This window comes from Pantoea sp. (genome assembly GCF_028283705.1).
GTDB lineage: Bacteria > Pseudomonadota > Gammaproteobacteria > Enterobacterales > Enterobacteriaceae > Pantoea.
Genome location: NZ_JAPWKD010000002.1, coordinates 1 through 114,407 on the forward strand (window position 1 = coordinate 1; position 114,407 = coordinate 114,407).

Annotated in this window: 116 protein-coding genes, 5 tRNA genes and 2 pseudogenes (1 of these 123 running past the window's edge); 50 read left to right on the top strand and 73 right to left on the bottom strand. The window is 54.1% G+C overall.

Going from position 1 to position 114,407, the window contains the following annotated elements:
* The 4 genes from PW844_RS01010 to yceD all read right to left on the bottom strand — a co-directional run.
* The coding region (locus tag PW844_RS01010) for a beta-ketoacyl-ACP synthase III (RefSeq protein ID WP_299445693.1) at positions 1-951 on the bottom strand (951 nt) is incomplete at its 3' end.
* The gene (plsX, locus tag PW844_RS01015; RefSeq protein WP_299445696.1) at positions 952-1,992 is read right to left on the bottom strand and encodes a phosphate acyltransferase PlsX; all 1,041 of its coding nucleotides are present in this window, start codon (positions 1,990-1,992) and stop codon (positions 952-954) included.
* Between the two features lie 26 nt (positions 1,993-2,018).
* On the bottom strand, positions 2,019-2,189 hold the full coding sequence (rpmF, locus tag PW844_RS01020) for a 50S ribosomal protein L32 (protein WP_013508656.1): 171 nt from the start codon (positions 2,187-2,189) through the stop codon (positions 2,019-2,021).
* A gap of 14 nt (positions 2,190-2,203) precedes the next feature.
* A complete protein-coding gene (gene yceD / locus PW844_RS01025; RefSeq protein ID WP_084873883.1) occupies positions 2,204-2,725 on the bottom strand; it encodes a 23S rRNA accumulation protein YceD in 522 nt (173 codons plus the stop codon).
* Between the two features lie 140 nt (positions 2,726-2,865).
* Between yceD and PW844_RS01030 the strand changes: the two genes are divergently transcribed.
* A complete protein-coding gene (locus PW844_RS01030; protein WP_299445716.1) occupies positions 2,866-3,450 on the top strand; it encodes a nucleoside triphosphate pyrophosphatase in 585 nt (194 codons plus the stop codon).
* A gap of 15 nt (positions 3,451-3,465) precedes the next feature.
* Here the strand turns inward: PW844_RS01030 and rluC are convergent, their stop codons facing one another.
* Entirely contained in the window at positions 3,466-4,422 is a 957-nt protein-coding gene (gene rluC, locus PW844_RS01035; RefSeq protein ID WP_299445719.1) for a 23S rRNA pseudouridine(955/2504/2580) synthase RluC, read from the bottom strand.
* Between the two features lie 573 nt (positions 4,423-4,995).
* Here rluC and rne point away from each other — a divergent pair.
* Positions 4,996-8,232 carry a ribonuclease E gene (rne, locus tag PW844_RS01040; protein ID WP_299445722.1) on the top strand — a complete coding sequence of 1,079 codons (3,237 nt, stop codon included), beginning with the start codon at positions 4,996-4,998 and terminating at the stop codon, positions 8,230-8,232.
* A 153-nt stretch (positions 8,233-8,385) separates the two neighbouring features.
* Here the strand turns inward: rne and flgL are convergent, their stop codons facing one another.
* From flgL to flgB, 11 genes are all read right to left on the bottom strand, one after another.
* Positions 8,386-9,348: a flagellar hook-associated protein FlgL gene (gene flgL, locus PW844_RS01045; RefSeq protein ID WP_299445725.1), complete on the bottom strand. Its 963-nt coding sequence runs from the start codon at positions 9,346-9,348 to the stop codon at positions 8,386-8,388.
* 21 nt (positions 9,349-9,369) lie between these two features.
* A complete protein-coding gene (gene flgK / locus PW844_RS01050; protein WP_299445728.1) occupies positions 9,370-11,016 on the bottom strand; it encodes a flagellar hook-associated protein FlgK in 1,647 nt (548 codons plus the stop codon).
* A 121-nt stretch (positions 11,017-11,137) separates the two neighbouring features.
* Complete coding sequence (flgJ, locus tag PW844_RS01055) at positions 11,138-12,079, bottom strand: flagellar assembly peptidoglycan hydrolase FlgJ (protein ID WP_299445731.1); 942 nt, start codon at positions 12,077-12,079, stop codon at positions 11,138-11,140.
* Entirely contained in the window at positions 12,079-13,185 is a 1,107-nt protein-coding gene (locus tag PW844_RS01060) for a flagellar basal body P-ring protein FlgI (RefSeq protein WP_299445734.1), read from the bottom strand. Before PW844_RS01060 ends, flgJ begins: the two co-directional genes overlap by 1 nt.
* 9 nt (positions 13,186-13,194) lie before the next feature.
* Positions 13,195-13,905 carry a flagellar basal body L-ring protein FlgH gene (locus PW844_RS01065; protein WP_299445737.1) on the bottom strand — a complete coding sequence of 237 codons (711 nt, stop codon included), beginning with the start codon at positions 13,903-13,905 and terminating at the stop codon, positions 13,195-13,197.
* Positions 13,906-13,967: 62 nt separating this feature from the next.
* Positions 13,968-14,750, bottom strand: a complete 783-nt coding sequence (gene flgG / locus PW844_RS01070) for a flagellar basal-body rod protein FlgG (RefSeq protein WP_084873874.1) — start codon at positions 14,748-14,750, stop codon at positions 13,968-13,970.
* A 16-nt stretch (positions 14,751-14,766) separates the two neighbouring features.
* Positions 14,767-15,525 carry a flagellar basal body rod protein FlgF gene (locus tag PW844_RS01075; protein WP_084873873.1) on the bottom strand — a complete coding sequence of 253 codons (759 nt, stop codon included), beginning with the start codon at positions 15,523-15,525 and terminating at the stop codon, positions 14,767-14,769.
* A gap of 20 nt (positions 15,526-15,545) precedes the next feature.
* On the bottom strand, positions 15,546-16,766 hold the full coding sequence (gene flgE, locus PW844_RS01080; protein ID WP_299445751.1) for a flagellar hook protein FlgE: 1,221 nt from the start codon (positions 16,764-16,766) through the stop codon (positions 15,546-15,548).
* Positions 16,767-16,792: 26 nt separating this feature from the next.
* Positions 16,793-17,464 (bottom strand): flagellar hook assembly protein FlgD, encoded by a 672-nt coding sequence (flgD, locus tag PW844_RS01085; RefSeq protein ID WP_299445753.1) that lies wholly within the window; start codon positions 17,462-17,464, stop codon positions 16,793-16,795.
* A gap of 12 nt (positions 17,465-17,476) precedes the next feature.
* Complete coding sequence (flgC, locus tag PW844_RS01090; RefSeq protein WP_208714629.1) at positions 17,477-17,881, bottom strand: flagellar basal body rod protein FlgC; 405 nt, start codon at positions 17,879-17,881, stop codon at positions 17,477-17,479.
* 2 nt (positions 17,882-17,883) lie between these two features.
* Positions 17,884-18,297: a flagellar basal body rod protein FlgB gene (flgB, locus tag PW844_RS01095; RefSeq protein WP_299445762.1), complete on the bottom strand. Its 414-nt coding sequence runs from the start codon at positions 18,295-18,297 to the stop codon at positions 17,884-17,886.
* 154 nt (positions 18,298-18,451) lie between these two features.
* Here flgB and flgA point away from each other — a divergent pair, with 154 nt between their 5' ends.
* The 3 genes from flgA to flgN all read left to right on the top strand — a co-directional run bounded on the left by flgA (position 18,452) and on the right by flgN (position 19,959).
* Entirely contained in the window at positions 18,452-19,111 is a 660-nt protein-coding gene (gene flgA, locus PW844_RS01100) for a flagellar basal body P-ring formation chaperone FlgA (protein ID WP_299445765.1), read from the top strand.
* A gap of 105 nt (positions 19,112-19,216) precedes the next feature.
* Positions 19,217-19,522, top strand: coding sequence for a flagellar biosynthesis anti-sigma factor FlgM (gene flgM, locus PW844_RS01105; RefSeq protein ID WP_299445768.1), 306 nt, complete (start codon positions 19,217-19,219; stop codon positions 19,520-19,522).
* A 5-nt stretch (positions 19,523-19,527) separates the two neighbouring features.
* Complete coding sequence (gene flgN, locus PW844_RS01110; RefSeq protein ID WP_299445771.1) at positions 19,528-19,959, top strand: flagellar export chaperone FlgN; 432 nt, start codon at positions 19,528-19,530, stop codon at positions 19,957-19,959.
* 84 nt (positions 19,960-20,043) lie between these two features.
* Here flgN and murJ read toward each other — a convergent pair whose 3' ends face one another.
* The 4 genes from murJ to rimJ form a co-directional block, all read right to left on the bottom strand.
* Entirely contained in the window at positions 20,044-21,582 is a 1,539-nt protein-coding gene (gene murJ / locus PW844_RS01115) for a murein biosynthesis integral membrane protein MurJ (protein WP_299445774.1), read from the bottom strand.
* Positions 21,583-21,703: 121 nt separating this feature from the next.
* Entirely contained in the window at positions 21,704-22,624 is a 921-nt protein-coding gene (locus tag PW844_RS01120) for a Gfo/Idh/MocA family protein (RefSeq protein ID WP_084873864.1), read from the bottom strand.
* A 1-nt stretch (position 22,625) separates the two neighbouring features.
* Positions 22,626-23,264 carry a DUF480 domain-containing protein gene (locus tag PW844_RS01125; RefSeq protein WP_299445779.1) on the bottom strand — a complete coding sequence of 213 codons (639 nt, stop codon included), beginning with the start codon at positions 23,262-23,264 and terminating at the stop codon, positions 22,626-22,628.
* 17 nt (positions 23,265-23,281) lie between these two features.
* Positions 23,282-23,872 (bottom strand): ribosomal protein S5-alanine N-acetyltransferase, encoded by a 591-nt coding sequence (gene rimJ, locus PW844_RS01130; RefSeq protein WP_013508634.1) that lies wholly within the window; start codon positions 23,870-23,872, stop codon positions 23,282-23,284.
* 247 nt (positions 23,873-24,119) lie between these two features.
* On the opposite strand from rimJ, the gene mdtH reads away from it, so the two are divergent.
* The 10 genes from mdtH (at position 24,120) to PW844_RS01180 (ending at position 31,856) form a co-directional block, all read left to right on the top strand.
* Positions 24,120-25,322 (top strand): multidrug efflux MFS transporter MdtH, encoded by a 1,203-nt coding sequence (gene mdtH / locus PW844_RS01135; protein ID WP_299445787.1) that lies wholly within the window; start codon positions 24,120-24,122, stop codon positions 25,320-25,322.
* A 91-nt stretch (positions 25,323-25,413) separates the two neighbouring features.
* Complete coding sequence (gene grxB / locus PW844_RS01140) at positions 25,414-26,061, top strand: glutaredoxin 2 (protein WP_299445790.1); 648 nt, start codon at positions 25,414-25,416, stop codon at positions 26,059-26,061.
* Between the two features lie 111 nt (positions 26,062-26,172).
* Positions 26,173-26,736, top strand: a complete 564-nt coding sequence (locus tag PW844_RS01145) for a lipoprotein (protein WP_299445793.1) — start codon at positions 26,173-26,175, stop codon at positions 26,734-26,736.
* Positions 26,737-26,872: 136 nt separating this feature from the next.
* Positions 26,873-27,919 carry a dihydroorotase gene (pyrC, locus tag PW844_RS01150; protein WP_299445795.1) on the top strand — a complete coding sequence of 349 codons (1,047 nt, stop codon included), beginning with the start codon at positions 26,873-26,875 and terminating at the stop codon, positions 27,917-27,919.
* A 68-nt stretch (positions 27,920-27,987) separates the two neighbouring features.
* Positions 27,988-28,233: a DNA damage-inducible protein I gene (dinI, locus tag PW844_RS01155; RefSeq protein WP_084873857.1), complete on the top strand. Its 246-nt coding sequence runs from the start codon at positions 27,988-27,990 to the stop codon at positions 28,231-28,233.
* Between the two features lie 145 nt (positions 28,234-28,378).
* Positions 28,379-28,648, top strand: a complete 270-nt coding sequence (locus tag PW844_RS01160; protein ID WP_299445800.1) for a hypothetical protein — start codon at positions 28,379-28,381, stop codon at positions 28,646-28,648.
* Positions 28,649-28,935: 287 nt separating this feature from the next.
* Positions 28,936-29,190: a biofilm formation regulator BssS gene (bssS, locus tag PW844_RS01165; RefSeq protein WP_084873855.1), complete on the top strand. Its 255-nt coding sequence runs from the start codon at positions 28,936-28,938 to the stop codon at positions 29,188-29,190.
* 105 nt (positions 29,191-29,295) lie between these two features.
* Positions 29,296-30,411: an N-methyl-L-tryptophan oxidase gene (gene solA / locus PW844_RS01170; RefSeq protein ID WP_299445805.1), complete on the top strand. Its 1,116-nt coding sequence runs from the start codon at positions 29,296-29,298 to the stop codon at positions 30,409-30,411.
* 295 nt (positions 30,412-30,706) lie between these two features.
* Positions 30,707-31,279: a cytochrome b gene (locus PW844_RS01175; RefSeq protein ID WP_299445808.1), complete on the top strand. Its 573-nt coding sequence runs from the start codon at positions 30,707-30,709 to the stop codon at positions 31,277-31,279.
* Position 31,280: 1 nt separating this feature from the next.
* Positions 31,281-31,856: a YceI family protein gene (locus tag PW844_RS01180; RefSeq protein WP_299445811.1), complete on the top strand. Its 576-nt coding sequence runs from the start codon at positions 31,281-31,283 to the stop codon at positions 31,854-31,856.
* Positions 31,857-31,895: 39 nt separating this feature from the next.
* Here PW844_RS01180 and PW844_RS01185 read toward each other — a convergent pair whose 3' ends face one another.
* Complete coding sequence (locus tag PW844_RS01185) at positions 31,896-32,951, bottom strand: rhodanese-related sulfurtransferase (RefSeq protein WP_299445813.1); 1,056 nt, start codon at positions 32,949-32,951, stop codon at positions 31,896-31,898.
* A gap of 267 nt (positions 32,952-33,218) precedes the next feature.
* Between PW844_RS01185 and PW844_RS01190 the strand changes: the two genes are divergently transcribed.
* The 3 genes from PW844_RS01190 to PW844_RS01200 all read left to right on the top strand — a co-directional run bounded on the left by PW844_RS01190 (position 33,219) and on the right by PW844_RS01200 (position 35,479).
* Positions 33,219-34,142, top strand: a complete 924-nt coding sequence (locus PW844_RS01190) for a Kdo(2)-lipid IV(A) acyltransferase (RefSeq protein WP_299445816.1) — start codon at positions 33,219-33,221, stop codon at positions 34,140-34,142.
* A 558-nt stretch (positions 34,143-34,700) separates the two neighbouring features.
* Positions 34,701-34,967 (top strand): hypothetical protein, encoded by a 267-nt coding sequence (locus PW844_RS01195; RefSeq protein ID WP_021186040.1) that lies wholly within the window; start codon positions 34,701-34,703, stop codon positions 34,965-34,967.
* Between the two features lie 113 nt (positions 34,968-35,080).
* Entirely contained in the window at positions 35,081-35,479 is a 399-nt protein-coding gene (locus tag PW844_RS01200; RefSeq protein ID WP_299445825.1) for a MysB family protein, read from the top strand.
* A 3-nt stretch (positions 35,480-35,482) separates the two neighbouring features.
* On the opposite strand, the gene PW844_RS01205 is transcribed toward PW844_RS01200, so the two are convergent.
* The 3 genes from PW844_RS01205 to PW844_RS01215 all read right to left on the bottom strand — a co-directional run bounded on the left by PW844_RS01205 (position 35,483) and on the right by PW844_RS01215 (position 39,992).
* Positions 35,483-35,722 carry a YceK/YidQ family lipoprotein gene (locus tag PW844_RS01205; protein ID WP_013508619.1) on the bottom strand — a complete coding sequence of 80 codons (240 nt, stop codon included), beginning with the start codon at positions 35,720-35,722 and terminating at the stop codon, positions 35,483-35,485.
* 189 nt (positions 35,723-35,911) lie between these two features.
* A complete protein-coding gene (gene mdoH / locus PW844_RS01210) occupies positions 35,912-38,464 on the bottom strand; it encodes a glucans biosynthesis glucosyltransferase MdoH (protein ID WP_299445831.1) in 2,553 nt (850 codons plus the stop codon).
* Positions 38,457-39,992: a glucan biosynthesis protein G gene (locus PW844_RS01215; RefSeq protein WP_208617309.1), complete on the bottom strand. Its 1,536-nt coding sequence runs from the start codon at positions 39,990-39,992 to the stop codon at positions 38,457-38,459. The genes mdoH and PW844_RS01215 overlap by 8 nt, the downstream gene beginning before the upstream one ends.
* A 266-nt stretch (positions 39,993-40,258) precedes the next feature.
* On the opposite strand from PW844_RS01215, the gene mdoC reads away from it, so the two are divergent.
* Complete coding sequence (mdoC, locus tag PW844_RS01220; protein ID WP_299446764.1) at positions 40,259-41,383, top strand: glucans biosynthesis protein MdoC; 1,125 nt, start codon at positions 40,259-40,261, stop codon at positions 41,381-41,383.
* 31 nt (positions 41,384-41,414) lie between these two features.
* Here the strand turns inward: mdoC and PW844_RS01225 are convergent, their stop codons facing one another.
* The gene (locus PW844_RS01225) at positions 41,415-42,875 is read right to left on the bottom strand and encodes a phospholipase D family protein (RefSeq protein ID WP_299445834.1); all 1,461 of its coding nucleotides are present in this window, start codon (positions 42,873-42,875) and stop codon (positions 41,415-41,417) included.
* A gap of 153 nt (positions 42,876-43,028) precedes the next feature.
* On the opposite strand from PW844_RS01225, the gene PW844_RS01230 reads away from it, so the two are divergent.
* The gene (locus PW844_RS01230) at positions 43,029-44,189 is read left to right on the top strand and encodes a beta-glucosidase (protein WP_299445837.1); all 1,161 of its coding nucleotides are present in this window, start codon (positions 43,029-43,031) and stop codon (positions 44,187-44,189) included.
* On the opposite strand, the gene PW844_RS01235 is transcribed toward PW844_RS01230, so the two are convergent.
* From PW844_RS01235 to PW844_RS01350, 24 genes and pseudogenes are all read right to left on the bottom strand, one after another.
* Positions 44,186-44,359: a hypothetical protein gene (locus tag PW844_RS01235; protein WP_167379240.1), complete on the bottom strand. Its 174-nt coding sequence runs from the start codon at positions 44,357-44,359 to the stop codon at positions 44,186-44,188. The two genes, PW844_RS01230 and PW844_RS01235, sit on opposite strands and share 4 nt — an antisense overlap.
* A gap of 42 nt (positions 44,360-44,401) precedes the next feature.
* Positions 44,402-44,545 carry a hypothetical protein gene (locus PW844_RS01240; RefSeq protein ID WP_013508612.1) on the bottom strand — a complete coding sequence of 48 codons (144 nt, stop codon included), beginning with the start codon at positions 44,543-44,545 and terminating at the stop codon, positions 44,402-44,404.
* A 129-nt stretch (positions 44,546-44,674) separates the two neighbouring features.
* Entirely contained in the window at positions 44,675-46,873 is a 2,199-nt protein-coding gene (locus PW844_RS01245; protein ID WP_299445845.1) for a TonB-dependent siderophore receptor, read from the bottom strand.
* A 229-nt stretch (positions 46,874-47,102) separates the two neighbouring features.
* Complete coding sequence (locus tag PW844_RS01250; RefSeq protein WP_299445848.1) at positions 47,103-48,338, bottom strand: beta-ketoacyl-ACP synthase; 1,236 nt, start codon at positions 48,336-48,338, stop codon at positions 47,103-47,105.
* A complete protein-coding gene (locus tag PW844_RS01255; protein ID WP_299445851.1) occupies positions 48,335-49,066 on the bottom strand; it encodes a 3-ketoacyl-ACP reductase FabG2 in 732 nt (243 codons plus the stop codon). Before PW844_RS01255 ends, PW844_RS01250 begins: the two co-directional genes overlap by 4 nt.
* On the bottom strand, positions 49,056-49,538 hold the full coding sequence (locus PW844_RS01260; protein ID WP_299445854.1) for a 3-hydroxy-fatty acyl-ACP dehydratase: 483 nt from the start codon (positions 49,536-49,538) through the stop codon (positions 49,056-49,058). Before PW844_RS01260 ends, PW844_RS01255 begins: the two co-directional genes overlap by 11 nt.
* The gene (locus PW844_RS01265; RefSeq protein WP_299445857.1) at positions 49,531-50,688 is read right to left on the bottom strand and encodes a beta-ketoacyl-[acyl-carrier-protein] synthase family protein; all 1,158 of its coding nucleotides are present in this window, start codon (positions 50,686-50,688) and stop codon (positions 49,531-49,533) included. The genes PW844_RS01260 and PW844_RS01265 overlap by 8 nt, the downstream gene beginning before the upstream one ends.
* Entirely contained in the window at positions 50,685-51,260 is a 576-nt protein-coding gene (locus PW844_RS01270; RefSeq protein WP_299445860.1) for a DUF3261 domain-containing protein, read from the bottom strand. The genes PW844_RS01265 and PW844_RS01270 overlap by 4 nt, the downstream gene beginning before the upstream one ends.
* Complete coding sequence (locus PW844_RS01275; protein ID WP_299445862.1) at positions 51,257-53,569, bottom strand: MMPL family transporter; 2,313 nt, start codon at positions 53,567-53,569, stop codon at positions 51,257-51,259. Before PW844_RS01275 ends, PW844_RS01270 begins: the two co-directional genes overlap by 4 nt.
* Entirely contained in the window at positions 53,535-54,134 is a 600-nt protein-coding gene (locus PW844_RS01280) for an outer membrane lipoprotein carrier protein LolA (RefSeq protein ID WP_299446767.1), read from the bottom strand. Before PW844_RS01280 ends, PW844_RS01275 begins: the two co-directional genes overlap by 35 nt.
* A gap of 11 nt (positions 54,135-54,145) precedes the next feature.
* Positions 54,146-54,562, bottom strand: coding sequence for a thioesterase family protein (locus PW844_RS01285; RefSeq protein WP_299445865.1), 417 nt, complete (start codon positions 54,560-54,562; stop codon positions 54,146-54,148).
* A complete protein-coding gene (locus tag PW844_RS01290; protein WP_299445868.1) occupies positions 54,555-56,249 on the bottom strand; it encodes a glycosyltransferase in 1,695 nt (564 codons plus the stop codon). The genes PW844_RS01285 and PW844_RS01290 overlap by 8 nt, the downstream gene beginning before the upstream one ends.
* Positions 56,243-56,590, bottom strand: coding sequence for a hydroxymyristoyl-ACP dehydratase (locus tag PW844_RS01295; protein WP_299445871.1), 348 nt, complete (start codon positions 56,588-56,590; stop codon positions 56,243-56,245). The genes PW844_RS01290 and PW844_RS01295 overlap by 7 nt, the downstream gene beginning before the upstream one ends.
* Positions 56,577-57,905 (bottom strand): AMP-binding protein, encoded by a 1,329-nt coding sequence (locus PW844_RS01300; RefSeq protein WP_299445874.1) that lies wholly within the window; start codon positions 57,903-57,905, stop codon positions 56,577-56,579. The genes PW844_RS01295 and PW844_RS01300 overlap by 14 nt, the downstream gene beginning before the upstream one ends.
* Positions 57,902-58,462, bottom strand: coding sequence for a hypothetical protein (locus PW844_RS01305; protein WP_299445877.1), 561 nt, complete (start codon positions 58,460-58,462; stop codon positions 57,902-57,904). Before PW844_RS01305 ends, PW844_RS01300 begins: the two co-directional genes overlap by 4 nt.
* Positions 58,463-58,469: 7 nt before the next feature.
* Positions 58,470-58,721: an acyl carrier protein gene (locus PW844_RS01310; protein ID WP_299445880.1), complete on the bottom strand. Its 252-nt coding sequence runs from the start codon at positions 58,719-58,721 to the stop codon at positions 58,470-58,472.
* Positions 58,722-58,732: 11 nt separating this feature from the next.
* The gene (locus PW844_RS01315; RefSeq protein ID WP_299445883.1) at positions 58,733-58,990 is read right to left on the bottom strand and encodes a phosphopantetheine-binding protein; all 258 of its coding nucleotides are present in this window, start codon (positions 58,988-58,990) and stop codon (positions 58,733-58,735) included.
* Positions 58,991-58,993: 3 nt separating this feature from the next.
* Entirely contained in the window at positions 58,994-59,779 is a 786-nt protein-coding gene (locus PW844_RS01320) for a 1-acyl-sn-glycerol-3-phosphate acyltransferase (protein WP_299445886.1), read from the bottom strand.
* Positions 59,772-60,500 carry a beta-ketoacyl synthase chain length factor gene (locus PW844_RS01325; protein ID WP_299445889.1) on the bottom strand — a complete coding sequence of 243 codons (729 nt, stop codon included), beginning with the start codon at positions 60,498-60,500 and terminating at the stop codon, positions 59,772-59,774. Before PW844_RS01325 ends, PW844_RS01320 begins: the two co-directional genes overlap by 8 nt.
* Before the next feature lie 164 nt (positions 60,501-60,664).
* A complete protein-coding gene (locus tag PW844_RS01330) occupies positions 60,665-61,057 on the bottom strand; it encodes a hypothetical protein (RefSeq protein WP_299445892.1) in 393 nt (130 codons plus the stop codon).
* Between the two features lie 455 nt (positions 61,058-61,512).
* Complete coding sequence (locus tag PW844_RS01335) at positions 61,513-61,659, bottom strand: hypothetical protein (RefSeq protein ID WP_299445895.1); 147 nt, start codon at positions 61,657-61,659, stop codon at positions 61,513-61,515.
* Positions 61,660-61,691: 32 nt separating this feature from the next.
* Positions 61,692-62,171, bottom strand: coding sequence for a hypothetical protein (locus tag PW844_RS01340; RefSeq protein ID WP_299445898.1), 480 nt, complete (start codon positions 62,169-62,171; stop codon positions 61,692-61,694).
* A 546-nt stretch (positions 62,172-62,717) separates the two neighbouring features.
* Positions 62,718-62,831, bottom strand: a pseudogene (locus PW844_RS01345) (hypothetical protein); the annotation flags it as partial.
* A gap of 2 nt (positions 62,832-62,833) precedes the next feature.
* Positions 62,834-63,265, bottom strand: coding sequence for a MarR family transcriptional regulator (locus PW844_RS01350; RefSeq protein ID WP_299445901.1), 432 nt, complete (start codon positions 63,263-63,265; stop codon positions 62,834-62,836).
* Positions 63,266-63,733: 468 nt separating this feature from the next.
* On the opposite strand from PW844_RS01350, the gene PW844_RS01355 reads away from it, so the two are divergent.
* The gene (locus PW844_RS01355) at positions 63,734-63,994 is read left to right on the top strand and encodes a biofilm/acid-resistance regulator YmgB/AriR (RefSeq protein ID WP_299445904.1); all 261 of its coding nucleotides are present in this window, start codon (positions 63,734-63,736) and stop codon (positions 63,992-63,994) included.
* A gap of 159 nt (positions 63,995-64,153) precedes the next feature.
* A complete protein-coding gene (locus PW844_RS01360) occupies positions 64,154-65,632 on the top strand; it encodes a SulP family inorganic anion transporter (protein ID WP_299445907.1) in 1,479 nt (492 codons plus the stop codon).
* Positions 65,633-65,701: 69 nt separating this feature from the next.
* On the opposite strand, the gene PW844_RS01365 is transcribed toward PW844_RS01360, so the two are convergent.
* Positions 65,702-70,216: an Ig-like domain-containing protein gene (locus tag PW844_RS01365; RefSeq protein ID WP_299445910.1), complete on the bottom strand. Its 4,515-nt coding sequence runs from the start codon at positions 70,214-70,216 to the stop codon at positions 65,702-65,704.
* Between the two features lie 421 nt (positions 70,217-70,637).
* On the opposite strand from PW844_RS01365, the gene PW844_RS01370 reads away from it, so the two are divergent.
* The 4 genes from PW844_RS01370 to PW844_RS01385 all read left to right on the top strand — a co-directional run bounded on the left by PW844_RS01370 (position 70,638) and on the right by PW844_RS01385 (position 75,816).
* Positions 70,638-72,824 (top strand): type I secretion system permease/ATPase, encoded by a 2,187-nt coding sequence (locus PW844_RS01370; protein ID WP_299445913.1) that lies wholly within the window; start codon positions 70,638-70,640, stop codon positions 72,822-72,824.
* Complete coding sequence (locus tag PW844_RS01375; protein ID WP_299445916.1) at positions 72,817-74,037, top strand: HlyD family efflux transporter periplasmic adaptor subunit; 1,221 nt, start codon at positions 72,817-72,819, stop codon at positions 74,035-74,037. Before PW844_RS01370 ends, PW844_RS01375 begins: the two co-directional genes overlap by 8 nt.
* A 4-nt stretch (positions 74,038-74,041) precedes the next feature.
* Entirely contained in the window at positions 74,042-75,370 is a 1,329-nt protein-coding gene (locus PW844_RS01380; protein WP_299445919.1) for a TolC family protein, read from the top strand.
* Between the two features lie 260 nt (positions 75,371-75,630).
* Positions 75,631-75,816 (top strand): ribbon-helix-helix protein, CopG family, encoded by a 186-nt coding sequence (locus PW844_RS01385; protein WP_084873822.1) that lies wholly within the window; start codon positions 75,631-75,633, stop codon positions 75,814-75,816.
* A gap of 56 nt (positions 75,817-75,872) precedes the next feature.
* On the opposite strand, the gene PW844_RS01390 is transcribed toward PW844_RS01385, so the two are convergent.
* The 7 genes from PW844_RS01390 to uvrY all read right to left on the bottom strand — a co-directional run bounded on the left by PW844_RS01390 (position 75,873) and on the right by uvrY (position 80,247).
* The gene (locus PW844_RS01390; RefSeq protein WP_299445925.1) at positions 75,873-76,151 is read right to left on the bottom strand and encodes a hypothetical protein; all 279 of its coding nucleotides are present in this window, start codon (positions 76,149-76,151) and stop codon (positions 75,873-75,875) included.
* 561 nt (positions 76,152-76,712) lie between these two features.
* A tRNA-Leu gene (locus PW844_RS01395) sits at positions 76,713-76,799 on the bottom strand.
* Positions 76,800-76,810: 11 nt separating this feature from the next.
* Positions 76,811-76,884: transfer RNA gene (locus PW844_RS01400), tRNA-Cys, on the bottom strand.
* Positions 76,885-76,927: 43 nt separating this feature from the next.
* Positions 76,928-77,003: transfer RNA gene (locus tag PW844_RS01405), tRNA-Gly, on the bottom strand.
* A 142-nt stretch (positions 77,004-77,145) separates the two neighbouring features.
* A complete protein-coding gene (pgsA, locus tag PW844_RS01410) occupies positions 77,146-77,694 on the bottom strand; it encodes a CDP-diacylglycerol--glycerol-3-phosphate 3-phosphatidyltransferase (RefSeq protein ID WP_084873771.1) in 549 nt (182 codons plus the stop codon).
* Between the two features lie 68 nt (positions 77,695-77,762).
* Complete coding sequence (uvrC, locus tag PW844_RS01415) at positions 77,763-79,595, bottom strand: excinuclease ABC subunit UvrC (RefSeq protein ID WP_299445930.1); 1,833 nt, start codon at positions 79,593-79,595, stop codon at positions 77,763-77,765.
* Positions 79,588-80,247: a UvrY/SirA/GacA family response regulator transcription factor gene (gene uvrY / locus PW844_RS01420; RefSeq protein WP_299445933.1), complete on the bottom strand. Its 660-nt coding sequence runs from the start codon at positions 80,245-80,247 to the stop codon at positions 79,588-79,590. Before uvrY ends, uvrC begins: the two co-directional genes overlap by 8 nt.
* Positions 80,248-80,677: 430 nt before the next feature.
* Between uvrY and PW844_RS01425 the strand changes: the two genes are divergently transcribed.
* Complete coding sequence (locus PW844_RS01425; RefSeq protein WP_084873768.1) at positions 80,678-80,902, top strand: DUF2594 family protein; 225 nt, start codon at positions 80,678-80,680, stop codon at positions 80,900-80,902.
* A gap of 32 nt (positions 80,903-80,934) precedes the next feature.
* Here the strand turns inward: PW844_RS01425 and PW844_RS01430 are convergent, their stop codons facing one another.
* Both PW844_RS01430 and sdiA read right to left on the bottom strand, forming a co-directional pair.
* A complete protein-coding gene (locus tag PW844_RS01430) occupies positions 80,935-81,546 on the bottom strand; it encodes an acyl-homoserine-lactone synthase (RefSeq protein WP_299446770.1) in 612 nt (203 codons plus the stop codon).
* Between the two features lie 122 nt (positions 81,547-81,668).
* On the bottom strand, positions 81,669-82,391 hold the full coding sequence (sdiA, locus tag PW844_RS01435) for a transcriptional regulator SdiA (RefSeq protein WP_299445943.1): 723 nt from the start codon (positions 82,389-82,391) through the stop codon (positions 81,669-81,671).
* A 564-nt stretch (positions 82,392-82,955) separates the two neighbouring features.
* Between sdiA and PW844_RS01440 the strand changes: the two genes are divergently transcribed.
* Together PW844_RS01440 and cycA are read left to right on the top strand one after the other, a co-directional pair.
* A complete protein-coding gene (locus tag PW844_RS01440) occupies positions 82,956-83,630 on the top strand; it encodes a DUF4396 domain-containing protein (protein WP_299445946.1) in 675 nt (224 codons plus the stop codon).
* A 352-nt stretch (positions 83,631-83,982) separates the two neighbouring features.
* Complete coding sequence (cycA, locus tag PW844_RS01445) at positions 83,983-85,374, top strand: D-serine/D-alanine/glycine transporter (protein WP_299445949.1); 1,392 nt, start codon at positions 83,983-83,985, stop codon at positions 85,372-85,374.
* Between the two features lie 40 nt (positions 85,375-85,414).
* Here cycA and PW844_RS01450 read toward each other — a convergent pair whose 3' ends face one another.
* Together PW844_RS01450 and rutR are read right to left on the bottom strand one after the other, a co-directional pair.
* Positions 85,415-86,389 (bottom strand): metal-dependent hydrolase, encoded by a 975-nt coding sequence (locus PW844_RS01450; protein WP_299445952.1) that lies wholly within the window; start codon positions 86,387-86,389, stop codon positions 85,415-85,417.
* Between the two features lie 24 nt (positions 86,390-86,413).
* On the bottom strand, positions 86,414-87,049 hold the full coding sequence (gene rutR, locus PW844_RS01455) for an HTH-type transcriptional regulator RutR (protein ID WP_299445954.1): 636 nt from the start codon (positions 87,047-87,049) through the stop codon (positions 86,414-86,416).
* A 305-nt stretch (positions 87,050-87,354) separates the two neighbouring features.
* Here rutR and rutA point away from each other — a divergent pair, with 305 nt between their 5' ends.
* Genes rutA through rutG form a run of 6 tightly spaced genes read left to right on the top strand, consistent with a single transcriptional unit; the run spans position 87,355 to position 92,283 of the window.
* Positions 87,355-88,446 carry a pyrimidine utilization protein A gene (rutA, locus tag PW844_RS01460; protein ID WP_299445956.1) on the top strand — a complete coding sequence of 364 codons (1,092 nt, stop codon included), beginning with the start codon at positions 87,355-87,357 and terminating at the stop codon, positions 88,444-88,446.
* Positions 88,446-89,156 carry a pyrimidine utilization protein B gene (gene rutB, locus PW844_RS01465; protein ID WP_299445959.1) on the top strand — a complete coding sequence of 237 codons (711 nt, stop codon included), beginning with the start codon at positions 88,446-88,448 and terminating at the stop codon, positions 89,154-89,156. The genes rutA and rutB overlap by 1 nt, the downstream gene beginning before the upstream one ends.
* Positions 89,157-89,205: 49 nt before the next feature.
* Entirely contained in the window at positions 89,206-89,601 is a 396-nt protein-coding gene (rutC, locus tag PW844_RS01470) for a pyrimidine utilization protein C (RefSeq protein ID WP_013508575.1), read from the top strand.
* Positions 89,601-90,407, top strand: a complete 807-nt coding sequence (rutD, locus tag PW844_RS01475; protein WP_299445967.1) for a pyrimidine utilization protein D — start codon at positions 89,601-89,603, stop codon at positions 90,405-90,407. Before rutC ends, rutD begins: the two co-directional genes overlap by 1 nt.
* On the top strand, positions 90,394-90,909 hold the full coding sequence (gene rutF / locus PW844_RS01480; protein ID WP_299445970.1) for an NADH-dependent FMN reductase RutF: 516 nt from the start codon (positions 90,394-90,396) through the stop codon (positions 90,907-90,909). Before rutD ends, rutF begins: the two co-directional genes overlap by 14 nt.
* A 45-nt stretch (positions 90,910-90,954) precedes the next feature.
* A complete protein-coding gene (rutG, locus tag PW844_RS01485) occupies positions 90,955-92,283 on the top strand; it encodes a pyrimidine utilization transport protein G (RefSeq protein WP_299445973.1) in 1,329 nt (442 codons plus the stop codon).
* Here the strand turns inward: rutG and PW844_RS01490 are convergent.
* Positions 92,280-93,203 (bottom strand): DMT family transporter, encoded by a 924-nt coding sequence (locus PW844_RS01490; protein WP_299445976.1) that lies wholly within the window; start codon positions 93,201-93,203, stop codon positions 92,280-92,282. The two genes, rutG and PW844_RS01490, sit on opposite strands and share 4 nt — an antisense overlap.
* Before the next feature lie 101 nt (positions 93,204-93,304).
* Positions 93,305-93,469 (bottom strand): general stress protein, encoded by a 165-nt coding sequence (locus PW844_RS01495; RefSeq protein ID WP_084873757.1) that lies wholly within the window; start codon positions 93,467-93,469, stop codon positions 93,305-93,307.
* 314 nt (positions 93,470-93,783) lie between these two features.
* Between PW844_RS01495 and wrbA the strand changes: the two genes are divergently transcribed.
* From wrbA to PW844_RS01510, 3 genes are read left to right on the top strand one after another with little or no spacing between them, the layout of a single operon-like run.
* Positions 93,784-94,383 (top strand): NAD(P)H:quinone oxidoreductase, encoded by a 600-nt coding sequence (wrbA, locus tag PW844_RS01500; RefSeq protein WP_084873756.1) that lies wholly within the window; start codon positions 93,784-93,786, stop codon positions 94,381-94,383.
* A gap of 20 nt (positions 94,384-94,403) precedes the next feature.
* Positions 94,404-94,634: a YccJ family protein gene (locus PW844_RS01505; protein ID WP_208714562.1), complete on the top strand. Its 231-nt coding sequence runs from the start codon at positions 94,404-94,406 to the stop codon at positions 94,632-94,634.
* 54 nt (positions 94,635-94,688) lie between these two features.
* Positions 94,689-96,062, top strand: a complete 1,374-nt coding sequence (locus PW844_RS01510; RefSeq protein ID WP_299445984.1) for an NAD-dependent succinate-semialdehyde dehydrogenase — start codon at positions 94,689-94,691, stop codon at positions 96,060-96,062.
* Between the two features lie 42 nt (positions 96,063-96,104).
* Here the strand turns inward: PW844_RS01510 and agp are convergent, their stop codons facing one another.
* The 3 genes from agp to PW844_RS01525 all read right to left on the bottom strand — a co-directional run bounded on the left by agp (position 96,105) and on the right by PW844_RS01525 (position 98,181).
* Positions 96,105-97,712 carry a bifunctional glucose-1-phosphatase/inositol phosphatase gene (agp, locus tag PW844_RS01515; protein WP_299445987.1) on the bottom strand — a complete coding sequence of 536 codons (1,608 nt, stop codon included), beginning with the start codon at positions 97,710-97,712 and terminating at the stop codon, positions 96,105-96,107.
* 256 nt (positions 97,713-97,968) lie between these two features.
* Positions 97,969-98,056: transfer RNA gene (locus PW844_RS01520), tRNA-Ser, on the bottom strand.
* 37 nt (positions 98,057-98,093) lie between these two features.
* A tRNA-Ser gene (locus PW844_RS01525) sits at positions 98,094-98,181 on the bottom strand.
* A 223-nt stretch (positions 98,182-98,404) separates the two neighbouring features.
* Between PW844_RS01525 and yccA the strand changes: the two genes are divergently transcribed.
* Positions 98,405-99,061 (top strand): FtsH protease modulator YccA, encoded by a 657-nt coding sequence (gene yccA / locus PW844_RS01530; RefSeq protein WP_084873752.1) that lies wholly within the window; start codon positions 98,405-98,407, stop codon positions 99,059-99,061.
* 100 nt (positions 99,062-99,161) lie between these two features.
* The gene (gene tusE / locus PW844_RS01535) at positions 99,162-99,488 is read left to right on the top strand and encodes a sulfurtransferase TusE (RefSeq protein WP_299445990.1); all 327 of its coding nucleotides are present in this window, start codon (positions 99,162-99,164) and stop codon (positions 99,486-99,488) included.
* On the opposite strand, the gene yccX is transcribed toward tusE, so the two are convergent.
* Positions 99,489-99,767, bottom strand: coding sequence for an acylphosphatase (yccX, locus tag PW844_RS01540; protein ID WP_299445993.1), 279 nt, complete (start codon positions 99,765-99,767; stop codon positions 99,489-99,491).
* A gap of 85 nt (positions 99,768-99,852) precedes the next feature.
* Here yccX and rlmI point away from each other — a divergent pair, with 85 nt between their 5' ends.
* Positions 99,853-101,043, top strand: a complete 1,191-nt coding sequence (rlmI, locus tag PW844_RS01545) for a 23S rRNA (cytosine(1962)-C(5))-methyltransferase RlmI (protein WP_299445995.1) — start codon at positions 99,853-99,855, stop codon at positions 101,041-101,043.
* Between the two features lie 59 nt (positions 101,044-101,102).
* Entirely contained in the window at positions 101,103-101,420 is a 318-nt protein-coding gene (gene hspQ, locus PW844_RS01550; protein WP_084873748.1) for a heat shock protein HspQ, read from the top strand.
* Positions 101,421-101,452: 32 nt separating this feature from the next.
* Here hspQ and PW844_RS01555 read toward each other — a convergent pair whose 3' ends face one another.
* Complete coding sequence (locus PW844_RS01555; RefSeq protein ID WP_299445999.1) at positions 101,453-101,875, bottom strand: CoA-binding protein; 423 nt, start codon at positions 101,873-101,875, stop codon at positions 101,453-101,455.
* Positions 101,876-102,052: 177 nt separating this feature from the next.
* On the opposite strand from PW844_RS01555, the gene PW844_RS01560 reads away from it, so the two are divergent.
* Both PW844_RS01560 and mgsA read left to right on the top strand, forming a co-directional pair.
* The gene (locus tag PW844_RS01560) at positions 102,053-102,691 is read left to right on the top strand and encodes a DUF2057 family protein (RefSeq protein ID WP_299446002.1); all 639 of its coding nucleotides are present in this window, start codon (positions 102,053-102,055) and stop codon (positions 102,689-102,691) included.
* Between the two features lie 68 nt (positions 102,692-102,759).
* On the top strand, positions 102,760-103,221 hold the full coding sequence (gene mgsA, locus PW844_RS01565) for a methylglyoxal synthase (protein ID WP_299446005.1): 462 nt from the start codon (positions 102,760-102,762) through the stop codon (positions 103,219-103,221).
* 4 nt (positions 103,222-103,225) lie between these two features.
* Here the strand turns inward: mgsA and helD are convergent, their stop codons facing one another.
* Positions 103,226-105,280, bottom strand: coding sequence for a DNA helicase IV (helD, locus tag PW844_RS01570; protein WP_299446008.1), 2,055 nt, complete (start codon positions 105,278-105,280; stop codon positions 103,226-103,228).
* A gap of 123 nt (positions 105,281-105,403) precedes the next feature.
* Here helD and PW844_RS01575 point away from each other — a divergent pair, with 123 nt between their 5' ends.
* Together PW844_RS01575 and yccS are read left to right on the top strand one after the other, a co-directional pair.
* The gene (locus PW844_RS01575) at positions 105,404-105,847 is read left to right on the top strand and encodes a YccF domain-containing protein (protein WP_084873743.1); all 444 of its coding nucleotides are present in this window, start codon (positions 105,404-105,406) and stop codon (positions 105,845-105,847) included.
* Between the two features lie 9 nt (positions 105,848-105,856).
* The gene (yccS, locus tag PW844_RS01580; protein ID WP_299446017.1) at positions 105,857-107,995 is read left to right on the top strand and encodes a YccS family putative transporter; all 2,139 of its coding nucleotides are present in this window, start codon (positions 105,857-105,859) and stop codon (positions 107,993-107,995) included.
* A gap of 23 nt (positions 107,996-108,018) precedes the next feature.
* Here yccS and PW844_RS01585 read toward each other — a convergent pair whose 3' ends face one another.
* On the bottom strand, positions 108,019-108,618 hold the full coding sequence (locus tag PW844_RS01585; protein ID WP_299446781.1) for a TfoX/Sxy family DNA transformation protein: 600 nt from the start codon (positions 108,616-108,618) through the stop codon (positions 108,019-108,021).
* A 222-nt stretch (positions 108,619-108,840) separates the two neighbouring features.
* Between PW844_RS01585 and sulA the strand changes: the two genes are divergently transcribed.
* Positions 108,841-109,332 (top strand): SOS-induced cell division inhibitor SulA, encoded by a 492-nt coding sequence (gene sulA, locus PW844_RS01590; RefSeq protein ID WP_299446021.1) that lies wholly within the window; start codon positions 108,841-108,843, stop codon positions 109,330-109,332.
* Positions 109,333-109,688: 356 nt separating this feature from the next.
* The gene (gene ompA / locus PW844_RS01595; RefSeq protein WP_084873740.1) at positions 109,689-110,756 is read left to right on the top strand and encodes a porin OmpA; all 1,068 of its coding nucleotides are present in this window, start codon (positions 109,689-109,691) and stop codon (positions 110,754-110,756) included.
* Positions 110,757-110,820: 64 nt separating this feature from the next.
* Here the strand turns inward: ompA and matP are convergent, their stop codons facing one another.
* Complete coding sequence (gene matP, locus PW844_RS01600; protein ID WP_139810901.1) at positions 110,821-111,288, bottom strand: macrodomain Ter protein MatP; 468 nt, start codon at positions 111,286-111,288, stop codon at positions 110,821-110,823.
* A gap of 53 nt (positions 111,289-111,341) precedes the next feature.
* Between matP and PW844_RS01605 the strand changes: the two are divergent.
* Together PW844_RS01605 and fabA are read left to right on the top strand one after the other, a co-directional pair.
* Positions 111,342-113,203: pseudogene (locus PW844_RS01605) on the top strand (AAA family ATPase).
* A gap of 66 nt (positions 113,204-113,269) precedes the next feature.
* The gene (fabA, locus tag PW844_RS01610) at positions 113,270-113,788 is read left to right on the top strand and encodes a bifunctional 3-hydroxydecanoyl-ACP dehydratase/trans-2-decenoyl-ACP isomerase (RefSeq protein ID WP_084873737.1); all 519 of its coding nucleotides are present in this window, start codon (positions 113,270-113,272) and stop codon (positions 113,786-113,788) included.
* A 150-nt stretch (positions 113,789-113,938) separates the two neighbouring features.
* Here fabA and rmf read toward each other — a convergent pair whose 3' ends face one another.
* Positions 113,939-114,106: a ribosome modulation factor gene (gene rmf, locus PW844_RS01615; RefSeq protein WP_013508548.1), complete on the bottom strand. Its 168-nt coding sequence runs from the start codon at positions 114,104-114,106 to the stop codon at positions 113,939-113,941.
* A gap of 278 nt (positions 114,107-114,384) precedes the next feature.
* Positions 114,385-114,407, bottom strand: the end of a protein-coding gene (gene pqiC / locus PW844_RS01620) for a membrane integrity-associated transporter subunit PqiC (RefSeq protein WP_299446046.1). 544 nt of this gene lie beyond the right edge of the window; 23 of the gene's 567 nt are visible here — the last part of the coding sequence; its start codon lies beyond the right edge, outside the window; the stop codon is at positions 114,385-114,387.

Sequence of the window (114,407 nt, forward strand, 5' to 3'; positions counted from 1 at the left end):
AAAGCGAACCAGCGCGGAACCCCAGGTGAAACCACCACCAAAGGCTTCCAGCAGAATCAGTTGTCCGGGCTTGATACGGCCATCACGTACAGCTTCATCCAGCGCGCTCGGTACGGAGGCAGCAGAGGTGTTACCGTGACGATCCAGCGTCACCACCACTTTATCCATTCCCATACCCAGTTTTTTTGCTGTGGCGCTAATAATGCGCAGGTTAGCCTGATGAGGTACCAGCCAGTCGAGCATTTCGCGATCGAGATTATTCGCCTGCAATGTTTCATCCACAATATGTGCCAGCTCAGTCACCGCCACTTTGAAGACTTCATTGCCTGCCATAGTGAGGTAGGCTGGCTGATCCTGCTGTTCACGATCCTGATAAGGCAGAGTCAGCAATTTGCCGTAGCGACCATCCGCGTGCAGATGAGTTGAAATGATGCCCGGTTCGCTGCTCTGACCCAGTACCACAGCACCCGCGCCATCACCAAACAAAATGATGGTGCCACGGTCCGCCGGGTCCAGGGTCCGTGCCAGCACGTCAGCCCCGATCACCAACGCATGTTTCACCGCGCCATTTTTGATGTATTGATCGGCAACGCTCAGCGCATAGGTAAAGCCCGCGCATGCTGCCGCAAGGTCAAAAGCGGCGCAATCGTCGATTTCCAGCATTTGCTGGATCATGCAGGCTGAACTGGGGAATGCGTGGCTGGAAGATGTCGTCGCGACAATAATTAAGCCCACATCACTGGCTGCCACACCCGCCATTTCCAGGGCGCGCTGTGCTGCCGAGTAACCCATGCTCGCTACTGTTTCATCCGGCGCAGCAATGCGGCGCTCACGGATACCGGTACGGGTGACAATCCACTCGTCCGAAGTCTCCACCATTTTTTCCAGATCCGCGTTGCTGCGCACCTGGCTAGGCAAATAGCTGCCCGTACCGAGAATTTTGGTAAACATCTACGCTTTGTCACTCCTGGCTAATACAGTATCCAGACGCGCCGCAATCCGTTCAGGGACTTGCCGCCGCACCGCCTGCTCTGCCTGTTCTATCGCCACGGTAAAGGCGCGTTGATTCGCCGCACCATGGCTTTTGATTACCGTCCCGCGCAATCCTAACAGACAAGCGCCATTGTACTGGTCGGGGTTGAGATGACCGAAACGCTTTGTCAGACGCTTTAGGATCCAGCGCCCCAGCCATTTCAGCCACCAGGCCCGTTTTTTTCCTTCACCTGACGACTTGAGCAGAGAAAGAAACATTCTTACCACGCCTTCCATGGTTTTCAGCGTGACATTGCCAGCAAAGCCATCGCAAACCAGCACATCCGTTTTGCCAGTGAGGAGATCGTTCCCCTCAAGATAACCAATATAGTTGATTTGCGGCGATTCCCGCAGCACCGCAGCTGCCATACGGATAGTTTCCAGACCTTTGGTCTCTTCCTGTCCGATATTAAGCAATGCCACACGCGGTTGTGTAATGGCCAGCACTTCTTCGGCCACCACTGCACCCATCACAGCAAACTGCACCAGCATTTCACTGTTGGACTCAACATTCGCGCCCAGATCCAGTACGACCGTTTTACCCTGCTGCTGGTGCGGCAGAACGGTCATCAACGCCGGACGTTCAATACCTTCCAGCGGCTTTAATAATAACTTGGCTAGCCCCATCAGTGCGCCGGTATTTCCCGCACTGACACAGGCTTGAGCCTGACCCTCTTTCACCAGCTCCAGCGCGATACGCATTGAGCTACCGCGACTGTTACGAATCGCCTGAGAAGGTCTGGCATCACTTGCAATAACCGATTCGGCAGGAATAACCCGCAAACGCTCCAGTACAGAGGAATCCGCTTTGGCAAGTAATGGCGTGATGATGTCGGGATTGCCGACCAGAAGGATAATCAGGTGCGAATGAGAGGCCAGTGCCTGCAAGACTGCAGGCACTGTCACGCAGGGACCGAAGTCCCCGCCCATGGCATCTATCGCCAGGGTCAAACGTGTCAAAGTATCGCCTTGCGTAACCGCAAGAATTACTTAGCGATTACCTTGCGACCGCGGTAGTAACCATCCGCAGTGATGTGGTGACGCAGATGAGTTTCACCAGAAACTTTATCTACAGACAGAGTGGTGGTGGTCAGAGCATCATGAGAACGACGCATACCACGCTTAGAACGGGTGGGTTTATTCTGTTGTACGGCCATGGACCTTACTCCTATTACTTACGCTTTAAACTGGCTAATACGGCAAATGGGTTTGGTTTTTCTGCCTCTTCAGGCAGCTTTCCAAAGACCATGTCCGCGTCGGACACTTCACAGTGTTCAGAATCATGCACCGGAACCACCGGCAGTGCGAGGATGATTTCATCTTCGATCACCGCCAACAGATCAATCTCGCCAAAATCATCGACATCGACCGGTTCGTAGGCTTCCGGCAGTGCCTCGGCCTGCTCTTCAGTAGAGACAGGACTGAAGCAATAGCTTACGTGAACCTGATGCGGAAACGGCTGGTTGCAGCGCTGACATAACAACGTTACCTGCACATCCGCTGTTCCTTGCAGAACGGCGAGGCGCTGGTTGTCAACCGCAAACGACATGGCACATTCCACATCACTGTCCACACTCACGACCGAGTCGGCCACGCGCGCCACCAGTTCAGGTGAATAAACGCCATGATAATCAAGGCGTTTTTGCGCGGCGCGTACCGGATCGAGCGTCAGGGGTAATTTTACCTTTTGCATAGGGCGCGAATATTAACTTTGTAACGTCATAGAGTCAAAGAAAAAGGCCGTTTCACGGCATCTTTCACCCGTTAGTCGCATCCAGTGCGGCGCACAGTTTAAAATGACTGTCACCTTTACGCTATCTATTCTGAAAAAAAATGATGACACCGCTGGTTTTAGCCTCAACTTCTCCGTTCCGTCAGGCTTTATTGAGTAAGCTTGGCCTGCCTTTTATCTGCGCGGCACCGCATACCGATGAAACACCACTCCCCGGTGAGACGGCAGAAGCGTTGGTGCAACGGCTGGCACTGGCAAAAGCCAAGGCGCTGGCTGAACAATACCCGGATCGCTGGATCATTGGTTCCGATCAGGTATGCGTGCTGGATGGCAACATCACCGGTAAGCCACATACGGAGGAGAACGCACGATGCCAGTTAGCTGCCGCCAGTGGTAAGGCAATCACCTTCTATACCGGTCTGGCGCTAATTCAGCCACAGAATGCACAACAATTTTTATGCTGTGAACCCTTTACGGTGCATTTTCGTGCCCTGAGTCAGGCAGAAATCGCCGCTTATGTCGCAAAAGAACAACCTTTGCAATGTGCAGGAAGCTTCAAAAGCGAAGGTCTTGGCATTTGTTTGTTTGAAAAGCTGGAAGGACGTGACCCCAATGCGTTGATTGGCTTACCGTTGATTGCGCTGAATGAGATGCTACGCCAGGCAGGTATCAACCCGTTGAGTTGATACCTGCCACGGTGATCAGGCTTTTTTCTGGCGTAACTGCGCCAGACAATGCTTTAAAGCGCCGTCAAGCGGCGCTTCCATGCGCAGCGTCTCACCGGTGTTCGGATGAGTAAAAGTCAGTGCAGCGGCATGCAGGAACAGGCGGGAAAGCCCGGTTGATGCCAGCTGACGATCAAATTCACGTTCACCGTAGCGATCATCAAAGGCAATCGGATGGCCCGCATGCAGCGTATGAACGCGAATCTGGTGGGTGCGGCCGGTTACCGGGCTGGCTTTGACCAGCGTGGCAAAACCAAAGCGTTCCTCAACTTTAAATCGCGTCTCGGAGGGTTTGCCCTCCGCACTGACGCGCACCACGCGCTCGCCGCTTTGCAGAATATTTTTCAGCAACGGTGCCTGAACCACTTTCAGGTGTGAAGGCCAGTCACCCTGCACCAGTGCCAGGTAATCTTTTTGCATTCCCTTTTCACGCAGTTGTTCGTGCAGGGAACGGAGTGCTGAACGTTTTTTCGCCACCAGCAAAATACCGGAGGTGTCACGATCCAGTCGATGCACCAGCTCAAGGAAGCGTGCCTCCGGACGCAGCGCACGCAGCCCTTCAATCACGCCAAAGCTCAGACCGCTGCCACCATGCACCGCTGTGCCGGAGGGTTTATTCAGCACCAGTAAATAATCATCTTCATAGAGGATGGCATCCGCCAGCGAAGCCACTTTTTCCAGCCTGGGTGACAATGCCTGTTCTTCCCGCTCCGCAACGCGGACTGGCGGGATGCGCAGTTCATCACCCTCTTCCAGTTTATATTCGGGCTTGATGCGCTTTTTATTTACCCGCACTTCGCCTTTACGCAGAATGCGATAAATCATACTTTTCGGCACCCCCTTCAAATGGGTGCGCAAAAAGTTATCAATGCGTTGTCCGGCATTTTCAGCCGTAATGGCGACAAATTGTACGCCTGGATTCTCAGTTTTCATGGTCGCGATTCTAAATAGTGTCCCTGGATAGCGCCACCCCTTTTTCTGTGCTTAACTCTCTCAGGTCGCTTGCTGAAACGGACGAAATGCTGTCTTTTTCAGCGTTGCGATGATTAGCCCTGCAAATGAACAGGTTAAGGATGAATAAACTTCACAGCTCGGCAAAAGTCGCCTTGCTATATGAAGGCTAGCAATGGAATAATGCAGGGGTTTCTGTCCTGGAAAGATTCAGGCTGGAAAAAGAGCGAAATAAGTCATTTTGCCGGATTAAACGGACACGCAGCAATGGCGTAAGACGTAATGTTAAATCAGGCACTTAGCGGGCTGCGGGTTGCAGCCAGGACGACAGACTGGGATGTGTGGATTTTTGAATACTCGAGTAGCACTTCCACCTTCAGGCGCTGGATTTCCTTATGAAAAACAGGCCACCGACAAGATTTGCGCCCCTTTAGCCGCCGACAACCGTGAGGTTGACGTCAGTGCATTAATGACACGGGGCCATCGGTTGATTCTCGTCCAGGGTAACGATGCCCGCAGCTTTGTCACTCATGAGAGAATAACGAGTAAGTCAAGATGAAAAGAATGTTAATTAACGCAACTCAGCAGGAGGAGTTGCGCGTTGCCCTGGTTGACGGTCAACGTCTGTACGATCTGGATATCGAAAGCCCCGGACACGAACAGAAAAAAGCCAACATCTACAAAGGTAAAATCACCCGTATTGAACCCAGCCTGGAAGCTGCGTTTGTTGATTACGGTGCTGAGCGTCACGGTTTTCTCCCTCTGAAAGAAATCTCCCGCGAATACTTCCCCGCTAATTACAATGCGCACGGACGTCCCAACATCAAAGATGTGCTGCGTGAAGGCCAGGAAGTTATCGTTCAGATTGATAAAGAGGAACGCGGTAATAAAGGGGCAGCACTGACAACCTTTATTTCGCTGGCCGGTAGCTACCTGGTGCTGATGCCGAATAACCCGCGTGCGGGTGGTATTTCGCGCCGTATTGAAGGTGACGATCGCACTGAACTGAAAGAAGCGTTATCAGCCCTGGAACTGCCGGAAGGCATGGGTCTGATTGTGCGTACTGCGGGCGTGGGCAAATCTGCCGAATCGCTGCAGTGGGACTTAAGCTTCCGCCTGAAACACTGGGAAGCGATCAAGAAAGCAGCGGAAAACCGTCCGGCCCCCTTCCTGATCCATCAGGAAAGCAACGTGATCGTTCGCGCCTTCCGCGACTATCTGCGTCAGGATATCGGTGAGATTCTTATCGATAACCCGAAAGTGCTGGAGCTGGCACGTCAGCATATCGCTGCCCTGGGTCGCCCGGATTTCAGTAGCAAAATCAAACTGTACACCGGTGAAATTCCGCTGTTCAGCCACTACCAAATCGAATCGCAAATTGAATCCGCCTTCCAGCGTGAAGTGCGTCTGCCATCCGGCGGTTCTATTGTTATCGACAGCACCGAAGCACTGACTGCGATTGATATCAACTCCGCACGCGCCACCCGTGGCGGCGATATCGAAGAGACGGCTTTCAATACCAACCTGGAAGCCGCCGACGAAATCGCTCGTCAGCTGCGTCTGCGTGACCTTGGTGGCCTGATCGTGATCGATTTTATCGATATGACGCCAGTACGCCATCAGCGCGCGGTAGAAAACCGTCTGCGTGAAGCCGTCCGCCAGGATCGCGCACGTATCCAGATCAGCCATATTTCTCGCTTTGGCCTGCTGGAGATGTCACGTCAGCGCCTTAGCCCGTCACTGGGTGAATCCAGCCATCACGTGTGCCCGCGTTGTAGCGGTACTGGCACTATTCGTGATAACGAATCGCTGTCGCTGTCGATTCTGCGCCTGATTGAAGAAGAAGCGCTGAAAGACAACACCAAAGAAGTTCATGCCATTGTACCGGTGCCGGTTGCCTCTTACCTGCTGAACGAGAAACGTGATGCGGTAAGCGCGATTGAGAAGCGCCAGGGTGGTGTCCGCGCCATTATCGTGCCAAACGATCAGATGGAAACCCCGCACTACTCCGTGCTGCGTGTACGTAAAGGCGAAGAAACTCAGACGCTGAGCTATCACCTGCCGAAGTTGCATGAAGCAGAAATGGCGCTGCCTTCGGAAGAAGAACAGGCCGAGCGTCGTCGCCCTGAGCAACCTGCTCTCGCTGCCTTTGTGATGCCGGATGCACCACCTGCACCGGTTGAAGCGAATGAAGAAATCACGCCGGTAGTGAAAGCCGAACCGAAAGCCAAAGCGACAGCCACCGTCGTCGCACCGGCAGCCTCAACCGGCTTTATGGCGCGTCTGCTGGGTGGTCTGAAGAAACTGTTTGTCGGTGACGCACCTGCTGCAGTGCCGGCGGCCAGCGAGCAATCGGAAAGTAAAGCTGCTGAAGGTGAAAACACTCAGCCGCGTGGCGAACGTCGCAACAACCGTCGTAATAACCGCCGTGAGCGCACACCGCGCAACGGTGAGAATGCACCGGTACGTGAAGCACGTGAACAGCGTGAGCCACGCGAAGCGCGTGAGACCACGGAAAATCGTCGCAACAAACGTCAGAACGAGCCGCGTGAAGAACGTAGCCCGGTACAGAGCGAAGAAGCTCGCCAGCAGCGTGAAGAACAGCAGCAACAGCGCCGTGAACAGCGTGCAGAACGCCAGCGTCGTCGTCAGGAAGAGAAACGTGCCCAGCAGCAGGAGCAGAAAGCCGCTGAGCCGATCGTTCAGGCTGATGTCGTTGATGAATCTGTTGTCCAGGAAGAAGAACGCGTTCAGGTAATGCCGCGTCGTAAACCCCGTCAGCTGACGCAGAAAGTGCGCTTTGGTGACGAGAACGTAGCAGAAACCGTTGCGCCGCTGGTTAGCGAAACACCGGTTGAAACCACGCCGCGTGCACCGCTCAACGAAGAACCTGAAGCGGTTAATGATGACCAGGATGACAACGAAAATCGTGATAACGCCAATATGCCGCGCCGTTCACGTCGTTCGCCGCGTCACCTGCGCGTCAGTGGTCAGCGCCGTCGTCGTTATCGTGATGAGCGTTATCCGACCCAATCCGCCATGCCGCTGGCTAGCGCCTCTGCATCGCCGGAAATGGCTTCTGGTAAAGTCTGGGTACGTTACCCAGTGGCTCAGGCCATTGAAGAACAAGTCACTCAGGATGTTGTGAGCGAGACGCCAGACTATAGCCGTGAAGAAACCGCCGCAGCCGTAGCCCTGCCAGTCACTGCTGGAGTGGCACCAGAAGAAGTGGTTGCCGAGCCGGTTGCTGAAGCTGTCGTCCATCCGGCTGAACCGCAGGCGCACACTGAAGTGCCGGTGGTGAATACCGATGACACCAGCCCGATTGACACGCCGGTTAATGAAGAGCCTGCGGTAATTTCAGCGGCAGATGAAGTGGTTGCGCAAGAAACAGCAGCGCAGGCTGAACCTGTGGTTGACGTTGCCGCCGAAGTTGACGAAGCCGTAACCAGCGCAGCTGTGGCCCCAGCTGAAGTGACGCCAGACGTTGTCGCTCAGGTGGAAGACGTGCTGGCTGCACCGGTCGCAGCAGACGAACCGCAGCAACCCGTTGCGGAACCTCAGGCTCCGGTTGCCGCTCGCGATGCCGCGTTGAATAACGCTGAAACCCGCTGGAAGCACTTTGCTTCAGCACCGATGACCAAAGCACCGGCACCGGCATGGCAACCTGAACCGGTTCGCCACAGCGACTGGGTGCGTCCGCCGTTTGAGTTTGCCGGTCGTGGCTCGGCTGGCGGGCATAGCGCCACGCATCAGTCTACCGCTCCGGCAACCAAGCCAGAAAGCGTCTAAGCGAACAGCTCTGAAACCAACCCCGGCCAGTCCGGGGTTTTTTATTGCCTTTTATTCAGCAAGAATTACAGGCAAAAAAAATCCCACGGCCCCGGAGGGCTGTGGGAAAAAACAAGCGCACCCGGTTTAAGTACGCTCAAATTTTCAGGTCAGTTACGCGTTCAACTGGAACAGTGACATCTTCGACATCTGGGTAAACACGGTGTAGGACGCCTGCAATGCTGTTTGTTGCATGGTGTAGCTGGAGATCGCTGAGGTGTAATCCACATCCACCAGGTCGCTCATCTGCGAAGCCATAATGGTATCGCGGGTATCACCCTGCGCATCAAGCGTGTCCAGGTTATCCATTTTGATCCCTACCGCAGAAGTCACAGCAAGCACATTATTCAGTGAGTTGCTCAGACCACGGTTGGTCTTATCCATCGCATCCTGGAAGGTTTGTTTGGTGGCATCGTCCGCATCATCCTGCGGCACTTTCAGCGCGGCGATGGCACTGTCGAGCATATTGAATAGGTTGGTTTCGCTGGCACTACCGTCCGGCTCCGCTTTGGCGTTGCTGGTAATTGACATAAATACTGAGGTACCGGTATCGCCCACTGTCATCGTCCGGCTGTCGTCCACTTTCTGACTAATCGCAGTAGTGCCGCCCACATAGGTAACACCTGAGCCGGTATCGGTAAAAGGTGCAGTATCAGTTTTATAACCGGCAAAAATGTAGTTGCCGTTACTATCCTTGCTATTAGCCTGCCCAAGTAACTGCGCACGGATTCCTTCAAGAGAGGTTGCTATCGAGGCTCGGTCATCATCACTCAGCGTACCGGTTGAACCCTGAACAATCAGGGTCTGTGCATCCTGAATACTGCTGGTTATGCTTTGCAGTGTGTTAGCTTCCAGAGACAAGCTCTGATTGGCAAAGTTGCGCGCAGTGGCGTATTGGGTGCTTTTCGCCTGTGACTGCGACAGCACCACCGCGCGTGAGGCGGCGATCGGATCATCAGACGGATTGCTGACGCGGCGGCCACTGGAAAGCTGCTCACCCACTTTAAGCCAGGAGGATTGCGAATCTGTAATGCCGCGCACCTGCTGGTTGAAAATCATATTCGTGCTAAGACGCATGGTTATTTATCCTCTCTCTGCTTAGCTGATACTGCTGATCAGCGCATCAAAGATGGTGCTGGCAGTTTGCAACACCTGCGCGTTGGCAGTGTAATATTGCTGATATTTGGTCAGGTTGGCGTATTCCTCGTCGAGGTTGACGCCTGAGATTGACTGCTGACGATCGGTCAGCTGGTTCACCACGTTTTCCTGGGTGGTGCTTTTAGTTTCCAGGTTGCTGGTTTTGTTACCCACTGTACTCACCAGGCTGGCGTAAGCCTGCGTCAGGGTGGCGTTGCCATTCACCAGATTGGCATCCTGCAAATCCATCATTTTCTGGGCGTTGGTGTTATCACTTTCACCACCGTCTGCGGTACCCGCAGCGGCAATCTGTGATTCATCGGTGATGGCAACAGACATACCGCCAATCACGTTCTGCACCGGCTTGACCAGGAAACTGTCTTTGGCGGCTGGCGTGCCACTTACCGTCAATTGCAGACCATCAAAACTCAGCGTGGTGTTGCCATCGGCATCGGTACCCTGAGTCGGGGTGACGCTGACGTTGTCCGAATTACGTATTACCGACCAGTTGCTGCCGTCATAGCTTACGGTATAGTTCGAGGCCTTCACCGCGCTGGTATCGGTCCAGGCAGCTGTCACGGTGGCGCTGGAGGTGTTTTTGGTGTTGCTCAACACTTCAGGGCTGCCGATGGTGAAAAAGTCAGTCCCCTGATCCCCATTGCTATCGTAACCGGCTGTCTGTACGGCGTTGAAACTGGTGGTAAACGCTGCCGCTAACTGACCGAGCTGGTTCTGAGCGGTGTCCAGGTCCTGAGAACGGAATGCCAGCAGACCACCAAGTGAACCGGTTGTCAGGGTTTTCTCAGGAATTTCTACGTTGCCCGCCAGCTTATCAACATAACCGACAGTGATACGGGACGGGTCGCTGGTTGACGGCATCGCCACCAGCGTGGTGCTGTTTTTGCCATTCACCAGGGTGGTGCTACCCATGGAGACGATATAGCTGCCATCCTGCTGGGAAACGCTCACGCCAACGATATTATTCAGACTATTTACCAGCTGATCGCGCTGATCGAGCAGATCATTCGGTGCCGAACCACCACCGGTGGTCAGTTTGGCAATCTGGGTATTCAGATCGGCAATCTGACTGGTATAGGTGTTGATTTGGTCAACACTGGAGGTGATATCGGTATTGACGCTGCTCTGCATGTTGGTCAGGTATTGCGAGGTGGACTGGAACTGGTCTACCAGACCATCTGCATAACTCAGCAGCGACTGACGTGCAGAAGGATCATTAGCATTGCTGACCACGTTCTGTACGTTAGTAAAGAAACTTTGCAGCGAATCGGACAGGCTGGTTGTCGAGGTTGACAACAAATCGTCGATATTCGAAACCTGAGAATATTGCGTGTTGGCCGCCTGATAGGTGGCACTGGCACTACGCAACTGCGCGGTGATGAATTGATCATACTCACGCTGTACACCGGTCACATTGACACCGTTGCCATAATAGCTGCTCCCGCTCAGGGTGCTGTTCGCCTGCGCCAGAATGGTGGTCTGACGGGTATAACCTGCCACGGTGTAGTTACTGATGTTGTTACTGGTGGTACTTAATGCGGCCTGTGCGGCGCTCAGCCCGCTCATCGCTGAGTTGATTATACTGGACATCTCGGTTCCTTAATTTCCCGTTCACCGGGCTGGCTGTCATCAGTGCGGTTACCAGGGCGTCAGGACGCCCAGGGTCTATGAAGGTTATCGGCGTGCTTAAGTGAAACTTGAGGCAAAAAAATCAGAACAAATTGGTTAAATCCTGGCTGTAGGCCTTCACCACTTTTTCGCCCATGTTTTTGAATTGCTGGATCATTCCCACCAGTTTCTGGGCATATTTCGGGTCAGTGGCGTAACCGGCAGCCTGTAAAGCTTGTGCACCCTGCTCCGCCGTCTGGGCATTCGCCACCGCCGCATAGCGTGGGTTGCTGGAGAGCAGTTTGACGTAGTCAGTCAGTGCTTCGAGATAGGAGCCATAGACGCGGAAACTGGCGCGCACTTTTTTCGCTTCGCCATGGTCGTATTCGGTGGTCATGATGTCGGTGGTTTGACCTTTCCAGTCACTGCTGGCCTTGATGCCGAACACGTTGTAACTCGGCTTACCATCACGCGTGAGGATCTGGCGCTGACCCCAGCCGGACTCCAGCGCAGCCTGTGCCAGAATCAGATGGTGCGGGATGCCGCTCTCGTCACTCGCCACTTTGGCGGGCTGCGCCAGCTGGGCGATGAAGTCGCTGCTGTCGCCAGACAAATTGCCCGGCGACACCGGCAAACGTGGCACCGCCTTGCGTACCATTTGCTCCAGCTGGAGCGGAGCCATGGCGCTGACAATAAAGCTGTTATCCAGCTTCATTGGCACCGTACCCGCACTTTCATCCGGTTCCTGCGCGGGTTGCATCTGTTTAACGATGGTGTCCGCCAGGCCGAGGCCGCGTTTCCCCATTTCCTGCGCAATCTGCTGGTCGTACATTGAGGTATAGAGACGCGTTTGATCGTTGCTCAGCAGGCCATCCTGCGGCAGCGCCTCACGCATACTCTTCAACATCATTTGCACGAACATCCCCTCAACCTGTTTCGCAACCTGCAAGGCCTTACCTTTCGGATCGAGGCTGGCCTCACGTTTCAGGTCATTGAGCGAGCGGCTGTCATAAGCCGCATTCATCAGCGATTGCGTATCACTCATCAGATAATTTCCAGTTTGGCGCGCAGGCAGCCCGCACTCTGCATTGATTGCAGAATCGACATCAAATCAATTGGTGTCGCACCCAGCGCGTTAAGCGCACGCACCACGCTGTTGAGGTTGGCGCTGGCGTTGACGTGTTGCAGTGCCCCGCCACTCTGGCGCATATCGATCTGCGTCTGCGTGGTTGCTACCGTCTGCCCACCGGCCAGCGGCGTATTCGGCTGGCTGACGTTCTGCTGCTGATTCACCGTCACTGACAGATTACCCTGTGCCACCGCACAGGTGCTCAGCGTTACTTCGCGGTTCATCACCACCGAACCGGTACGTGAGTTGATGATCACTTTGGCGTCTTCCAGCGGGACGGAAACGTCGAGGTTCTGGATATCGGCCAGTAGACGGACCTGAGAGCTGTTATTCGGTGACACCCGAATCTGCACGGTACGGGCATCCAGCGCCTGAGCGTAACCGTAGCCACCCCGGTTGATGGCGTCCGAAATGCGCTGCGCCATGGTGAAATCTTCGTTGTTGAGTTGCAGGTTGATGGTGCTCTGGCTGCCAAAGTTGCTTTGCAGTTCACGCTCCACCGTGGCTCCACCGGTAATCCGACCACCATTCAGCTGGTTGACCTGTACGCTGCTGCCGCCAGCGGCCGCACCGGCACCGCCGACCAGAATGTTACCCTGCGCCAGCGCATACACCTGGTTATCGACCCCTTTCATCGGCGTCATCAGCAGCGTACCGCCGCGCAGGCTTTTGGCGTTGCCCAGTGACGACACCACCACATCAATGGTTTGTCCCTGACGTGCGAAGGCAGGCAGCGAGGCGGTAACCATCACCGCCGCGACGTTTTTCAGCTGCATATTGGTGCCGGTCGGCACGGTGATCCCCAGCTGTGACAACATGTTGCTGACGGTTTGCGTGGTAAACGGCGTTTGCGTGGTCTGGTCACCGGTGCCGTCCAGTCCCACCACTAAGCCATAGCCAATCAGCTGGTTGTCGCGCACGCCCTGCACGGTGGTCAGATCGCGGATGCGGTCAGCATGCGCAATAAGGCTGAAGCCGAGCAGCATGCTCAGGCCCAGACGCAGCAGAGTGTTCATTTTCATCGTAACCTCTTACATCGGCGAGATGTTCAGGAAGAAGCGCTGGAACCAACCCATGGTCTGCGCCTCATTGATATAACCATTACCGACGTACTCAATACGTGCATCGGCCACTGCGGTTGACAGCACCGCATTGCTGGCGCTGATGGTGCGGGGGTTAACCACACCGGAGAAACGAATAAATTCGGTTCCCTGATTAATTTCGATCTGCTTCTCACCCACCACGCGCAGGTTGCCGTTAGACAACACCTGATTAACGGTGACGGTGATGGTGCCGGTAAAGGTGTTGTTGGCGGTGGCGCCTCCTTTGCCGGTGAAGTCGTTTTTGCCTTCGCCGTCGAGACCCACTTTTTCGCCACTCGCGCCGACCAGACCATTCAGTCCGGTTGGTACCGTGGTCAGGCCAAAGCTGCCACTGCCATCGCGGCTGGCATTCGCGGAAGAGCTTTTGCTGGCGCTGACGTTTTCCTGCAGGGTAATCGTCAGGGTGTCACCAATATTACGTGGGCGGCGATCTTCAAACAGCGGCTGATAACCGTAGTTAAGCGGCGCAACACCCTGAAAAATCGAACCATTGACCACCGGCGGCGCAGAAGGCGTTGGCTCTGCCGTTGTCGAGCCTTGTACCAGTGGCGTGCGTGGGATCAGCGCACAACCGTTTAATGTCAGCAGCGATAACGCTACCAACCAATGACCAGGCTTGAGAATCACTTGCTTCGCCACGGGGTTCTGACCTTATTCATGTTCTTAATCAGGCCAGCCAGGCTGGCCCAAAGACACCAGATTTATAACTGGGTTAACTTCTGCAGCATCTGATCGGAGGTGCTGACCGCTTTGCTGTTGATCTCATAAGCACGTTGCGTCTGGATCATCGACACCAGTTCTTCCGCCACGTTAACGTTTGAGGTTTCCACATAGCCCTGATACAGCAGACCGGCACCGTTCTGACCCGGCGTGCTTTGGGTCGGCGCGCCTGACGCCTGTGTTTCCTGGTAGAGGTTTTCACCCAGGCTGTCGAGACCGGCATCGTTCATAAAGGTGCTGAGCGTCAGCTGGCCTACCTGTGTCGGGTTGGTCTGCCCCTGCACCGTCACATCCACCACGCCATCGCGTGAAACCGTAATGGCGGTGGCGTTGGCAGGAATGGTGATGCCCGGCTGAACCGGATAACCGGCGTTGGTCACCAGCTGACCATTCTGATCCACCTGGAATGAACCATCACGGGTGTAAGCCGAGGTGCCGTCTGGCATCTGCACTTCAAAATAGCCCTGACCGTTGATTGCAAGGTCTTTTGAGTTGCTGGTCTGCGACAGGTTGCCCTGGGTGTGCAGACGCTCAGTGGTCACCGGACGCACACCGGTACCGATCTGCATACCCGACGGTAAGGTGGTTTGTTCGGATGACTGCGTACCAGGCTGACGTACGGTCTGATACATCAGGTCTTCAAATACCGCACGCGAACGCTTAAAGCCGTTGGTGCTGACGTTCGCCAGGTTGTTGGCGATGACGTCCATGTTGGTTTGCTGGGCGTCAAGGCCGGTTTTCGCAATCCATAAAGAACGAATCATTGTTTTATCCTCGGCCTTAACTGCTCATATTGAGCAGCTGGTTGGCTTTTTGTTCGTTTTCATCGACGTTGGAGATGACCTTCATTTGCATCTCAAAACGTCGGGCGTTGGCGATCATATCGACCATGGTTTCCACGGGTTTGACGTTACTGCCCTCAAGAACCCCGGGTGATACCTGCACCGTGGTGTCTTCTGCCAGCGCTGCCCCGCGTGTTGCCTGGGTTTGTGCCGTGGGACGGAACATGCCGTCGTCACTGCGTTGCAGCTCCTGGCCGGTGGCGGTGACCAGCTTCAGACGACCAATCTGCACCGTCGCATTGGGGGCATCACCTGGGTTACGCGAGGTGATGGTGCCATCCGTTGCGATAGTCAGCTCTGCGCCCTGCGGGACCGCAATCGGCCCGCCATCGCCCATTACGGGATTGCCCTGGATTGTCAGGATGCCAGTGGAACTGATTTGAATGTTGCCGTTGCGGGTATAGGCTTCGCTGCCGTCAGCGGTGCGTACCGCCAGCCAGCCGTCCTGCTGCACCGCCACGTCGAGCGCGCGACCGGTATTGTCCATCGCCCCTGCAGTCATATCGGCACCCGGTGTAGAGGCCGTCACCAGGGTACGCGTCGGCAGCGACCAGCCATTGACCGGCACCGCGCGGTAGGCTTCCAGCTGGGCACGAAAACCCGGGGTGGAGGCGTTGGCGAGGTTGCTGGCCGTGACGGACTGCTGCTCCAGCGTCTGGCTGGCGGCTCCCATCGCGGTATATATCGCGTGATCCATAATGCAATCCCGTTAGTGAATTAACGTAAGTTGACCAGGGTGTTGAGGATCTGGTCCTGGGTTTTGATGGTCTGCGCGTTCGCCTGATAGTTACGCTGCGCAACAATCATATTTACCAGTTCATTACTCAGATCCACGTTAGAGGCTTCCAGCGCGCCTGCGGTCAGCGAACCAAAGGTGCCGGTGCCTGCGGTGCCGATGGCGGCCTGGCCCGAAGAACTGGTGGCGCTCCAGACGTTGTCACCTTCTGACTGCAAACCTTCCGGGTTAGAGAAGCTCGCCAGTACGATCTGACCCAGCAGCTGAGTTTGCTGGTTCGAGTAAGTACCGGTGATGGTGCCGTCGTCGTTAATGGTGTAGGTGGTCAGGTCGCCCGGCGCATAACCATCCTGAGTCGGGTTGCCGAAGGTGGTGGTGCCGGTGTTCTGCTGCAGACTGCCCTGCATGCTCAGGGTGATGCTCTGAGCGGCCGCAGCACCATTGGAGCCATTAATGGTCAGCCCGACGGTAGTGGCACCGGCGACACCGCCCACGCTGGTGAGATTGCCGCTGGTATCAAACGTCAGGTCAAAATCGCCCGCTGAAGTACCGGTGGTCGAGTCAACAGCGTGTACAGTCCAGGCGTTATCACCGGTTTTGACGTAGTACATATCGAGGGTGTGATCGTTACCCTGCGAGTCGTATACCGTCATGGTGCTTTTGGCGTTGTAGCTATCGACATTAGACGCATCAAAGGTGGTGACGGTCGGCGTGGTGCTGGTGGAGTTAAGGTTAGCCACCTGCGTTGCGGTGGTGGTCGCACGCGCTGACATCTGCGTGGTAGGAATGCTCAGCGCTACCGGGTTAGCACCGGTCTGAATGGTGGCCGGTGAACCGCTCGCCGGATAGCCAGTGACGAACAGGCCCTGGGTATTCACCAGGTTACGGTTTTCGTCCAGCGTGAACTGGCCGTTACGTGAGTAATACACCGCGCCACTGCTGTCGGTCATACGGAAGAAGCCGTTGCCGCTCAGCGCCACATCCAGACCACGGCTGGTGGTGGTGGTGGTGCCGTCGTTAAAGTTCTGAATGACCGCAGCAACTTTGGTACCCAGGCCCACGTTAGAACCGGCAAACATGTCGGCAAACGCGATGGTGCTGGATTTAAAGCCCGCTGTGGCGGAGTTGGCGATGTTGTTACCAATCACGTCAAGGTTACTGGAAGCAGCACCCAGGCCGCTCACCGCTTGGGAAAAAGACATATTAATTGCTCCTGGTTACAGGTTTATCAGAGGATCTGACGAACATCATCAAGGGTCGCGGTCCCCATGGTGCCGAGGTCCAGTGTTGCGGTGTCATCCGTTGTGCTGACGCCACTGACGTAGGCGTAATTCAGCGGCTGAGCCACCAGTTGGGTGCTGCCATTGCTGGCGGCAATGGAAACGGTATATTTGCCGTCCGGTGCCGTAGAGCCATCGGTCAAGGTGCCATCCCATGAGAAGGTGTGAACACCGGAAGACAGCGCACCCAGGTCAATGGTACGAACCGTGGCACCACTTGAATCCTTAATGGTGGCGGTGGTAGCGGTTGAGGCCGTGGTCAGTGACACACCAAACGGCGTGGTTGTCCCGCTGCCCACCAGGATCTGGCTGCCATCCACCATCACACCATGACCAATCAGCGTGGAGCTTTGCAGGTTCTGACTGGTGCTGATCTGCCCGGAGATGGAACCCAGCGTGGTATTGAGTTTTTCAATGCCGCTCAGGGTGTTGATCTGTGCCAGCTGTGTGGTGAGCTGGCTGTTATCCATCGGGTTGGTGGGGTCCTGGTTCTGTAACTGCGTCACCAGCATGGTCAGAAACTGGTTCTGTAAATCCTGCGCACTGTTACCGGTGCTGCTACTGGAGGAGCTGAGGACTGTGGGGTCCAGATTTTCGTTAACGCCTACCGCGATACCCATTGTGTTTCTCCGTTACTGACCCATAGTCAGCGTTTTCATCATCATTGATTTCACGGTGTTCAGAACCTCAACGTTGGCCTGATAGCTACGTGAAGCCGACATGGTGTTCACGGTCTCGGCCACCACGTCCACATTGGGCATCTTGACGTAACCTTTCTGGTCGGCCATCGGATTGCCCGGGTCGTACACCAATTTCGCCGGGGAAGGATCGTCCACCACGCCGGCCACTTTCACGCCACCGGTCGCCATACCCTGTGCAGCATCGGTCTGGAATATCACCTGTTTCGCCACGTAAGGCTGACCATCCGGCCCGGTGACGCTGTCGGCGTTGGCCAGGTTACTGGCGCTGACGTTCAGGCGCTGCGATTGCGCCGTCATAGCCGACCCGGCGATATCAAAGATATTTAGCAATGCCATGTTTATTGCCCCTGCAGAACGCTCATCATGCCTTTGATCTGGCTACTGATGAGGGTGAGATCGGTTTGATATTTCAGGCTGTTATCGGCGAACTGCGTACGCTCCCGGTCCATATCCACGGTGTTGCCATCCGCGGCAGGCTGATCGGGAATGCGGTACAGCAGGTCCATCGACGGCTGCGCGTTACTCTGGGCTTCAATGTGACGTGCTGATGTCACATTCAGCGCCAGGCTGCTGCCCTCAGAGCGACCATTTTCCATCACCTTGCTGAGCTGGCTGGCAAAGTCGATATCCCGGGCCTGGTAGCCTGGGGTATCGGCGTTGGCAATGTTGGATGCCAGGATTTCCTGACGCTCCGCCCGCAGGTTGAGGGCTTCTGTACCAAATCGCAGCGCGGCATCGAGTTTGTCGAGCATGCTTCCTCCGCGAATGAGAATTTCGAGCTGACAGCTTAATTGGGTAAAAGCAAGGGCTATCGTCTGAATAGCGCCAAAAACATTGGCTATTTTTGACATTGAATTTTTCGCGCGAGGAGTAGACTCAGGGCCATCTTCAGTCAGGAGGCGTGTGATGCGCAGATTTCCAACCTTACTGTCCTCACTTTTGCTGGTGCTGGCGCTGCCCGGTCATGCCGCGCAACTTGACGCGCAATTGACGCAATTCTTCAAGGCACGCGATCCGCAGCACGCGGCAGGCATCAATGTGGTCATTCGTACGCCAAAAGAACAGTGGCCAGTCTGCGATGCGCCGCAGTTTCTGTTGCCCGGCAATAGCCGTCAGTGGGGTAATATGAGCATCGCCACCAATTGCGGACAGAACCGGCGTTATTTACAGGTTCAGGTGCAGGTGACCGGACAATATCTGGTGGCAAATCATCAGTTGATGCGGGGTACCAGCGTCAGCGCCAGTGATTTCCGTCTGCAATCCGGACGGCTCGATTCCCTGCCGGCACGCACTCTGTTCAGTGCAGCCAGCGTGGCCGATGCTATTGTGATGCGTGACATCACGCCCGGACAGCCGGTCACCGCCACCATGGTGCGCCTGCCGTGGCGGGTGAAAGCCGGGCAAAATGTGCTGGTCGTTGCCAGTGGTAACGGCTTTGATGCCAGCAGCGAAGGTCAGGCACTGAATAATGCAACCACCGCGCAGATGGTGCGGGTGCGCATGGGAAATGGTCAGGTCATCAGCGGGCGAGTTGGCGAGGATGGGAATATTCTTATATCGCTATAAAGCGCTAAAGAACCCTGTTTTTCTGCCGATAGTGAAAGCAACAATGAAATTACCCTATGCTGACTCAGTTGGCTCATCCCCAACTGACTTTACAGGAGCAAGACCATGAGCATCGACAGAACCCAGCCATTACAACCGGTTAGCACTGTTCAGACCCGTGACAGCAATGACAACAGCAGCAAAGTGCGTCAGAGCAGCACGGCAAGCACCGCCAGCACCAGCGAGAGCGGTTCTCAGGTGAAACTGAGTGCAGCCCAGTCACAACTGATGCAGCCAGGCAGCAGTGATATCAATACCGCTCGCGTTGAGCAGCTGAAAACCGCCATTCGCAATGGCGAACTGAAAATGGATACCGGCAAGATCGCCGACGCGCTGATCGCCGATAACAAGGCGTATTTAGAGGGTAATTAATCCCGATGAACAATCTGTTGACCACCTTAGATAAGATGCAGGAAGTGCTCTCCTCACTGAGCGAAGTGATCAATGAGGAGCAGCAACAGCTGGGTGCCGGTCTGATTAACGGCAACCTGTTGCAGCGCATTACCGAAGATAAGAGCGCGCTGCTCTCGACGCTGAACTATCTGGACGAAATGCGCCGGACGACCGAGCAGAGCAGCGGCATCCAGGCACCTTATCGTGGTCATAATGATATGTCTCGCCGCTGGAACAGCATCCAGCAGCATACGCAACGCCTGCGCGATGCCAATACGCACAATGGCTTGCTGTTGCAGCAGCAAATTCGCTTTACTGATGAAGCGTTAGCCGTATTGAAACCCCATCAGACTCAGGCATTTTACGGCCCGGACGGATTGGGCAAAGGTCAGGCGACACTCAGTCGTAAAGGGTAATTAATTGATATTGCGCGATAAACCACGCCACTACCATGTGTGCAATATTTTGTAGCGGCGCGATTTATCGCGCCGTTTGATACTTTAAGCTTGGGTACGACGCGCAAAATCGCGTGGCCGGAAACCCAGCGCGCCCAGCATCACAAAATAGGCACCACCGCCGACCGCACATACCGCCGCCAGACGCAGCAAACGCCACCACATATGCCCCTCTTCCCAGGCAGGCATCACATACAGCAAGCCCAGCAGTGCCGCAGCCATCGCCAGCACGGCAATTAACAGACGCAGTAAAAAGCTAAACCAGCCCGGCTGTGGGTGGAAAATCTGTTGTTTACGCAGTTGCCAATACAGCAGCGCCGCATTCAGACAGGCTGCCAGGCCAATCGACAGCGACAGCCCCGCATGCTTCAGCGGACCAATAAACGCGAGGTTCATCAGCTGCGTCATGATCAGCGTGATAATGGCGATCTTCACCGGTGTTTTAATGTCCTGACGGGAATAGAAACCCGGTGCCAGCACTTTGACCACAATCAGGCCCATCAGCCCGACCGAATAGGCCACCAGGGCGCGCTGCGTCATGGCGGCGTCAAAGGCGGTGAATTTACCGTACTGGAATAACGCAATGGTCAGCGGACCCGAGAGGATACCAAGCGCCACGGCACTGGGCAGCGCCAGCAGACAACAAAGACGCAGGCCCCAATCCATCAGACGGGAATACTCATCGTGATTGCCGCTGGAAAAACTTTTCGCCAGTGACGGCAGCAGAATGGTACCCAACGCCACCCCTAACACGCCGGAAGGAAACTCCATCAGGCGATCGGCGTAGTACATCCAGGAAACCGAACCGGAAACCAGAAAAGAAGCGAAAATGGTGTTGATAATCAATGAAATCTGGCTGACTGAGACGCCCAGAATCGCCGGGCCCATCTGGCGCATCACACGCCAGACGCCCGCATCGCGCAGGTTAACGCGCGGTAGCACCAGCATGCCAATTTTCTTCAGGTGCGGCAGTTGATAGAACAACTGCAACACCCCGCCCACCACCACGGCCCATGCCAGCGCCATCACCGGCGGATGGAAGTGCGGCGCGGCAAAGAGCGCAAAACCAATCATACTGATGTTCAGCAATGTTGGCGCAAAGGCAGGCACGGAGAAACGGTTCCAGGTATTGAGAATCGCCCCGGCCAGCGATGCCAGTGAAATCAGCAGGATATAAGGAAAGGTGACGCGCAGCAGCGAACTGGTTAAGGCAAATTTGTCCGCAGTATCGGCGAAGCCCGGAGCGGTAATCACAATCACCCAGGGCGCGGCAACCATCCCCAGCACCGTGACCAGCGCCAGCACCAGCGTTAATAACCCGGAAACATAAGCCACAAACACGCGTGTAGCTTCATCGCCCTGCTTGCTTTTGTATTCAGCCAGAATAGGCACGAACGCCTGAGAAAATGCCCCCTCAGCGAAAATACGTCGCAGCAGATTCGGCAGTTTGAAGGCAACAAAGAAGGCGTCAGTCGCCATCCCGGCGCCAAACACCCGCGCCACAATGGCATCGCGGGCAAAGCCCAGCACGCGGGAAAACAGGGTCATTGAACTGACCGCTGCCAGCGATTTCAACAAATTCATAATTGGCGGCGCATCCTGAAAAGTGTCCGATAAATGAGCAACTTAGCGCGGACATCCTCAGATGCCCGGCGATAGTCTACTGCCACGACGGGAAATGACCAGCATTGAGTGTTACAAGGAATTATTCCCGCTCAGCATCGCGCCACAATTTCTCCACCAGCCGCTGCGCCACCAGCGCCTGTTCACCGCTGGTTTCAGGCATCGTCTGATTTTGCACGCACTGAATAAAATGGTGGGCAGCGCCGCTAAATCCACGCTGGGTAAGATGGCTTTGCCACGCGGCAGGCGCCTCCAGACGTAAGCCCGTGCGGTTCTCCTGTTGCCAGTCACGCATTTCGGCGATCTGGATATAATCGCCGTCGCAGACAGCCGTCACCACTTCACGCTGGGTGCCCGCGCGACGATGCATACTGGTGGTGATTTGTAAGCCCCCGGCAGAGAAGTGATGTTCGGCATACAACATTGCGCCCTGCTCATTGGTCTCAATATGACCATGCTGACGTGTCAGCTTGCCACCCGCCAGCCACAGCGCGGTATCAACCACATGCAGATAATCATCCAGCAAGGTAAAACGTAAATCCTGCGGCCCGACGCTGTCAGCACGGTGTTTCTCAATACGCAGTGACGCTGCACCTGCCATCTGCGCCTGCAACTGCTGATAACGTGGCGCAAAGCGACGATTAAATGCCACCATCAGTTTACGCTTGCGCTTTTCCGCCAGTGCCACCAGCGCTTCCGCCTGTTGCAGGGTTTCTGCCAGCGGCTTATCAACACAGACATCTTTATCCGCCAGCAACAATGCTTTCACCACCTCATAATGCGAAGCGGTGCTGCTATGGACGAACACCGCATCACTGGCTGCGGCCAGCGCATCCAGCGTGGCAAAATAAGGTATGCGGTAGCTGTCGCAGATGGGCTGTGCTTTGGCCTGATTGGGGGAAAAGGCCCCGGCCAGCTGCCAGCTTTCTGCCTGAGATAACACGGGCAGCCAGGCTTTTTGTGCAATGCCACCCAAACCCACGATCCCGATACGCAACGTCATGTTAATGCTCCTTGTGCAGCAGCTGTTCGAGCTGCGCCTGCAATAGCGCCACGGTCTCTTCCAGTTGCGTAACCCGGGCCTCAAGACCCGGATGGTCTGATTCGCCTGCCGGTTCGGCTGTGTCCACCACATCCCCGCCGAACAGATGCATATACCGACTTTCGCGCTTACCTGGCTCACGCGCCAGCCGCACCACCATCGGGCCATCTTCCCGGCTGAGCAAATCATTCAGGGTCTGTTCAACTTCATTCATGTCACTGAATTCATGCAAGCGGCCACTGCGGGTGCGCAGCTCCCCGGGGGTCTGCGCACCGCGTAAAAACAACAATGTCAGCACCGCCACCTCGGCGCTGCTGAGTTGCAGATTGCCAAAAGCTGAGTTGCAGAATCGTTGTTCATATTTACTGACGCGCTGGCCGAAACCGTTGTTCGAGGTGACCAGATGTTTTTTCACCAGCTCGTCCAGTTGTGACTGAACATCGCTTTCGCTCAGGTTCATCACCGGTTCGCGGTTGGATTTCTGGTTGCAGGCAGTCACCACACCGTTGAGTGACAGTGGGTATTGATCCGGGGTGGTCACCTGCTTTTCCAGCAGACAACCAATCACGCGCAGCGCCTGCGCTGATAAAGCCATTTTCATCGCATTGTTCCCTTTTATTATCCGCGGCGATCCGGGGTCCACTCGCGCCAGGTCAACGCTGTCAGAACGTGATCCTGCCAGCGGCCATCGATCAACAGGTAATCTTTGGCATACCCCTCTTTTTCAAAACCCAGTCGCGCCAGCAGATCACCGCTGCGCTGATTATGCGGCATATAGTTAGCCATAATCCGGTGCATATGCTGCTGACGTTGCATATAGCGAATCGCGCTCTGCAATGCTTCAAACATTAGCCCCTGCCCCTGCCACTTTTCACCCAGTGAATAGCCAAGATAACAGGCATGGAACGAACCGCGTAGTACGTTGCTAAAGTTGGCAACACCCCGCACTTCACGTTCTTCCTGATCCATCAACACAAAATAGAATGCCGAGCCTTGCTTATGCATGTCGGCAATCAGTCCCAGACGCGCCTGCCAGCCAGACGGATAACAATGGCTTTCATCACGTACCGGTTCCCAGGGCTTGAGAAACACGCGGTTTTCCGCGTAGTAATCAGCCAGCCGCCAGGCATCACGCTCATGAACTAAACGGACCACCAAACGATCGGTAGTGAGACGCACGCGCGGCCCAGCAGAACGATAGCCAAACATCTTGACTCCTGAAATCCATGGCTTAAGAAGGAAGTACGCCAGCGGCGTTATATCTCACTATAACCGCCACCCCGCCTGCGGTAAAACCCCGCATCCTGTTCCCGGGAATTCATCCTTAATCAGGATAAATTTTCTTACGGCTTCGATGAAAAAATATCATCCTGATAATCCTGTTTTTCTGCCGTGCAGCGACGGAAAATAGACCAACTGGTCTCCTTTTTCCTTTCTTACTTGCTCAGGATTTAGCATGTCTCGGGTTGCGCGGGCACGACGCCTCGGTAAAACATTTTTATTAGTGGATAACATGCTGGTGGTGTTGGGTTTTTTTGTGGTATTTCCCCTCATTTCCATTCACTTCGTCGAACAGCTCGGCTGGGCTGCGTTGATGGTCGGCATTGCCCTCGGTCTGCGCCAGTTTGTGCAGCAGGGTTTTGGCATCTTTGGTGGTGCCATTGCAGACCGTTTCGGCGCACGTCCCCTGATCGTCACCGGCATGTTAATGCGTGCGGCAGGCTTCGCCTGTATGGCCCTCGCCCACGAGCCCTGGCTACTGTGGCTGGCTTGTTTGCTGTCCGGACTCGGTGGCACGCTGTTCGATCCGCCACGCAGCGCTATGGTGGTGAAACTGGTGCGAGCGCGTGAACGTGGCCGCTTCTTTTCACTGCTGATGATGCAGGACAGCGCGGGCGCGGTGCTGGGCGCACTGATTGGCAGCTGGTTGCTGGCGTGGGACTTCCGTCTGGTGTGCTGGGTGGGCGCGGCGGTATTCGTCAGTGCGGCGTTATTTAATGCCATCTGGTTACCGGCCTGGCGTATCTCCACCGAGCGCATTGCCATGCGTGAAGGCATGCAGCGGGTCTGGCAGGACAAACGTTTTCGCCTGTATGTCCTGACGCTGACCGGTTATTACATTCTTGCGGTGCAGGTGATGCTGATGCTGCCAGTAATGGTCAACCAGGTCGCAGGCGCTCCGGCAGCAGTGAAATGGATGTACGCCATCGAAGCGTTGCTGTCACTCAGCCTGCTCTATCCGCTGGCACGCTGGAGCGAAAAGCGTTTCCGTCTCGAAACTCGCCTGATGGCCGGATTGTTGCTGATGACCATCAGCCTGTTACCGGTTGGGCTGACCAGCACCTTACCGTCACTGTTCTTTCTGATCGCCGTGTTCTATCTCGGCTCAATCATCGCGGAACCGGCGCGTGAGACCCTGAGCGCCTCGCTCGCCAGCGCCCGCGCCCGCGGCAGCTATATGGGTTTCAGCCGCCTCGGGCTGGCTTTGGGCGGCCTGATTGGCTATTCCGGCGGTGGCTGGATGTTCGATTTAGGCCAGCAACTGTCGCTGCCGGAATTACCCTGGATGCTGCTCAGTACCGTGGGTGGCGTGACGCTGCTGGCCCTGTGGTGGCAATTCCAGCCACGCGCCGTCGCTCCGGCGCTGTACAGCAGCTGATTTGCCCCTGCCGCCTTTCTCTCCCATACTTCCCGCACGCCGATAGAAAAGGGGTGACGTCAGTCACCCTGATAATCACAGGAGAAACGGGATGAAACTCTACATCTACGATCACTGCCCTTTCTGCGTCAAAGCACGCATGATTTTTGGGCTGAAAAATCTGCCAGTCGAACTGGTGGTGATGCTCAATGACGACGAGAACACACCGAAAAAACTGATTGGTCAGAAGATGGCTCCCATCCTGCAAAAAGCCGATGGCAGCGCGATGCCGGAAAGCCTGGATATTGTTCGTCTGGTGGATAAACAGGACGGTGAACCTCTGCTGAATGGCAAAGCCAATCCGGCCATCAGCGAATGGTTGCGTCGCGTCAATGGTTACGTCAACAAGCTGCTGCTACCCCGTATCGCTGACGCGGCTTTCGCTGAGTTCGCGACACCGGCAGCACGCCACTATTTTCGCGAGAAAAAACAAGCCAACATTGGCGACTTCAGCGAGCTGCGTAAACATGCCCCCGGGCTGATAAAAAACATCAGTGACGATTTGCGTCAGCTGGATAAGTTAATCGTTAAACCGAATGCGGTGAACGGCGAACTTTCGGAAGATGATATCCATCTGTTTCCGCTGTTACGTTCCTTAACGCTGGTTGCCGGTATTGAATGGCCCAGCCGCGTGGCCGATTATCGTGACAACATGGCGAAGCAAACCCAGGTTAACCTGCTCTCTTCTATCGCCGCCTGACTTCTGACAATGAGAGGCGCGCAGGCGCTTCTCATCTCTCTCCTGGTGACACCTGCCCCTGATTCAGGCACGCTATGCCACGTTTGGCGTATCGTTCAGGATGAGGAAAGTATGAAGAAGGCTTTTTCCGGGCTACTGGCCCTGCTGTTTGCCGTGCTGCTGACCGGCTGTAATCAATTAACGCAGTACACCATCAGCGAGCAGGAAGTGAATCAGGCGCTGCAAAAGCACAATAACTTCGAGAAAGATGTGGGTGTCTCCGGTCTGCTGAATGCACATATTGTGCTGAGCGATCTAAGCAGCCAGATTGGCCGTGAAGAACCGGGCAAAATCACCCTGACAGGCAAAGCCACGATTAATGTCAGTTCTTTATTTGGCCCACAGCAGGCCGAAATGCAGCTCAAAATGAAGGCGCAGCCGGTATTCAACCCACAACAGGGCGCGATTTACCTGCATGACCTGGAAATTGTTGATGCCCAGGTGCAGCCGGAAAAAATGGCGTCGATCATGAAAACGCTGACGCCCTATCTGAATGAGTCGCTGAAGCGTTACTTCAATGAAAAACCCGCTTATGTGCTGAGTGAAGATCGCAGCAAAGGTGAAGCGCTGGCGAAGAAATTCGCGAAAGGTCTGGAAGTTAAGCCCGGCCAGCTGGTGATCCCTTTTACTGACTAATCCCCACCACCGCGCCTGCCAGGGCGCGGTTTTGCTTCTGGTGCATAAAATCCCGTGCAAACGGTTGCCCAAATCCTTATGCTTACTCCCCGGCCTAAACGTGCCTTTCGTTTTCTACTCAGCCGGAGCCTTTTGAATGACAGCCCAACCCCAGCAAATCACGATTCGCCGCCCTGACGATTGGCATATTCATCTGCGCGATGGCGCGATGCTACAAGCCGTGTTGCCTTATACCAGTGCGGTAAATAGTCGTGCCATTGTCATGCCAAACCTGGTTCCGCCGGTGACCAGCGTCGATGCTGCCGTGGCCTATCGCGATCGTATCCTTGCTGCCTTACCCGCCGGGCATGCCTTTACACCGCTGATGACCTGCTATCTTACCGACTCTCTCGATCCGGATGAGATCGAACAGGGCTTCCGTGCTGGCGTCTTCACCGCCGCAAAACTTTATCCCGCCCACGCAACCACCAACTCCAGCCATGGCGTAACCAATATTGCCTCTATCGCTCGCGTGCTAGAGCGGATGCAGCAGATCGGTATGCCGATGCTGGTACACGGTGAAGTGACGGATGCGCACATCGATATTTTTGACCGTGAAGCGCGTTTTATTGAAACGGTACTGGAACCGCTGCGCCAGCAGTTCCCGGGCCTGAAAGTGGTGATGGAACACATCACCACCAAAGAAGCAGCGGAATATCTGGCGGCGGGCAATGAACTGCTCGGCGCCACCATTACGCCACAGCATCTGATGTTTAACCGCAACCATATGCTGGTCGGTGGCGTACGTCCGCATCTGTATTGCCTGCCAATCCTGAAACGTAATATCCACCAGGAAGCGTTACGTAAACTGGTCGCCAGCGGCAATCGTCGTGTATTCCTCGGCACCGATACCGCTCCACACCTGCGTCATCTGAAAGAGGCCAGCTGTGGTTGTGCCGGTGTATTTAATGCCCCGACCTCTCTGCCCGCTTACGCCACCGTGTTTGAGGAACTGGATGCGCTGCAACATTTCGAAGCGTTCTGTTCCGAGAATGGCCCGAACTTCTATGGCCTGCCGCTGAATGAAGGGACACTGACGCTGGTGCGTGAACCCTGGACGGTCGAACAAAGTGTGAATGTCGCTGACGATAAGCTGGTGCCTTTCCTGGCCGGTGAGACTCTGAACTGGCGCGTAACCGCCTGATGTGATGATGCTTGCCTTCGGAATAAATATACTGTACAAATAGCCAGTATATTATTCCGGAGGTGTTTATGCGTGTTGAAATTACCGTAGCAAAAACTCAACCCCTTCCTGCTGGCGCCCTGGATGCGCTGAGCGCCGAACTGACCCGCCGTATCAGCCGGGATTTTCCCGACGACGAACATCATGTCAAAATCCGTTACGCCAGCGGCAATCAGCTCAGCGTATTTGGCGGCTGCAAAGAAAATCGCGAACGTATCAGTGATATTTTGCAGGAAACCTGGGAAAGCGCTGACGACTGGTTTATTACCGATTAACCGCCACTGCGCAGTTTTGCCGGGTTTCGCCACCCGGCTTTTTTGTTTTTATTTCTCCCTCGCCAGACAAAGTCGCTGCATCTAAAATCATCATTAACGCCCCTCTATTCTTGCACGCGCCAGGCTAACAGGAGATGTTTTACCCATGACTCACGATAAACCGGAAGAGGCAATGACATTTGGCGAATTGCTGGCGTTAATTGCTGAGCAGCAACGCCGCTTAACTGTGCTGGAAAATGCCTTTGCCAACCTGACGTTCTGTCTTGATGAACGTGCCAGCCAGTTACTGGTACACAATCTTTTACTTGAAGCGCAAAACCAGAACCACGACACGCAGTTACAGCAGCAATTTGCCCATCTGGCCGAAGAAATTAAGAAATGCAGCGGTGAAAAACCGGATGATTTACAGGGTTAAAATCAGCGCTTAATCGGTTCCAGAGTTCTCCTAAAGTCAGGTAACTTTGCTGCCGATAACCTGATTAGTGCGACTTTACATTCGCAGCTTCAAATGCCCGCCCACGCGGGCGATTTATTATTTTTTAAAAGCGTATTTTAAAAGCATTTATTTTTGCGCAGATTTTGAGCACCACATTTTTTAACTATTGTACCGTTCGTTTCATGTTATAATTATCTCGCTAGTGCAAGAACAGCCGCATTGAACCTCAAGAAGCACTTCGTTTAACGAGTAAAAAGGAGGTTATAATGGACAGAAATAAAGACGTCATCCAGACTCATCCATTAGTCGGATGGGACATTAGCACTGTAGACAGTTATGACGCCATGATGATCCGCCTGCACTCGCTATCATCGCAGGATCAGAAAGAAGAAGACGCAGATGTTGGTCCTACCTACTGGCTAACCACCGATGTGGCGAGACAGTTTATCTCCATACTCGAAGCTGGCATTGCAAAGATAGAGTCCACAGAGCAATACCAACGCGATAACCAAAAGCATTAATTTCTTCAATCGCGTGAAAGGGCACCCCAAAGGGTGCCTTTTTCATGGGCGCTATCTTTTGCTATGCTGCTGAAAAAATTCACCGTTTTTCAGGAGTGATGTCGTATGGTTTATGATCTGATTGTGGTTGGCAGTGGTTCCGTTGGCGCGGCTGCCGGGTTCTATGCAACCCAGGCGGGCTTATCGGTATTAATGATCGATAGCGCTCACCCACCGCATACTCAGGGCACCCATCACGGTGAAACACGTTTGATCCGTCACGCCTATGGTGAAGGTGAACGCTATGTCCCGCTGGTGCTACGTGCCCAGGCATTATGGGACGAACTGGAACGCCAGAGTGGTGAACGCATCATGCACCGCAGTGGCATTCTCAATCTTGCTCCAATCTCGTCCACCTTTATTCAGAATGTCATCGACAGCGCACGCGCCTGGAAGCTGGATGTGCAAATCCTGCAGGCAGATGAGGTGCGCAAACGCTGGCCTCAGTTCACCGTGCCAGAGGGTTATATTGGCGTATTTGAACCCCATTCCGGTTTTCTTAAATGTGAACAGGCGGTACGTAGCTGGGTACAGCTGGCAGAACAGGCAGGTTGCGCCCAGCTGTTTAACTGTCCGGTGACACAAATCGGCCGGGATGGCGACCTGCAACAGGTCACCACCAGCGAGGGAGAGTTTCGTGCACGCAAACTGCTGATCAGCGCCGGTACCTGGGTCAGCCATCTGGTGGCGGATTTACCCGTTACGCCCGTGCGCAAAGTGTTTGCCTGGTATCAGGCTGACGGTCGTTACAGTGAGAACAACCAATTTCCTGGCTTTACTGTAGAGATGAATGACGGCAGCCATTTCTACGGTTTCCCGGCAGACAATAACGCACTCAAGGTAGGACGTCATGATGGTGGTCAAATCATGCAGACGCCTGCCGATCGTAAACCTTTTGGTAGCGTCGCCGCCGATGGCAGTGAAGCTTTCAGCTTTTTACGTCATTTCCTGCCGGGTATCGGCGTCTGTTTACATGGCGAAGCCTGTAGCTACGACAATACACCTGACGAAGACTTCATCATTGATACCCTGCCTGATGAACCCAACCGTTTAATCATTACTGGTTTAAGCGGACACGGTTTTAAATTTGCCAGCGTGTTAGGTGAACTGGCCAGTGAATTTGCCCAGGACAAACCCTTTTCCTTTGATATTACCCCCTTCTCTCTGGCGCGTTTTTCCTGACTGAGCGAGGCCGCCGCAGCCACTGTGGCGGCCTGACTGACATCCGCAGACATAAGCTGACAAAAGTTTAATCTTCGCACCGAATAAAAGCGCAAAAGGTGTAGTAATTCAAGCTGACTCTTTCACCTGTCCGCTTCACCATGAAGTTATTCAATATTTCTGAGTGGCAGAGATTAATAACGCCATAATTCCCGAACAGTTATTTCTTTGTTTATAGAAAAGTAAGTCTGATTGATCTTCTATTTCAAAATATGGATTCTCATTGCTACTTATTTCTGATTTAGGATTTCAGAAGATGTGGCGTAATTCTCCACAGCGGTTTGGTGCCGTCTCCATCTTATTACACTGGCTAATGGCTCTGGCCATCTATGGCATGTTCGCGCTCGGATTATGGATGGTCGGGCTGGGTTACTACGACGGCTGGTATCATACCGCCCCCGAAATTCATAAAAGCATTGGCATCCTGTTGTTCAGCGCGTTGTTGATCCGTCTGGCCTGGCGCTTTCTGTCACCGCCTCCTGCCCCGCTGGACAGTTACTCCATCCCGGTGCGTCTCTCTGCCATAGCTGCGCATTGGCTGTTATATACCCTGCTACTGGTCATTATGCTAAGCGGTTATCTGATTTCCACTGCGGATGGCAAGCCGATTTCTTTATTTGGCTGGTTTGAAGTGCCCGCGTTACTGGCAGGGGCGGCTGAACAGGCTGACATCGCCGGTGATGTCCACCTCTGGCTAGCCTGGGCGGTGGTGACGCTCTCGGTGTTACACGGACTGGCTGCTCTCAAACATCATTTTATCGATCGTGATATCACGCTGAAACGGATGCTGGGTTACCGCATCCCGTTAACCTCTGAAAAGGAAAAGTAACATGCTTAAAAAAACACTGCTGGCGCTCACAGGTGCTGGTTTATTGGTTGCCAGCCTGTCGGCCAATGCCGCCGAGTACAAATTTGATAAGCAGGGTCAGCACGCGTTTGTGCAGTTCCGTATTCAGCATCTCGGTTACAGCTGGTTGTACGGCAGTTTTAAAGATTTCGATGGCAGCTTTACCTTTGATGAAGGTAATCCGGCGGCTGATAAGGTCAATGTCACCATCAATACCAACAGCCTCGATACCAACCATGCCGAACGAGATAAACATCTGCGCAGCGCTGATTTTCTCAATACTGGCAAGTTTCCACAGGCCACCTTTGCTTCCACTGCCGTCAGTAAAGAGGGCAAAGCGTACAAAATTACCGGCGATCTGACACTCAATGGGGTGACGAAACCGATCACCCTAGATGCCCGCTTAATCGGTGAAGGTAAAGATCCCTGGGGCGGTTATCGTGCCGGATTTGAAGCCAGCGGGGAGATTGTGTTGAAAGAATTCAATATCAATAAAGATTTAGGATCCGCTTCGCAAAAAGCAGAATTGATTATTTCTGTTGAGGGTGTACGCCAGTAGCACACAGGCAGCCTGCGCACAGGGCAGGCTGCCACTGGATTATTTCTTCTCTGGCTGCGGAATCGCCATGGTCATATTCAGCAAACCGCGCGATTTGTTGAAGACCTTGTTACCATTTTCGCGACCAGCGCGGCGAGCACGTTGTTCCTCAGGCGACAATTTTGACTCTTCCATGCAGACCGGGCTGCAGCAATTGTGGAATTTTTCGGCACAGCTCGGACACTGAATAAACAGCAGATGGCAGCCGTCATTGATGCAGTTGGTATGGGTATCGCAAGGCACACCACACTGGTGGCAGTTAGATAACACATCATCAGAGATACGCTCGCCCATACGCTCATCAAAAACAAAGTTTTTGCCTTTGAAACGTACCGGTAAGCCTTGCTCGCGTGCACGGCGGGTGTATTCAATGATGCCGCCTTCAATGTGATAAACATCATCGAAGCCGTTGTGCTTCATCCATGCACTGGCTTTTTCACAGCGAATGCCACCGGTGCAGTACATGACGATCTTTTTGTCTTTCTGATCTTGCAGCATATCAACCGCCATCGGCAGCTGGTCGCGGAAGGTATCCGCAGGCACTTCCAGCGCATTATCAAAATGCCCCACTTCAAATTCATAGTGGTTACGCATATCGACAAATACCGCGTCCGGATCGTCCAGCATGGCGTTAACATCGGCAGCTTTCAGATAGTTACCCACCGCGCTGGCATCAAAGCTGGTATCGTCAATACCATCCGCCACAATGCGATCACGCACTTTCAGGCGCAATACCCAGAAAGATTTACCATCATCATCCAGCGCAATATTCATCCGCAGGTTATTCAGCGCCGGATCGAAACCATACAGAAACGCTTTCATGCTTTCATACTGGCTGGCGGGTACGCTGATTTGCGCGTTAATGCCTTCCTGAGCGACGTAAACGCGGCCAAACACCTTGAGTTTGGTTAACCCAATATATAAAGCATCACGGAACGCTTTAGGATCGGCAATCTGGAAGTATTTATAAAAAGAGACCGTAGTGCGCGGCTCGGTTTCAGCCAACATGCGCGCCTTCAGCTCTTTATTGGAAACAAGGTTATGTAACACTGGCATGGTGTTCGTTCCTGTTATCAATCGGGAAAAATGAGCGGGCACATGATACCTGAATTCATCACAATGCAAAGCCTTTGCTGCGAATATCCACTGAGAGTGACCAGAGGCGCAAAACTGCGCAGTAATTATATTTTAATGCGCTTGCCAGATTTCTCTTATCCCCTGGAGGTCTATGCTTGATTTCAGTCAGAGAGAAAAAATGGCACAATAGCGGCAAATAACAGGAACCGGTACCTCTGGTACAAGACGCAGGATACTGACATTTCAATGACTCAACTTCCCCAATTTTCCCGTGAACTCCTTCATCCGCGCTACTGGCTCACCTGGTTGGGCATCGGCCTTCTCTATTTACTGGTGCTGCTGCCCTACCCGGTTTTGTACGTTATCGGTTGTGGTTTAGGTCGTATTGCTATGCGTTTTCTGAAACGTCGCGTCAAAATTGCACAGCGTAATCTGGAGCTTTGCTTTCCCGATATGCCGGTAAGTGAGCGTGATGCCATGGTGAAACACAATTTCGAATCCGTTGGCATGGGGCTGATTGAGACCGGCATCGCCTGGTTCTGGCCAGACTGGCGCATTCGCAAATGGGTGAGCAGCAGCGGGCTGGAGCATATTGACTCCTCGCTGGCTGCCGGACGTGGCATTCTTTTGATCGGTATGCATTTTCTGACCCTGGAACTTGGCGCGCGCGTCTTCGGTATGCACAACCCAGGGATTGGCGTGTACCGACCGAATGACAACAAATTGCTCGACTGGCTGCAAACCTGGGGTCGGATGCGCTCCAATAAAAGCATGCTGGACCGCAAAGACCTGAAAGGCATGATCCGTGCGATGAAAAACAACGACATCATCTGGTATGCACCGGACCACGATTACGGCCCACGCAGTAGTGTTTTCGCCCCCTTTTTCGCCGTTAAGGATGCGGCCACTACCACGGGTACGCATATGTTGATCCGCCTCGGGAATCCCAGCGTAGTGCCATTTTTGGTGCAGCGCCTGCCAAACCGCCGTGGTTACGAGATGAAGATCATGCCGGATATTCGCGACAAATTCTCTCTGGAGAACGAACTCGACACCGCAATTTGTATGAACAAGGTAGTTGAGGAGAGCGTGTTACTGGCCCCGGAACAATACATGTGGCTGCATCGTCGTTTCAAAACGCGCCCGGAAGGTGAACCTTCACGCTATTAATGTGAAGCGGGACACACTGCGTGTCCCGCCTCGCTTATAATCAAATTTGCCTTAATTCATGATATTATCCGCCAATATCCGGCGAAAACTGTACCAATCTTAATTAAAGCCCACGCATATTCTTAGGCCATTTCAATCTGGAGTCAGCGCTGACTAAAACAAGTGAATGATGATATTGGGTGAAGCCTGTGGGCTATTAATAAACGCACTTGCTTCCATCTTATTGATTTTACCCCCAACATCTAAAGAAAATCTTATCGATTGCATTATAGAACCACGGATCTGATTTTTTCTGATTCCAGGCATATTCCTATTTAATATTGTTGAATTCTTTGAGTTCGCTAATCAATACAGAAAAATTAACTTAATTTACAAGGCATTATCTTACCACTTTCCTTACTTATTACCTTTCTAAAAAATATACGCTATCCTTATATCTTTCTGGAATTTGTCCGCAAAATCGATTCCAGTTAGTTTCATTTATGAGAGTTAGTTCATTAACTACTCAAGAAAAATAAAAAGATTACACACAGCAAATATACTGCAGGAACCCATAATATGAATAAAGGCATCTACTATTATGTGACGGTCAGTACCGATCAGGATAATTATCACCTGTTACACCGCAAAGAGTGTAAACGTCTGCCGGAAAAGGAGGATATGGTTTTTATCGGTACACTCTATAATTTAAATCAGGCTTTATCGATTGCGCGTATTAATTTTAAAAAGGTGAAACCCTGTATTAAGTGCTGTATTCGTTACTCTGCTCCTGTTATTCGTGAATCTGTACGCCCTGTGCTGCATTTTCCACAGAAGATGCACTGACCCGTCCGGGCGGATGTTTCACCTCATCCGCCTGGACGTTATTCCTCCCTTCCCCGTCAGTTTTTCGTCTATCCTTCTCTGAAATCCCTTTTCAACAGGCAAGGAGAATCGCGATGAGCATGTTTACCACCTTAGAAGAAGCCATCGAAGCAGCACGTGAGGAGTTTCTCGCCAGCCAGCCGGGGCTGGATGCGGGAGATGCGCTCGTCAGCCAGTTTGCCCTGCAAAAATATGTGATGCAGGATGGCGACATCATGTGGCAGGCCGAATTTTTTGCCGATGAAGATGAGCAAGGTGAATGCCTGCCAATCCGCAGTGGCGAAGCGGCTCAGGCGATTTTTGACGGCGATTTCGAAGAAATCGAGTTACGCCAGGAGTGGCAGTCAGAAAATACCCTGCACGAATGGGATGAAGGAGAATTTCAGCTCGATCCGCCGGAGGATACCGAAGAAGGGGAAGCCGCAGCGGCTGAGTGGGATGACGACAACAGTGACTCTGACCGCTGGGCGTAGACCTTACTCGTAGGGACCGTGATGGGCATCCACGGGTAAGAGTAGCGTGTCCATCACTAATGACAGCGGCAAGTCGAGGATGGTCAGCATGCGCCATGCACCATCACGCACATCCCACTGCACACCCGGGTAGTATTGATTACCGTGTCCCTGACCGGGCACGGTACGACTGATGATGCTGCCACACCCACTTAGCAAAATGATGGCGGCACCGACGACAGTTAATTTAAGGAAACGATTCACAACAATTACTCACAATGGACTGGCGTTATTTTAACCGTCAGCGCAGGTGAATAACTACACCTGATAGCGTAAAGATTGCGTTAGTCGGAACAGTCTTGCCTGTTAATCGCACTGCAACGATAAAAAAAGCCGCTATCGCGACACGATAGCGGCTTTTATCTTGCGGGCTTAATCAGCCAGCATCACGCTTCATCCATGCTGTTGTAGTGCCAATGGGTTTAACTTCAGCTTCTGATAGCTTTCCACCCACTGATGATATTTCTCAGCACTTTCCCACAAGCGCGTATGGACACGCGCCAGCACCACCGGATCGCTAATCAGCTGCAGGCGCTGTTCGCGATTCAGTTTTTCTGGTGTATCACTTAACGCCTGATCAACACGGCGATCGCGTGCGTGATCCAGCAAGGTGCTGTGTAAATGGCGAGAGGTCGCCATAGCCGTCGCCAGCGCGTTAAATGCCGGGTTAAACAACGCGTGCATAAAGCCGTTTTTCAGCGCACGTTCACGATTCAGTTGCAGATAGTTATCGGTGTCCACCAGCTCTTTTGGCGGATCATACTCTTCCGGGATCAAGAACAACTTCGCACGTTTGCTCTTCAGACCGATGGTCGCGCGGCTCGACATCACAGACACGAACGGCGACAGAATCAGCGAGAAGACAATCGGCGACAGCCACCACAAGAAGTTCAGATCCAGCAGGCCCATGCCCGCTGCCCAGACAATACCCAGCAGCATCTGCGAACCGTGACGGCGGAAGGCTTCGCTCCACGGCGTAGCATCATCGTCGCGCTGCGGAGAGTTCCACACCACTTCCCAGCCAAGGAACGCACTGACCACAAACACGGTATGGAACAGCATACGTACCGGTGCCAGCAATACCGAGAATAGCATCTCCAGCAATAGCGAGAAAAACAACCGCACTGCCCCGCCATACGGTTTTGCGCCTTTGAACCAAATCAGCACCACGCTGAGCAGTTTTGGCAGGAACAGCAGAACCAGGGTGGTGGAGAACAGCGCAATCGCCAGGTCCGGACGCCACTGCGGCCACACCGGGAACAACTGCCGCGGTTGCAGGAAGTAGGTCGGTTCCATCAGCGTATGCACCACCTGCAAAGCGGTGGAGAGCGCCAGGAACATAAACCACAACGGAGCCGAGAGATATGACATTACACCGGTCAGGAACACCGCGCGATGCACCGGGTGCATCCCTTTCACCAGGAACAGGCGGAAATTCATCAGGTTACCGTGACACCAGCGACGGTCACGCTTCAGCTCATCCAGCAGGTTCGGCGGCAACTCCTCGTAGGACCCCGGCAGATCGTAGGCAATCCATACGCCCCAACCGGCACGACGCATCAGCGCCGCTTCAACGAAGTCATGCGACAGAATTGAACCGGCAAAGGAACCCTCGCCCGGCAGCGGTGCCAGCGCACAGTGCTCAATAAAGGGTTTCACACGAATGATGGCGTTATGGCCCCAGTAGTGCGATTCCCCCAATTGCCAGAAGTGCAGACCCGCAGTAAACAACGGGCCGTAGACGCGGGTAGCGAACTGCTGACAGCGCGCATACAGCGTGTCCATACCAGACGCTTTCGGTGATGACTGGATAATACCGGCCTTCGGATTCGCTTCCATCATGCGCACCAGACCGGTGAGACATTCCCCGCTCATCACGCTGTCAGCGTCCAGCACCACCATATAGCTGTAGTTGCTTCCCCAGCGGCGACAGAAGTCATCAATGTTGCCGCTCTTGCGTTTCACACGACGACGACGGCGGCGATAGAAAATCTTGCCCGCGCCCCCGACATCACGTACCAGCTCCATCCAGGCTTTCTGTTCCGCAATGGCGATATCGGCATCGTAGCTATCGCTGAGGATGTAAACGTCAAAATGTTCCGCATTGCCGGTGCGCTTGACCGATTCCCAGGTCGCACGCAGGCCTGCGAAGACACGTTCCACGTCTTCATTACAGATCGGCATGATCAGCGCCGTGCGATGCTCCGGGTTCAGCGGTTCATCGCCTGACGTTGAGTAAGAGATGCTGTACTTATCACGGCCAATCAGTAACTGCAGGAAGCCCATCAACGCGGTCCAGAAACCGGCGGAGACCCAGCAGAACAGTATGGCGAACAGGAACAGAATGCCGGTCTGCAAAATGTACGGCAGAATCAATTCCACCGATTGCAGCCAGTTTTGGTTGAACAGCTCCATGGGATCGAGCAGTGTCCAGCCCTGATACGGCAAAATGGTTTTCATGTACCAGGTGGCGATCACGGTCTGCAGCAGCGTCAGAATCAGCAGGACGTAACGACGCATCGAACCCACGTGACGCCACTTCTCTTCCACTTTCTGCTCTTCGTCCGTGGTGGCGCGTGGCGCAGACTTACGCCCGCGCATCGAATCCCAGGCACGGGCTATCGGGTTGGTACGCCAGGCTTCCGGGAACATCAGCGAACGCTTAACCTTCGGCATCGCCTTCAGTATGGTGCGATCGAGATAATCCTTGCCCAGTTGCTGGCCGTCAGCCAGTGAATCTGGCCAGGCCATCTGCACACGGGACGACACCGATTTTAACGGTGCGTCATCCGGGCGCTCACTGGCGGCAACATCATGCCCCAGTGACGTATGAATAGCGTGGAACGCCTGGGCATTTTGTAGCGATGCACTCAGGCGGGCACGACCTGCCGCATCGAGCGGCAGGGCTTCCACGTAAGATTGAGGTGTAAAAGTCGAGTTATTCATTGGCAGGTAACTGATAGCTCCAGGTTTCCGTCAATGTCTTGTCACCGCTAACCAGCGCCGCACGCATTTCCGTCGGCTGCTTGTTATCTTTCACACGCAGGCGCAGTACCAGACGCCAGCCTTTGGTCACCGGGTTGTAACGTACGCTCTGTTCAACCACTTCGGCGTTATTACCAACGCTGACCTGCGGGGCAACCTGAGTGTTTTCCGGCAGTTTACTCATCGCTCTGCCGACAAAATCGACGGTAAAGGCGATGCTGCCATCCGGCTGTCGTACAAGGTTTGACTGTTTCACATCACCCGCAGAACGCAGGGTATCTTTCACCCAGGCAACATCGTCGGAATGCAGCAGGTTTTCGTCACGGGTAAAGTGCAGACGATACTGGAAACTCATCTCTTTGCCCGGTTCTGCCAGTTTTTCTGGCGTCCAGAAAGCCACGATATTGTCGTTGGTTTCATCGGCGGTGGGGATCTCCACCAGCTCGACATGGCCTTTGCCCCAGTCACCTAACGGCTCTACCCAGCCGCTCGGGCGCAGGTCATAGCGATCGTCAAGATCCTGATAATGGCTGAAATCGCGGCCACGCTGCAGCAAACCAAAACCTTTCGGGTTTTCGATGGTGAAAGTACTCACTGCCAGATGTTTCGGGTTATTCAGCGGACGCCAAATCCACTCGCCGTTACCGGCATGGATGGAAAGCCCATTAGAATCATGCAACTCCTGACGGAAATTGCTCACCGGCGACGGCTGATTTGCGCCAAACAGGAACATACTGGTCAGTGGCGCAATACCCAGCTTGCCGACGTTGTCACGCAGATAAATTTTTGACTGCACATCAACGGTCGACTCTTTACCCGGACGCACCACGAAACGATACGCACCTGAAGCGCGAGGCGAATCCAGCAATGCGTAGATCACCAGCTGCTTGTCCTGCGGTTTTGGCCGCTCGATCCAGAATTCTTTAAAGCGCGGGAACTCTTCGCCCGATGGCAGCGCAGTATCGATTGCCAGGCCACGCGCCGACAGGCCATACACCTGGCCCGCCCCGATCACGCGGAAGTAGCTGGCACCGAGGAAGCTGGTAATCTCGTCGTTTTTACCCTTTTCGTTCAGCGGATAAAGCACTTTAAATCCGGCAAAACCAAGGTTTTTCACCGCGTCAGCGTCATGCTTGACGTTGCCGAAGTTGAAATAGTCCGGGTTGTACTTGATTTCACGTACCGTATTGGCTGTTACTTCGTTGATTTTCACCGGCGTATCGAAATACATACCCTGGTGATAGAACTCCAGTTTAAACGGCGTACGCAATTTGCCCCAGTAAGCTTTATCGTGGTTAAACTGGATCTGCTGATAATCAGCATATTTCATTTCACGAAACTGAGAGGGTAAGTTGCTCTTAGGCGCTTCAAAGCTTTTCCCTGCCAGGGCCTGAGCCTGTTTTGCTACATCATCAAGGTTGAACGCCCAGCTATTATTTGCGTACAACGCCAGCAGAACTGCTGCACCAACCCAGCGCATCTTCATCAGTCCGGCTTTATTTTTCACTATATTCAGCACATCCCCCCCTTTCGTGTGCTTAGATCAAACCCGCATATCTTAAAGGATTATTCGTTTTTCCGACAGCGTATGTAAACGAATGTTCCCTCTATTTGTAAGTGGAAAATGCGCTTTTCGGATTATTAAACGATACAGAATCTACTGATAGTATACCCTGTTTACAGCCGGTAGAATTTTACTCCGGCATAATCCGGTTTCAGGGCGAAGCCGGCCAGGACACAGACAATTGGATGCTTATGACTGCAGCAAAATCCGAACGCGAATATTTTCTCGATTCGATTCGAGCTTATTTAATGTTATTGGGCGTGCCTTTCCACGTTTCCCTGATTTACTCCACACAAAGATGGTCAGTAAATAGCCAGGATGCCTCGATGTGGCTGACGGTGTTGAATGATTTCATTCACGCCTTCCGCATGCAGGTGTTTTTCGTCATCTCCGGCTATTTTTCCTACATGCTTTATCTGCGCTATCAGCCACAGCGCTGGCTGAAGGTCCGCCTGGAGCGCGTGGGTATACCGCTGCTGACCGCCGTGCCGCTCATCACTTTGCCGCAGTTTTTTATGCTAAAAAATCTCACGGACAAAGTAGGAGATTGGGACAGCTTCACCCTGTATCAGAAATACAATGCGCTGGTGTGGGACCTGATCTCCCATCTGTGGTTTCTGGTGGTGCTGGTGATCCTCACCACGCTGGGGATGATCACCTTCCGCTGGCTGCGTAGCCAGCATCGTCAGATTGATTATAACCGGGTTGGCTGGGGCAAACTGACGCTGGCCCTGCTGGCGTGGGCACTGTTGTGGTGTGTTTTCCGTCGTCTCATTTTTACCTTCCAGCCCAACTGGCTAATGGATGGCCTGTTCAGCACCGCTGTGATGCAAAGCCTGTTCTTCCTGCCGTTTTTCATGCTGGGCGCGCTGAGCTGGAAACATCCGCCACTCAAGGCGTTATTTGTTCGTTTTAATCCGGTGATGTGCTTTGGGGCAATCGCGGTGTTTGTCGCCTACAGCCTGAATCAACGCTTTAGCAGTGGTGATGGCTGGCTGTATGAAATCGACGACGTGATTTCTACCCTGATGGGCTTGTGCATGCTGAACGTCTGCTTCTGCTTCGGGCATAAACTGCTGAACAGCCACTCACCACGCATCATGTATCTGGTGAATGCTTCACTGTTTATTTACCTGGTGCATCACCCACTCACTCTGCTGTACGGCATTTTTATCACTCCGCTGATCAGTAATGACACCCTGGGCTTTTTCCTCGGCTTGTTGATGGTGTTTGGCGTGGCATTTACGCTGTATGAAATCCATCTGCGTATTCCGTTGCTGCGTTTCCTGTTCTCCGGGAAACCGCAACGCAAATAACCGCCGGGCCAGTTTAGCTGGCCCGTTTTATTTACAGCAACCACTCAATCGGCAAGCGCCACACCAGCCGTACCAGCAAACGCTGTACCCAGGTGGATTGCGGCTCATGGATATGCACCACCTCACCCGCCTCTTCCGGATATTCCACCCAGTTCACCCGGCCCCAGCCATCAAGCCGTAAGGTCCAGGCGCGATCGCGCATCCCCTGAATAAAGCGCTGATGGGTGCGTTGCGCCAGCTCATCACTTTCAATCACCAGCCCCATTTCGGTATTCAGCACCGCAGAGCGCGGGTCGAAATTAAACGAGCCGATAAAGACTTTACGATTATCCACGGTAAAAGTTTTGGCGTGCAGGCTGGAGCCAGAGTTACCGGTCAACCCACGGTCATGCGGTGCCTCGCTGGCATTGGCCTGCGGCTTCAGTTCATACAAAGCAATGCCGTGCCGCAGTAGCTTCTTGCGCCAGCGCGCATATCCGGCATGCACCACGCTGACGTCATTGGCAGCCAGCGAGTTGGTCAGCACGGCGATTTTCACCCCGCGCCGCTTCAGTGCCAGTAACTGCGCCACCCCGGCGCGCGTCGGCACGAAATAAGCCGAGATGATGTCGAATTGCTGTTGCGGCGTGCCAATCACCTCCAGCATACGCTGTGGCAGCAGGGAAGAACGCTTCGCTTTCCCCAGCCCTTTGCGTGGGTCATCGCTTAATAAACGCGTGGCCGCCCAGGTCATACTCAGCGTCCCTTCCGCCATCTGGCTGACAAAAGAAGAGTGTTCCAGCCGGGCCATATAACGCAGCACCGCTTCACTGTGCTGCCAGGCGGTGGGCAGCCGTACCGCCTGACGTCCATCGTGATCGACTTCCACCACGCAGTGCAACGGTGACACCGCTTTGCTGTGCCAGTAACGGTTGAAATCGTGCCCCACCTCCTCCACCACCGGGCCGATCGCCAGCACATCCAAATCGGTAAACAAGGGTTCATCGCCGGTGCCAAAATACTCGTCGCCGATATTACGCCCCCCGACCAGGGTCGCGGCACCATCCACCGTCAGGCTTTTATTGTGCATACGGCGATTCAGCCGGGCGAAGTCGGTCAGATAGCCGAGCATACGTAACGTGCGAAACGAGAAAGGATTGAACAGCCGGACAGAAATGTTGGGGTGGCGCTCCAGCTCGGCGAGGGTCTCATCCAGCCCCGGGGTATTGTTATCATCCAGCAGCAGGCGCACTTTAACGCCGCGCTCCGCTGCGTCCAGCAGTGCGCTAAACAGCAGACGGCCCGACATATCGTTATGCCAGATGTAATACTGCACATCCAGCGTACGCCGGGCCATGCCCATCAATAAATAACGTGCGGCAAATGCGTCCAGCCCATCATTGAGGGGATGAATACCACTCATGCCCGGATGTGGCGCACAGCGAGCATCAATGATGTCATTGAGCCAGTTTTGGTCATTTTCCACAGAATCACGCGGTGCGGCTTCGCTCATACAGGCTCCCTGAAACTCATCATATTCTTATTGTTGGAGGCCGCAGCGCGCATCGCAATCAGAGGCGTCCGGTAACAGTTGCTGGCCCGCTGTTAATTTAGTCTAGACTTAGCGAAACGTTCTGCATTCGGCGTGCCCCGTGAGGAGAGGAAAATGGCGCAGCACCCCCTTGTTCCCCCGTCCCCGCGCTATCAGCCCCGGCTGTTTCGCAGTTTTTTTCAGGGCAGTTTTCCCTGCTCCAGTGCCCGTCGCGCCGGAGGAAGACGCCTCGATATGGTGATCAGTAGCGGCCATGACATGCTGCTGGACAAAGATTATGCCGCTCTGGCGCAGGAGGGGTTACGGACCGCACGCGATGGCGCGCGCTGGTATCTGATTGAAGCCACCCCTGGCGAATATGACTGGCGATCTTTTCTGCCGATGGTGCACGCTGCCGCGCGTCATGATTTGCAAATCATCTGGGAACTGATGCATTTTGGTTATCCCGATCATCTCGATATCTTCCATGCCTCATTTGTCGATCATTTTGAACGCTTCGCGCGTGCGATGGCGCAGCTGATGCGTAATGAAGGCGTGGAGCAGCCGTTCTTTACTCCCATAAATCAGATCTCTTTCTGGTCGTGGGCCGGTGCGGATGTGGCGTGGCTCAATCCTTACGCCAGCGATCGGGGTAAAGAGCTGAAGCGCCAGCTGGTGCGGGCGTCACTGGCGGCGATGCATGCGATTCGCGAGGTGTATCCGCAGGCGCGTTTTGTGCTCACCGATCCACTGGTGCAGGTGGCCGCCGATCCTGCGAATCCCGATAGCAAACCCTATGCCGATGCGCAGCATCAGGCGCAGTTCGAAGCCTGGGACTGGCTGGCCGGGCGTGATGCGCCGGAGCTGGGTGGCAGCGAAGATTTTCTCGATATTCTTGGCCTGAATTATTACCCGGATAACCACTGGTTTTTCCCCGGTGACCCGTTGCCGGATGACCATCCCTCACGCCTGCCGCTGCATCGGCTGCTGTTGCAATGCTGGCAGCGCTACCAGCGACCGCTGCTGCTGGCAGAAACCGGGGCGGAAGGTGACGCGCGTACGCCCTGGCTGCACCATGTTTCTGCAGAGGCGATGCTGGCACTGGAGCAGGGGGTGGCGCTGGAAGGCATTTCACTTTATCCGGTGGTGGAGTATCCGGCATGGGCTGACGATCGCCGATCGCCAGGGCCGTTATTTGGTCTGGGGGATCCGAATGGCAATCGTACGCTACATGAAGCGTTGGCGCTGGAGTTACGCAGTCAGCAGATTAAGTGGCAAAAGCGGCGGCAGGATTAGGACTGCTGGGTTTCGGCGTTTTTCGGGCCGCAGGTTTGCACATCGAGAGAACGGTCAGCAGGATGGCGCACATCGGTGAGCCAGGTCATGGTAAACAGGAATACCACGCCAATCAGACAGGCCGAAAGCAGGCCAATTATGGCGATCAGTTTGTCATCTCTGGATTCCATCGACATCTCCTTGCAGGCTTCCGATACCCGTTGCAACAAGCCTTAGCTCATCCATAACGTCATCATCAGGACAAAGATTATAAGGGTAACCGAGGTCACTGCAAGTACCACAATGGCAAACTGCGCATCGTCCAGCGGCTGGCGCAAGGGTTCGTCGTGATCGTCGGGTGGAGCAGGTGAACTCATGTGAACTCAACAAAAATAAGGGAAACCAGCAGCAACGTTACCGCTCCGAGTGTAATGGAAAGCGGCCAAAGATGAAGAATTATTTCAGCACGAAATGAAAACGGGGCGCAATCGCGCCCCGCTGAGAGATTAAAAGTCGTAGCTCATGCTGACTTTTAAGGTGCGCGGATCGCCCTGCGTCAGGTAGGTCCCTGAGTAGTCGATATTCGCCCAATACTTCTCGTTGGTGACGTTTTCCACCGCCACGCGCCAGACAACATCGTTTTGGTTGATCTTCGTGCGATAACGCAGCCCCAGATCCAGCGTGGTGTAAGCATCGATACGTTTGGTATTGGCAGAATCCGCCCATTGTGAACCGGTATGGTTCAGCAACGCGGTGGCGGTCAGCCCCTCAACCGGTTTGATATCGTACTCTGCACCCAGCGCATAGTTATAACGCGGTACGCCAATCGCCTGTTTGCCGTCGTACTGGCCTTTTGCCGTTTTCACCATTTCCGGATTAATCCAGGTGGCGCTGGCGTTGAGGCGGAAACCGAGTACCGGCTCACCGAACACATTCAGCTCTGCGCCACGGTGGCGCTGTTCGCCATTCATGGCAAAGACGTTGTTGCTGTCGAGAATGCCCGATGGCTGTTTGATTTCAAACAACGCCAGGGTGCCCCCTACGCGGCCAAAGTCACCTTTGACACCGATTTCATTCTGCTTCGAATGCGCAATCCCGGTCACAGCACCATAGTTGGTGGCACTGGTAGGGGCTGTTGAACCCGGCTGCAACGCCTCGGTATGGTTGGCGTAGAGGGAAACGGTCTGCCACGGCTTATACACGATGCCGTAAGTCGGCATCCAGCGGCTCTGGGTATAACGCGAGCTGACGTCTTCTTCCTGAGTGTTGTAGTCGTAGTTACGTACCCACACTTTCTGATAACGCGCGCCCACGGTGAACAACAGCGTGTCATTAAACGCGCCGAGAGTATCACTCAGCAGATAGCCCTGAGTACGGGTACGCGCGGTGGTTTTCGGATCATAAAACTCACCACCGGCATAGGTCGGATCAGGACGAGACACCTGCACCGGATCGTAGATGTTGTAGTTGTAACCTGACAACGACATGCGATACGCGTTTTTCGCATTGGTGGTCAACGCGGAGTAACCAACGTTCACTTTATGCGAGATCGGCCCGGTATCGAAGTTGCCACGTACCCCGAGCATACCGCTCATATTGTCCTGACGGCGGTTGGTTTCGAAGGTGTTGATGGACACATCACCTGCGGTATTCAGCAGTTTTGGCGTGGCATAGTTGCCGATTTCATGGGCATGCTGCGCCCCCAGCGCGGCATACGCGGTCCAACTATCGGTAAGGTCATACTCTGCTTTTGCCATGCCCCATTCGTTTTCAATATTGCTGAAGACCCAGGGCTGGCTGTAGTTAGTGGAGTTAGAAGGCACCGCCGGCAGCGAGTCAACGCCGCTGATATTGACGCCCATACGACCATCATGGAAGGTCTTTTTCTGGTAGCCGAAATCCAGCGAGGTACGCAAACGCTCGCCACGGTAATCGAGACCGATGGACGCCGCTGTGGTGCGTTTTTTCTCACCATCAACCCCGGTTTCACCTTCGCGGTTAACCGCGTTGAAGCGCACGCCAAACTGGTTGTTATCACCGAAACGGCGGCCAATATCGAGGCTGCCACCCACCTGCGAGGACGAGGTGTAATCAACCCCCACACGGGTCAGCGGCGCATCATCCGCATGTTTCGGTTCAAGGTTAATCAGACCACCGACGCCGGTGCTGGCGGCACCATTCAGCAGGCCGTTAGCCCCTTTGAAGATTTCCACGCGATCAATCAGGGAAGCATCCATCACCTGACGCGGTACAACGCCCGGCAAGCCGCTAAACGTCATATCATCGCCATCGAGGCGGAAGCCGCGAATACGGTAACTTTCTGCGAAGTTGCCGTAGCCTTTGACGTTTTGCACCGTGGCATCATTACGGATGACGTCGGCAATGGTTTTTGCCTGTTGATCCTGAATCGCTTTCGAGGTGAAGCCAATGACGTTGAACGGGACATCCATCGCATTTTGCTCACCCAGCATGCCAAGACGGCCGCCGTGCGCGATCTGCCCATCAAGATAAGCCGGGACTAAATCGTTCCCGCCAGGTTTGAAGTCATTCTGCGGTGTCGCCACTACAGTCAGCGTTTTCTGTTCTTTTTTCGCCGCATCTGCGGTGGTGTTGGTGGTAGCAGCCATCACTGGCAAACAACCGGCACTGACCATTACAGCCAACAGCGTCGGTTTCAGTCCGGGATTGAAAGGCATTCTGCGCATGGATATCCCCTAATGCAAAATCAACTGATAATCATTATTATTGCGGTTTGCGATTATGCGGACAGCGGCGCTGAATGCAAGAAAATTCCTGGCATTTCTTTACAAATTCCAGAGGTAAGGGAGGATTTCCGCGGGGGTTCTCAGCATGGTGCACATCATTGCACGATAAATCGTGCCGCTACGGTAGTGTGCGATTCGTAGCAGCGCAATTTATTGCGCGGGGTTTCCGCTATGTGCCCTGCCAGCGGCGAAACACCAGCGAGGTGTTAATGCCGCCAAAGGCAAAATTGTTCGACTGGACATACTCCGTCTCAATATGGCGCACGTCATCCATGATGTAATCCAGCGCACCACACTCCGCGGCGGGCTGTGTCAGGTTGAGAGTCGGAACAAACCAGCCTTCACGCATCATCTCAATACTCATCCATGCTTCCAGCGCACCGCAGGCTCCCAGCGTATGACCAAAATAACTTTTCAGCGATGAGATCGGTGTGCTGGCACCAAACACCGCTGCCGTGGCCTGGCTTTCGGCAATATCGCCGCGATCGGTAGCGGTCCCGTGCGCATTAATATAGCCAATCTGATCCGGCGTCAGCCCGGCACTTTGCAGGGCACGTTCAATGCAAATCTGCATGGTTGCCTGTTGCGGTTGCGTGATGTGAGCCGCGTCGCAGTTGGTATGAAAACCCATCAGCTCGGCATAAATGGTGGCGCCGCGCGCCTGCGCATGTTGCAGCGATTCCAGAATCAGCGTGCCCGCCCCTTCGCCAATCACCAGTCCATCACGCTGTTGATCGAACGGTGCAGGCGTGGTGTGCGGCGCGTCATTGCGCTGGCTGGTGGCAAACAGCGTATCGAAAACCGCCGCTTCCGACGGACAGAGTTCTTCCGCCCCGCCCGCCACCATCACCGTCTGATAACCGTGACGAATCGCCTCCCAGGCATAACCAATCGCCTGGCTGCCGGAAGTACAGGCGCTGGAGGTGGGGATCACCCGCCCGCGCAGACCAAAAAACAGTCCGGCATTGACCGCTGTGGTATGCGGCATCATCTGCACATAGGTGGTGCCGGTGATATTGTTGGTGTGTTTTTCCGTCAGCATGGTGGCAAATTCACTGACCGGCCCGGTGCTCCCCGTTGAGGAGCCATAGGCAATGCCGGTTTCACCATTGGTCAGCACCGGGTTGCCAATCAGTCCCGCCTGCTCCAGCGCCAGCTCGGAGGCCCGCGTCGCCAGCAGCGATACGCGTCCCATGGCGCGGATCCGCTTGCGGGTGTAGTGCTCAGGCAAGGTAAAATCATCCACCGGCGCACCCAGCAGAGTATGCAGACCAGCGTAAACCTGCCATTCCGGCATGTGACGCACCGCATTTTTGCCCTGCTTCAGGCGCGCAGCCACGGCTGCCCAGCTCTCGCCAAAGGCGGTGACGCCACCCATTCCGGTTACCACCACACGCTGAATCACAGCATCCCCCCATTGATTGAAATCACCTGGCGCGTGACGTAACCGGCGATGTCCGACATCAGATAACCTGCCAGCCCGGCCACTTCTTCCGCTGCCCCCATGCGTTTCATCGGGATTAGCTTCAGCGCTTCATCAATCACCTGTGGTTCCAGCCCGGCCATACCGGTATCGATCAGTCCCGGCGCAATGCAGTTAACGGTAATTTTGCGTTTCGCCAGCTCAATCGCCAGCGCTTTGGTAGCACCGATAATGCCTGCTTTTGCCGCGCTGTAGTTCACCTGGCCGCGATTCCCCATGATGCCGGAGACCGACGATAGAGTGATAATACGTCCCCCCTGGCGCAGTCCAATCATCGGCATCACACAAGGCTGGATGACGTTATAGAAGCTGTCGAGATTAGTATGAATCACACTGTCCCACTCCTCATCAGTCAGTGCCGGGAACGCCGCATCCCGCGTGATTCCGGCATTGCTGACCACACCATAGTAAGCACCATGCGTGGCGATATCCTGCTCCAGCGCGTCCCGTGTCATCTCCCGCTGCGCCACGTCAAACTGCAACGTCCGGCCAGATCCCCCCGCTGCAACAATCTGTTCCAGAGTGTGTATCGCACCGCTGGCATCACGGTGATAATGCACCACCACATGGAAACCATCCTGCGCCAGGCGCAATGCAATGGCGCGTCCAATTCCCTTACTCGCCCCGGTCACTAACACGCTACGCGTCATGGTGTTCTCCTTGTGCTAATAATCGTTGTAATTCGTCATCATCCGGTTGCCAGGTATTCAGCCGCCCACTGGCCAGGCACAGGTCTCCGTGGCGGATTTCCCCTTCAAAACTGCCAAGGCGCTCATCGCGCATCAGCAAATGCATCACCACCTGCAAGCTCGCACCGGCCGGAAAGGTGGCTGCCGCCGCGCGATAGCCGCGTCCACCCAGCAGCATGCCGGGGCGAATCTGCGTCACGCCTTGCTCGCGGGCATGAAATCCTGACCACACCCCCACCGTCTGCGCCATGATCTCCACACCAAACCAGGCAGGCAGTTCACCCTGTGGGGTAAGAAACGGGGCCAGCACTCCCTCGGGATCAATGGTCACCTGGCAAATCACGCTATCGGCGGTGACGCTGAAGACACGATCCAGCAATAACATTGGTGCGCGATGCGGCAAATACGCCTCTGGCGGCAAAAAATCAGCCATCGATTCGTCCTGTAATCAGGCAGGTATTGTTCCCGCCAAAAGCAAAAGAATTGGAAGCAATCACCGGCCGCACCAGCAGGGTCGGCTCGCTAATCAGACCGCAGTCCGGCAACGTGGGATCGCGTTCGGATTGTGAAAAATCCTGCGCGGGCAGCAGCAGCGGCTGTTCCAGCAACAACAAAGACAGCGCGGCCTCAGTGGCACCGGCTGCACCCAGCGTATGGCCAGTCAGATGCTTGGTAGAACTACAGGGGACGCGCTCGCCAAACAGACGATGAATCACCGCCGCCTCGACCTGATCGTTAAGCGGTGTGGCGGTGCCGTGCAGGTTGATATACCCCACCTGTTCAGGAGATAGCCCCGCCTGCTGCAAAGCCATGATCATCGCACGCTCGGCGCCGATGCCCTCCGGATGCGGGGCCGACATATGCCAGGCATCCGATGATTCGCCCACCCCCAGCAATGCCAGTGGCTGTGGTTCCCGCGTTAGCAACAGCAGCGCTGCCGCTTCACCAATCGAGATGCCATCACGATCGCGGCTGAATGGCGCACATTGCTGTTCCGATAACGACTCAAGGCTGGCAAATCCATTAATAGGCATACGGCTCAGCGAATCGGCCCCCCCCACCAGCGCCACATCCGCCAGACCAGCGGCTATCAGGCGTTCACCGCTGATAATCGCCCGGGCGCTGGAAGAACAGGCGGTGGAAAGGGTGTAGGCCGGGCCATCCAGCTGCAACAAATCGGCCAGGAAGCGCGAGGGATCGCCCAGTTCCTGCATCCGGTAGTCATAACCGGCTAAGCCCACGCTGACCTGGCGATCACCTTCATCCACTCCCGAGGTGCTGGTGCCGAGCACCACCGCCACCCGATCGCGGCCATATTGCGCAATTGCGGCCTCCAGCGCCGGGCGAATTTGCGCCAGTGCCGCCAGTAGCAACCGGTTATTACGGGTATTGTGCGCCGCCAGCGCCTGCGGCATGGCGGGTAGCTCGCCCAGCACCTCCCCCAGCCAGCAGCGTTTACCTGCCTGCAACCAGCCGTCGCGCGGTTGCATCCCGGGGGCCTCGCCCTGCTGCAATTGCGCGGCGATCTGCGCAGGGCTGTTGCCCAGTGCGTTGACCATGCCGTAAGCCGAGATATAAATCATGATGCGTCCAGGGTTTGAATCTGAATCTGATAACCAAAAGCCCGTTGTTCGATGCTGATGGGGTCACGTTGTCCGCCACGTTGCTGATAATGAATCAGCGTCACCACCGTGCCGGAGGGGTCGCGCAGCTCGCGCCGATCGCCGATATCCTGCAACTGCCAGCCGCTGGGTAACTGCGGCTGCCAGGCGCTAATCGGCCAGTGGCTGAGCATAATATCGGCCAGTACCTGGCTGGCTGGCGGCATCTCCGGCAACGCCATCATCTGTTGAGTATGGACGCCACTGGCGTCATACGTGACGCTGAACAACCGAATGCCGAGCGACGACAATCCGGCGAGGCTGATGTGATGCTCATCCGCCGCCAGCAACACCAGCAGCGATTGTGTTTTGCCCTGGTTATGGCCGGTTAGCAGCTGTTGCTGCTGAAACGCCGGAGAAATGCCCGGAGCAGGCAAGGTGACGCGGACGCCCGGTTTGAGCCAGGCGGTTGGCCGGTTGGGTTGTGCCATCTGCTGCGCACAGCCGCCGAGCAGCAAGCTTAACAGCAGTAAAATCAGGCTTTTCTTGATCATGGTTTTCTTTTCCCTGCGGCCAGCGGGGCCAGCAAAAATGCGCAGAAGATGCCGCTGCACAACACCGTACCAAAGCTGCTGATCGCCGCTGTGCTGCTGAATACCAGCATGCCCAGCGTCAGCAACGTGGTCATCATCGCCAGCGTCACCGCTAGCATCGAGGTCAGCGGCGTACCCCGTGGATTGCTGAAAAACAGCGTGTAATTGATACCGATCCCAAGCACCAGAATCAGCGCCAGTAAGGCAAAAAGGTTGAGCGTGGCACCGATCCAGCCGAGTGTCGCCAGCGCTGCCGCCAGCGACAGCCAGGACGGTAGTGCGCTGCGCAGACCCGCTTTCAGCCCGAGGCGGATCAGGTAGCTCAGGGTAATCAGCAGCAGCGCCAGCGCCAGCAAACCGCTCAGCAGGGTGCGCCAGAAGGCAAACAGCTGATCGTAGCTGGCTTTGCGATCAACCCAGCTGACTCCCTTCTGCTGCATGGCCAGTTGCTGGAGCGCGCCACTGTTGCGTACCCCTGACACCGGCACCAGCACACTGCTACGACCATCCGGCAATGACAGCCAGAGCAAACGCCAGCCCTCGCTGAGCGGGCTTGCCAGCCAGTTTTCCGGCGTCACCGGCATAGCACGCAGATCGGCCTGCGCTGGTGTGACGCCCGCCTGTTGCAGGCGGGCTGCAATCGCCGGGGCCGCCTGGTGCAACAACGCCACATCCTGTTGCTGCTGCGCCAGCGAGTTGAGCGGCAGCAGACGATAACCGGACATATCGCCGCGTTGCTGCGCCTGTTGCAGCGCGGGTGACAGCGCGCTGAGGCGTTGCAGGGTTTGCTGGGCATTATCGCCCCACACCACAAACCAGGTTTGATCGGCCTGCTGGCCGGTGAGTTGCGCCAGCTGGCGATCCTGCGCCAGCAACTGCGCCGGAGCGCTTTGCAGATGAGCAATATTATCGTCCACCCGCAGTTGCAGAATGCCGGTCAGCGCATACATCGCCACCAGCGCAGGCAGTCCCCACATCAATGCGCGATTGCGTCGCCACGCCGCCAGCCAACGCGCCAGACACACCCTACCCGGTACCGGGCGCACCGGCAGGCCACGCACCAGCCACGGATAAAAGCAGATCACCGTCAGGCAGGAGGCGCTCAGGCCACTGGCGGCAAACACCGCCAGCTGCCGCAGGCCGGGAAACGGAGCCATTAACATCAGCAGCCAGGCAATGGCGGTGGTGACAAGCGCCAGCAGCAACGTGGCACGCACTTTAGCCAGACTTTGCCACGGTGTGGATTGGTTGCCATGCACCATGCGTTCGGTCAGATAATAAAGGGTATAATCCGCCGAGATCCCGACGATGCTCAGGCTCATCACCAGCGTCGTCAGATGCAGTTCACCGAAGCACAGTAAGGTCACCACCGTGCCCGCCATCGCGCCAATCGCCACCGACAGCGCGCACAATGCCAGCGGACGCAGCGAGCGGAACACCAGACAAATCAGCAGCAGCAATCCCCCCAGCGTGACGCTGCCGAGGGTCTCCACATCGTGTTGTGCACGCTGGCTGGCATCATTGCTAAATAACACCGTGCCGCGCGTCAGCAACCGGGCATCTGGCCAGCGGGTTTTCAGCTGCTGCTCCAGCTGCTGGAGCGCCGTTACCAGCTGATGGCTTTGCTGAATGCTGAAGGCATTGCTCGCCAGTTCGCCATGCAGGAAGTACCAGCGGCGCTGCTGCGGGTCACTCACCGTCAGCCAGCCATTACGCAACACCATTTTGCTGGCATTTTGCTGCAAGGCCAGCTGCGCCCCGCGTACCAGCAGCAGCGGATCATGTTGTAATTCCTGGCTGCTGACACCCGCAAAGGCGGAAAACAGTTGTGCCAGAATCCAGTCCGCCTGGGCGGTGCCGCCATGTTGCAGACGCGCACGCGTGGCCTCGTCGATCAAGCCATTACGATGCTGCCAGGCGAAACTGCCCCAGCGTTGCAGCTGCTGATCGTCCATCGCGCCACTGACCTGAGCCAGCATCGGCAGCGCCTGCAACTGCGCCTGCCACCAGGCTGCCGCGGCCTCACCATCCTCACCGTCGGTGCTAACCAGCCACACCAGTTGCCGATCAAGACGCTGCATAAACGCCTGCTGGATCTCTGCCGGGGCCTGGCCGAGATTCTGCTGCGGTAACAGCGCCAGCACGCTGCTATTGATCTGGCTGCGTGGTAATAACAGCGCCAGCGCCATCGTCAGCGCCAGGCATACCACCAGCCACAGCCGCGCGAGGTTTTTTTCACGGTGCCACAGCAAAACGCGCGCGCTCCTCATCGGTCAGATGGCCGGGTTCGGTACGGGTATCGCTCAGGGTGATTTCTGTCTTATCCCCCTGCTTGTCATCGAGGCGGATTTGCTGAAGAAACGCGCCCCCCTGCAAATCGATGCGGTTAAAGATTTTATTCAGCGGCGCTGCTTTCGGTATCAGACCGAGCTGCCAGTTATCCTTACCCTGTGCCTGAAATTCGAGGGTGAAATTCTCCCGCAGCACTTTCTCATCGGCCTGAAATAACGCACGCAGCAGATGGTTAAACTGGAACATCTGCGGGTTGCTGTCGGCGGTGATCACCTGGGGCGGCTGGCCGCTGATGCTCTGCACCATGCGCCGGTCATCCAGCAGCAGCGTCATGGGAAAAGGCGTGTTCTGCTGCCACCACAGCCCCTGCTGCTGCGCAATCAGCAATTGCCCGCGTGACACCAGCGGTTGCGCCATTCCGGCAATGGTCCGCACCTGAACGAAGTTGGCGCGGATCACCGGCTGGCTGGCAAAGCGCTGTTGTAGCTGGTCGAGCGTCACCGCACTGACGCTGGCACTGCACAGCAGCAGCAACATAGTCATAAAAAAACGTTTCAAGGCTGGACTCCCAGGCGTTCAAACAGAATGGCAGGCGAGACGAAACACATCTCCTGCGTGGTCTGGTCCACCGCCACTTGAATAGTGTGCGCTTTGGTGGTCACCTGTCCCACGGCGTTACGAATGATGTAATCAATACGCAGGCGGTTCTCATATTCAGTAATCGCGGCGCTGACGCGGAGAATCTCTTCACAGCGTATTGGCAGACGGTATTTCACCCGTGCATCCACCACTGGCCAGACATAGCCGCTGGCCGCCATTTCGTTGTAGCTATAATTCACGCTGCGCAGCAGTGCCTCACGTGCCGCCTCAAAAAAACGGAAATAATGGCCGTGCCATACCACGCCCATCGGGTCACAGTCATTGAATGAAACCACTATCTCCACCTCGGCGCGGTGCTCGATCTCACTCATCGCGGTTCTCCTCAGCCGGTAACGTCCAGAAATCGTAAAAATTAAACCAGTCCAGCGGGGCCAGAAACGCATAGTGCTGCAAGCGTCGGGCATAACGATCCACCGTCTGTTGCAGGGCCTGCTGGCGGGTGGCACGCGGCAGAACTAACGGGGAGGCAAAGGCCTCACAGTGCACGCGCAATCGCCCCTGTTCACGCAAGGCAAACATCAGCAGCACCGGACAACGTAACGCTGCTGCCAGTAAAAACGGCCCCTGCGGAAAGGGGGCTGGCTGGCCGAGAAAGTCGCTCCATATCACGCGTCGTTCACCGCCACGCTGGCGATGCACAGCAGTACGATCACCGACAATCGCCACCCATTCCCCTGCGTCCAGCTTCTGTTGCAGCAGAATCGCGGTGTCTGGCCCGATATCCGTCACCGGCATCAGATTGACACCGGCCTGCGGTGCAATGCTTTCCAGTACCGCTCGAAAACGCTGGGCATTGTCGGTAAACACCAGGGCATTGATCACCAGACCACTCACCTGCTTCGCCATGGCACGGCAGGCTTCGATATCACCGAGGTGTGAAGCAAGGATCAGATGGCCCTGACCTTCAGCCGCGCGGATCACCGCTTCAGCACCGGGAGCAAAATCGATATCGCGTCCCCAGCGCAGGTCACCACGCCAGCTCGCGACCTTATCCAGCATGCTATAACCAAAACGCAGGAAATGACGGTAGCTACTGAGTGGCGCGGGCAATGCCTGATTTTGCTGCTGTGCACAGTGCTGCACCCGTGCCAGCCACTGCTGCGATGCCGCGCGTGCCCGTCGCCCGCTAAACCAGTAGAGCGCCACCACCGGCCATAGCAGCAGCACAAATGGCAGCCGTCCGGCGTGGCGATAGAGCCACAACATAAAGCGCAGCCCCCATTGTCCGCGGCGTTCCGGCGTTGACGACCAGTGGCGCGCCTCACCACGCTGACGCAGCAACTGCGGGCTACGTGGCAACATGCCGAAGAACAGACGGGTGTGCATCCATGAGATGCGCAGGTTGTCGCGCAGCGCATCAAAATGCGAGACGCCGCTCGGCGGATAAGTGACGCGCGTTGTCAGGAAACGACTGGGGATACCCTGCCAGTAGAGACGCACCATGATTTCGGTATCAAAATCCATCCGCTGCCCCAGCGGCTGGCGATTGCACAGGGCCAGCGACGGCTCCAGCGGATAAACGCGGAAACCACACATGCTGTCTTTCAGCGACAGGGAAAGGGTCTCGATCCACACCCAGACATGGGTGATGTAGCGGCCATACAGGCGCGATTTGGGAATTGAGTTATCGTAAAGCGGTTGCCCGGAAATCAGGCACTGCGGATGGCGGCGCGCTTCGTCCAGCATCCGTGGCGTATCTTCTACCTGATGCTGGCCATCGGCATCCAGTTGCAGCGCATGGCTGTAACCCGCCGCTGCTGCCACGCGCATCCCGGCGATCACCGCAGCCCCCTTCCCCTGGTTCTCAGCTAAGCGGTGAATACGCAGCTGCGGGGCACTGAGTGCGTCGATTTGCTGCCGGGTCTGCGCATCGCTACCGTCATCAACAATGATGATCGGCAAATTAAACGGTGCCAGGCGTTGCAGCACCGACGCCAGCATCGCACCGTGGTTATAACAAGGGATTAGCACGCAGGGGGTAAAAGGCACATTCAGCACAGGCGGATCTTCCCACTGCTGGCTACCGGCATGGCGTCATCGGATAACAACCGATATTGAAAGCTGAGCACAGATTTCTCCGCCTGCCAGTTGATATGCAGTTCCAGCTCGGCGTCCGGCAGCACCGGTTGCTGAAATTTTATGTTCTCGATCGACGCAAACGCCTTACCCGGCACCAGGCGCGTCAGACCGTAGTACAGCACCCAATCGAGTTGCGCTACGCCAGGCAGAATCGGCAGGGAGGGAAAATGACCACGAAACCACAGCAAATCGGCAGCCACATGCAGACGCAGGGTCAGTGCAGTAGCCTGCTGTTGAGCATCAAGTTCAACCGGCAACATGAAAAAGCTCCTCAATTTGCGGCCAGGCGCGCTTGCTTTGCGCAGTAACCGGAATGGTTGTGACGACCCGCCAGTAACGCGGCATGGCTACCGACTCCAGCCAGGGGTGCAGCGCCTGTTTCCATTGTTGTTTACGTTGCGCCAGCGTGGCCGGATCAGGCAGTTGCGCTAACGCCAGCACCACGCCTATCGTCTGGCGTCCATGGCGCTGAATCACCAACGCGGCGGCATCCTCAATCTCCGGCAGAGCCAGCAAACGGCGTTCAATCTCACTAAGCGACACGCGTTTATCTTCAATCTTCACCACACGATCCTGACGCCCCGCCAGCTGAAAATGGCCGGATTCAAGTTGTATCAGGTGATCGTCCAGCAACCAGCCATCCGCAAGCTCCAGCAATGGCGAAAAGACACGCCAGCGCACGTCATCCTGCGGCTGCAAGCGCACCTGCGGAAAACATTGCCAGGCCACCTGTTCCGCATCCAGCTGACGCCAGGCAATGACGCCGGTTTCCGTGCTGCCATAAATTTCATCCACCGGGCAACCCAAACGCTGTTGCGTATGACGGGCATCAGCCCAGGCTAATGCGCCGCCCGCAGAGATAATCAGCGCACAGCGCGGCAAATTGAGTGACGGGTCCAGCCGACGTAAAAAGGCCGGGCTGCTGATAAAGGTATAGCGGTGCGCCGGGGCAAGGTCCGCCAGCTGTTCACTGTACAAAAGTTGCTGCGCGGCAAAAGGTAAACCGAGCGCCATCGGCAGCACCACGCGAAACGTCAGGCCATACAGATGCTGGTGACTGACGGAGGCAACCACATGGCACAACCGCAGACGTTCTCCCCAGAGCGCCGCCAGCCACTGTGCTTCGGTGTCCAGAGCCCGGATTGATTTCACCACGCGACGCGGGGTGCCGGTCGATCCGGAGGTAAACAGCACCAGCGCGGCATCCGGGGCGATGTCTGCCAGTTCAGCTTCAGCCTCTGCACCATCCCAAAGCAGATGCGGCAGCGTCAGGGCCAAGGGCATATCGCTGATTACCCCGTCGAAACAGCCCGTCATCTCCTCCAGTTGCGCCGCGCGACAATGGCCAGGAATGACCGGGGTTTTCCCGGCATGCCACACCGCCAGCAGCGCCACAGTGAAGTGGTAACTGTTGTCAAAGCACAGCGCCCACTGCAGCCCCGGCAGCGCCCGCAGCCGTGTACACAACGCCATCACCTGCCGCCGCATGCTGGCTAACCGATGTTGCTGCGCGCCTTGCCAGGCAACGACGCGATCTTCCGCGTGCAGCCAATGCGCGATGGCCTGAGCTTTCATGCCTGTTTCCTCATCCGCTGACGCAGCAACCATTCGCTCCCCATCAACGCCCCCATCAGCAGATAGCTGATGCAACCATTCCATAACGTCCAGAGCCGGAGATCCGCCAGCAGGCAGGTCATCAGCGCCACGCCGCCATTGAAAATAAAAAAGCCGCACCACACCTGGGTCACCCGTCGGGTATAGTGCACCGCGCGCGCCGGGAGCTGCGGTTCATGCAGGCGCGCAATGCGTTCCACCAGCGGCATCCCCCGCCACAACGATGACGCAAACAGCAGCAACAGCAGCACGTTAACCACCACCGGATACCACAGCAGCAGATGCTGCCCACGTAACAACAGGCTGGCGAGGCATAACACGCTGCCGATCAGCGCCATCCATAACCCGATACGTGCCATCGCACCGCGCGAATGACGCAGACTCCAGCCACGCAGCACAAACAGCAAGGCCAGTAGCAGCAACAGCAGACGCCATTGCGGCCAGGTCAGCGCCAGCCACACCAGCAACGGCCAGGCGAGCAACGTAATACCGTTTAGCAGACGCAGCACCGCGTGCATTGCGTCCTCAGTCTTCGCGCGTCAGTTGTGCCACCGCATCCACTACATCCTGCACGGTACGCACCGAGCGGAACATTTCCGGGCTGAATTTGTGGCCGCTGCGCTTTTGCAGATGCACCACCATATCGACGGCATCTATGCTGTCGAGTTCGAGATCTTCATACAGACGCGCATCCGGGCGGATGTCGTCAGGTTCAATTTCAAACAACGAGGTCAGCAGCGCTGCAACTTCCTGGTAAATCTCATCTTTATTCATCATGCTTACCGCTCTCAGGCTTGCTGTTGTTCAATAAACGCGGCCAGCGTGGCCACGGAAAAGAAATGCGCGCGCAGTCGTTCGCTTTCTGCGGATAACTGCACGCCAAAGCGATTTTTCACCGCCAGGCCGAGTTCCAGCGCGTCGATGGAGTCGAGTCCCAGACCCTCACCAAACAGCGGTGCATCGGTATCGATATCGTCCACACTGATATCTTCCAGATTTAGCGTGTCGATAATCATGTGTTTAATTTCGTTGATCGTGGCTTGCATAGCTTAGTTGGTCTCTTCAGGGGTCAGAGCCTGTTGCAGGTGACGCGTCAGGTGACGTGCCGCCAGTGGCTGCGCATCTTCATGCGCTTCATAAAAGCGCTGGCTGGCAATGCGTGATTGTACGCGTACAGTAAATCGCGGTTTAACCGGTGGAATCTGATACCAGCGGCTCTGCTTATCCAGCATACGTTGGGTGCAGCTGATATGAACCACGCGCAGATCGCATCCGGCACGCACGGCGATATTGGCCGCGCCCCGTTGTAATTTTAGTGGCTCGCCGTAACGAGTACGGGTGCCTTCGGGAAAAATCAGAATGGTATCGCCACGTGCCAGACGCTGCTGGCTCTCGGGCAGCAGCGTGGCGGCCTCGCTGTTGATCAGATAATCCGCAGCACGAATCACGCCACGCAAAAAGAAGTTATGTTGCAGCTCGGCTTTCACCAGGCAATCCATCTCGGGTAACACCGAGGCAATCATCACGTAATCGATAAGCGAAGGATGGTTGGCAACAATCAGGCAGCCTCGATCCTGTTGCAGCAGCTCAGCCCCGTCGATGTGATAGTCATAGACGCCAACCCAGCGGCAAAAGCGCAAAAAACAACGGAAACTGCAGGCGATGCTGCGCCGGGCGATCTGACGGCGACGTGCTGCATCACGCTGCACCAGCAGCAACAGGTTGAACCAGACCAGCGACAGCAACAGCCCGCCCACGCTGAACAAAGTAAAGCTGACGGCCGTCATCAGCAGCCGCCAGTAATAATTCCAGCCGCCGCCACTGCGCTTAATCATGCGCACGCTCCCACAACCATTCATGCCGTTCTCCTGGAACATAAAAGGCGTACTGCTGTCCGAGCAGGCCATGCAGAAACAGTAAACTTTGCGGCAATGATGCAGGATGGCTTGGTCGTTGTGGCCGTGCCCGACAACGCCAGTCGTCACCACGACGCAATAACAGCGCCACCGCATAAGGGGCATTGAACGGCATCTCTGCCAGCCAGGGGCGATAATATTCCGGTACGAGGCCGTCGAAATCCACCAGCATCACCTGCTGATAACCGGCCTGATGCAGTGCCGCCACTTCCAGCAACCCCTGCTGGAAACTATCCATCCCCGCCGCCAGCGAGGTGGATACCAGAGGCTGACGTGCTGCAATGGTCAGGCTACCGACGGCAGAGTTATGGACAGACATGGCGAAATCGGTGGGGGAAAGCGCCTGCTGCTGTGCCAGGGCTTCAAGTATGCGCAGGTTGCGTTCCAGTTCACCGTGACGGCTGGTAAACACCACCGCATCCACCTGCTGACGCGCCAGCAATGCCAGGCCGCACTCCACCGCTGCACGGCTGCCGCTGCTCAGACGGCGCGCTGTCATCATCGGCAAAAATTGGGGTTTCGCCATCGGTAGGGTGGCATCAATGTGCGGAGCCTGGCCAGCCCAATGCTGCCAGGCGCTGAGGGTATCAAGGCCAGGTGCCAAAGCGTGCCAGTCGATGAGTGTGTAAGCGAGTTTCATACCTGCATTCTTTTTATAAGCCAGAGGGAAGGTCAGATTTTGCTGGTGCGGCATCCCTTCCCTGCCTGATTCCGGTCATCCGCGGTGACGGATGTCTGCCGATTAAAGAAGGCGGGCAACTGACTAATTCTATAACCTGGTGGCAGACCTGCACACAGACGCGCTTATCGCGTCGCCAGTGCCGCCAGACGCAGCTGGATGTCCTGATCAAGGTTATGTACCCAGCGATTGTAATTACGATGGATCTGACCCTTAGCCGCTAACAGGTTCTGGCTGCCAACGTATTGAATACTGTAGGTTTGCGCGCTGTAGGTCACCCGGATTTCTGCGGTGTGGCCACGTTGTGTCAGGCGGCCATTGATCACCCCCGGCCCTGCCGACGTCATCACCCACTGACGGCTGAGACCCGCTTCAATAATGGTGTTTTTCATCTGGTTGTCGCTGTAGCGCTGGCTCAGCGTTTGATTGATCGCCGCGATCGGCGCGGTACGAGAGACACAACCGGTTAACAACGTCGCCGTGACCACCAAAGCCACGCCCCATGTTTTTATCATCATTTCCCTTTTTTCCCCTGTTATGAGCAAACCCTTCGCCCTCTGGCGCGCTGAGAGTAATGCCGCATGGTGCAAAAACAAGAGAAAAAAGCATAAATCACTTTATTATCAGAATGTACTCACGGAATATCAGATAAGTCTGTGATTAAACCGGGATATCCACCACAAAATAGCGTGGATACATGATGATCAACCTTTCCAGCCACCGCCAAATGCGTCACGATGATCGCTGAGCTTAAATCGTTGGCCAGCTGATGAAAAAACGCTACCAGCACAGTGACATTACACCATGACCCAGGCCTGGAAAAATACGTCGCAGTGCTGGTGGAGGGCATACCACTGAAGGGTTTCCCTGAAGAGTACGCAGCCACCCGTTACCCATTCAACTATGATGGCGACGCCGTATATGTGACTAAGAAATAGGGAGCAACTATCGAGACGGTTAAGCGCCGCGACGATTAGACAAGCCAGAACGTGATGGCGATGACGATAACCGCGAAAGTCGCCGTCGAACCCCAGGCAATTGACGGCCAGAACGTCACTGCCAGCATCCCAAACCCAATAATCAATACAACAGGAATCAGGGTGCTGGCAAAGTATCTCACTTGGCTCCGCAGCCATCTCTTAAAGAAATTACTCATCTGATTATCCGCATAATGGCGTCAGCAATGTCATCATCTGACGAGGGAGAGGAAAGAAGGTGGGCATTTTTGATGATAATCGGCTCAACTATAAAATAGAGCATCTCCAGCTTTTCAGAATACAACGCGTAATAATAGGTAGAATTGCGTTGTTTTAGCCGGTTGGCTGCATCAGCAGCTTCCTGGACGTACCCGTAGTAGTTCACAATGGTCACAGCGGCGGCACTTAATTTTGCCAGTTTTGAATTCAACTCAACCCTGGCCCCAAAGCTGCCACTGACAGCCCGCACAACAGCATACGACAGCGCCTGGCTAGTCAACGTACCGGTTGCGATATTGGCCCCTCTGCGCATCAGTAGCGCCTGAATGCGTCTTATATCGTCAGCCATCATTCCATGCAACAACTGATTCACGTATATCTCAAGCATTCTGGAGAGGACATCATGCTGTTTCACCAGCTTTACTAACGCCTCCATAAAGCGCACATCTTCGTTTTTCTGACCAGTGCACACGTCCTAGTAATTGTCCGTAAAGCATGAGGCATAATACACAAGGCGAGTGGCTCCGAGCTGCATTCGGCTAGCTTGTTCCAGCATAGTGTCTTTCACACCCACCAGAGCCTTCTCAAGACGCACTGCAAGCAGGCTATCGGCCTGCATTTTGGTGATAAGAATTGAATTGCCCATCATTTTTTCTGACTTCCTTTTCCTGAAATTCCATTTTTCAAGCCCGGCTCAAGTCTAATCGATATTCCTGATACATAAAACCTGAAGTCAGGCCGCAACAATCCATGCTGGTCATATGCCAAACCTCGCAACCTCCAGCATAAAGATATTTCATACCGTTATCACTTTACGATATCCGATCATCACCTATTCAGCAGTCATATCAATACGGGAATGATGCAAAAAAATAAAAAAAATCTTACGCTAACAGAAGACAATATACCTTTTCTAATATCGCTCCGTCTTTCGGCATTAATGGGCTCATCTCACTTCCAGAAACCACGGCTCAGGCAGCGTGATGCCGAAGATACGTTTGGCTGGCGAATGCAGTGGCGTGGAAGGCGACCCCGGCAGCATCGGTTTCTCATGTGGCAACCATTCACGCTGGGCATAGGGATTGCGCGTCGCCACCGTTATAACGTCCCCAGCCGCGTCAGCAATTGCTGCAACACGTGCTCAGTGACCGCCAGCGCCTGCGGGTCGATATCCGCCAGCAACTGGGCGCGTAGCGTATCGGCCTGAGTTTTGACCTCGGCGAAAGCAACGTTACCCTGCTCAGTCAGCATCAGCAGGCGCTTGCGACGATCCTCCTGGGGCTGGACGCGCGCCAGGAGTTGCTGTTTCACCAACCGATCCACCAGTGGCACCACACTGGCTTCTTCCAGGCCCAGTAGTTGCGCCAGCGCTTTTTGCGTCGGTGGTTCATTGGCCGTTGCCACCGTGGCGATGGCCATCCAGCTACTCATACTCAGCCCGCTTTCTTTCAGACGACGGTCAACCGCCAGCCGCCATGCATGCGCGGTGAGATGTAATAAACGGGAGAAAGGTTGTGGATAGTCAGTCAAAAGATAGTTACCTAATGGTTAGGTGCCTAACTAAAAAGTAGCGTTATTATACGCAGACCCGGTTGCGAATGAAAAGTACCGACTTACACGCCAGAAACCCTCATCAATTCATGCCAACCATTGTTGTGCGAAATCTGGCATATCCAGTGAAGCTGTACAGCCTTGCTGTATAGGTTTTGCGAGGTAACTATCTATTTATCTGGCGGAAAGTCAGAGAATAGCACAAAATGTTCACAATTACCTTGTACAGATTGATAGTCATTGTATAAGTTTATTCCCCAGGGACTGGTTAACAGTCCTGTAACGAATAATGCACGTTGTGCCGCCTCTGAAGGTGTTGTGGATTTCCACCTCCAGAGGTGTCTTTTTTTGAGTGAGATGACATTGGGTCTTTCACGCCTGTCCGCGTGAGAGTTTTATCATCGCCGGTCTGATACCCCTTATCAGACTGAATTCAGGACTTTACACATGCAAAACGCCGTAATAAGCCGCGATCAGGCCATCGCGCACTATTTCAATCTGGCGAGTGAAAGTGCAGATAAGCAAATGGCCGTGTTTGGTCAAATCGTTGCTGAAATTCTGCAAACCGGAATGCCGGTCACCAATAAGGCGATCATTTATGCCCTGATTGCCCGGCTTGAGCAGGAAAATGATGTGGCCCAACTGGATATTTATCGCCAGTTGCTGGAGATCGTCGTGCATAAAACACCGGATGATGTCTCGGTCTGAATTACGATTCCATGGATGGAATCCCCCCGCCTGACGACAGATTTAGTCTGGCATCCTACTGCATTGACCGGTAACATCCTTTTCCCTGTCTGTTTCTCATCTGGTCACTGCCTTACCGCGTTCGGTAAGCGCAACATAATAAAAGAGCCTGCACAATTTATGAGCCATCTAACCGAAGATCTCACGGTAAGCCGCGTATTGCGCTCGCCTGCTCTTCTCACTCGCGAATGCCTGGCCGGGATCATTACGGCACTGGCCCTGATTCCTGAAGTCATCTCTTTTTCCGTGATTGCGGGTGTCGATCCTAAAGTCAGCCTTGTGGCGTCAGTGGTGCTGTGTCTGACATTATCCCTGCTGGGTGGCCGCCCGGCGATGGTCACCGCTGCCGCGGGATCGGTGGCGCTGGTGATAGGCCCAATGGTCCACGCGCACGGCGTAGAATATATCCTGCCAGCCGTGGTGATGGGTGGCGTGATTCAGATTCTGTTTGGCTTCGCGGGCATGGCGCGCATGATGCGCTATATCCCGCGCTCAGTGATGATTGGCTTCGTCAACGCGCTCGGGATTCTGATTTTCTTTGCGCAGGTACCCCATGTCTGGGGCCAGTCCGGCCTGGTATGGGGGCTGTTTGCCGTTACGCTGGCGATTGTGTTGTTGCTGCCGAAAGTGCTGAAAAGCGTTCCCTCCCCGTTGGTGGCGATTGTGGTAGTGACCGCTGCTGCGCTGCTGCTGGGTTATCGCGTACCTGATGTGGGTGATGAAGGCCCGATGACGGCCGGATTACCGGGGTTCACCACGCTGCTGGTGCCGCTTAACCTGCAAACGCTGCAAATCATCTGGCCGACAGCGCTCAGCATTGCCTTTGTTGGCCTGATGGAATCACTGCTGACAGCGAAACTGGTGGATGATATTACCGATACCCCATCCAGCAAACGTCGCGAGTCCTGGGGGCTGGGTATCGCCAATATCCTGGCCGGTTTTTATGGTGGGATTGCCGGTTGTGCCATGATCGGCCAGACCATTGTGAACGTGGAGCTGGGTAAAGCCCGTACCCGCGTCTCCACCGTGGCCGCCGGTCTGGTTCTGCTGCTGCTGGTGACCGGCCTGAGTCGTATCATGGCGCAAATCCCGATGGTGGTGCTGGCGGGGATTATGATGGTGGTGGCGGTGAAAACCGTGAACTGGCATAGCCTGCAACCTACGACACTCAAACGCATGCCGTGGTCAGAAACGCTGGTCATGGCGCTGACCGTCGCCGTGACGGTATCGACCGGTAACCTGGCGCTGGGCGTGTTAGTTGGGGTGATCCTTGCCATGATGCTGTTCGCACGCCGCATTGCACATGTGATTCACGCCGAACGTCAGCTGAGTGAAGAAGGTGACCAGGTACATTACACCGTGCGTGGCCCGCTGTTTTTTGCCAGCAGCAACGACCTGTTTGAGCATTTTGACTACGCGCACGATCCAAAATCAGTGACGATTGATTTGACCCATGCGCAGGTGTGGGATGCTTCCAGCGTCGCAGCACTGGACGCCATTGAATATCGCTATCAGCGTCATGGTGCTACTGTGACCTTTGTCGGACTGGATAACCGTAGCAGTGATTTTCATCGTCGCTTGACGGGAACGCTGGGCTAAATTTTCTGCCCCATAAATAACCGGGGTCAGACGTGTTACCACACTGGCCCCGGGCGTTTTAGGCTGCGATTACAGGATGGTGACGTGGATCCTGTCTTCAATCAGCACTTCAGATTGACCGCTGCTGTGGTAATCATGATAAACCTTGCCATCAATGGTGACGGTGCCGTTATCCTGCCAGTGATCCGCCCCACCACTTAGCTCAACGTTGCCATTTTCGCCAGTGACGAACAGGGCATCATGGTTTTCGCCCTCCACTTTATCCAGCGTCTGGTTATCCACTTGCAACGTGTTATTGCCGTTGGACATATCAATGTGATGCATATCCTTCAGCGCATCCACCAGGTTTGCCAGATCGACGTTCTGATGATCGCCATCCAACAGCAACGCAATACCGTTGTCATCGCGATGAGAGGAATCGTCAACACTGAACGCGCGGGCAGCTGGCGTCGAATCGTCCGCCACCGGTGCATCATGGCTGTTATAAATCACATACACCTGACCATTCCATTGATCATTGTGGACTTCAGGATTTTTATTGGTGAGCGACACACCCAGCTGCGAGGGTGCTCCCACAATCAAATCCGGCTGTCCATCCCTGTTCATATCGACGACATCCACCGACCAGCCAAAGTACTGATTTTCAACGCTGCCGTAATGCACTTCTCCCCAGCCTTTATCGAGTATGGTCTGAATATCGATCTGCCCATGGTTGGCTTTCAGCGCCTCCTGATAGTCCGCCTCATGGCCGCCGTAGACGATATAAACCGCACCGACAACTTTGTTGTTATTGACGGCCAGCGGGTCGCTGATCACCAGATCGTTGACACCATCACCATTGAAGTCATAACCGCCTATCACGTTGAGACCAAAACCCTGCTGGCTGCCGGGATGATTGGTACTGATGATGCCGTAACCATATTGGGTATCGAAATCCTGGACAATCCCGTTGACCCCAATATTGATATCGCCATGGATCTTGTTGGTGTGCAATACCCATACCTTGCCATTGGTTTGACCAAAATTATCGGTACTGGAACCAATCGCCATGTCCGTATCGGTGCCATTGCTGAAGCTGCCAAGATTGGCAATATTATGGTTGTGCGGTATTTGTTCAGCCCCACCGCCATCGGCAATCGGGTGTGCGTTGATTTCATTTAACTTACCCGCACCGATGTTATGGATGCGGATCAACTGACTCGGATCCACATCAGAGATTTTGAAGCTTGCAGGTAACCCCCCTTCTGGGATTTGGTACAGATACCAGGTGCCTTGCCCGGTACCAGCCTTCACCATGGCCTCCGCATCCTGAATGGCAAGGTACTGATGATGATCACCCAAAATATCCCCCAGCATCTGAATATCGGAGCCGAAGTTATAATTCTGAGTCGAACCTGCTGCGTTGGTGTAATCTTCATAATCGATATTACCCACCACCATGCCATCCGGTGTGGTAATCGGCACCCACGAGGCATGTGCGGTTGCATTTTTCGGGTCGGGTTGCAGCGTGATATTGCCCCATTTACTGTGTTCAGGATCGAAGGTGACGGTGGTAATCACCCCCTGCTCGGTCCGCGGACCGGCGATATCACCGATCATAAACGTCAGCGTACCATTCGTGTTGGCGACAGATCCCACGTTGAAGCCAAAATATCTCCCCCAGTTATTATCGGTCATCATAAAACCATAAGCGCTATGACCACCTTCAGCACTTGAGATATCGTTGAGATCGAAATTATTCGGCAGCGGTTCTTTTACGAAGAACACTTTGTCATTCCAGTGGCCATAAATCGCCACCCAGCCACCATCCAGTGCCTTGATGCCATAGCCCATAAGGTCACCGGCATCTCCGCTGGGTGTATGAACGGCACTGTGGTTGGTAATAATGGTGCCAATTTCTTGATGGTCTTTAAACAGCGCTTCCATGCTGGTACTTTCGGTAATCATCCAGGCATACTGTTTTGCGACGGCGTAAATTATCCCTTGATTATTTGCGGCGTTAGCTGAGGTCAGCCCGCCTCTCGGTGCAGTGATATAAAGGAAATCTTCGCTAGTGGTAATCGCATAGCCAAAGTTGTCCCCGCTTCCCTCTCTCTCCTCAGTAAACAGAACCACCGGCTCCGATGGCAATACTGTCCAGCTGCCGTCCGAGCTGCCATTGAGATAACCCGCTTCCGATTCGTTAGTTGCCTGATCCACCACCACCGCGCTGATATGATGCGGCCCAGTATCGAGCGGATGATCCTTATCAGGTGTATAGTTCCAGCTCCCATCAGGATTCACTTTAACGTCACTGGCAATAATCTGGCCCTTATCATCCTTAATGGTGACCGTCACTGTATCGTACGTGTCATCATCCTTGAGGGTGACCTGCCCGCTGAACGTTGGCGTTGCATCGGTTTTCTCTGAATCAGTGACGATGGTGGTGCTGCTGTTGTTGATGGTGTCCACAACGAACACCGGGACAGCTGTTTCGCTATGATTGCCTGCCGCATCCACCACATGAACCTGCATGTGATCATAGCGGCCATCAGCCAGATCAGGCACCTCGGTGCGCCATGCCCCCTGATCATCTGCTTTCACAGATATCAACACCTTGCCATCCTTATCGAGGATGTTTACCGTGCAATTGGCTTCCGCATTGCCGCTGAGCGTCGGTGATTTATCGTTGGTCACCCCATTAGCAAGAATGACCTCGTGAGTCTGGTCATTGGTAACCACGATATCGGTCGCTGGCGCTGGCGGAATGGTGTCCTGGGTGTATTCCACCGGGCCGGTAGTTGAGCCTAAGTTCCCCGCGGAGTCGGCGACAGTGGCGGTGATTTTGTGGCCACCATCGCCCAACGCAGGCTGCGGGGTAAACTGCCAGTCGCCGTTTTCGTCTATTGCAACTTCACCCAGAATCTTACCGTCGTCCCGGATGATCACTTTATCCCCCGCCTGCGCACCGTCTACGTGGCCGCTGATATGCGGAGTGCTGTCGTTAGTCGGCTTTGAGCCATCAATCGTCTCATTGGCATCATTGGTGATGTGGATGGTGCTGACGCTGTCCGGGGGCGTGGTATCGACAGTGATGGTCAGACTGGAATCCGTGCTGTTACCAGCAGGGTCTGTTACCTCCACCACCAACTCATTTCCGCCCTCGCCCAGCGGCGCATCCGGGGTGATCTGCCAGTCGCCGTTGCCATCCACCACCGCAGAGCCAATCACCGTATCGCCATCTTTGATGGTCACGGTGCTACCCGGTTCAGCCTGACCGTGAACCGCTGGGGTGCTGTCATTGGTATCCGTGCCGCTATTGGCGTTGCCGTCCCTGTCGTCCACCGTGATATTGTGCGCCGCGTCCGGGGGAGTGGTATCAACCTGCAGATCAACTTGTTGTGATGCGCCACTGTTACCCACTGCATCCTGCAATTCAGCAGAAAGTTGATGCTGGCCCTCACCCAGGTCATGATCTGGCGTATAGGTCCAGTAACCATTGGCATCAATGTCCGCATAGCCCAGTACCGTACCGCCATCCTTAATGACCACACGATCACCCGCCTCTGCACCCGCGACAGTACCGGTAATCGTCGGCGTGGCGTCGTTAGTGATGCCATTAGTAATCACTGATGGATTTCCCGGATCATTGTCATTGATCAACTGCAGATCAGACAGCGTGCCTGGTGGTGGCGTGGTATCCACGTTGACCACCATATCCGATGTGGTGCTGTTCCCCTCGGGATTGGTGACATCCACCTGCAAATTGCTGCCGCCTTCTGCCAGCGGGACATCCGGGGTGATTTGCCAGTCACCATTCTCATCCACTACGGCAGAACCAATAACATTGTCACCGTCTTTAATGGTGACGGTCATGCCGGGTTCCGCTTTACCCTGAATGGCCGGGGTCGCGATGTTAGTGGTATTTCCGGCAATGCGATTTCCGTCTTTATCGCAGATTGCAATGTCATAGGCAGGATTTGGCTGGTGAGCGCTGCTGTCGTTGCCTGAAGGATTGCCCGATCCGCCACCATGATGCGCAGCTGCCATCACCCCTCCAGCAATCGCTGCAGTAGCGAGACCGGCCGCCACCGCCGCCCAGCCGCCGGACATGCCGAATAAACCCGCGGCGCCTTTATCGTCGTTATCATCCTGCTGATCGGCCGCTGCTTCACCCTCTGCTGTCTGGGCTGAAAGGCTGCTATCACCTTCCTGTGCTGGCATCGCTTGCCGGGTACTGCTTTCGCCCTCTGTCAGCGCGCTGACCAGCGAAGCATCACCGTTTGATAACCAGCTATAGCGATGCCCCTGATCGTCAATACCGTAGATTTCCGGCGGTGTCTCCTGCGCATAGTAACCTTCAATCAACACCACGGGATGCTCACCGTGATCGGTAAAAATTTCCAGATCATTACCATGACGAATAAACTTCAGGCTTTTGATAGAAGCGATGTCTGCGCCTGCTTTTATCCCAATCTGACCATGCGGTGGCGACTGGATAGTTAATTGCGTTAACGGCTCAACTTTGATGATAACGTTATTTTCGCTGGCGTTAATATTCGCTGCACGATTCAGTAAGTCGTCCGTTGACGATGAATATGTCATATTAATTTCCCGGTATTGTATTTCAGCATAATTTCTGTGCTAAAGCACAGGATTAAGTTCTGTCTGAGATGTCGCTTTATTAAAGGCAGGCAACTCGGAGGATGATAGATGTTGAATTAACACAAATATATATCCCGGGGCAGCTATATATATGAAACAATCATGATAAAACCCTGTCACCTAACTTAACGAAAAATCGCACAAAAAAATCAAACAATTGAAATAAAACAATATTTCACAAAAAGTCAGACTTGAAATCAGATATCACTAATTAATCACAGGAATAAAGCCAGACTCCCTATTATTATCCCCCGCCAATCTTTTCATCCCGTGCCAGTACAACTTAAAAAATAAAAACATAAAGAAAAGAAAAAATAAAGGCGGATGACATTACCATTACCCAGGAATAGAAAACGTCATTATGAAAGAAAATTGTAACCCGTCATCTTCTGCACATCAGGCGCAAGATACCTTACTTTGTGCCATCCGCTGGCTGGTCAGACACCATGGAAAAACCGCCAGCGAAGATGTGCTCTATGCAGGTCTTCCCCGGAGTGAACGCCTGGCTCCCGATATTGCGATGCTGATGCTGGAACAGACCGGGATTCAGGCGGGATGGGTGGAGAGAGATATTCTGACGCTATCTGAATCGCTTTACCCGGTGATCCTCGCCATGGCAAGCGGTGAATACGTAGTCCTGCTGGAAAAGCATCAGGAACAATACAGTCTGCTGACACCCATCGATGGCACCTTGCGCCATGTTTCACCAGAGACATTGGCTAATGAAGCCGCAGGTTTTGCTTTGCTGACAAAGTTAAAGGTTCAGCCCGCCGCCCGTGGCGACCAGGATATTTTGCCTGATAGCGATCGTTCTGGACATTGGCTCTTTTCCAACCTCTGGCGCTTTCGCCAGTATTTCTACAGTGCAGCACTGGCTGCGCTACTTGCCAATGTGCTGACGTTATCGACCACATTTTTCACCATGAACGTCTATGACCGGGTGGTGCCAACCGGGGCTTATGCCACGCTCTGGTCACTGGCAATCGGTGTGCTGATTGCTATTACCTTTGAATTTATTGCGAAACAGATAAGAACCTGGCTGGTCGATTCCGCCGGAAAAAAAGCCGACCTGCTGGTGGGATCACTGCTGTTTCGCAAAACGCTGGCGATACGCATGGAGTGCAAACCGCGCTCAGCCGGTTCATTTGCCAATCAGCTACGGGAATTTGAATCAGTCAGGGATTTTCTCTCTTCGGCCACGCTGGCGACACTTTCCGATCTCCCCTTTTGTCTGCTGTTCCTCAGCATCATGTTCGCCATCGGAGGGCCGCTGGCAATGATTCCGTTGCTGGCAATACCGGTGATTATCATTGCCGGCGTCGCGATCCAGTGGCCGCTGTCACGGTATATGCAAGAGAACATCAGTGAGATTTCGCAGAAACAGGGATTGGTCATCGAAACCATCGTCGGGCTGGAAACCCTTAAAGCGGTGAAGGGTGAGTGGGTGATGCAAAAACGCTGGAATGATTTCAGCGCGCTGGCGGCGGCATCGTCCATGAAAACCCGCTATCTATCGAATCTGACCAGTAATTTTGTCAGCTACGTGCAGCAGGTCTGTACCATTCTGATCGTGCTGTGGGGCGTGTATCTGATTCATGCCGGGGAAATGACCATGGGGGCACTGGTCGGGATGGTGATCCTCTCAGGGCGTTCGTTATCACCGTTGGCTGCCGTGGTTGGCCTAGCCATTCGCTTCCAGCAGGCAAAAACAGCCTTACATTCCCTGAATCGACTGATGGCGATGCCGACAGAGCGCGATAAACAGACGCACTTTTTACCGTCACCGCCGCTCAAAGGGGAAATTGCACTACGCCACGTCGGTTTTCATTATCCCAAAACCGGTCTGCATGATCCTCAACCCATTCTGCATCCGTTAAATATCAACATTCGACCGGGTGAACGCGTCGCCATTTTAGGCAGTATCGGGAGTGGCAAATCGACGCTATTGAAAATTCTCGCCCGCCTCTATTTGCCCACCCAGGGGCAAATGACGATGGCTGCGCTCGACGTCAATCAAATCGATCCCGCCGACTGGCGTTCCGCCTGTGGCTATGTTTGTCAGGACAATCGCCTGTTTCAGGGAACGTTACGGCAAAACATCATTATGGGAAATCCTGCCGTCAGCACTGAACACTTTTTGCAGGTGGCGACATTAACGGGCATTGATGCTATCGCCCGCCGTCACCCTTCCGGGTACGACATGCCGGTTGGTGAAATGGGGCAAGGATTGTCAGGCGGGCAAAAGCAACTGGTTTCTCTCGCCCGCTGTTTACTGCTTAATCCCACGATTTTACTGATGGATGAACCCACCAGCTCAATGGATAGCACGTCGGAAGCGCAGTTTATTGCGCAATTGAAACAGGTAATCCAGCAGAAAACCCTGGTGATTGTGACCCACCGCGCGGCGGTGCTAAGTCTGGTTGAACGCATCATTGTGCTGGAAGATGGAAAAGTTCTGGCTGACGGCCCCAAGGCACCCATTCTGGCCAGACTTTCTCAATCGTCACTACCGGCCAAAGCCGGGTGCAAGGGGGCGACCCATGCGTAACAAAACGCCTCTTCAACCGGCTGATATGCCGTTTCTGGACGATTTGCAAAGCGCCATTATTCTGCAGAAAACTCCCAAGAGCATGCTGGTTTTATGGCTGCTGTTATTCGTGGTCGTCACAGCGCTGGTCTGGGCGCATTTCGCCGTGGTTGAAGAAGTGACCAAAGGTGAGGCCAAAGTGATCCCCGCCAGCCATGAACAGATCATTGAAAGTTTTGAGGATGGCACGCTGGAAGCGCTGTTTGTGAAAGAAGGCGACCTGGTGGAAAAAGGTCAGCCTCTGCTCAAGCTGGATTCGACACGCTCAGAGGCCAATTATCAGGAAGAGTTGTCCAAATCACACAGCCTGAAAGCGGCAATCGCCCGCGCCAGGGCGGAAGCCTATGATTTACCGTTAACTTTTCCCGAGGGAATAAATGAATTTCACACCCTGATTCAGGATGAAACTCAGGCTTATCAGACCCGCCGAAAATTGCTGGAGGAGAGCATCAGCTCCCTTTCACATAACCTGAGGCTGGCGGAAGAAGAGGTAAATTTGTCAGAACCGCTGGCGAAACGCGGATTGATATCAGATATGGAGATCCTCCGCCTGCGGCGGCAGGCAAACGATCTCCGGCTACAAATAGCCGACCGCACCAATAAGTACCATTCCGACGCCAACAGCGAGTTGACCCGGATGGAGTCCGATCTGGCCCAGGTCGAGGCGCGGCTGATTGGACGCAAGGATGTGATTAAGCATGCTCTGATTACCGCCCCGGTCAGAGGGACGATCAACAGTATCAAAGCCACGACCATTGATGGCGTTATCTCGCGCGGCGAACAGATTATGTCTCTTATCCCGTCAGAAGATAATTTGCTACTGGAGACCCGCATCAAACCCACCGAAGTCGCCTTCTTGCGCCCTGACCTGCCCGCTACGGTAAAAATCTCCGCCTATGATTTCGCCATTTATGGCGGACTTGACGGCGTCATCGAGAGCATCAGCCCCGATACCATTATTGATGAAACCAAAGCGCGTTCCGGGCGTGAGGATGCAACCTATTACCGTGTCTATATCCGCACCCACGGCACGAATTTACACGTCAAAGATAAAAGTTTCCCCATTATTCCGGGGATGACCGCCAGCGTTGAGATCAAAACAGGTGAAAAAACCATCCTGTCTTATCTGCTTAAACCGGTTTTGAAAGCGCGCGAAGCGTTCAGGGAGAGATAAAAACATGCACAAGGCAATGATTACGCTATTGATGCTGACCCTCAGCCGTGCGGGTATGACCGCCCCCGTTACCCCTCCCGTGACGCACGACACGATGATGAGCAATGCCACCCGCTTCTGGCTGGCGAAGACGGTCAATCAGGCGATGGATTTCAGCCCTGAAATCCGGGTTGCTGGCGCTGACAAACAAGCCGCCGATTTCGATATCGACCGGGTGAAAGGTGCGCGCTGGCCCCAGATTCAGCTCGGCACGACGGCACCAATGGCCTCTTTTGGCAGTGGCAGCCACACAGGGAATAATCGTCTGGATGACAGCAGCCTCTCACTGAATGTCACCACCACGTTGTTTGACTGGGGGAAGAATCGCGAAAATATTGGCAGCGCCACACAGCAGGCAAATGCGGCAACGTACCAATATGATTATCAGCAACAACAGATTGCTTACAGCACGCTGAGTCAACTGATCGAATTAAGCCGCAACCAGCAAAATCAGAAGATTACGCAAGCTTATGTGAAACGCATGCGCACCCTGGTCAATATGCTGGTTGAAATTACCCAAACCGATGCAGGAAGGCACAGTGAGTTAGTACAGGCAAGAGCAAAGCTTTTAGCGGCAGAAGCAAGCTTGCAGCGGGTCACTGACCAGCGCAAACAGGTGGAAATCACGCTGTTCCGTCTTACCGGAGAACAAGTCAGTCTACCGGATAATTTCGACTGGACAATGCAACCCATCCCCACTTCACTGGTGATCAGTCGGGTGGAAAAGCACCCAACATGGTTAAAAGCACAGGCAGAAGCTGAATCCGCCGCGCATGATGTGGCGGCTGCGGAGGCCAGTACGCTGCCACAGCTTAATTGGGTGATTGCTAAAAGCACGGCCAAAGACAGTTATGGCAACCCTGGCCAGTGGTACACCGGGCTGAATATCCAATGGAATGCCTTCACCGGCGGAACGGAAAAAGCCGCCATCCAGGCAGCATCGGCGCGGGCGTCGGCCAGACAATCGCAGTTCACCCAAACGCATATGGATATGGAATATCAAATCCACAATCTCAGCCAAAGCCGGGATGCTGCGGAGATACAAAGTCGCGAATACCAAAAGCTCAGTCAGGAAACCGATATGGTCAGCAAAATTTACTACGAGCAATGGTTACGCTTGGGAAAACGCACGTTACTTGATGTGCTAACAGCGGAAAATGATTGCTACAACAACCATATCGCGGCGGTAAATGCCCGGCATGATGCTTACAGCGCTAACGTTAAGCTGGTAACTACAGCCAGTATGACCTTTGAATGGTTTGGCTTGCGCGCAAATAAGGGCGGAAGAAACTGAATTGTAAAAGGGGGAATGCCAGCTTTTCGTTCCTGGTAGCGAAAGTGAACCAGGCTGACATCCATTGGATCCAAAAATGTTATACAGAGGTTCAGGAATGGAAAAAGCTTATCTAAACAATAGTTAATGAGGGGGATTGAACTAAACTTAGTTTGATCATTCTGTTTACTCTTTGAGCCAATGCCGCCCGGCCTTAGTGGGCGCTCAGGGCGAGAAGGTCAGTTTCAGTAATTTCTATTTCGAAGATAAAGGGTTGAACCATGATTCAATCAGCCAGTGACATTCAAAAACGCAGCGACGAAAAACGCGGTATTAAACCTAAAACCTATAAGCTCCCTTTGAGTACCATCGCGCGGATAGAATCGCTCGCGAATCTGAAAGGGATTTCTCAGGGTGCAATTATTACTGCAGCCATTGATATTTACGATCAGTCGCTAAAAAGCTAATCACAGGCCGCCATTGTGCGGCCTTTCTGGCAATACTGACGTTTCCCACGGCCTCGTTAGCCACAACGATAATTGATTTCTTCGCTGACTAACCTCCGGCCTTCTTCCGTCAGTCTTACCTCGTAATAACGCGTAATATCGGTTGGATAAAAAACAAATTCCACCAGCCCATCCCGTATCAGGGGAGCCAGACTGCGACAATTAACCTCCCTGTGTTTATGGCTTCGGATATCGTGCCTGACTTCATACCCCATTGCTTTATCACCGCGTAACAGGAACTTCGTTCCCTTTTGCATGCGGTGCAGGACGATCATTTTCTCCTGAGAAATAATCATTGAGTTCCCCTGGCAAAAGTTGCACATAGCGGTCAATCATGTTTCCCAGCAATACCAGCACTCATATCACTGGTTTGAAACAGTGCGATGTGTGACACGTCATCGTGTTGTCGTAATGTGTAACAATATTGTTGCCGCATATTCCGCAAAAAGGCCAGGGTACCCCCCCTCGTATTTGGCTGATAAATCATTAGGCATTTTCCTGGTTATTTGTAGATGTCAGTTACGGGGAGGGGGGGTTGATAGATGAGCTATTTTGCGAAGTCAGGTCATTAGACAAACGTGATCGTCGAAGAGAGTGACCCCGATAGGCCCAGCGAAAGCGCAATTACGCGCTAATGAACGTGATCTGCAGCATATCATTCCTGCGCTTTCCCCCCAATCCTGATCCCGCGAAGTGGGTTTTTTCATCATCTGCAAAATTGCAGTAGTCGCTGCGGTGGGTAGTCAGAAAAAGAACAGCGAATATCAGGAAATCCGAAACAAAAAAACCGCCCTTGGGCGGTCACGACATCACTGCTTATTGCTTTGATTTTATTCGGTTTGAATCGGTATTCAATATGGTGCCCGGGGCGGGACTTGAACCCGCACGACCTTACGATCGAGGGATTTTAAATCCCTTGTGTCTACCGATTTCACCACCCGGGCAGGGTGTAAAGTGGAGGCGCGTCCCGGAGTCGAACCGAGGTGGACGGATTTGCAATCCGCTGCATGGCCACTCTGCCAACGCGCCTTTCAATCTGATGTGCATTCCGTTACGAACAGAGTGCTAAATCTGGAGCGGGAAACGAGACTCGAACTCGCGACCCCGACCTTGGCAAGGTCGTGCTCTACCAACTGAGCTATTCCCGCATTATCATCGAACTTGCTGATTTTATTTATCTTTTGGCAGATACGCTGCCGTTCGATGCGATGCATTCTACTGAACTGGCGCAATGAGTCAATAAAATTATCCTCACAGTGCGTCCGTTTGCTGCTTTTTAAATCGCATCGATCACCGTTCGAACAAATCACCCCGCGCTGCGTTCAAATACTGGAACATTGACCAGAACGTCAGCACTGCCGCGATATATAAAGCGACCACACCCACGCCAATCACCGTGGCATCAGGACGCCATAACAGCGCCACCAGCGATAGCATTTGCGCTGTGGTTTTCACTTTACCAATCCAGGAGACGGCCACACTGCTGCGCTTACCTATTTCCGCCATCCATTCACGCAGCGCAGAGATAATGATCTCACGGGCGATCATCGTGGCAGCGGGCAGTGTAATCCACCAGGCGTGGAAATACTCCGCCACCAGCACCAGCGCTATCGCCACCATCACCTTATCGGCTACCGGATCAAGGAACGCACCAAAACGCGTGGTTTGTTTCCAGCGACGCGCAAGAAAGCCATCGAACCAGTCAGTTACTGCTGCAACCACAAAAATGAACGCCGTAACAAAAGGTGCCCAGTGAAATGGCAGGTAGAAAGCCAGCACAAAGAAAGGAATCAGCACGACCCGAAACAAAGTAAGACATGTAGGAATGTTAAATTGCATATGCCAGTAACTGTCTGGTATGGGTAGAATTTAACGTATGTTCCTACATTGCCCCCCCTGTTTCAATGCTAGTGTTTCAGTGAATAGAAGATTTTTTCTGCCAGCGCGAAGGAAATGCCCGGAACCTTCGCTATCTCCTCCACACTGGCATTCATCAACGGTTGCAGGCCACCCATGTACTTCAGCAGCTGTTGACGGCGTTTCGGCCCGACACCTTCGATACTTTCCAGTGCACTGGTGTTCTTAACTTTGGCCCTTTTTTTCCGGTGGCCTGAGATCGCATGATTGTGAGAGTCATCACGAATATGCTGAATGACGTGCAGTGCTGGCGAGTCCGGCGGCAGTGAGATGCCCTCACCTTCCGCTTCGAAAAACAGCGTCTCAAGACCCGCTTTACGATCGCTCCCCTTCGCCACCCCGAGTAAAACAGGACGGTCTTTGTCCCATGGCACATCCAGTTCGGCAAACACCTGTTTAGCCTGCGCCAGCTGACCTTTACCGCCATCAATCAGGATGACGTCAGGGATTTTATCTTCTTCCAGCGCTTTACCGTAACGACGCCGTAATACCTGATTCATCGCTGCATAATCATCACCGGGGGTAATGCCCTCGATATTGTAGCGGCGGTAATCACTACGCAGCGGGCCATTGCGATCAAATACCACGCAGGAAGCAATGGTCTGTTCACCCATGGTGTGGCTGATATCAAAACACTCCATACGATTGATCTGGTCCAGTTCGAGGAACGTCGCCAGTGCAGCTAATCGCTGCTGTATCGTGGAATGCTGTGACAGCCGCGTGGTCAACGCGGTAGCGGCATTGGTTCGTGCCAGCTTGAGGTATCGGGCTCGATCGCCTCGCGGTTTGCTCTGGATATTCACCTTCCGCCCGGCCAGCTCGCTGAGCGATTCAGCCAGCAACTCGCGTTCCGGCAGGCTGAAATCCAGCAGGATATCGGTGGGTAAAGTACGCGCCTCACTGCCCTGCAAATAAAATTGGCCGAGGAAGGTTTGTACCACCTCCGCCAGTTCAGTATCCGCCGGCACCTTCGGGAAATAACTGCGGCTACCCAGTACTTTCCCCTGACGAATAAACAAAACATGCAGACATGCCATGCCGGCATCGTAGGCGACGCCCATCACATCCAGATCATCACCCTGATTGGAGACAAACTGCTTCTCGGTAATGCGACGCACCGCCAGAATTTGGTCACGCAATCGAGCGGCTTCTTCAAAACGTAGATCCTGGCTGGCGGCTTCCATTCTTTTGACCAGTTGATTCAGCACCTGGTCATCCTTACCCGCCAGAAAGAGCCGCACATAGTCGGTTTGCTGCGCATACTCTTCTTCAGTGACCAGACCCGCTACACAGGGGCCGAGGCAACGACCAATCTGATATTGCAGACATGGCCGTGAACGATTGCGATAAACGCTGTTTTCGCACTGACGAATCGGGAACACTTTCTGCAGCAGCGCCAGAGTTTCACGTACTGCATAACCGTTCGGAAACGGGCCAAAATATTCGCCTTTGGCATGTTTGGCCCCACGGTGCATCGCCAGCCGCGGATGGGTATCTGCGCTGAGAAAGATGTAAGGATAAGATTTGTCATCACGCAGCAGCACGTTATAGCGCGGCTGATACAGCTTGATGTAGTTATGCTCCAGCAGCAACGCTTCGGTTTCGGTATGCGTGACCGTGACATCGATTTGCTGGATATTGCTGACCAGCGCTTCGGTCTTACGGCTACCCACCTGGGAACGGAAATAGCTGCTGAGGCGTTTTTTGAGGTCTTTGGCTTTGCCAACATAGATCACCGTGCCTGTCGCGTCATACATACGGTAGACGCCGGGCTGACTGGTCACGGTGCTGAGAAAGGCTTTGGAATTGAAAACGTCACTCACTACTGATTAACGGCTCCGCATTATACAGGCCATGTCGAATGGCCAGATGCGTTAACTCCACATCGCCACTGATGTTCAGCTTGCTGAACATACGATAGCGGTAGCTGTTAACGGTTTTCGGGCTAAGACTAAGCTGCTCGGAAATTTCCGTCACCTTCTGCCCTCGGGTGATCATCAGCATAATCTGCAATTCCCTTTCCGACAAACAGCTAAAGGGGGATTCGGCTTTCTGCGGCTCAATCTGGCTCAGTGCCATCTGTTGCGCAATATCAGATGCAATATAGCGTTGTCCGGCGTGTACCGAACGGATAGCGCTTACCACTTCCTGCGGCGCGGCACCTTTGCTGAGATAACCCGAGGCGCCTGCCTGCATGACTTTGGCTGGCAGTGGGTTTTCGGTATGAATAGTCAGCATGATGATGCGAATATCCGGGTTGTAACGCACGATTTTGCGCGTTGCTTCAAGACCGCCAATGCCGGGCATGTTCATGTCCATCAGCACGACGTCCACCGGGTTGTTACGGCACCATTTCACCGCATCCTCACCACAGGCCACTTCCCCGGCAATTACCAGTCCCTTCATATCTTCCAGTATGCGACGAATGCCGGCGCGTACCAGTTCATGGTCATCAACAAGAAGCAAGCTGATCAACGGGACGTACTCCGCAGGTTAGTGATGGGGAATATATTTTCAGGAGGCTTATCTTACCGGGTTTTCCGGGGAAAGAACATCGCCCGCCGCAGATAAATCCCGCTTCAAATGATACAAATCAAATAGAGGTTATGGACCACTCATTTTTAGTATCCGGCAATAACACGCGAGAATAAAAAAGTAAAATAGCCACCAATATCATTAAGTTATAATTTATAACATGCTTCGCTTTATGCTCATGACACGCAAAATAAATAATGCTTTCCGTCATTTTTTATTGACGATAAATACAGCAATTTCTCATTTCGTTTTTAGCATGAATTTCTGATTTCAGCGCGAATAAATTGCTCTGACAACCATATGATATACTCTGTTTTTTGCGCACAGGAAGAATGTGCCTGGATCATGTAACACAACCAGGGAGTCGATTATGAGTGATGAAGACTTTGTAACCTCGCAGGAAACGCAGAAGCTGGCAGATGAAGTTGCCTGCCTGAAAATGATGGTCACACTGATTCTGAAAGGCATGGGTCAGGCGGATGCCGGGAAAGTGATCATCAACATGGAACGCTATGTGCAAACGTTAGGGGAAAAACCGCAGGCGGAAGTATTCAGCAACACCATTCGCCAAATCAAAACCGCCTACCGTCAGTAAGCGGCCTGCCCCGCGCCGCACGCGCGGGGACATCAGCTGTGTGATTGCCAGTTAACGGAAACACCCAACGTCGGCAAGACTTCTTCCGGGCTAAACCGCCGCGTACCGCGGTATTTATCAGCCAGGGCCGGTTGGTGCACAGGAATGCGAATGGCGAACAGGTTATCCTCAGACTGAATCAATCCTGGCGACAACGGTTCATAAATCACCTGATGCTGTTCAAACATCTTTTCCAGCATCGGCGTAGCGGAGCTGATCAAAAACTCCATATTACTTAATTCTGCCAGCTGCACCGAGTGCCACAGAATGTTGAGCGGTAGCTCCGCATCCACTTCCAGTCGGGCAGAAAAGCGTGACATTTCCCACACCTTTTCATGGCTGAAAGGAAGCACCAGACCTTCGGTGACTTCGGGTTCCTGCCATGGCATCAGACGGGAACAGCCGCAAATCCCGCGCCGAGGATCCCAGGCAATCATCCAGGTCACATCCGAACGATCGAAACGGTCATACTCCTGACCCGGGGTGCTTAATCGAGGTGGAATGGACCATCCCTCACCACGCGCAAACACGCTGTAGCGATACGTCCCCAATTCCGCCAGCAGTGAGGACGGCATATCCTTTAACTGGGTTTGAATTATTTTCATCATGCGCCCCTGACATCCCCATGTTTGCAATGATTTCTATGCGCCAGCCTGGCAAAGTTCCGGCGCAGGGTAGACAACTGGCTTCGGGCTGGGAACTACTAAAGTTAGTAGTTGCCTTTTCGCTAAATCAGACCAATTGCTGCGGCATAACAGGCAATTTGCGTTTTATTGGAAACATTAAAGCGCTTTTGCATATTTTTTTGGTGAAAATTCACCGTGTGTTCAGAAATCGCTAAAATAAGCGAAATTTCCGCTGAGGTTTTTCCTTCCGCCGTCCATTTCAGAATTTCCAGCTCGCGCTGACTAAAATCATTAGATAAAACCGCCATCGAGCTATCATTGAGACGCCCCAGCGCGCGCAGACTCAGTTCCGCCAGGAAGTGAAGTTTTACCTCCAGCTCAACGCGTAAGTGTCGGGTCTTACTCTGTTGCTTAGACGCAATAGATAATATACCAATGGCACGATTTGATGCCATTGCGGAGCAGGAAAAACCACTCATCAGGCCATAAGCATTAGCTTCAGCCCATAAGTTGCCGGCCCCGGTAAACAGGTCATGCGTCCACTCCACCCCGTGGCCCGGTCGTTGACAAAGTAACAGCACCGGATCGACCGCATAATAGTTCTCACTTTCATACCGGCTGACCCAGTTTTCAGGATAAGTGCTAAACAAAAAGATCCTCGGTCGGGTGAAAGGCACCGGATGCTGGATCAAAAAGGCAAAGTAATCAAATCCCAGTGTTTCTACGTGTTTTTGTATGAGCGATTTCAATTGCATCACTGCGGTAACAGCCTGAAATTGAATTTCGGTCTCGCCTCGCCAGACGAAATAATTATTGGTCGTCATTATTGCCTCAGCGCGGTTTAACGCTCTTGCACCTTGTTATTCGAACTGATTAACACAAAAATTAAATTAGTTAGAGAAAAAATATTGATGGAAAAGAGTTCCAGCCGTCAGAGCACAATCATAAACATCCGGTTGTCAATGCGTTACCGTAATGGAATGGATTGGGCATATCGTCTTTGTTAACAACATCACAATTTTCACTGATGCTGACGATTAGAATAGGATTTTTCTTATGTCGTTTCAATCTCTCTGACCATTGAAAATTTTCAATAGTTTGATAAGTATTCAGCATCATCATTAAATGAAATCTATTCTTTACAGTGTTTTAACCTCTCCTTCCAGGTTAATTTATGCCACATTTCCGCCTCACCTTATTCTTTATCTCATTTATTTCTGCTATCCGTTCACTTTTTCACCCCTCGCAGTGATTCCCGTCAGGCAGGTTTCCAGCTACTCTTAGCAGTGAGCGGCGTAACACGCAACGGTGATTTGCAGGGGAAGACAATGCCGCAGCCGGGCTGACCGCATTGTCGCGCGTATTCGAGAAGCTAAGCGGGACTGACTATGTTGAACCAGTTGGCATTACCCTTCCTTGTTCTGGGTGGCTGTACCGCCCTGATGATTTTAAAAGACCTCTTCCGTCACCCTCATCCGGTCGCGGTGATGAATATTATCTGGCCATTAACCGGGCTATATATGCCATTCATTGGCTGGCTGGCCTGGTGGTATCTGGGGAGAAAACCCTCACGTCAGGTAAAACTTGCCCTGCTGGTTCCGCAAAAATTACATCGTAACGCTGGCTGGCAAACCATTTTTATTTCCACTTCATTATCCGCCGCTGCCTGTATATTTGGCGACATAATGACACTCCCGATAATCACCCTACTAAACCAATTTGCGATTAATCCGACATTATGGATCGAGGCAATTATTTGCGTTTCTATTTCGTTATTAATGGGGTTATTTTTCCAGTTTCTGGCAATTCGCCAACGTGAAAAACGTTCATTCGGCAGCGCGTTATTATTAGCGCTAAAAACTGAAATTTTTCCGCTGCTGATTTATCAGGCAGGAATCTTTCTCTTTATGGGGCTGGCCCTAAAATTCGTGTTAAATCAGCAAATCAACCCACTGCTGGTCGGATTCTGGTTCATGCTTCAACTCGCGATGATAATAGGTTTTCTCTTCTCCTGGCCCGCTAACCATTTCCTCATCAAACGCGGACTCAATCCAGCAGTATAATCTCAGCGCCCCTGGCCGCTAACGCACATGCCGAAATGAAAATGGCTGGCATGTGCGGCGGTGCCATCAGGACCAGGGCTAACCGCAATCTTCATCCCCTGATCACCTTTACCCCATTACCGCTTAAGCGCCCTTCCTGCTGAAATTGCTTAATTTTCACCCGCAATGGTGAAAGATTGCGCCATGTAAATATTTACTGACAGCGCAAAGCATGCAAAAGGTCGCAGATGTTAAAAAACAATTACCGAGAGCTAGCGCTATTCCACTATCTTATGCCACTTGCCCTGTACAACAGCAGGTTAATTAACAGCCAGCAGAGCTGACACAACATCGAAACAGGAAAGAAATCGTTATGGTTGATCAATCCAAAGAGGCACTCCTCACAACGGAGCAACCGGAAAAACTCCGGCGCAATCTCCACAACCGCCATATCCAGCTTATCGCCATTGGGGGTGCTATCGGCACCGGGCTGTTTATGGGATCCGGCAAAACCATCAGTCTGGCCGGACCGTCGATCATCTTTGTTTATATGATCATCGGTTTTATGCTGTTTTTCGTGATGCGAGCCATGGGGGAGTTACTGCTCTCCAATCTGGAATATAAATCCTTCAGCGATTTCGCCGCTGACCTTCTTGGCCCCTGGGCCGGTTATTTCACTGGCTGGACCTATTGGTTCTGCTGGGTCGTGACGGGCATCGCCGATGTGGTGGCGATAAGTGCTTACTTCCAGCTCTGGCTCCCGGACTTCTCCATCTGGATGAGCGCCCTGCTGTGTGTCGTAGTGTTCCTGACGCTGAATATCGCCACCGTGAAGATGTTCGGCGAAATGGAGTTCTGGTTCGCGATTATCAAAATTGTCGCTATCGTCGCGCTGATTATTACCGGCGTCGTACTCGTGACGATGCACTACCCTTCACCGGGTGGCGGTACAGCTTCGCTGAGCAATATCTGGGACCATGGCGGTATGTTCCCGAAAGGATTGAGCGGCTTTTTTGCCGGTTTCCAGATTGCGGTGTTTGCCTTTGTGGGAATTGAACTGGTGGGAACTGCCGCCGCAGAAACTCACGACCCGCACAAAGTGCTACCGCGTGCCATCAACGCCATCCCGTTGCGTGTCATTATGTTTTATGTACTGGCGCTGATGGTGATTATGGCGGTGACCCCGTGGAACCAGGTGCTGGCCGACCGCAGTCCCTTTGTTGAGATGTTTGTGATGATCGGCCTGCCTGCTGCCGCCAGCATCGTCAACTTTGTGGTGCTCACCTCCGCAGCGTCCTCTGCCAACAGCGGCATTTTCTCCACCAGCCGCATGCTGTTTGGTCTGGCAGAACAAGGAGTGGCACACAAGGCGTTTGGCCGACTGTCGGCCCGTGCCGTACCGACCACCGGTCTGTTTTTCTCCTGCCTGTGCCTGCTTGGCGGTGTGGCGTTGATTTATCTGATCCCGGATGTGATGACCGTATTCACGCTGGTCACTACAGTATCAGCGATTCTGTTTATGTTCGTCTGGACCATCATCCTGTGCAGCTATCTGGCCTACCGTAAACAGCATCCTCAGCGTCATGCGGAGTCAACGTTTAAGATGCCTCTGGGTAAATTTATGTGCTGGGTATGTATGGCGTTTTTCGCCTTTGTCCTGGTGCTGTTGACCCTGCAGGATGACACCCGCCATGCCCTGATGGTCACACCGCTGTGGTTTATGATTTTGACTATGGGCTGGCTGCTGCGTCGACGTAAAGCCTGATCGCTCTAAAAGTATAAGGCCCGCTAGCGGGCCTTATTTTTTATATCCTTTCGCGCAATTTTCTCCACGCTTCTGCCAGCGTAGGCCGTAACGACGGTTCCCGTGTGGGGGCGGCATCCGGTGCATCTGGCGCACCGAGATTAAAGGTAAAGGTGTAATTCGGCTCCTCGCCCATACGCAGATCGGTAATCAGTGTATCGCTCCCCTGCTGGCGCATGGCATAAAAACCATGACTGAACCAGGCGACGCGTTCGGCCAGCCATTGACCTTTAAAAGGTGTGAACAAAGCTGGCTGGCGATCATACCAGTGAATCTCTAGCGGACGATTCGGTGACAGCAGCGACCAGTAGGCTTCACCATAACGTTCCGGTGTCATGATCACCGTACGCCATACCAGGGTGTTAAACGCGGTAGGCGTCACCAGCAGTCGCTCAGGTTGCATTCTCTGTTGAGCCAGCTGCTGGCCAATATGCTGCGTTGCCATACTTTGCGCCACCATACTCCAGCCAAGATACAGGGTGCTTACCACCAGCCCGACCTGATTCCAGCGCAAGCCGATCCTGTCGCGCCGCCCCAGTGCCACACCCAGCGCAACCAGCAACGGCAACGTATACAACGGGTCGATGATGTACATACTTCCGACAGCATAGGGGCAATCCGTCAACGGCAGACCGAGCTGCGTCCCATAGACCGTCATCAAATCAAGTAACGGATGGGTGATCAGCGCCAGCCAGATAGCCAGCCACCAGGCAACCCAATGCTGGCGCTGACGGAGTAAACCCGCCACCAGCCAACTCAGCAACGGAGAGACCAGGGTAAGCCACAGCAACGCATGGCTTTCGCTGCGATGCAGCGTCATATTGCGAATGGCGTCGCCGTGATCAATAAATACATCCAGATCGGGTAAGGTACCGATCACCGCACCGACCAGCGCTGACTGCCACACCGGCACGCGCCGGCCCATCACCGCCACGCTTACCGATGCACCTAATGCCAGTTGTGAAAGCGAATCCATGCAAACTCCTGTGCCAGCGAGGGATTAACGTACGCGAATCCCTTCAATAATCATGCGCTGCACGTTATCTACCGTCTGTTCAAAGAACGCGGGATCGCTCAGCGTCTGTCCGGTAATGGCCTCAACCTGCGAGGCGAAATCGGCGTAATGCTGGGTGGTGGCCCACAGCAGGAAAAACAGATGCTGAGGCCGTACACCCGCCAGCCGCCCTTCATCGATCCACTGTTCGATGATCGCCGCCTTTTCATCCACCAGCGTTTTAAGGTCTCCCGCCAGTTCTCCCTTCAGCAAAGGCGCTCCTTGCAGCATCTCAAGGCAGAACAGACGCGATGCCTGGGGATGATCACGTGAAACTTCCAGTTTCAGGCGAATATAGCGACGGATGGCCGTCAGCGGCTCCTGATCGTGACGCAGTGCGCGCAGCGGTGCCAGCCAGACATCCAGAATCTCTTTCAGCACTGCAATGTACAGTGCCTCTTTCGAGGGGTAGTAATAAAGCAGATTGGTTTTTGACACATCGGCGCGCTCCGCCACTTTATCGAGGCTGGTGCCGTGAATACCAAATTGCGAAAAGAAGGTCAGCGCCGCTTCCAGAATCGCTGCCCGTTTTGCCGCTACCGCACGAGAGCGACGCGTTGGCTTTTTTTCATCACTTTTCACACTGTTACCTCATCCATTGTGCGTACGCGCATCATAACAAAGCCCCCCGCTCCTGCCTAATACCGCCCCTGCACCTTTTTTGACCACTGACGCATGAAAAATGTGCAGCTTATTTTGACCATCCGGTCCAAAACGGACCATTTACTCCGTTTTTTCTTATCCCGATTTTTTAACATCATGTTGTATAAGACATTTAAAAATGTGGCACAGGCTTTGCAAAATTGTGACGGAGCGCCGCCGGCAGGGAGCGAGCAGGACGCAGCGCAGCGCGTGAAACAAACCCGTTATTTGCTGAGAGGTTTCACATGAAAATTGGCGTCTTTATCCCGATTGGTAACAATGGCTGGTTAATTTCCACCCATGCTCCACAGTACAAGCCGACGTTTGAATTGAACAAAGCGATTGTGCAAAAAGCTGAGCATTACCACTTCGACTTCGCACTTTCGATGATCAAACTGCGTGGCTTCGGCGGGAAAACCGAATTCTGGGACCATAACCTCGAATCATTCACCCTGATGGCCGGGCTGGCAGCGGTTACCTCGCGCATTGAAATCTATGCCACCGCCGCCACGCTGACGCTGCCACCCGCGATTGTGGCGCGCATGGCCTCCACCATCGATTCTATCTCCAATGGACGCTTTGGCGTCAACCTGGTGACCGGCTGGCAAAAGCCGGAATATGAACAGATGGGACTATGGCCCGGTGATGACTACTTCGCCAGCCGCTATCAATACCTGACCGAATACGTCACCGTGCTGCGCGATTTGTGGGGCAACGGCCAGAGCGATTTCAAAGGTGAATTCTTCACCATGAACGATTGCCGCCTCAGCCCCCAGCCGCAAAGGCCGATGAAGGTGATCTGCGCCGGGCAAAGTGATGCCGGTATGGCGTTTTCGGCACAACACGCCGATTACAACTTCTGCTTTGGCAAAGGCGTGAACACACCAACCGCCTTCGCCCCCACCGCCGCACGCATGAAACAGGCCGCCGACAAAGTGGGTCGGGATGTCGGTTCTTATGTGCTGTTTATGATCATCGCCGCCGAAAGTGATGAAGCCGCACGCGCCAAATGGGAGCACTACAAAGCGGGTGCCGATGAAGAGGCACTCGCCTGGCTGACGACCCAAAGTCAGCAGGACACCAAATCCGGTAGTGACACCAACGTACGCCAGATGGCCGATCCCACCTCCGCCGTGAACATCAATATGGGTACGCTGGTGGGTTCCTGGGCCAACGTGGCACGAATGTTGGATGACGTTGCAGGGGTAGAGGGTACGCAGGGCGTGTTGCTGACTTTTGACGATTTCCTGCAGGGGATCGAGGACTTTGGTCAGCATATTCAGCCGCTGATGCAGTGCCGTCATGCTTTGATTGAATCGCAGAAGGAGGTTGCCTGATGACTGCCGTTGTTTGCGCCCATACATCGACCTTAGCGCAGGTCACCCTGCCCGCACGCCCGGAAGCCATTGCCTTCCCGCCCGCGCAAAGCGCCCTGATTGTGGTGGATATGCAAAATGCCTATGCCACCAAGGGCGGCTATCTCGATTTGGCCGGTTTTGACGTCTCTGCCACCAAACCGGTAATCGCCAAAATTCACCAGGCCGTGACGGCCGCCCGCGCCGCCGGTATCCAAATCATCTGGTTCCAGAATGGCTGGGACGATAAATACATCGAAGCCGGTGATGCCGGATCGCCCAATTTTCATAAATCCAATGCCCTGAAAACCATGCGTAAGCGCCCCGAACTGCAGGGCACGCTGCTGGCGAAAGGCGGCTGGGATTATGCTCTGGTGGATGAACTGGTGCCTCAGCCGGGTGACATCGTCCTGCCCAAACCCCGTTACAGCGGCTTCTTCAACACGCCGCTCGACAGCATGTTGCGCAGTCGTGGTATTCGCCACCTGATATTCACCGGCATTGCCACCAATGTCTGCGTGGAATCGACGCTACGCGACGGATTCTTTCTGGAATATTTCGGCGTGGTGCTGGAAGACGCGACCTACCAGGCCGGACCGTCATTTGCGCAACAAGCAGCAATCTTCAATATCGAAACGTTTTTCGGTTGGGTCAGCGACACCGACACCTTCTGTGAAACGCTAACATACTGAAATCACGACCGTTATCACCTGCAAAAACAACGAAAAGGAAGCTCAAGCCATGCCTAAAAGTGTCATTATTCCGCCCGGCACCACCACACCTATCGCCCCTTTTGTGCCCGGTACCCTCGCCGATGGCGTAGTCTACGTGTCCGGTACCCTGCCATTCGATGCGCAAAATAATGTGGTGCATGTAGGCGATGCCGCAGCACAAGCCCGCCACGTACTGGAAACCATTAAAAAAGTGATTGAAACGGCAGGCGGCACCATGGATGACGTCACCTTCAACTCCATCTTCCTCACTGACTGGAGTAACTACGCCGCCATTAATCAGGTGTATGCCGAATACTTCCCTGGAGATAAACCTGCTCGCTACTGCATTCAATGCGGGCTGGTGAAGCCGGATGCGCTGGTCGAGATTGCCACAGTGGCACACATCGGCAAACAGGAGGCGTAATGCATCTTGAGATTCAGGGTTTACAGACGAAGGATGCACCGACGCTGGTGCTCTCCTCCGGCCTGGGGGGCGTTGCCGGTTTCTGGCAGCCGCAACTGGCGGCACTGGGGCAGCATTATCGCGTGGTGACCTACGACCAGCGCGGCACCGGGCGCAGCCCGGATACGCTGCCTGAAGGTTACAGCATGGCGATGATGGCCGCCGAGCTGGCGGATGCGCTGGAGCAGCAGGGAATCGAGCGCTTTGACCTGATCGGCCATGCACTTGGCGGGCTGATTGGCCTGCAACTGGCGCTCGATTATCCGCAGCGTGTTGGACGCGTGGTGGTGATTAATGGCTGGCTGTCACTCGATGCCCACACCGGACGTTGTTTCCAGGTCCGCCAGGATCTGCTGCTCAATGTGGGGGTTGAGGCTTTTGTCCGCGCCCAGCCACTGTTTCTTTATCCTGCTGAATGGCTGGCACGCCATCAGTCGCGGATTGAAGCGGAAGACGCCCATCACGTGAAGCATTTCCAGGGTATGGAAAACCTGTTACGCCGCTTATACGCGCTGAAAAGTGCCGATTTCCGCCCCTATGCGGCACGTATCACCCAGCCAGTACTGGCGATCTACAGCCAGGATGATCTGCTGGTGCCGTGGAGTTGCTCCCCGCAACTGGCGGCCGCGCTACCCAACGCCAGCCTGATCGAAATGACCTGGGGCGGGCATGCGATGAGCGTGACCGATGCGGAAAACTTCAACGCGCTGTTGCTGCAATGGCTGGAGGACAGCCGCTGTCAGGAGGCCAAAGATGAGTGTGCATGAAATCTCACCGCCCGTTGAACGCCAGACGTTTCGCGATGCGATGTCGCGTCTGGGTGCTGCCGTCAACATCATCACCACCGACGGTCCGGCAGGCCGTGCCGGTTTTACCGCCTCGGCGGTATGCAGCGTGACCGATTCACCGCCGACGCTGCTGGTGTGCCTGAACCGTTCAGCCTCGGTATGGCCGGTGTTTCGCGACAACGGTTACTTATGCGTGAACACTCTGGCCGCCGGGCATGAAGATCTCTCCACGTTGTTTGGTGGCAAAACGCCCATGGCCGAGCGCTTTCTCGCCGCCCGCTGGCATACGCTCACCAGTGGCTCACCGCTGCTGGACGGCGCGCTGGTGTCGTTTGATTGCAAAATCACCCAGGTAGTCAGCGTCGGGACTCACGACACTTTATTTTGCGAGGTGCTGGCGCTGGTGCGGAATGAAGAGCCGCACGGCCTCGCCTGGTTTGACCGCGGATATCATCACTTTTCACGGCAGGAAGCCCGCTAACGCCGCCTTGTGCGGTCCGGTTCCACAGACACTCTGGAGAAGACGATGGCGAGTTCCTGGTTTCCCCGCTGGCAGAAAAAGTCAGCCTTGACTGAAAATGGACTGATTGCACCGGATGAAACGCTGCCGCTCGGGCAGACCGTGATTCTGGGCCTGCAGCATGCTGTGGCAATGTTTGGTGCAACGGTGCTGATGCCGTTGCTGATGGGGCTGGACCCAAATCTGGCAATTCTGGTTTCCGGGATGGGTACCTTGCTGTTCTTTGTCGTCACCGGGGGGCGCGTGCCCAGTTATCTCGGTTCCAGTGCGGCCTTTGTCGGTGTGATTATCGCCGTCACCGGCTTCAATGGTCAGGGACTCAACCCCAACCTGGCGCTGGCGCTGGGTGGGGTGATCGCCTGTGGTGCTCTGTACACGCTGATTGGTTTTGTGGTGATGAAAGTGGGTACTGGCTGGATCGAACGCCTGATGCCACCGGTAGTCACTGGTGCGGTTGTCATGGCAATTGGGCTGAATCTCGCACCGATTGCGGTACATAGTGTGTCATCGTCAATGTTCGACAGCTGGATGGCGGTGATGACAGTGCTGTGTATTGGTCTGGTGGCGGTGTTTACCCGAGGCATGGTGCAGCGTTTGTTGATCCTGGTCGGGCTGATTGTCGCCTGGGCCATTTACGCCCTGCTGACCAATGTCCTGGGGTTTGGCAAGCCGGTCGATTTCACTGGCGTTGCCAACGCCGCCTGGTTTGGCCTGCCGCATACCACCACGCCGGTGTTTGATATGCAGGCGATCGTGATGATCGCACCGGTGGCCATCATTCTGGTGGCGGAGAACCTTGGGCATATCAAAGCCGTGGCGGGGATGACCGGGCGTAATCTTGATCCCTGGATGGGGCGAGCTTTTGTTGGTGACGGCCTGGCGACCATGCTATCGGGATCGATCGGCGGCAGCGGTGTGACCACCTACGCGGAAAACATTGGCGTGATGGCGGTAACAAAAGTCTATTCCACGCTGGCCTTTGTCGCGGCGGCGTTGATTGCTTTGGTGCTGGGCTTCTCACCCAAATTTGGCGCGCTGATCCATACCATTCCTAGTCCGGTGATTGGTGGAGCATCGATCGTGGTGTTTGGCCTGATTGCCGTGGCAGGTGCACGTATCTGGGTACAAAATAACGTCGATTTCAGCCAGAACAGCAATCTGATTATGGTGGCCACCACGCTGGTTCTGGGTGCCGGGGATTTCGCGCTAAAAATAGGTAACTTCACCCTGGGCGGCATCGGCACCGCCACTTTTGGTGCCATCATTCTTAACGCTATTCTGCGCCGTCGCGGTACCAGCCTGGGTGAAAACCAGGCGGCACGCCAAAACAGTTAAGGCTCCTGCATCTCCTGCGGTGCCAGCTCAGGCACCGCTTTTTTGCGCCGGACACGTAATTCACTGACGATCACCCCGCAGACAATTAACGCACCGCCCAGCAGCGCCGCCGCCGGTAAACGCTCACCTGCCAGCCGTCCCACGACCCCTGCCCATACCGGTTCACCGGCGTAGATCACCGTCGCACGCGTCGGTGAGACACTGCGCTGCGCCCAGTTCATGGTGACCTGAATCAGCGCGCTGGCGGCACCGAGGCCCAGCGCGCTCAGCACCAGCGGCGTGCTGAATGTCGGTAACGTTTCTCCATTGGGGATCATCAACACGAAAGCACAGGCCGATGCGACTGCCAGCTGGATCAGCGTCACACGACGCACATCAACCTGACCAGCAAACCGGCTGATCAGAATGATTTCAGCGGCAATCGCCAGGGTGCTCAGCAGGGTGGCAATTTCACCGGCGTTTAGGGCGAAACGGCCATCCTGCGGACCCGCCACCAGCAACAAGCCAATAAACGCCAGCAAAATCCCCAGCCACGCCATCAATCCGGGTGGACGACGTAAAAACAGCCACTGCAACAGCGGTACCACTGGCACGTAAAGCGCAGTCAGAAAGGCTGACTGGCTGCTGGAAATGGATTGCATACCCCAGGTTTGCAGGCCATAGCCTCCGGCGATAGCCACACCGATCAACACCCCCGCCTTGCACTCCAGCCAGGTGGTTTGCTTCAGGTAACGGCGAAAGAAAAAAGCCAGCAGTAACGCCGCTGTAGCAAAACGCAGACCGACGAAGAAGAATGGGCCGGAGTGAGCCATTGCCCGATGCACCACCAGAAAGGTGCCGCCCCAGACCATGGTAATAAAGATCAACACAAGTTCCTGACGCGTCAGGCGCAGGGAAAGATGAGAAGAAGCTGAAGACATAAAGCACCACGATGTGAATTCGGGCGTCATTTTCGCAGAGTCAGAAGGCATTGTCACCGCCGGGCGCTCCCGGCGGCGGAGGGAATTACTGCACAGCCGGATTATTTCTTACCGCGACTGCGTCCCCCTTTTTCACCTGCTTCGGAAGCGCGCTGCGGGTCGTTTCTGAAATTCCCGCCGCTATTCTTACCGCCTTTACGGCCTGCTTCCGCGGCTCTTTCGCGATCTTCCGCGAAATTACCCGATCCTCCACGATGTTGGGCCATCATTTCCTCCGAGAGAGTTTTCACATCTGTGGTCAGGACTTTTCACATGCAAGGGGTGAAAAGCTCAGGTGACACGTTTTTCGGGCCACCCGATTAAAGAATAGCCAATAGCGTTGCGTTTATGGCTGATATTTATACTTTGAAACACATATTCTTCTTTATTTTTCCACTAAACCGGAATTTTGCGCCAGATGACAAGCGCTTAGCGGAGTATTAAGCGAAGCCGCAGGTAAGCGGCTGTGCTGTTCAGCGGCAGGTCACGCAGGCTCTTCTATACTTCAGGTTACGTGTTCAAACCCCGCAGGAAGAAAAAGATGGCGAAAATTCTGGTGCTTTATTATTCCATGTACGGACATATTGAAACCATGGCGCAGGCTATTGCTGAAGGCGCGCGTCGTGTGAACGGTGCAGAAGTGACGATATTACGCGTGCCGGAAACCATGGACGCCGAACGCTTCGCTCAGGTCGGCGGCAAGGTCAATCAGCCAGCCACTGAGGCAACCCCCGAAGATCTCCCGCAATACGATGCCATCATCCTCGGCACCCCCACACGTTTCGGTAATATGGCGGGGCAGATGCGTAACTTCCTCGACCGCACTGGCGGACTGTGGGCCTCAGGCGCGCTGTACGGCAAAATTGCCAGCGTGTTTGCCTCCACCGGCACCGGCGGCGGCCAGGAGCAAACCATCACCTCAGTCTGGACCACCCTCGCCCACCACGGCATGGTGATTGTCCCCATCGGTTATGGCACCAAAGAACTTTTCGATATCTCTCATGTGCGCGGCGGCACCCCTTATGGGGCTACCACCATTGCAGGGGGCGATGGATCGCGCCAGCCTTCTGCAGAAGAACTCGATATCGCCCGTTTTCAGGGCGAACATGTCGCCGGTCTGGCGGTAAAACTGAAAGGATAAATCCACAACAGGAGACCTTTATGGCAACAGAACAGTCTAAAGCTCACCACGTGGGCGAATGGGCCAAACTACGCCACACCTCGACCGAAATCGCAGAAGCGATATTTGAGGTCGCCAACTATGACGAACGCCTGGCAGAAGAAATCTGGCGTCAACAGGGTAGCGATGAAGTGCTGTTTCGCGCCTTTGATAAGACCGATCAGGACGTCCTGACGTGGGATGATAAGACGGTTGAGCGTAAAAACATCTGAACCTCAGGCGGGCCAGTCCCGCCTTTGTCGTCTTAATTGACCAAGGAGCGTTGTATGTCTTCCTACCAAAGTATCAATCCCGCCAATAACCAATTGCTGAAGAGCTGGACATCACATGATGATGCTTATGTGCAGCAGGCGCTGGAGACTGCCGATCGTCTTTACCACTCCGACTGGTGCAAAGGAGATATCCAACCGCGACTGCAGGTACTGAAACGTCTGGCAGATCTGATTGATGCGCGCGTTGAACAACTGGCGACCATCGCCAGCCAGGAGATGGGCAAGCTGATAGGTCAAAGCCGTGGTGAAGTCAAAATTTGTGCCCAAATCGCCCGCTACTATGCCGAACACGCGGCAACACTGCTGCAACCGCAAGCCTATCCCAGTGATGTGGGGGACGCCTGGCTGGAATATCATCCGATTGGCGTGATTGTGGCGGTGGAACCCTGGAACTTCCCCTATTACCAGCTGATGCGTGTGCTGGCTCCGAACCTGGCACTCGGCAACCCGGTGCTGGCAAAACACGCCAATATCGTCCCGCACTGCGCCGATGCCTTCGAAAAACTGGTCCATGAAGCTGGCGCACCGCCGGGAGCCTGGACCAACCTGTATATTTCGAATGATCAGGTAGCGGATTTGATCGCCGATGACCGTGTTCAGGGCGTAGCGCTCACCGGGTCCGAACGGGCGGGCAGCGCGGTGGCACAGCAGGCCGGCAAATACCTGAAGAAATCGACGCTGGAACTGGGTGGCAACGATGTGTTCGTGGTGCTGGACGACGCCGACCTCGATGAGGCGGTGCGCCAGGGGGCACAGGCGCGCCTCAGCAACTGTGGCCAGGTTTGTACCGCTGCGAAGCGTTTTATCGTACATGAGAAGATTGCCGGGCCCTTTATGGCAAAATTCAGCGCCGCGCTGCAATCGGCTGTCGCTGGCGATCCGCTGGATGAGAAAACCACCCTCGGTCCGCTGTCGTCACAGGATGCGCGTGAGCGTTTAATCAAACAGGTTGATGAGGCCATCGCACAGGGTGCTAAGGTCGAAATAGGCGGGCGTGCCATCGACGGCGTCGGCAATTATTTCCAGCCGACGATTCTCACCGGCCTGACGCCTGATAATCCGGCCTATTATCAGGAATTCTTCGGCCCGGTGGCTCAGGTCTATGTCGTGGCTAGCGACAGCGCTGTCGTGGCACTGGCGAATGACTCACATTATGGCCTCGGTGGCTCGGTATGGACGCGGGATATTGCTCGCGGGCGAAAAATGGCGGCACAAATCGAAACCGGCATGGTGTTTATCAATTCACAAAGCGATACCGCCGCAGAACTTCCTTTTGGTGGCGTGAAACGCTCAGGCTATGGACGGGAGCTGTCTGATCTCGGTCTGAAAGAATTCGCCAACCAGAAACTGGTGGTGGTGGCCGGATAAATAAAAAACCCCGCCTCGGCGGGGTTTTTCACTGCTGGCAGCTTAGTTGCTGGCCGCCGGGGCAGGCGCCTCGCTCTTGTCTGATTTAGCTGGCGCATCCGCTTTGGCCTTTTCAGCCGCCGCCGCATCCGCTTTCGCTTTCTCTTCCGCCGCTTTCTGGGCTGTTGCTTTCTCAGCTTTCGCCTTCGCTTCCGCCGCTTTGTCGGCTTTTACCTTCTCTTCTGCCGCTTTGGCATCTGCCGCTTTCTGCGCAGCAGCTTTATCTGCCGCCGCTTTATCTGCGGTGGCTTTATCGGCAGCGGCCTGATCTGCCTGTACCTGCGCATCATCGCTGGTCGTCGCTGGCGCGGCAGCTTGTTCTGGTTGCGCAGCAGCCGGTGCCGGAGCAGCAGGCTGCAACGGCGTGCCCTGCAAGGCAGCATTCAGCACGCTGGCGAATTGATCCCAGCTGCAATACCCATTGGCATCGGCATCACAACCCGCCAGCTGCAACGTGACGCGTTTCGGCGGGTTTTTCAGGCTCAGCACATCAGCGTTACGCAGCTGATCGCTGGTCTGGTAGACATATTCCACCTTCAGCAGATCTTTGTTGTTTTTCGCATCGTGCCAGCGTTCAAACACCACCTGGCCACCAATCGGCGTCTTCTCATCGTTACCCGGCAGCTCATACGGCTTCACCTGCAACGCGCTGAGCAGCGAAGCGATATTCGAATCATGTCCCACCATCAACGTCACTTTCGGCGCGTTGGCTTTGTCCTGATCGATCAACTGGCTGCGTATGTAATCCACCAGCGGTGCCGCCACTTCGCGTGCCACATCTGGTGAAGTAAACAACGCGTCCTGATAACCATTTTTAATCGCGGCCAGCTCTTTCCACTGCTCAGGCGTTTTGATCTGTCCCCAGGCCACCTGATCCAGCGGGAAACCCTCGTAATATTGCAGGGTGAAAGCATCGATCAGCGAATTTCCGACCTTCAGCGGGCCATTGACGTTCGGTTCTTTACCATTGTCGGCGCTAAAGGTGTTCTGGCCACTGCTCAAATCACACTGCTTCTTGCCGTTGCAGGCTGGCGAGGATTTGTAATCAACAATTTTTTCGAGGTACTGGTAAGCGGGTTTTAACGCCAGCTTTTCGTTGGCCGCGGTCATTGCCGTCAGGGCTTTTTTGTTGAAATCGTCGCTGCCATCAGTCACCACCGGATTGAACACCGGATCCATGGTCCCCATGGCATCCTGATGCGTCACGGCGATGTCACATCCAGGGAAAGCACCATTCACGAAGAACTGAGCCGTTGCCACGGTACGTTGCAGGCTGTTGGCATAGACAAACACGTTGCTGCTATCCGGGCAGACGCCGTTTTCGACCAGGCCCTGCTGAGCCAGCCACTGACGGGTGTAGTTACCCATGTAGACTTCCAGCACCCCACCTTTGGTGGTGAGCTGCCCACCGGGCACATCCCATTGCGGCCAGCTTTTTTTCGTTGATTGCTCCAGCACGCTGCCGGTGTTCGCGAGCGGTGCGCGTAGATTGTGACGGCTCAGCATCAGTACCTGCTGCAGCTGCATGTCCCCTTCCGCAGCCTGCGCTGCCATACCCATCGGTAACGCAGCGATGACTGACAACGCGCAAAGACTCAGTTTCTTGATCATTGTGCCTATTCCATAATTCATCAGTGAAACACTCTGGCATTCAAACGATTAGCTCGGCCACAGAGCGAATTGCCCCACAGTGTAACCCAGCTTGCCTGGGAAAATCGCCAGATGTTTGCAAAAACCGTGAATGGACTATAGCAGACCAGAGCCTCGCCGTAGGCTTAAGGCAGCAGATTGAAAAGCAACGGGATGTTTTTCAGAATCTCTGAAGTAGAAATGCAAAAAGCCCGCATCGCTGCGGGCTTCTTTAATTTGGCGGAGGAAGAGAGATTCGAACTCTCGGATGGTTTCCCATCGGCGGTTTTCAAGACCGCTGCCTTAAGCCGCTCGGCCATCCCTCCTGATAAAACAAATATACTTAACCCTGAGCAGGTTAAGTGGCGGAGGAGGAGAGATTCGAACTCTCGGATGGTTTCCCATCGGCGGTTTTCAAGACCGCTGCCTTAAGCCGCTCGGCCACCCCTCCGCAATGACGCGCACTATAAACATCCCCCCCGAAGATGTAAAGCCTGCTGCGATTCATTCGCCTGAAAAACAGCCAAAAACTATTTATTCGCTGCCATAATCGCCATTCCGCTCAGGGAAACAGCAATTTATCGCGTAAAGAAGGGTAAAACGCCTTTTCTGTCCCAGCACCGCTGCGTATTCTTTCCGCAGATTTGGTGTTCTTTCACTTTAAGGAGCGCATGATGGATAGAATTATTACGTCGTCGCAACGACAGTCGCTAATCAGCACCCATAAAGTGCTGCGCAATACTTATTTCTTACTTGGCCTGACCCTGGCATTCTCCGCCGTTACCGCCACACTCAGTACCGTCTTCGCTCTGCCTGCGCCCGGTCTGATTCTGATGCTGGTCGGCTTTTATGGCCTGATGTTTCTGACTTACCGCCTGGCGAACAGCCCGACGGGTATTCTGGCGGCCTTTGCCTTCACCGGATTCCTTGGTTACTGCCTGGGGCCAATTCTTAACTCATTCCTCTCGGCGGGTATGGGTGATGTGATTGGCATGGCGTTGGGCGGAACCGCGCTGGTGTTCTTCTGCTGCTCGGCCTACGTCCTGACTACCCGTCGCGATATGTCATTCCTCGGCGGCATGATGATGGCGGGCTTTGTGGTGCTGCTGGTAGCGGTTGTCGCTAACCTGTTCCTGCAGCTGCCAGCCCTGCACCTGGCAATCAGCGCGCTGTTTATCCTGTTCTCAGCGGGTGCCATCCTGTGGGAAACCAGCAACATCATTCACGGCGGCGAAACCAACTATATTCGCGCCACCGTGAGCCTGTATGTATCGCTGTACAACATCTTTGTCAGCCTGCTTAGCCTGCTGGGCTTTGCCAGCCGCGATTAGCGTACAGTCAGTACGTCATAAAACCCCGCTCCGGCGGGGTTTTTGCTTTTTCTGGCCGCCCCGCCCTACAATACGCGCAAACTAAACCTGAGGAGTCACCGTGATTTTTGCCGGTAAAGAGATCGCCACCGATGCGGAAGGCTATCTGAAAAACAGCACCGACTGGAGCGAGCCGCTGGCGCAAGCCATAGCAGCAACCGAGAACCTCACCCTGAGCGAAGCGCATTGGGAAGTGGTGCACTTTGTGCGGGCTTTCTATCTGGAATTTAATACCTCACCGGCGATTCGTATGCTGGTAAAGGCAATGGCGCAAAAATATGGCGAGGAGAAAGGCAACAGCCGCTATCTGTTCCGCTTGTTCCCGGAAGGCCCGGCAAAGCAGGCGACGAAAATTGCCGGATTGCCAAAACCGGCGAAATGTCTGTAATCAGCCTGTGGTGAAACGGCTGGGTGGTTCTGCCGGTTGATGGGGTTCCACCAGCACTTTTTCCACCCGTGCACTGCGTGGACCGCCCGCCTTTAACCAATCAATTAATGCCATGACCTGCGCTTCCTCACCCCAGGCCAGCACTTCCACGCTGCCATCACTCAGGTTGCGGGCATAACCTTTCACGTCCAGCTGTCTGGCCTGCGCCTGCGTGCTGTAGCGAAATCCAACGCCCTGCACCAGACCGTGCACCCAGATTTTGAAGCAGGTTGTGGCCATTGCGCTCTCCCGTTACTGTTCATTGCATTTTGCCGCCATCCACCGGAAAATGACGCCTCATTTTTTCAGGTAAGCATAGCAAACTATGACTGTTCGATTGATTCTCGCTAAGGGACGTGAAAAATCCCTGCTCCGTCGCCATCCCTGGGTGTTTTCGGGTGCCGTTGCCCGCATGGAAGGTAAAGCCCAGTCCGGGGAAACCATTGATATTTGTGACAGCAATGGCAAATGGCTGGCCCGTGCCGCTTATTCACCGCAATCGCAAATTCGGGCGCGCGTCTGGTGCTGGCAACAGGATGAGTCAATCGACATTGCCTTCTTTGTCCGCCGCTTTACCCAGGCACAGCAGTGGCGTAGCTGGCTGGCTCAGCGCGATGGTCTGGATAGCTATCGTCTGATCGCCGGTGAATCTGATGGCATGCCTGGCGTGACCATTGACCGTTTCGGTGATTTCCTCGTGCTGCAGCTGCTGTCTGCCGGGGCTGAATATCAGCGCCCGACCATTGTTTCCGCCCTGCAGCAATGCTTCCCGGAATGCGCGATTTACGATCGTTCCGACGTGGCAGTACGTAAAAAAGAGGGACTGGAGCTGGCACAAGGTCCGGTGTGTGGTGAACTTCCGCCACCGCTGCTGCCGATTACCGAACATGGCATGAAATTGCTGGTGAATATTCAGGGCGGCCATAAAACCGGCTATTACCTCGATCAACGTGATAGCCGCTTTGCCACTCGCCGTTATGCCGATAATGCGCGCGTGCTGAACTGCTTCTCTTACACCGGTGGCTTTGCAGTATCAGCACTGATGGGCGGTTGCCGCGAAGTGATTAGCGTTGATACCTCGCAGGATGCCCTGGATGTCGCAAAACAGAACGTGGAACTTAATGGCCTGGATGTCTCCCGCGCCCAGTTCCTGCGCGATGATGTATTTAAACTGCTGCGTCGTTACCGTGACAGCGGTGAAAAGTTTGACCTCATCGTGATGGACCCACCGAAATTCGTTGAGAACAAAAATCAACTGGCCGGTGCCTGCCGTGGTTATAAAGACATCAATATGCTGGCGATGCAATTGCTGAACCCCGGCGGTATTCTGATGACTTTCTCCTGCTCAGGACTGATGGCGACTGATTTGTTCCAGAAAATCATTGCTGATGCCGCCGTTGATGCCGGTCGTGATGTACAATTTATTGAGCAGTTCCGTCAGGCAGCCGACCACCCGGTGATCGCCAGCTATCCTGAAGGGCTTTATCTGAAAGGTTTCGCCTGCCGCGTACTGTGACTTGAAAAAGCTGCCTCTGCCTCCATATCTTGAGCAGGGCAGTATTTTGGGAGGTCACTATGATTGCCAGTAAATTTGGAATTGGACAGCAGGTCCGACACCGTCTCTCCGGGGTGCTTGGCGTGATTGTGGATGTCGATGCGGAGTATTCGCTGGATGAACCTAAGCTTGAAGAAGTGGGTGCCGCAGAGAAACTGCGCGCAGCGCCCTGGTATCATGTGGTGATGGAAGATGAAGAAGGCGAGCAGGTTCATACCTATGTCGCTGAAATCCAGCTTGCTGGTGAAACCTCATTTGAACACCCGGAACAACCTTCCATGGACGAACTGGCTGCGTCAATTCGGCAGCAGCTACAGGCACCACGCCTGCGTCATTGATCAAAAACGGCGACCTCAGGTCGCCGTTTGTTTTAATGCACCGATTGCGAAATGCCCAGTCGCGGTATCTCAATTTTCGGGCAACGATCCATTATTACCGTCAATCCCGCATCCTGCGCCAGCACGGCGGCTTGTTCATTGATCACGCCGAGTTGCAACCAGAGTGTCTTCGCACCAATCGCAATGGCCTCCTGTGCCACTCCCCACGCCGCTTCGGCATTGCGAAACACATCTACCATATCAATGTTGCCCGGAATATCGGCCAGGGTGGCGTAGGCTGTTTGTCCCAGCAACTGCTGACCGGCCAGTTTTGGACTGACCGGCACCACGTCATAGCCCTGGTCGAGCAAAAACTTCATCACGCCGTAGCTGGGGCGATCAGGACGATCGCTGGCACCCACCAGCGCAATACGTTTGGTGTGGGTCAAAACATCACGAATGGTTTGATCGTTCATGCATCTCTCCTTTTTTCACTCGCCTGAGTGTAAATGGCATCAGCTGACCTCGCCCCCTTTCCATAGCGGAAAAGTTTGCGCGGCAGCACGAATAAGTATGTTAAAATGTAAACTAACTGCCATAATGTAATAATTTGCTACACATCACTGATTTGCGCCCAGCTCACGGGAGTTGAAATGAAGCTGTTTTTGGCTGTTACGGGTTTGATAATGCTACTCGTATCGGCATCCTGCCATGCCATTACCCTGAAACTTGATCCGGAAATCGATCTTCTGGTGCTGGATGGGCGCAAAATTTCCGGCTCACTGTTGAAAGGCGCTGACAGCCTGGAGCTGGAACGCGGACAGCACCAGTTTCTGTTTCGCGTGGAAAAATCACCTGATTCATCACCTCACAACAACCCGCATTATCAGTCGGTACCGATGATTGTGACCTTTACCGCCACAGCCAAAACCGTCGCGATTCGTCTGCCCGCGCTGGATAACCGCCGTGAGCGCTCCACCTTCGACAGAACTCTCAATTTCCAGCTGGTCGATGAGCAGGGTAAAGAAATCGCCAGTATTCGTGACCGTCTGCCGCAGCCGGATGGTGGCGATCTTGAACAGGCAATGCTGAAGTATAACCGTAATGGTCAGGCCGCTTCCGTGCCGCGTTTTGCGGTGCAAACCAGCAGCATGTCTGACACTCAGATAAACGCAGATTTCGCCTGGCAGGACGTCAGTGATCTGCCTTTATTACAACGTTGGTTTGAGCGTTTTGATGCCGCCACCCGTTTGCGTTTTCTCAGCTGGATGAAAACCTTACGCGCAAGTTGATAGGAACGAAACGCCAGGGGTAAACTCGATGTATTACTTACATCGACCGCTAAGAATCAGGAAGCCCCATGGAGCAAACCGTTCGTACCCTCAATATTCAGAAACATATCGCCCTCGTCGCTCACGATCACTGCAAAGCCTCATTGCTGGATTGGGTGCAGAAAAACCAAAGCGCGCTGCAGTCACATGTGTTGTACGCCACCGGTACCACCGGCAATCTGATCAATCGTCATACCGGTCTGGACGTTAACGCCATGCTGAGCGGACCGCTGGGCGGCGATCAGCAGGTTGGTGCGCTGATTTCGGAAGGTAAAATTGATGTGCTGTTCTTTTTCTGGGACCCGCTTAACGCCGTACCGCACGATCCCGACGTTAAAGCGTTGCTGCGCCTGGCGACAGTCTGGAATATCCCGGTAGCGACAAACCGCTCCACCGCGGATTTCCTCATCCAGTCGCCGATGTTTGCCCGTGAAGTGGAGATTCAGATCCCTGATTACCCACGTTATCTGGCAGAACGCCTGAAAGCGTAATACATCAGGCTTTCCGGTTCTGCGGCACCCCTAAATCGCGGAAATGCCCGACAAATACGGAAGGCCGGTCCTTATCGAACAGCAACCAAACCTGCTGACGCGCACGCGTCAGCGCCACGTAGGCTAATCGACGTTCTTCCGCATCCGGAAACGCCTCTGGTTGCGGTAACAACCCTTGTTCCATGATGGATTCCCGCGCCGCAGCCGGAAATCCATCACGTCCCTCATGCAAGCCCAGCACGATAACATAGTCTGCCTGTTGCCCCTTGCTGGCGTGGATAGTCATAAAATCCAGTTGCAGTTTTGGCCAGCGGGTTTTGGCTTTATCCAGCAGCGCCGGACGTAAATGATGGTAACGTGCCAGCAGCAGGACGCGCTCCTCCGGTTTAACGTAACCACTTAACTTATCAAGTAATGGTTCAAGTTGTTCCTGTGCCAGTAACGTAACCGACTTCTTATTCCCTTTGGTAAGACTATTCAGTGGCTTGCGCAGCTGATGTGGGTTTTGCTGCACAAAACGATTGGCAATTTCACCAATACGATCGTTAAAACGATATGTGGTATCCAGCACGCAGCGATCACCTTCGCCAAAATAATGATGGAAGGCCGTCGTGAGACTCATCTCCGCACCGCTAAAGCGATAAATGGCCTGCCAGTCATCACCCACGGCAAACAGCGCCGTACGTTTGTTTTGCTGACGCAATGCGGTCAGCAATGCGGCACGTTGTGGAGAGATATCCTGAAATTCATCCACCAGAATATGCTTCCACGGGCTGATAAATCGCCCTTTCTCCAGGATAGCAATCGCCTGATGGATCAGGCCTGAGAAATCGACAGCCCCCTCCTCTTTCAGCGCCGTTTTCCACACCTTCAGGAGCGGAGCCATCAACTTAATACGTTTGCTAAATTGATCGCGCTGTTCTTCCGGCACATCCGCAATCATCGCGGCCTGAGCACCGCCGTGCATCCGCATCAGTCCCAGCCAGCGTTCCAGACGAGAAGCCAGACGCTGTGCCAGTTTGTCATCCTGCCAGAACGGCCCTTCGGCAATGTCCCACTCCAGCTCGTCCTGGAGCCACTGACGCCAGCCGTTGGCCTGTGCTTTTTTACTGCTGCATTCTTCACGCCAGGCCTCAATCAGCAATTGACGGCGGGCTTTGCTGTCACTTTCCAGTTTGCTGATAACCGGCTGCTTATTGCTGCCCTCGCGAATAATATGCAACGCCAGCGCATGGAAGGTACGCGCCTGAATCGCGCTTTTGCCGAGCCGCGCCTGAATGCGATCGTTCATCTCATCTGCCGCCTGACGACCAAAGGCCAGCAGCAAAATTTGTTCCGGCTGTGCCAGTTTGCGTCTTAATAACCAACCAGCACGCGCCACCAGCACCGAGGTTTTGCCACTGCCGGCACCCGCCAGCACCAGCAACGCATCTTCACCGTTAACCACGGCTTCGCATTGCGAAGGATTCAGTGGAGTCGTCTCAACCGTGGAAAAGAATTCCTGATACTCCTGAAGAATTTTTGCGGTCCATTCACGATTACGCTGACGAATAGCAGCGTCACCCTGCTCCAGCCATTGCTGGCAGAATTGCCACAATTCACGGCAATTTTCGAACTTTTCGAGACGGGATGTCGGCAAAGGTAGCGCGGAGAATTGCCGGGTGATATTTTCCTTCACCGCATTCAGCTCGCTGCGTTTCAACCAGCGGTCCTGTCCGGTAAAGGCAAAGATTTCCTGTTGTAAGTGGGTCAACACCTCAACACAAACCTCACTCATCTCCTGGCTCCAGCGTTGCCAGGCTTGTTGCAGGTAATGAAAAAAGCGCTGTGTTTCCTGCCACTCAGTGCCGTGCAATCGCACCACTTTGTCTTCAGGCAGCAAAAATTCCAGCTCACCCCATACCAGTCCACGCTTACAAACAATATCTAATAACTGATTGAAAGGAATGAGGTATTCATGACGATCGCCGCTGACTTCAACTCCTGCAGCCAGCAGACGTACACGATTATAAGGGTGCTGTGCCAGACGTTTACCCATTGATGTTGCTTTTAGTTCCATGTCTGCACCGTCTTCAGGAATAGGATTATCGCGCAGTTTACCTGCCAGACCCTTGACGCTCCAGCCTTAAAACAGGCTAAACTTGGCGTCACATATTGCGGATTGCAAAAGGAAAATCGTGTTATGCGCACCGTGCTCAATATTCTCAACTTTGTACTGGGTGGCGTTTTTACCACCCTTAGCTGGCTGCTGGCGACCCTGATCAGCATCATACTTATCTTCACGCTGCCATTAACACGTTCCTGCTGGGAGATAACCAAACTCTCACTGCTGCCATTTGGTAATGAAGCGGTGCACATTGATGTACTGCGTCCGGACAGCAAAAACCAGGTGATGAACGCGGGTGGTACCTTTCTCAACATCTTCTGGCTGGTGTTTTTTGGCTGGTGGCTGTGCCTGATGCATATTTCTGCCGGTATCGTACAGTGCCTGACGATTATCGGTATTCCTGTTGGCATTGCCAATTTCAAGATAGCTGCCATCGCTTTGTGGCCGGTGGGACGTCGCGTGGTGTCGGTGGAAGAAGCTCAGGCAGCGCGGGAAGCCAATGCCCGCCGTCGTTACTAAGGCTGCACCATGATATATGATGCTTTACCTGGCTGGCGTCGTTATCTGTTTAACAGCAGCCTGCGTTACTTACTGCGTATTTTTTTCGCCCTTGCGGGATGCGCCGCCGTACCCTGGTGGCTACAGCAGATTGAGTGGACGATCCCACTCACCCTGGGTGTAGTAGCGGCAGCACTGGCCGATCTCGACGATCGTCTGGCAGGACGCCTGCGTAATCTGCTGATTACCCTTATCTGTTTTTGTGTCGCTTCGGTATCCGTCGAGTTGCTGTTCCCCTATCCCTGGGCCTTTGTCATCGGTCTGGCACTGTCAACCTGGGGATTTATTCTGCTGGGGGCGCTCGGACAGCGTTACGCCACCATCGCCTTCGGTGCCCTGCTTATTGCCGTCTATACCATGCTCGGCACGGGTCTGTTTCACCAATGGTGGATGCAGCCCTCCCTGCTGCTGCTGGGGGCCTTGTGGTACAACCTGCTGACCTTAATCGGCCATCTGATCTTTCCAGTACGCCCGGTTCAGGAACAGCTGGCAGCCAGTTTCTCCCAGTTGGCGCGCTACCTGGATGCCAAGGCCAGCCTATTTGATCCCGATGGTGGTGATCTGGATGATGCCGCTCTGATCGCCACTGCCATGGTGAACAGCCAACTGGTGGCCCAGCTAAACCTCACCAAAAGTACCATTCAAAGCCGATTGCGTGGTGATCGAGGCTCCCGCAGTACCAGGCGCAGCCTGCACTATTATTTTGTCGCCCAGGATATTCATGAACGCGCCAGCTCATCCCATCTGCAATATCATCAACTACGTGACGACTGGCGCTACAACGAAGTGCTGTTTCGGTTTCAGCGTTTGCTGAATATGCAGGCACATGCCTGTCGTCAGTTGGCTGAGAACATTTTATTGCGCCAGCCATGGCACCACGATACGCACTTTGAACGTGCTTTTGAGCGGCTGGAAACCGCGCTGGCGCGCTTGCAGCAAAGCGCTCCCGATGAAGCCAATATCCGCGCCCTGTTCTGGCTATTACGCAATTTGCGCGCCATGGACGCTCAACTGGCGTCGATTGAGTCAGAACAAAAGCTGGCACAACCCGCCGCATCAAGCGATGACAACCTTTCCAGCGATGAGTTAAGCGGCTGGGCGGATATCCGCTTGCGTATTAGCCGTCATCTCACACCGACTTCAGCGCTATTCCGACACGCAGTCAGAATGACACTGGTGTTATGCGTGGGCTATGGCTTTATTCAACTAACGGGCTTACACCGTGGCTACTGGATTCTACTTACCAGCCTGTTCGTCTGTCAGCCGAACTACAATGCCACACGACGTCGCCTCGCACTGCGCATTGGTGGCACACTGGCGGGGATAGCCATCGGTTTGCCGGTATTGTGGCTGGTACCTTCAATAGAAGGACAGCTGATATTGATCGTCCTTAGTGGTGTGCTGTTTTTCGCCTTTCGGCAAATACAATATGCCCAGGCGACCCTGTTCATTACGCTGCTGGTACTGTTGTGCTTCAATCTGCTGGGTGAAGGTTTTGAAGTCGCGCTGCCGCGTGTCATGGATACACTGCTGGGCTGTGGTCTTGCATGGCTGGCTGTAGCCTTCGTCTGGCCGGACTGGCGCTTCCGTCAGTTACCCGCCGTAGCCGAGCGCACCCTGAATGCCAACTGTCGCTACCTTGATGCCATTATGGAGCAATATCATCAGGGTAAAGATAACCGTCTGGCTTATCGCGTGGCTCGCCGCGATGCACACAACGCCGATGCAGAACTGGCCTCGGTGGTTTCCAATATGAGCAGCGAAGCCCGTTATCAGCAATCATTACGTGAAAATGCCTTTCGGCTGCTGTGCCTGAATCACTCCTTTCTCAGCTATATTTCGGCGCTCGGGGCGCATCGCGTCGGGCTGAGCGACCCGACGTTACTGGCTTTGCTGGATGATGCGGTATGCTTCGTTGAGGATGTTTTGCAAATTGAACGGGTCAGCGATGCTGAGGCCGCCCGGATGCAGCAAGACCTGCTCCATCGTCTGGCCGGAATGAAAGCCAGTCCGGAAACGCAGGCACCGTTAGTTTTACAACAGCTGGGATTACTCATCGCCCTGCTGCCGGAAATTGCGCGCCTGCGTCGCATCCTCGTGGCGGCTTAAAAACGAAACGCTCTGCTATCTCACTAGCGGAGCGTTTTTTGATACCACGCGCAAAGCTCTGCTCGCACCTCACTCGGCAGCGCCGCCTCATGATGTCCGGAAATCGCTCCCTGTAACGCCAGCAGTGTTTTCAGGCCAATATGCTTATTCACCGTCCGCAGTTTTAGCCAACTCTGCTTTGCGCCGATTTCATACAAATGTTTTACCGAACAAATACCGACCTTATGCAGCAGCATCTCCATGCGCATGCTGAGATTGGGTAAATCCTTTAACCGCAACGAGACATATTTGGTCTCAAGCTCATCGCGCGCCGCCCGTAAAGCGCTGGCAGACAACCGCATCAACCGTTCTGGCTCCTGCCAAAGCCATTTATCAACTTTGAAATAGTTCAGGACCACAGGTATCCCACGTTTGCGATAAACCAGCGGCTCCATGGGGCGTTCAACTGCATAATCCGTCACCGCTTCACAGGCACGTAAGTAGAGTGAATCGTCATTGATAAACGCAAAGACCACCTTTTCCACGGTAAGCGCATAACCACCAAACTGCGTGCGAGATTCAATTTTTCCCAGTGCCGCCAGCCGCACTTTTGATTGCTCAACAACCGGATGAGTTTTTTTCATGCTGACACCTTCCTGAAGTCCTTTTACCAGAAAAATCCTAATAAACATCCATTTATTCATCGAGTTAGAAGATATGAAAAACGATCTGGCTGTTCAATGAATAAATGCAGTCAGAGCAAAAAATGTGCAGAATTTGCGAGACGTTTTCAGAAATTGAGGTTGATCTTTATCCAGGAAGCTATTACTGTATATTCATACAGTTCATTACTGAGTGATTAAATTATGCGTACTCAATTCTCTGGCACCGCTGATCGTTCTCACCGTTTTGCAACTTCAGGTGTAGCACAACCTACTCTGGGTGGCATTACAGAGCTGCGTTACAGTGAACAACCTGGCATGATGCAACTTATGCTGTTGCCAGTCCTGCAACAATTGAGCCTGCAATCACGCTGGCAGCTGTGGTTAACACCAGCACACAAACTGAATCGCCAGTGGATGCAGCAGTCAGGTTTGCCGCTGGAAAAGAGTATGCATATCACCGAAAGTGAACGTTACAGTACGGTAGAAAGTATGGTCAAAGCCCTGCGTACCGGGAACTATAGCGTGGTTCTGGCATGGATCCCTTACGAGCTTAATGATGAAGAGCGCTGGGAACTGAAACAGGCGGCAGCGGAAGGTGAAGCTTTGGGGCTGGTTATGCGTCCGCAAGGGTACGAAGCTGTTTTGTCGAGACAACCGTCTGCGTCAAAAATTCCCTCAGATTTGTTTCATTAAGTAAAATTAAGATTTTTCTCACAACGTTTTTTGCGGAAGTTAACGCTAAGCCACTGATTCTTGTCCAGCCAGCTTAGACAATGGCTTAGCCGTTTTTTTCATTTCTGATCACGAAGATTATGCCATGTCAATTGTTAAAATGTGTGTATAAACCCCTGTTTTTTTATCGCCTGGCGTCACATCATACTTGTAAGTTTCCAATCTCGTTGTAGACTTTACCTCGCCAGGGTGCTCAATAACCTCCGTTTTTTTTCGGTAGAGTCATAAGCGAGCATGTTGACCCGGCGAAGGATTGGATTACAACCAAGAGCAAACATTTTTGCTCATTGCCTATTTGGATGATAACGAGGCGCAAAATGAAAAAGACAGCTATCGCAATTGCAGTGGCACTGGCTGGCTTCGCTACCGTAGCGCAGGCCGCTCCTAAAGATAACACCTGGTATACCGGTGCTAAACTGGGCTGGTCTCAGTACCACGACAAAGGTAACTACGGTAACGGTTACGTGAACAACGACGGTCCGACCCATCAGGATCAGCTGGGTGCAGGCGCATTCCTGGGCTACCAGGCTAACCCGTACCTGGGCTTCGAGCTGGGCTATGACTGGCTGGGCCGTATGCCTTACAAAGGCAACAACATCAATGGCGCATTCAAAGCACAAGGCGTTCAGCTGGCTGCTAAACTGAGCTACCCAATCACTGACGATCTGGACGTTTATACCCGTCTGGGCGGCATGGTATGGCGTGCTGATTCAACTCAGAACAACAACGGCGTTCGCATCAGCGATCACGACACCGGCGTTTCTCCGCTGGCTGCTGTTGGTGTTGAATACGCACTGACCCAAAACTGGGCTGCTCGTCTGGACTACCAGTGGGTTAACAACATCGGCGATGCTGGCACCGTTGGCGCACGCCCTGACAACAGCATGCTGAGCGTCGGTGTTTCTTACCGTTTCGGTCAGGATGAAGCTGCTGCCCCGGTTGTAGCTCCGGCTCCGGCTCCGGCTCCGGTTGTTGAAACCAAGCGTTTCACCCTGAAGTCTGACGTTCTGTTCAACTTCAACAAAGCTACCCTGAAACCAGAAGGTCAGCAGGCTCTGGATCAGCTGTACAGCCAGCTGAGCTCACTGGACCCGAAAGACGGTTCAGTCGTTGTTCTGGGCTTCACCGACCGTATCGGTTCAGAGCAGTACAACCAGAAACTGTCTGAGAAACGCGCTCAGTCTGTTGTCGATTACCTGGTTTCTAAAGGTATCCCGTCCAACAAGATCTCTGCACGTGGTATGGGCAAATCTAACCCGGTTACTGGCAACACCTGTGACAGCGTGAAAGGCCGCAATGCCCTGATCGACTGCCTGGCGCCGGACCGTCGCGTTGAAATCGACGTGAAAGGTATCAAAGACGTGGTAACTCAGCCGCAGGCTTAAGTTCACTCGCGCTAAAAACCCCGCCTGGGCGGGGTTTTTTATTGCTGTTTATCAGAAACGAAAGCTATTCGTTCTCTGCGCCATCTTTTCCCAGAATTGCCTGTAAATCCTGCTTCAGCGTAGACATCTGGCTGGCATACTTCTCTTTACGCTCCGCATCTTCAATCAGCTGCACAATAGTGTCAGAAAGGGTACTACTACGACGTTGTGCTAACCCTGCCAGACGCTGCCACACCAGATATTCCAGGTCGATGGATTTCTTCCTGGTATGCTGATGCTCGGCATTAAAATGGCGTTTCCGACGTGCCCGGATGGTCTGCTTAAGACGATTATCCAGATCGGGATGAATATGCTGGGCAATCCATTCGTTGACCTCTACCGGGCTATTTTCCATCGACAGCAAGGCATCGACCGCGACCTGGGCTGCACTCAGTTCCAGATGACGGGTGATCAGCTCACCTTCCCGATGCTTTTTCACCAGGTATTTCCACTTCCATCCACTTTCAAGATTTTCGAGTTGCTGGTATTTCATCGGAATCTCATCGTGATCACGTAACAAACTAAGAATAACAGCTTTTTTCCCGGATGCAGCAAGGAAAAACATGTTGCAACCGTCACAATTCGGGCCGGAACTCCGCAGTGCTTAACCCAGTTGATTCCTGTATAATCGCGCTTTTCCCGAATCTGACGAATGGAATATTTTGACCAGCTCTCAACTCACGTGGCAAGCCCTGCAGCCGGATAGCACCCGCTACCAATCCATTTTCTCTGACGTCTCACTGGAAGATAGCGATAGTCTGGCTGCGGTCCAGCCGCGTCTGCTGAATGCGCTGGCGCATTTGCATCATCAGCAACAAGGATTACCACTGCTGTTGTTACGCAGCCAGGAAAATAACGATTACCTCGCCTGGATTGCCAGTGCTGCGCAGCGTTTCCAGCCAGAAACGGCAACCCTTACGGGGGGTGATTATCTGGTTATGGGCGACAATGTGAGTCTGCTGCCGCCGACTGACAGCAGCCGACCTTTTACCAGCCGGGGCGGCGTGCATTATGCCGACTGGATTGAATTTGAACAGCTTTTCGGTTGCGTGCGTCAGTATAAAGATCGTATGCAGCTGGAGCCGGGGTTATTGCATCGTGCTAACGGTGGCACGCTTATTCTGAGCGTAACCACGCTGCTGGCACAGCCATTGATGTGGTTACGCCTGAAAAAAAGCGTCGAATCAGGCCGTTTTGACTGGTATTCGCAGGATGAGCGCCAGCCATTGCCAGTCGCTATTCCTCCTCTGCCCCTCCGGTTGCGCCTGATTCTTTGCGGCGAACGTGATGCACTGGCTGATTTTCAGGCGCTGGACACAGAAGCGCATGAGATGGCGCTTTACAGTGAGTTTGAAGAAAACCTCCAGGTGCTGGATGAAGAAGACATGACCTCCTGGTGCCAGTGGACACTAAACCTGGCACGTCAGGCCGGCCTGCCCGATCCGGAAGAGGACTTCTGGCCGCTGCTGATCAACGAGGCGGTACGCAACACTGGCGATCAGGATACGCTGCCACTTTGTCCACGCTGGCTGCGCCGCCAGATGCAGGAAGCGGCGTTGCACGGTGACGCACTCAATGCCGAAGCGCTGAAAGACGCACTGGAAGCTCGCCAGTGGCGGGAAAGTTTCCTCGCCGACCGTATGCGTGATGAAATTCTGCTCAATCAGATCATGATCGAGACAGAAGGTGAAGCGGTAGGTCAGATCAATGGCCTTTCGGTCATTGAATTCCCGGGGCATCCGCGTCCGTGGGGCGAACCTTCCCGTATTACCTGTGTGGTGCATCCGGGTGATGGTGAATTCACCGATGTCGAACGCAAAGCAGAATTGGGTGGCAATATTCATGCGAAAGGCATGATGATCATGCAGGCCTATCTGATTGCAGAACTGGAACTGGAGCAACAGCTCCCCTTCTCTGCTTCACTGGTGTTTGAACAATCCTATTCTGAGGTTGATGGCGATAGTGCCTCTCTCGCCGAACTGTGCGCCCTGATCAGTGCACTGGCTAATCAGCCGCTGAATCAGCAGATCGCCGTTACGGGTTCTGTGGATCAGTTCGGCAATATTCAGCCGGTTGGCGGCCTTAATGAGAAAATTGAAGGTTTCTTCAGCATTTGTCACGAACGCGGTCTCACCGGCCAGCAGGGCGTGATTTTGCCCGCCAGCAACGTGCGCCACCTGAGCCTGAATACCGCGGTCGTTGAAGCGGTAGAACAGGGCCAGTTCCACATATGGGCAATTGAGCGTGTAGATGAAGCCCTGCCATTGCTGACAGGCGTGGAGTGGCAAAGTGAGAGCGGTGATTCACTGCTAAGCACCATTCAGGAACGTATCGCTCTGCTTAACCAGCATGAAACACGTCAGCGTCCGTGGCCATTACGTTGGCTTAACTGGTTTAACCACAGCTGATAGCATTGCCCAGCGTACAACTGTTCGCTAATATTCGGGCTTCACTAAATAAGGCTTATTGAGAACATGGTAGATAAACGCGAATCCTATAGCAAAGAAGACCTGGTTGCCTCAGGTCGCGGAGAACTGTTTGGCGAAAACGGACCGCCGCTTCCATCAGGCAATATGTTGATGATGGACCGCGTGGTCAAAATGACTGAAGACGGCGGTAAATACGACAAAGGCTTTGTCGAAGCCGAGCTGGATATCCGCCCCGACCTGTGGTTCTTTGATTGCCACTTCATCGGTGACCCGGTGATGCCGGGCTGTCTGGGTCTGGATGCTATGTGGCAGCTGGTTGGCTTCTATCTGGGCTGGCTGGGTGCTGAAGGTAAAGGCCGCGCACTGGGCGTGGGTGAAGTGAAATTCACCGGACAGGTACTGCCGACAGCAAAAAAAGTGACTTACAAAATTCACTTCAAACGTGTCATCAACCGCAAACTGGTGATGGGCGTGGCTGATGGCGAAGTATTTGTCGATGGCAACCTGATTTATGCTGCGACAGACCTGAAAGTGGGCCTCTTCAAAGACACCACCGCTTTTTAGTCCTCCTGACTTTCCCCTAAATACTTTGAGTTGCAGGAAGGCGGCACGCGAGTAAAGCCAACGCCCATGCAACCTAAAGTATGACGGGGAAAACAAAAACCTCCGCACTAAGCGGAGGTTTGTTCCTTACTCGATGAACATCCGGCAGTGCTAGGCCACCGCCGACCTGTCCTCCATGGCCTGTCGCCAACCTCCCAACCAGTGAGACCGTGCGTCGATCATTTGGTACGGGCAAATCTCTTTTGAGCGTCCCGTAATGCCGGCCTGATAGCCACGTGAATGTGCTCGTTCCAGGCGGTCTCTTTTCTGTCTCTTCATACCTCGTTTCCCTCATTTCAGGTCTGGTGGAATCTGGTGGAAAGATAGAGTGGCGAATTAATGTTCAACCACTCTAACGTTCTAACCCCAGAGGCGGAAAAGATCAATGCGCAAAATTCACGCCAATGTCATAAATTTGACCTGAAACCGACATCACAAAATGAGGTAAATTTTCAGAAAAATCGCTTATCTGGCTGATTAGGCAATAAAAAAGCCCCTGATTTTTTTGCCACACGTTGATGACAAATCAGGGACTTAGCATAAGCTTCAAACAAATCTTAATTTGGCGTGATCGCACTAT

Coding starts and splice junctions, on each gene's coding strand:
- rpmF (WP_013508656.1), bottom strand. CDS start 2,189: ATGGCCGTACAACAGAATAAACCCACCCGTTCTAAGCGTGGTATGCGT.
- yceD (WP_084873883.1), bottom strand. CDS start 2,725: ATGCAAAAGGTAAAATTACCCCTGACGCTCGATCCGGTACGCGCCGCG.
- PW844_RS01030 (WP_299445716.1), top strand. CDS start 2,866: ATGATGACACCGCTGGTTTTAGCCTCAACTTCTCCGTTCCGTCAGGCT.
- rluC (WP_299445719.1), bottom strand. CDS start 4,422: ATGAAAACTGAGAATCCAGGCGTACAATTTGTCGCCATTACGGCTGAA.
- rne (WP_299445722.1), top strand. CDS start 4,996: ATGAAAAGAATGTTAATTAACGCAACTCAGCAGGAGGAGTTGCGCGTT.
- flgL (WP_299445725.1), bottom strand. CDS start 9,348: ATGCGTCTTAGCACGAATATGATTTTCAACCAGCAGGTGCGCGGCATT.
- flgK (WP_299445728.1), bottom strand. CDS start 11,016: ATGTCCAGTATAATCAACTCAGCGATGAGCGGGCTGAGCGCCGCACAG.
- flgJ (WP_299445731.1), bottom strand. CDS start 12,079: ATGAGTGATACGCAATCGCTGATGAATGCGGCTTATGACAGCCGCTCG.
- PW844_RS01060 (WP_299445734.1), bottom strand. CDS start 13,185: ATGAAAATGAACACTCTGCTGCGTCTGGGCCTGAGCATGCTGCTCGGC.
- flgG (WP_084873874.1), bottom strand. CDS start 14,750: ATGATTCGTTCTTTATGGATTGCGAAAACCGGCCTTGACGCCCAGCAA.
- PW844_RS01075 (WP_084873873.1), bottom strand. CDS start 15,525: ATGGATCACGCGATATATACCGCGATGGGAGCCGCCAGCCAGACGCTG.
- flgE (WP_299445751.1), bottom strand. CDS start 16,766: ATGTCTTTTTCCCAAGCGGTGAGCGGCCTGGGTGCTGCTTCCAGTAAC.
- flgD (WP_299445753.1), bottom strand. CDS start 17,464: ATGGGTATCGCGGTAGGCGTTAACGAAAATCTGGACCCCACAGTCCTC.
- flgC (WP_208714629.1), bottom strand. CDS start 17,881: ATGGCATTGCTAAATATCTTTGATATCGCCGGGTCGGCTATGACGGCG.
- flgB (WP_299445762.1), bottom strand. CDS start 18,297: ATGCTCGACAAACTCGATGCCGCGCTGCGATTTGGTACAGAAGCCCTC.
- flgA (WP_299445765.1), top strand. CDS start 18,452: ATGCGCAGATTTCCAACCTTACTGTCCTCACTTTTGCTGGTGCTGGCG.
- flgM (WP_299445768.1), top strand. CDS start 19,217: ATGAGCATCGACAGAACCCAGCCATTACAACCGGTTAGCACTGTTCAG.
- flgN (WP_299445771.1), top strand. CDS start 19,528: ATGAACAATCTGTTGACCACCTTAGATAAGATGCAGGAAGTGCTCTCC.
- murJ (WP_299445774.1), bottom strand. CDS start 21,582: ATGAATTTGTTGAAATCGCTGGCAGCGGTCAGTTCAATGACCCTGTTT.
- PW844_RS01120 (WP_084873864.1), bottom strand. CDS start 22,624: ATGACGTTGCGTATCGGGATCGTGGGTTTGGGTGGCATTGCACAAAAA.
- PW844_RS01125 (WP_299445779.1), bottom strand. CDS start 23,264: ATGAAAATGGCTTTATCAGCGCAGGCGCTGCGCGTGATTGGTTGTCTG.
- rimJ (WP_013508634.1), bottom strand. CDS start 23,872: ATGTTTGGCTATCGTTCTGCTGGGCCGCGCGTGCGTCTCACTACCGAT.
- mdtH (WP_299445787.1), top strand. CDS start 24,120: ATGTCTCGGGTTGCGCGGGCACGACGCCTCGGTAAAACATTTTTATTA.
- grxB (WP_299445790.1), top strand. CDS start 25,414: ATGAAACTCTACATCTACGATCACTGCCCTTTCTGCGTCAAAGCACGC.
- PW844_RS01145 (WP_299445793.1), top strand. CDS start 26,173: ATGAAGAAGGCTTTTTCCGGGCTACTGGCCCTGCTGTTTGCCGTGCTG.
- pyrC (WP_299445795.1), top strand. CDS start 26,873: ATGACAGCCCAACCCCAGCAAATCACGATTCGCCGCCCTGACGATTGG.
- dinI (WP_084873857.1), top strand. CDS start 27,988: ATGCGTGTTGAAATTACCGTAGCAAAAACTCAACCCCTTCCTGCTGGC.
- PW844_RS01160 (WP_299445800.1), top strand. CDS start 28,379: ATGACTCACGATAAACCGGAAGAGGCAATGACATTTGGCGAATTGCTG.
- bssS (WP_084873855.1), top strand. CDS start 28,936: ATGGACAGAAATAAAGACGTCATCCAGACTCATCCATTAGTCGGATGG.
- solA (WP_299445805.1), top strand. CDS start 29,296: ATGGTTTATGATCTGATTGTGGTTGGCAGTGGTTCCGTTGGCGCGGCT.
- PW844_RS01175 (WP_299445808.1), top strand. CDS start 30,707: ATGTGGCGTAATTCTCCACAGCGGTTTGGTGCCGTCTCCATCTTATTA.
- PW844_RS01180 (WP_299445811.1), top strand. CDS start 31,281: ATGCTTAAAAAAACACTGCTGGCGCTCACAGGTGCTGGTTTATTGGTT.
- PW844_RS01185 (WP_299445813.1), bottom strand. CDS start 32,951: ATGCCAGTGTTACATAACCTTGTTTCCAATAAAGAGCTGAAGGCGCGC.
- PW844_RS01190 (WP_299445816.1), top strand. CDS start 33,219: ATGACTCAACTTCCCCAATTTTCCCGTGAACTCCTTCATCCGCGCTAC.
- PW844_RS01195 (WP_021186040.1), top strand. CDS start 34,701: ATGAATAAAGGCATCTACTATTATGTGACGGTCAGTACCGATCAGGAT.
- PW844_RS01200 (WP_299445825.1), top strand. CDS start 35,081: ATGAGCATGTTTACCACCTTAGAAGAAGCCATCGAAGCAGCACGTGAG.
- mdoH (WP_299445831.1), bottom strand. CDS start 38,464: ATGAATAACTCGACTTTTACACCTCAATCTTACGTGGAAGCCCTGCCG.
- mdoC (WP_299446764.1), top strand. CDS start 40,259: ATGACTGCAGCAAAATCCGAACGCGAATATTTTCTCGATTCGATTCGA.
- PW844_RS01225 (WP_299445834.1), bottom strand. CDS start 42,875: ATGAGCGAAGCCGCACCGCGTGATTCTGTGGAAAATGACCAAAACTGG.
- PW844_RS01230 (WP_299445837.1), top strand. CDS start 43,029: ATGGCGCAGCACCCCCTTGTTCCCCCGTCCCCGCGCTATCAGCCCCGG.
- PW844_RS01235 (WP_167379240.1), bottom strand. CDS start 44,359: ATGGAATCCAGAGATGACAAACTGATCGCCATAATTGGCCTGCTTTCG.
- PW844_RS01240 (WP_013508612.1), bottom strand. CDS start 44,545: ATGAGTTCACCTGCTCCACCCGACGATCACGACGAACCCTTGCGCCAG.
- PW844_RS01245 (WP_299445845.1), bottom strand. CDS start 46,873: ATGCGCAGAATGCCTTTCAATCCCGGACTGAAACCGACGCTGTTGGCT.
- PW844_RS01255 (WP_299445851.1), bottom strand. CDS start 49,066: ATGACGCGTAGCGTGTTAGTGACCGGGGCGAGTAAGGGAATTGGACGC.
- PW844_RS01260 (WP_299445854.1), bottom strand. CDS start 49,538: ATGGCTGATTTTTTGCCGCCAGAGGCGTATTTGCCGCATCGCGCACCA.
- PW844_RS01265 (WP_299445857.1), bottom strand. CDS start 50,688: ATGATTTATATCTCGGCTTACGGCATGGTCAACGCACTGGGCAACAGC.
- PW844_RS01270 (WP_299445860.1), bottom strand. CDS start 51,260: ATGATCAAGAAAAGCCTGATTTTACTGCTGTTAAGCTTGCTGCTCGGC.
- PW844_RS01275 (WP_299445862.1), bottom strand. CDS start 53,569: ATGAGGAGCGCGCGCGTTTTGCTGTGGCACCGTGAAAAAAACCTCGCG.
- PW844_RS01280 (WP_299446767.1), bottom strand. CDS start 54,134: ATGACTATGTTGCTGCTGCTGTGCAGTGCCAGCGTCAGTGCGGTGACG.
- PW844_RS01285 (WP_299445865.1), bottom strand. CDS start 54,562: ATGAGTGAGATCGAGCACCGCGCCGAGGTGGAGATAGTGGTTTCATTC.
- PW844_RS01295 (WP_299445871.1), bottom strand. CDS start 56,590: ATGTTGCCGGTTGAACTTGATGCTCAACAGCAGGCTACTGCACTGACC.
- PW844_RS01300 (WP_299445874.1), bottom strand. CDS start 57,905: ATGAAAGCTCAGGCCATCGCGCATTGGCTGCACGCGGAAGATCGCGTC.
- PW844_RS01305 (WP_299445877.1), bottom strand. CDS start 58,462: ATGCACGCGGTGCTGCGTCTGCTAAACGGTATTACGTTGCTCGCCTGG.
- PW844_RS01310 (WP_299445880.1), bottom strand. CDS start 58,721: ATGATGAATAAAGATGAGATTTACCAGGAAGTTGCAGCGCTGCTGACC.
- PW844_RS01315 (WP_299445883.1), bottom strand. CDS start 58,990: ATGCAAGCCACGATCAACGAAATTAAACACATGATTATCGACACGCTA.
- PW844_RS01320 (WP_299445886.1), bottom strand. CDS start 59,779: ATGATTAAGCGCAGTGGCGGCGGCTGGAATTATTACTGGCGGCTGCTG.
- PW844_RS01325 (WP_299445889.1), bottom strand. CDS start 60,500: ATGAAACTCGCTTACACACTCATCGACTGGCACGCTTTGGCACCTGGC.
- PW844_RS01330 (WP_299445892.1), bottom strand. CDS start 61,057: ATGATGATAAAAACATGGGGCGTGGCTTTGGTGGTCACGGCGACGTTG.
- PW844_RS01340 (WP_299445898.1), bottom strand. CDS start 62,171: ATGGAGGCGTTAGTAAAGCTGGTGAAACAGCATGATGTCCTCTCCAGA.
- PW844_RS01355 (WP_299445904.1), top strand. CDS start 63,734: ATGCAAAACGCCGTAATAAGCCGCGATCAGGCCATCGCGCACTATTTC.
- PW844_RS01360 (WP_299445907.1), top strand. CDS start 64,154: ATGAGCCATCTAACCGAAGATCTCACGGTAAGCCGCGTATTGCGCTCG.
- PW844_RS01365 (WP_299445910.1), bottom strand. CDS start 70,216: ATGACATATTCATCGTCAACGGACGACTTACTGAATCGTGCAGCGAAT.
- PW844_RS01370 (WP_299445913.1), top strand. CDS start 70,638: ATGAAAGAAAATTGTAACCCGTCATCTTCTGCACATCAGGCGCAAGAT.
- PW844_RS01375 (WP_299445916.1), top strand. CDS start 72,817: ATGCGTAACAAAACGCCTCTTCAACCGGCTGATATGCCGTTTCTGGAC.
- PW844_RS01380 (WP_299445919.1), top strand. CDS start 74,042: ATGCACAAGGCAATGATTACGCTATTGATGCTGACCCTCAGCCGTGCG.
- PW844_RS01385 (WP_084873822.1), top strand. CDS start 75,631: ATGATTCAATCAGCCAGTGACATTCAAAAACGCAGCGACGAAAAACGC.
- PW844_RS01390 (WP_299445925.1), bottom strand. CDS start 76,151: ATGATTATTTCTCAGGAGAAAATGATCGTCCTGCACCGCATGCAAAAG.
- pgsA (WP_084873771.1), bottom strand. CDS start 77,694: ATGCAATTTAACATTCCTACATGTCTTACTTTGTTTCGGGTCGTGCTG.
- PW844_RS01425 (WP_084873768.1), top strand. CDS start 80,678: ATGAGTGATGAAGACTTTGTAACCTCGCAGGAAACGCAGAAGCTGGCA.
- PW844_RS01430 (WP_299446770.1), bottom strand. CDS start 81,546: ATGAAAATAATTCAAACCCAGTTAAAGGATATGCCGTCCTCACTGCTG.
- sdiA (WP_299445943.1), bottom strand. CDS start 82,391: ATGACGACCAATAATTATTTCGTCTGGCGAGGCGAGACCGAAATTCAA.
- PW844_RS01440 (WP_299445946.1), top strand. CDS start 82,956: ATGTTGAACCAGTTGGCATTACCCTTCCTTGTTCTGGGTGGCTGTACC.
- cycA (WP_299445949.1), top strand. CDS start 83,983: ATGGTTGATCAATCCAAAGAGGCACTCCTCACAACGGAGCAACCGGAA.
- PW844_RS01450 (WP_299445952.1), bottom strand. CDS start 86,389: ATGGATTCGCTTTCACAACTGGCATTAGGTGCATCGGTAAGCGTGGCG.
- rutA (WP_299445956.1), top strand. CDS start 87,355: ATGAAAATTGGCGTCTTTATCCCGATTGGTAACAATGGCTGGTTAATT.
- rutB (WP_299445959.1), top strand. CDS start 88,446: ATGACTGCCGTTGTTTGCGCCCATACATCGACCTTAGCGCAGGTCACC.
- rutC (WP_013508575.1), top strand. CDS start 89,206: ATGCCTAAAAGTGTCATTATTCCGCCCGGCACCACCACACCTATCGCC.
- rutD (WP_299445967.1), top strand. CDS start 89,601: ATGCATCTTGAGATTCAGGGTTTACAGACGAAGGATGCACCGACGCTG.
- rutF (WP_299445970.1), top strand. CDS start 90,394: ATGAGTGTGCATGAAATCTCACCGCCCGTTGAACGCCAGACGTTTCGC.
- rutG (WP_299445973.1), top strand. CDS start 90,955: ATGGCGAGTTCCTGGTTTCCCCGCTGGCAGAAAAAGTCAGCCTTGACT.
- PW844_RS01490 (WP_299445976.1), bottom strand. CDS start 93,203: ATGTCTTCAGCTTCTTCTCATCTTTCCCTGCGCCTGACGCGTCAGGAA.
- PW844_RS01495 (WP_084873757.1), bottom strand. CDS start 93,469: ATGGCCCAACATCGTGGAGGATCGGGTAATTTCGCGGAAGATCGCGAA.
- wrbA (WP_084873756.1), top strand. CDS start 93,784: ATGGCGAAAATTCTGGTGCTTTATTATTCCATGTACGGACATATTGAA.
- PW844_RS01505 (WP_208714562.1), top strand. CDS start 94,404: ATGGCAACAGAACAGTCTAAAGCTCACCACGTGGGCGAATGGGCCAAA.
- PW844_RS01510 (WP_299445984.1), top strand. CDS start 94,689: ATGTCTTCCTACCAAAGTATCAATCCCGCCAATAACCAATTGCTGAAG.
- agp (WP_299445987.1), bottom strand. CDS start 97,712: ATGATCAAGAAACTGAGTCTTTGCGCGTTGTCAGTCATCGCTGCGTTA.
- yccA (WP_084873752.1), top strand. CDS start 98,405: ATGGATAGAATTATTACGTCGTCGCAACGACAGTCGCTAATCAGCACC.
- yccX (WP_299445993.1), bottom strand. CDS start 99,767: ATGGCCACAACCTGCTTCAAAATCTGGGTGCACGGTCTGGTGCAGGGC.
- rlmI (WP_299445995.1), top strand. CDS start 99,853: ATGACTGTTCGATTGATTCTCGCTAAGGGACGTGAAAAATCCCTGCTC.
- hspQ (WP_084873748.1), top strand. CDS start 101,103: ATGATTGCCAGTAAATTTGGAATTGGACAGCAGGTCCGACACCGTCTC.
- PW844_RS01555 (WP_299445999.1), bottom strand. CDS start 101,875: ATGAACGATCAAACCATTCGTGATGTTTTGACCCACACCAAACGTATT.
- PW844_RS01560 (WP_299446002.1), top strand. CDS start 102,053: ATGAAGCTGTTTTTGGCTGTTACGGGTTTGATAATGCTACTCGTATCG.
- mgsA (WP_299446005.1), top strand. CDS start 102,760: ATGGAGCAAACCGTTCGTACCCTCAATATTCAGAAACATATCGCCCTC.
- helD (WP_299446008.1), bottom strand. CDS start 105,280: ATGGAACTAAAAGCAACATCAATGGGTAAACGTCTGGCACAGCACCCT.
- PW844_RS01575 (WP_084873743.1), top strand. CDS start 105,404: ATGCGCACCGTGCTCAATATTCTCAACTTTGTACTGGGTGGCGTTTTT.
- yccS (WP_299446017.1), top strand. CDS start 105,857: ATGATATATGATGCTTTACCTGGCTGGCGTCGTTATCTGTTTAACAGC.
- PW844_RS01585 (WP_299446781.1), bottom strand. CDS start 108,618: ATGAAAAAAACTCATCCGGTTGTTGAGCAATCAAAAGTGCGGCTGGCG.
- sulA (WP_299446021.1), top strand. CDS start 108,841: ATGCGTACTCAATTCTCTGGCACCGCTGATCGTTCTCACCGTTTTGCA.
- ompA (WP_084873740.1), top strand. CDS start 109,689: ATGAAAAAGACAGCTATCGCAATTGCAGTGGCACTGGCTGGCTTCGCT.
- matP (WP_139810901.1), bottom strand. CDS start 111,288: ATGAAATACCAGCAACTCGAAAATCTTGAAAGTGGATGGAAGTGGAAA.
- fabA (WP_084873737.1), top strand. CDS start 113,270: ATGGTAGATAAACGCGAATCCTATAGCAAAGAAGACCTGGTTGCCTCA.
- rmf (WP_013508548.1), bottom strand. CDS start 114,106: ATGAAGAGACAGAAAAGAGACCGCCTGGAACGAGCACATTCACGTGGC.